The 113,809-nt window shown below is 75.2% G+C and carries 104 protein-coding genes and 5 pseudogenes (1 of these 109 running past the window's edge); 35 read left to right on the top strand and 74 right to left on the bottom strand.

Going from position 1 to position 113,809, the window contains the following annotated elements; translation table 11 throughout:
• From lgt to trpC, 4 genes are all read right to left on the bottom strand, one after another.
• Positions 1–839: the 5' portion of a prolipoprotein diacylglyceryl transferase gene (lgt, locus tag GA0070558_RS11210; protein ID WP_091278301.1), read on the bottom strand. It extends 301 nt beyond the left edge of the window; the window shows 839 of its 1,140 coding nt (coding positions 1–839); it begins with the start codon at positions 837–839; the stop codon falls past the left edge of the window.
• Positions 840–999: 160 nt separating this feature from the next.
• The gene (gene trpA, locus GA0070558_RS11215; protein ID WP_077939088.1) at positions 1,000–1,803 is read right to left on the bottom strand and encodes a tryptophan synthase subunit alpha; all 804 of its coding nucleotides are present in this window, start codon (positions 1,801–1,803) and stop codon (positions 1,000–1,002) included.
• Between the two features lie 3 nt (positions 1,804–1,806).
• Positions 1,807–3,042 (bottom strand): tryptophan synthase subunit beta, encoded by a 1,236-nt coding sequence (gene trpB / locus GA0070558_RS11220; RefSeq protein WP_091278303.1) that lies wholly within the window; start codon positions 3,040–3,042, stop codon positions 1,807–1,809.
• Between the two features lie 71 nt (positions 3,043–3,113).
• The gene (gene trpC, locus GA0070558_RS11225) at positions 3,114–3,977 is read right to left on the bottom strand and encodes an indole-3-glycerol phosphate synthase TrpC (RefSeq protein WP_091278305.1); all 864 of its coding nucleotides are present in this window, start codon (positions 3,975–3,977) and stop codon (positions 3,114–3,116) included.
• Between the two features lie 521 nt (positions 3,978–4,498).
• On the opposite strand from trpC, the gene GA0070558_RS11230 reads away from it, so the two are divergent.
• Positions 4,499–4,756: a hypothetical protein gene (locus GA0070558_RS11230; RefSeq protein ID WP_091278307.1), complete on the top strand. Its 258-nt coding sequence runs from the start codon at positions 4,499–4,501 to the stop codon at positions 4,754–4,756.
• A 154-nt stretch (positions 4,757–4,910) separates the two neighbouring features.
• Here the strand turns inward: GA0070558_RS11230 and GA0070558_RS11235 are convergent, their stop codons facing one another.
• The 4 genes and pseudogenes from GA0070558_RS11235 to GA0070558_RS34955 all read right to left on the bottom strand — a co-directional run.
• Positions 4,911–5,528 (bottom strand): Trp biosynthesis-associated membrane protein, encoded by a 618-nt coding sequence (locus GA0070558_RS11235; protein WP_077939085.1) that lies wholly within the window; start codon positions 5,526–5,528, stop codon positions 4,911–4,913.
• 37 nt (positions 5,529–5,565) lie between these two features.
• The gene (locus GA0070558_RS11240) at positions 5,566–7,119 is read right to left on the bottom strand and encodes an anthranilate synthase component I (protein ID WP_091278309.1); all 1,554 of its coding nucleotides are present in this window, start codon (positions 7,117–7,119) and stop codon (positions 5,566–5,568) included.
• Positions 7,116–7,550, bottom strand: a complete 435-nt coding sequence (gene hisI / locus GA0070558_RS34235) for a phosphoribosyl-AMP cyclohydrolase (RefSeq protein ID WP_043969313.1) — start codon at positions 7,548–7,550, stop codon at positions 7,116–7,118. The genes GA0070558_RS11240 and hisI overlap by 4 nt, the downstream gene beginning before the upstream one ends.
• Positions 7,551–7,769: 219 nt before the next feature.
• A pseudogene (locus GA0070558_RS34955) lies at positions 7,770–8,477 on the bottom strand (phosphoribosyl-AMP cyclohydrolase); the annotation flags it as partial.
• Between the two features lie 282 nt (positions 8,478–8,759).
• On the opposite strand from GA0070558_RS34955, the pseudogene GA0070558_RS11250 reads away from it, so the two are divergent.
• The 3 genes and pseudogenes from GA0070558_RS11250 to GA0070558_RS11260 form a co-directional block, all read left to right on the top strand.
• Positions 8,760–9,479: pseudogene (locus GA0070558_RS11250) on the top strand (ABC transporter ATP-binding protein); the annotation flags it as partial.
• A gap of 101 nt (positions 9,480–9,580) precedes the next feature.
• A complete protein-coding gene (locus tag GA0070558_RS11255; protein WP_077939082.1) occupies positions 9,581–10,336 on the top strand; it encodes an ABC transporter permease in 756 nt (251 codons plus the stop codon).
• 19 nt (positions 10,337–10,355) lie between these two features.
• Entirely contained in the window at positions 10,356–10,955 is a 600-nt protein-coding gene (locus GA0070558_RS11260; RefSeq protein ID WP_091278310.1) for a TetR/AcrR family transcriptional regulator, read from the top strand.
• A gap of 90 nt (positions 10,956–11,045) precedes the next feature.
• On the opposite strand, the gene GA0070558_RS11265 is transcribed toward GA0070558_RS11260, so the two are convergent.
• The 3 genes from GA0070558_RS11265 to GA0070558_RS11275 form a co-directional block, all read right to left on the bottom strand.
• Complete coding sequence (locus GA0070558_RS11265; protein ID WP_043969311.1) at positions 11,046–11,798, bottom strand: DUF2470 domain-containing protein; 753 nt, start codon at positions 11,796–11,798, stop codon at positions 11,046–11,048.
• Between the two features lie 112 nt (positions 11,799–11,910).
• Positions 11,911–13,686, bottom strand: coding sequence for an ABC transporter ATP-binding protein (locus tag GA0070558_RS11270; RefSeq protein ID WP_176734182.1), 1,776 nt, complete (start codon positions 13,684–13,686; stop codon positions 11,911–11,913).
• Positions 13,683–15,566: an ABC transporter ATP-binding protein gene (locus GA0070558_RS11275; RefSeq protein ID WP_176734183.1), complete on the bottom strand. Its 1,884-nt coding sequence runs from the start codon at positions 15,564–15,566 to the stop codon at positions 13,683–13,685. The genes GA0070558_RS11270 and GA0070558_RS11275 overlap by 4 nt, the downstream gene beginning before the upstream one ends.
• Before the next feature lie 149 nt (positions 15,567–15,715).
• On the opposite strand from GA0070558_RS11275, the gene GA0070558_RS11280 reads away from it, so the two are divergent.
• The 3 genes from GA0070558_RS11280 to GA0070558_RS11290 all read left to right on the top strand — a co-directional run bounded on the left by GA0070558_RS11280 (position 15,716) and on the right by GA0070558_RS11290 (position 19,373).
• Entirely contained in the window at positions 15,716–16,345 is a 630-nt protein-coding gene (locus tag GA0070558_RS11280; RefSeq protein WP_091278314.1) for a TIGR03085 family metal-binding protein, read from the top strand.
• Between the two features lie 128 nt (positions 16,346–16,473).
• Entirely contained in the window at positions 16,474–17,421 is a 948-nt protein-coding gene (locus GA0070558_RS11285) for a terpene synthase family protein (RefSeq protein ID WP_091278316.1), read from the top strand.
• Between the two features lie 125 nt (positions 17,422–17,546).
• Positions 17,547–19,373, top strand: a complete 1,827-nt coding sequence (locus GA0070558_RS11290) for an AMP-dependent synthetase/ligase (RefSeq protein ID WP_091278318.1) — start codon at positions 17,547–17,549, stop codon at positions 19,371–19,373.
• A 146-nt stretch (positions 19,374–19,519) separates the two neighbouring features.
• Here GA0070558_RS11290 and GA0070558_RS11295 read toward each other — a convergent pair whose 3' ends face one another.
• Together GA0070558_RS11295 and yczR are read right to left on the bottom strand one after the other, a co-directional pair.
• Positions 19,520–20,824 (bottom strand): low temperature requirement protein A, encoded by a 1,305-nt coding sequence (locus tag GA0070558_RS11295; protein ID WP_256091878.1) that lies wholly within the window; start codon positions 20,822–20,824, stop codon positions 19,520–19,522.
• 78 nt (positions 20,825–20,902) lie between these two features.
• Positions 20,903–22,360 (bottom strand): MocR-like transcription factor YczR, encoded by a 1,458-nt coding sequence (gene yczR, locus GA0070558_RS11300; RefSeq protein ID WP_091278322.1) that lies wholly within the window; start codon positions 22,358–22,360, stop codon positions 20,903–20,905.
• A gap of 58 nt (positions 22,361–22,418) precedes the next feature.
• Here yczR and yczE point away from each other — a divergent pair, with 58 nt between their 5' ends.
• Positions 22,419–23,087: a membrane protein YczE gene (gene yczE, locus GA0070558_RS11305; RefSeq protein WP_091278324.1), complete on the top strand. Its 669-nt coding sequence runs from the start codon at positions 22,419–22,421 to the stop codon at positions 23,085–23,087.
• An 85-nt stretch (positions 23,088–23,172) separates the two neighbouring features.
• Positions 23,173–23,634, top strand: coding sequence for a hypothetical protein (locus GA0070558_RS11310; protein WP_043967350.1), 462 nt, complete (start codon positions 23,173–23,175; stop codon positions 23,632–23,634).
• Between the two features lie 148 nt (positions 23,635–23,782).
• On the opposite strand, the gene hisF is transcribed toward GA0070558_RS11310, so the two are convergent.
• The 12 genes from hisF to hisD form a co-directional block, all read right to left on the bottom strand.
• Positions 23,783–24,550 carry an imidazole glycerol phosphate synthase subunit HisF gene (hisF, locus tag GA0070558_RS11315; RefSeq protein ID WP_043967348.1) on the bottom strand — a complete coding sequence of 256 codons (768 nt, stop codon included), beginning with the start codon at positions 24,548–24,550 and terminating at the stop codon, positions 23,783–23,785.
• Between the two features lie 165 nt (positions 24,551–24,715).
• Complete coding sequence (locus GA0070558_RS11320; RefSeq protein ID WP_077939079.1) at positions 24,716–25,753, bottom strand: NADP-dependent oxidoreductase; 1,038 nt, start codon at positions 25,751–25,753, stop codon at positions 24,716–24,718.
• Positions 25,754–25,809: 56 nt separating this feature from the next.
• Complete coding sequence (locus tag GA0070558_RS11325; RefSeq protein ID WP_077939078.1) at positions 25,810–26,241, bottom strand: organic hydroperoxide resistance protein; 432 nt, start codon at positions 26,239–26,241, stop codon at positions 25,810–25,812.
• Positions 26,242–26,246: 5 nt separating this feature from the next.
• Positions 26,247–26,693, bottom strand: coding sequence for a MarR family winged helix-turn-helix transcriptional regulator (locus GA0070558_RS11330; RefSeq protein WP_043967344.1), 447 nt, complete (start codon positions 26,691–26,693; stop codon positions 26,247–26,249).
• Between the two features lie 122 nt (positions 26,694–26,815).
• The gene (locus GA0070558_RS11335; RefSeq protein ID WP_091278326.1) at positions 26,816–27,205 is read right to left on the bottom strand and encodes a RidA family protein; all 390 of its coding nucleotides are present in this window, start codon (positions 27,203–27,205) and stop codon (positions 26,816–26,818) included.
• Positions 27,202–27,927, bottom strand: coding sequence for a bifunctional 1-(5-phosphoribosyl)-5-((5-phosphoribosylamino)methylideneamino)imidazole-4-carboxamide isomerase/phosphoribosylanthranilate isomerase PriA (priA, locus tag GA0070558_RS11340; protein WP_091278328.1), 726 nt, complete (start codon positions 27,925–27,927; stop codon positions 27,202–27,204). The genes GA0070558_RS11335 and priA overlap by 4 nt, the downstream gene beginning before the upstream one ends.
• A gap of 32 nt (positions 27,928–27,959) precedes the next feature.
• Positions 27,960–28,283 (bottom strand): hypothetical protein, encoded by a 324-nt coding sequence (locus GA0070558_RS11345; RefSeq protein WP_043967338.1) that lies wholly within the window; start codon positions 28,281–28,283, stop codon positions 27,960–27,962.
• 42 nt (positions 28,284–28,325) lie between these two features.
• Entirely contained in the window at positions 28,326–28,958 is a 633-nt protein-coding gene (gene hisH / locus GA0070558_RS11350) for an imidazole glycerol phosphate synthase subunit HisH (protein ID WP_091278439.1), read from the bottom strand.
• An 11-nt stretch (positions 28,959–28,969) separates the two neighbouring features.
• Complete coding sequence (locus tag GA0070558_RS33370) at positions 28,970–29,140, bottom strand: CG2302 family histidine operon protein (RefSeq protein ID WP_176734836.1); 171 nt, start codon at positions 29,138–29,140, stop codon at positions 28,970–28,972.
• 2 nt (positions 29,141–29,142) lie between these two features.
• Positions 29,143–29,754 carry an imidazoleglycerol-phosphate dehydratase HisB gene (gene hisB, locus GA0070558_RS11355; protein ID WP_043967336.1) on the bottom strand — a complete coding sequence of 204 codons (612 nt, stop codon included), beginning with the start codon at positions 29,752–29,754 and terminating at the stop codon, positions 29,143–29,145.
• On the bottom strand, positions 29,754–30,824 hold the full coding sequence (locus GA0070558_RS11360) for a histidinol-phosphate transaminase (RefSeq protein ID WP_091278330.1): 1,071 nt from the start codon (positions 30,822–30,824) through the stop codon (positions 29,754–29,756). The genes hisB and GA0070558_RS11360 overlap by 1 nt, the downstream gene beginning before the upstream one ends.
• The gene (gene hisD / locus GA0070558_RS11365) at positions 30,821–32,143 is read right to left on the bottom strand and encodes a histidinol dehydrogenase (protein ID WP_077939070.1); all 1,323 of its coding nucleotides are present in this window, start codon (positions 32,141–32,143) and stop codon (positions 30,821–30,823) included. The genes GA0070558_RS11360 and hisD overlap by 4 nt, the downstream gene beginning before the upstream one ends.
• Positions 32,144–32,330: 187 nt before the next feature.
• Here hisD and GA0070558_RS11370 point away from each other — a divergent pair, with 187 nt between their 5' ends.
• Entirely contained in the window at positions 32,331–33,032 is a 702-nt protein-coding gene (locus GA0070558_RS11370; protein ID WP_091278332.1) for an LON peptidase substrate-binding domain-containing protein, read from the top strand.
• Here GA0070558_RS11370 and GA0070558_RS11375 read toward each other — a convergent pair.
• From GA0070558_RS11375 to mraZ, 25 genes are all read right to left on the bottom strand, one after another.
• The gene (locus GA0070558_RS11375; protein ID WP_369523376.1) at positions 32,947–33,858 is read right to left on the bottom strand and encodes a DUF2567 domain-containing protein; all 912 of its coding nucleotides are present in this window, start codon (positions 33,856–33,858) and stop codon (positions 32,947–32,949) included. The genes GA0070558_RS11370 and GA0070558_RS11375 overlap by 86 nt on opposite strands.
• A gap of 91 nt (positions 33,859–33,949) precedes the next feature.
• On the bottom strand, positions 33,950–35,626 hold the full coding sequence (locus GA0070558_RS11380) for a MinD/ParA family ATP-binding protein (protein WP_091278334.1): 1,677 nt from the start codon (positions 35,624–35,626) through the stop codon (positions 33,950–33,952).
• 76 nt (positions 35,627–35,702) lie between these two features.
• A complete protein-coding gene (locus GA0070558_RS11385) occupies positions 35,703–36,608 on the bottom strand; it encodes a hypothetical protein (RefSeq protein ID WP_176734184.1) in 906 nt (301 codons plus the stop codon).
• 4 nt (positions 36,609–36,612) lie between these two features.
• Entirely contained in the window at positions 36,613–37,557 is a 945-nt protein-coding gene (locus GA0070558_RS11390) for an RluA family pseudouridine synthase (RefSeq protein WP_077939063.1), read from the bottom strand.
• The gene (gene lspA / locus GA0070558_RS11395) at positions 37,554–38,162 is read right to left on the bottom strand and encodes a signal peptidase II (RefSeq protein ID WP_043967322.1); all 609 of its coding nucleotides are present in this window, start codon (positions 38,160–38,162) and stop codon (positions 37,554–37,556) included. Before lspA ends, GA0070558_RS11390 begins: the two co-directional genes overlap by 4 nt.
• 62 nt (positions 38,163–38,224) lie before the next feature.
• The gene (locus tag GA0070558_RS11400) at positions 38,225–38,644 is read right to left on the bottom strand and encodes a TraR/DksA family transcriptional regulator (protein ID WP_043969309.1); all 420 of its coding nucleotides are present in this window, start codon (positions 38,642–38,644) and stop codon (positions 38,225–38,227) included.
• 223 nt (positions 38,645–38,867) lie between these two features.
• Positions 38,868–40,373 carry a potassium/proton antiporter gene (locus GA0070558_RS11405; protein ID WP_077939062.1) on the bottom strand — a complete coding sequence of 502 codons (1,506 nt, stop codon included), beginning with the start codon at positions 40,371–40,373 and terminating at the stop codon, positions 38,868–38,870.
• Positions 40,374–40,395: 22 nt separating this feature from the next.
• The gene (locus tag GA0070558_RS11410; RefSeq protein ID WP_077939061.1) at positions 40,396–40,695 is read right to left on the bottom strand and encodes a DUF167 domain-containing protein; all 300 of its coding nucleotides are present in this window, start codon (positions 40,693–40,695) and stop codon (positions 40,396–40,398) included.
• A gap of 6 nt (positions 40,696–40,701) precedes the next feature.
• Positions 40,702–41,319, bottom strand: coding sequence for a hypothetical protein (locus tag GA0070558_RS11415; protein WP_091278336.1), 618 nt, complete (start codon positions 41,317–41,319; stop codon positions 40,702–40,704).
• Between the two features lie 73 nt (positions 41,320–41,392).
• On the bottom strand, positions 41,393–42,196 hold the full coding sequence (locus GA0070558_RS11420) for a DivIVA domain-containing protein (protein ID WP_091278338.1): 804 nt from the start codon (positions 42,194–42,196) through the stop codon (positions 41,393–41,395).
• A gap of 55 nt (positions 42,197–42,251) precedes the next feature.
• Positions 42,252–42,551, bottom strand: coding sequence for a YggT family protein (locus tag GA0070558_RS11425; RefSeq protein ID WP_043967312.1), 300 nt, complete (start codon positions 42,549–42,551; stop codon positions 42,252–42,254).
• A 29-nt stretch (positions 42,552–42,580) separates the two neighbouring features.
• The gene (locus tag GA0070558_RS11430; protein ID WP_043967310.1) at positions 42,581–43,303 is read right to left on the bottom strand and encodes a cell division protein SepF; all 723 of its coding nucleotides are present in this window, start codon (positions 43,301–43,303) and stop codon (positions 42,581–42,583) included.
• 190 nt (positions 43,304–43,493) lie between these two features.
• A complete protein-coding gene (locus GA0070558_RS11435) occupies positions 43,494–44,255 on the bottom strand; it encodes a YggS family pyridoxal phosphate-dependent enzyme (protein ID WP_091278340.1) in 762 nt (253 codons plus the stop codon).
• 9 nt (positions 44,256–44,264) lie between these two features.
• The gene (ftsZ, locus tag GA0070558_RS11440) at positions 44,265–45,377 is read right to left on the bottom strand and encodes a cell division protein FtsZ (RefSeq protein ID WP_077939058.1); all 1,113 of its coding nucleotides are present in this window, start codon (positions 45,375–45,377) and stop codon (positions 44,265–44,267) included.
• A gap of 298 nt (positions 45,378–45,675) precedes the next feature.
• Positions 45,676–46,494: a cell division protein FtsQ/DivIB gene (locus GA0070558_RS11445; protein ID WP_091278341.1), complete on the bottom strand. Its 819-nt coding sequence runs from the start codon at positions 46,492–46,494 to the stop codon at positions 45,676–45,678.
• Positions 46,491–47,957 carry a UDP-N-acetylmuramate--L-alanine ligase gene (murC, locus tag GA0070558_RS11450; RefSeq protein ID WP_091278342.1) on the bottom strand — a complete coding sequence of 489 codons (1,467 nt, stop codon included), beginning with the start codon at positions 47,955–47,957 and terminating at the stop codon, positions 46,491–46,493. The genes GA0070558_RS11445 and murC overlap by 4 nt, the downstream gene beginning before the upstream one ends.
• A 34-nt stretch (positions 47,958–47,991) precedes the next feature.
• Positions 47,992–49,098, bottom strand: coding sequence for an undecaprenyldiphospho-muramoylpentapeptide beta-N-acetylglucosaminyltransferase (murG, locus tag GA0070558_RS11455; protein WP_043967301.1), 1,107 nt, complete (start codon positions 49,096–49,098; stop codon positions 47,992–47,994).
• Entirely contained in the window at positions 49,098–50,504 is a 1,407-nt protein-coding gene (locus GA0070558_RS11460; RefSeq protein WP_228986830.1) for an FtsW/RodA/SpoVE family cell cycle protein, read from the bottom strand. Before GA0070558_RS11460 ends, murG begins: the two co-directional genes overlap by 1 nt.
• Positions 50,505–50,818: 314 nt before the next feature.
• Positions 50,819–51,955 carry a phospho-N-acetylmuramoyl-pentapeptide-transferase gene (gene mraY, locus GA0070558_RS11465; protein ID WP_043967300.1) on the bottom strand — a complete coding sequence of 379 codons (1,137 nt, stop codon included), beginning with the start codon at positions 51,953–51,955 and terminating at the stop codon, positions 50,819–50,821.
• On the bottom strand, positions 51,952–53,352 hold the full coding sequence (locus GA0070558_RS11470) for a UDP-N-acetylmuramoyl-tripeptide--D-alanyl-D-alanine ligase (protein WP_091278343.1): 1,401 nt from the start codon (positions 53,350–53,352) through the stop codon (positions 51,952–51,954). Before GA0070558_RS11470 ends, mraY begins: the two co-directional genes overlap by 4 nt.
• Entirely contained in the window at positions 53,349–54,872 is a 1,524-nt protein-coding gene (locus GA0070558_RS11475) for a UDP-N-acetylmuramoyl-L-alanyl-D-glutamate--2,6-diaminopimelate ligase (protein ID WP_091278344.1), read from the bottom strand. Before GA0070558_RS11475 ends, GA0070558_RS11470 begins: the two co-directional genes overlap by 4 nt.
• 91 nt (positions 54,873–54,963) lie before the next feature.
• The gene (locus GA0070558_RS11480; protein WP_091278346.1) at positions 54,964–57,192 is read right to left on the bottom strand and encodes a peptidoglycan D,D-transpeptidase FtsI family protein; all 2,229 of its coding nucleotides are present in this window, start codon (positions 57,190–57,192) and stop codon (positions 54,964–54,966) included.
• Between the two features lie 5 nt (positions 57,193–57,197).
• On the bottom strand, positions 57,198–57,836 hold the full coding sequence (ftsL, locus tag GA0070558_RS11485) for a cell division protein FtsL (RefSeq protein WP_091278348.1): 639 nt from the start codon (positions 57,834–57,836) through the stop codon (positions 57,198–57,200).
• Positions 57,833–58,924: a 16S rRNA (cytosine(1402)-N(4))-methyltransferase RsmH gene (rsmH, locus tag GA0070558_RS11490; protein WP_091278441.1), complete on the bottom strand. Its 1,092-nt coding sequence runs from the start codon at positions 58,922–58,924 to the stop codon at positions 57,833–57,835. The genes ftsL and rsmH overlap by 4 nt, the downstream gene beginning before the upstream one ends.
• 202 nt (positions 58,925–59,126) lie before the next feature.
• Positions 59,127–59,558, bottom strand: coding sequence for a division/cell wall cluster transcriptional repressor MraZ (gene mraZ, locus GA0070558_RS11495; protein WP_043967289.1), 432 nt, complete (start codon positions 59,556–59,558; stop codon positions 59,127–59,129).
• Positions 59,559–59,912: 354 nt separating this feature from the next.
• Between mraZ and GA0070558_RS11500 the strand changes: the two genes are divergently transcribed.
• The 3 genes from GA0070558_RS11500 to GA0070558_RS11510 are packed head-to-tail and all read left to right on the top strand — an operon-like array spanning position 59,913 to position 62,608.
• The gene (locus GA0070558_RS11500; RefSeq protein ID WP_091278445.1) at positions 59,913–61,160 is read left to right on the top strand and encodes a MurT ligase domain-containing protein; all 1,248 of its coding nucleotides are present in this window, start codon (positions 59,913–59,915) and stop codon (positions 61,158–61,160) included.
• Complete coding sequence (locus GA0070558_RS11505; RefSeq protein ID WP_043967285.1) at positions 61,150–61,869, top strand: type 1 glutamine amidotransferase; 720 nt, start codon at positions 61,150–61,152, stop codon at positions 61,867–61,869. The genes GA0070558_RS11500 and GA0070558_RS11505 overlap by 11 nt, the downstream gene beginning before the upstream one ends.
• A gap of 37 nt (positions 61,870–61,906) precedes the next feature.
• A complete protein-coding gene (locus GA0070558_RS11510) occupies positions 61,907–62,608 on the top strand; it encodes a TVP38/TMEM64 family protein (RefSeq protein ID WP_077939051.1) in 702 nt (233 codons plus the stop codon).
• A gap of 107 nt (positions 62,609–62,715) precedes the next feature.
• Here the strand turns inward: GA0070558_RS11510 and leuS are convergent, their stop codons facing one another.
• Positions 62,716–65,553 (bottom strand): leucine--tRNA ligase, encoded by a 2,838-nt coding sequence (gene leuS, locus GA0070558_RS11515; protein ID WP_091278350.1) that lies wholly within the window; start codon positions 65,551–65,553, stop codon positions 62,716–62,718.
• Between the two features lie 483 nt (positions 65,554–66,036).
• On the opposite strand from leuS, the gene GA0070558_RS11520 reads away from it, so the two are divergent.
• The 3 genes from GA0070558_RS11520 to GA0070558_RS11530 all read left to right on the top strand — a co-directional run bounded on the left by GA0070558_RS11520 (position 66,037) and on the right by GA0070558_RS11530 (position 70,938).
• Positions 66,037–67,092 (top strand): AAA family ATPase, encoded by a 1,056-nt coding sequence (locus GA0070558_RS11520; RefSeq protein ID WP_077939049.1) that lies wholly within the window; start codon positions 66,037–66,039, stop codon positions 67,090–67,092.
• A 2-nt stretch (positions 67,093–67,094) separates the two neighbouring features.
• Positions 67,095–68,393: a DUF58 domain-containing protein gene (locus GA0070558_RS11525; protein ID WP_091278352.1), complete on the top strand. Its 1,299-nt coding sequence runs from the start codon at positions 67,095–67,097 to the stop codon at positions 68,391–68,393.
• A 67-nt stretch (positions 68,394–68,460) separates the two neighbouring features.
• Positions 68,461–70,938 (top strand): transglutaminaseTgpA domain-containing protein, encoded by a 2,478-nt coding sequence (locus GA0070558_RS11530; protein ID WP_091278354.1) that lies wholly within the window; start codon positions 68,461–68,463, stop codon positions 70,936–70,938.
• A 281-nt stretch (positions 70,939–71,219) separates the two neighbouring features.
• Here the strand turns inward: GA0070558_RS11530 and GA0070558_RS11535 are convergent, their stop codons facing one another.
• The 8 genes and pseudogenes from GA0070558_RS11535 to GA0070558_RS11570 form a co-directional block, all read right to left on the bottom strand.
• On the bottom strand, positions 71,220–71,618 hold the full coding sequence (locus GA0070558_RS11535; RefSeq protein WP_043967266.1) for an SCO2097 family morphological protein: 399 nt from the start codon (positions 71,616–71,618) through the stop codon (positions 71,220–71,222).
• 115 nt (positions 71,619–71,733) lie between these two features.
• On the bottom strand, positions 71,734–72,993 hold the full coding sequence (locus tag GA0070558_RS11540) for a DNA polymerase IV (protein ID WP_091278356.1): 1,260 nt from the start codon (positions 72,991–72,993) through the stop codon (positions 71,734–71,736).
• A 59-nt stretch (positions 72,994–73,052) separates the two neighbouring features.
• Positions 73,053–74,273, bottom strand: coding sequence for an alkaline phosphatase family protein (locus tag GA0070558_RS11545; RefSeq protein ID WP_091278358.1), 1,221 nt, complete (start codon positions 74,271–74,273; stop codon positions 73,053–73,055).
• Positions 74,270–75,037, bottom strand: a complete 768-nt coding sequence (locus GA0070558_RS11550; protein ID WP_091278360.1) for a methyltransferase domain-containing protein — start codon at positions 75,035–75,037, stop codon at positions 74,270–74,272. The genes GA0070558_RS11545 and GA0070558_RS11550 overlap by 4 nt, the downstream gene beginning before the upstream one ends.
• Positions 75,038–75,104: 67 nt before the next feature.
• Positions 75,105–78,533 carry an error-prone DNA polymerase gene (locus tag GA0070558_RS11555; RefSeq protein WP_091278361.1) on the bottom strand — a complete coding sequence of 1,143 codons (3,429 nt, stop codon included), beginning with the start codon at positions 78,531–78,533 and terminating at the stop codon, positions 75,105–75,107.
• Between the two features lie 90 nt (positions 78,534–78,623).
• Entirely contained in the window at positions 78,624–80,237 is a 1,614-nt protein-coding gene (locus tag GA0070558_RS11560; RefSeq protein ID WP_091278362.1) for a DNA polymerase Y family protein, read from the bottom strand.
• Positions 80,238–80,398: 161 nt separating this feature from the next.
• Positions 80,399–81,151: pseudogene (gene imuA', locus GA0070558_RS11565) on the bottom strand (DnaE2-dependent mutagenesis accessory factor ImuA'); the annotation flags it as partial.
• Positions 81,152–81,271: 120 nt separating this feature from the next.
• Positions 81,272–81,721, bottom strand: coding sequence for an SAV_6107 family HEPN domain-containing protein (locus tag GA0070558_RS11570; protein WP_077939038.1), 450 nt, complete (start codon positions 81,719–81,721; stop codon positions 81,272–81,274).
• A 423-nt stretch (positions 81,722–82,144) separates the two neighbouring features.
• Here GA0070558_RS11570 and GA0070558_RS11575 point away from each other — a divergent pair, with 423 nt between their 5' ends.
• The 10 genes and pseudogenes from GA0070558_RS11575 to GA0070558_RS11620 all read left to right on the top strand — a co-directional run bounded on the left by GA0070558_RS11575 (position 82,145) and on the right by GA0070558_RS11620 (position 91,310).
• Positions 82,145–83,128: an EamA family transporter gene (locus tag GA0070558_RS11575; RefSeq protein WP_218106982.1), complete on the top strand. Its 984-nt coding sequence runs from the start codon at positions 82,145–82,147 to the stop codon at positions 83,126–83,128.
• Between the two features lie 104 nt (positions 83,129–83,232).
• On the top strand, positions 83,233–84,633 hold the full coding sequence (locus GA0070558_RS11580) for a ferredoxin reductase family protein (protein WP_091278364.1): 1,401 nt from the start codon (positions 83,233–83,235) through the stop codon (positions 84,631–84,633).
• A gap of 20 nt (positions 84,634–84,653) precedes the next feature.
• A complete protein-coding gene (locus GA0070558_RS11585; RefSeq protein WP_091278366.1) occupies positions 84,654–85,082 on the top strand; it encodes an FMN-binding protein in 429 nt (142 codons plus the stop codon).
• A gap of 17 nt (positions 85,083–85,099) precedes the next feature.
• Complete coding sequence (locus GA0070558_RS11590; RefSeq protein WP_141722202.1) at positions 85,100–85,912, top strand: FAD:protein FMN transferase; 813 nt, start codon at positions 85,100–85,102, stop codon at positions 85,910–85,912.
• Between the two features lie 75 nt (positions 85,913–85,987).
• Complete coding sequence (locus GA0070558_RS11595; protein WP_077939045.1) at positions 85,988–86,476, top strand: YbaK/EbsC family protein; 489 nt, start codon at positions 85,988–85,990, stop codon at positions 86,474–86,476.
• Entirely contained in the window at positions 86,473–87,210 is a 738-nt protein-coding gene (locus tag GA0070558_RS11600; protein ID WP_091278370.1) for a DUF3291 domain-containing protein, read from the top strand. Before GA0070558_RS11595 ends, GA0070558_RS11600 begins: the two co-directional genes overlap by 4 nt.
• Positions 87,207–87,773 (top strand): annotated as a pseudogene (locus GA0070558_RS11605) (GNAT family N-acetyltransferase); the annotation flags it as partial. The gene GA0070558_RS11600 and the pseudogene GA0070558_RS11605, both read left to right, overlap by 4 nt.
• 68 nt (positions 87,774–87,841) lie before the next feature.
• The gene (locus GA0070558_RS11610) at positions 87,842–88,684 is read left to right on the top strand and encodes a carotenoid biosynthesis protein (RefSeq protein ID WP_091278374.1); all 843 of its coding nucleotides are present in this window, start codon (positions 87,842–87,844) and stop codon (positions 88,682–88,684) included.
• Entirely contained in the window at positions 88,681–89,808 is a 1,128-nt protein-coding gene (locus GA0070558_RS11615; RefSeq protein WP_091278376.1) for a glycosyltransferase family 2 protein, read from the top strand. The genes GA0070558_RS11610 and GA0070558_RS11615 overlap by 4 nt, the downstream gene beginning before the upstream one ends.
• 11 nt (positions 89,809–89,819) lie before the next feature.
• Positions 89,820–91,310: a phytoene desaturase family protein gene (locus tag GA0070558_RS11620; protein ID WP_091278378.1), complete on the top strand. Its 1,491-nt coding sequence runs from the start codon at positions 89,820–89,822 to the stop codon at positions 91,308–91,310.
• A gap of 66 nt (positions 91,311–91,376) precedes the next feature.
• Here the strand turns inward: GA0070558_RS11620 and GA0070558_RS11625 are convergent, their stop codons facing one another.
• On the bottom strand, positions 91,377–92,066 hold the full coding sequence (locus GA0070558_RS11625) for a CDP-alcohol phosphatidyltransferase family protein (protein ID WP_091278380.1): 690 nt from the start codon (positions 92,064–92,066) through the stop codon (positions 91,377–91,379).
• Between the two features lie 43 nt (positions 92,067–92,109).
• Positions 92,110–93,027 carry a methylenetetrahydrofolate reductase [NAD(P)H] gene (gene metF / locus GA0070558_RS11630; RefSeq protein ID WP_077939031.1) on the bottom strand — a complete coding sequence of 306 codons (918 nt, stop codon included), beginning with the start codon at positions 93,025–93,027 and terminating at the stop codon, positions 92,110–92,112.
• A 241-nt stretch (positions 93,028–93,268) separates the two neighbouring features.
• Between metF and GA0070558_RS32790 the strand changes: the two genes are divergently transcribed.
• Complete coding sequence (locus tag GA0070558_RS32790) at positions 93,269–93,685, top strand: helix-turn-helix domain-containing protein (protein WP_141722203.1); 417 nt, start codon at positions 93,269–93,271, stop codon at positions 93,683–93,685.
• 106 nt (positions 93,686–93,791) lie between these two features.
• Here the strand turns inward: GA0070558_RS32790 and GA0070558_RS11640 are convergent, their stop codons facing one another.
• Complete coding sequence (locus tag GA0070558_RS11640; protein ID WP_091278382.1) at positions 93,792–95,336, bottom strand: non-reducing end alpha-L-arabinofuranosidase family hydrolase; 1,545 nt, start codon at positions 95,334–95,336, stop codon at positions 93,792–93,794.
• A gap of 380 nt (positions 95,337–95,716) precedes the next feature.
• Here GA0070558_RS11640 and GA0070558_RS11645 point away from each other — a divergent pair, with 380 nt between their 5' ends.
• On the top strand, positions 95,717–96,799 hold the full coding sequence (locus tag GA0070558_RS11645) for a polyprenyl synthetase family protein (protein ID WP_077939027.1): 1,083 nt from the start codon (positions 95,717–95,719) through the stop codon (positions 96,797–96,799).
• 82 nt (positions 96,800–96,881) lie between these two features.
• Here GA0070558_RS11645 and GA0070558_RS11650 read toward each other — a convergent pair whose 3' ends face one another.
• Positions 96,882–97,274 carry an Rv2175c family DNA-binding protein gene (locus GA0070558_RS11650; protein WP_043969299.1) on the bottom strand — a complete coding sequence of 131 codons (393 nt, stop codon included), beginning with the start codon at positions 97,272–97,274 and terminating at the stop codon, positions 96,882–96,884.
• A 177-nt stretch (positions 97,275–97,451) separates the two neighbouring features.
• On the opposite strand from GA0070558_RS11650, the gene pknB reads away from it, so the two are divergent.
• Together pknB and GA0070558_RS11660 are read left to right on the top strand one after the other, a co-directional pair.
• Positions 97,452–99,437, top strand: a complete 1,986-nt coding sequence (pknB, locus tag GA0070558_RS11655; protein ID WP_091278384.1) for a Stk1 family PASTA domain-containing Ser/Thr kinase — start codon at positions 97,452–97,454, stop codon at positions 99,435–99,437.
• Positions 99,434–100,303, top strand: coding sequence for a deoxyribonuclease IV (locus GA0070558_RS11660; protein ID WP_091278386.1), 870 nt, complete (start codon positions 99,434–99,436; stop codon positions 100,301–100,303). The genes pknB and GA0070558_RS11660 overlap by 4 nt, the downstream gene beginning before the upstream one ends.
• A gap of 22 nt (positions 100,304–100,325) precedes the next feature.
• Here GA0070558_RS11660 and GA0070558_RS11665 read toward each other — a convergent pair whose 3' ends face one another.
• The 5 genes from GA0070558_RS11665 to GA0070558_RS11685 all read right to left on the bottom strand — a co-directional run bounded on the left by GA0070558_RS11665 (position 100,326) and on the right by GA0070558_RS11685 (position 106,345).
• Positions 100,326–101,360, bottom strand: coding sequence for a threonine aldolase family protein (locus GA0070558_RS11665; RefSeq protein WP_091278448.1), 1,035 nt, complete (start codon positions 101,358–101,360; stop codon positions 100,326–100,328).
• Between the two features lie 50 nt (positions 101,361–101,410).
• Positions 101,411–102,817 carry a class II 3-deoxy-7-phosphoheptulonate synthase gene (locus GA0070558_RS11670; protein ID WP_091278388.1) on the bottom strand — a complete coding sequence of 469 codons (1,407 nt, stop codon included), beginning with the start codon at positions 102,815–102,817 and terminating at the stop codon, positions 101,411–101,413.
• Positions 102,818–102,908: 91 nt separating this feature from the next.
• Positions 102,909–103,397 carry a hypothetical protein gene (locus GA0070558_RS11675; protein ID WP_256091881.1) on the bottom strand — a complete coding sequence of 163 codons (489 nt, stop codon included), beginning with the start codon at positions 103,395–103,397 and terminating at the stop codon, positions 102,909–102,911.
• Between the two features lie 201 nt (positions 103,398–103,598).
• Positions 103,599–105,233, bottom strand: a complete 1,635-nt coding sequence (locus tag GA0070558_RS11680; protein WP_091278390.1) for a glycosyl hydrolase family 18 protein — start codon at positions 105,231–105,233, stop codon at positions 103,599–103,601.
• A 308-nt stretch (positions 105,234–105,541) separates the two neighbouring features.
• Positions 105,542–106,345, bottom strand: a complete 804-nt coding sequence (locus tag GA0070558_RS11685; protein ID WP_077939020.1) for an SGNH/GDSL hydrolase family protein — start codon at positions 106,343–106,345, stop codon at positions 105,542–105,544.
• 222 nt (positions 106,346–106,567) lie between these two features.
• Here GA0070558_RS11685 and GA0070558_RS11690 point away from each other — a divergent pair, with 222 nt between their 5' ends.
• The gene (locus GA0070558_RS11690; RefSeq protein WP_176734185.1) at positions 106,568–107,401 is read left to right on the top strand and encodes an exonuclease domain-containing protein; all 834 of its coding nucleotides are present in this window, start codon (positions 106,568–106,570) and stop codon (positions 107,399–107,401) included.
• Between the two features lie 89 nt (positions 107,402–107,490).
• Positions 107,491–108,438, top strand: coding sequence for a threonine ammonia-lyase (locus GA0070558_RS11695; RefSeq protein ID WP_043967225.1), 948 nt, complete (start codon positions 107,491–107,493; stop codon positions 108,436–108,438).
• Between the two features lie 7 nt (positions 108,439–108,445).
• Here GA0070558_RS11695 and GA0070558_RS11700 read toward each other — a convergent pair whose 3' ends face one another.
• The 4 genes from GA0070558_RS11700 to GA0070558_RS11715 form a co-directional block, all read right to left on the bottom strand.
• Positions 108,446–108,796 carry a DUF2203 domain-containing protein gene (locus tag GA0070558_RS11700; protein ID WP_043967223.1) on the bottom strand — a complete coding sequence of 117 codons (351 nt, stop codon included), beginning with the start codon at positions 108,794–108,796 and terminating at the stop codon, positions 108,446–108,448.
• 221 nt (positions 108,797–109,017) lie between these two features.
• Positions 109,018–109,533, bottom strand: a complete 516-nt coding sequence (locus GA0070558_RS11705) for a helix-turn-helix domain-containing protein (RefSeq protein WP_141722204.1) — start codon at positions 109,531–109,533, stop codon at positions 109,018–109,020.
• Between the two features lie 22 nt (positions 109,534–109,555).
• Positions 109,556–110,629 carry a ferredoxin reductase domain-containing protein gene (locus tag GA0070558_RS34860; RefSeq protein ID WP_091278400.1) on the bottom strand — a complete coding sequence of 358 codons (1,074 nt, stop codon included), beginning with the start codon at positions 110,627–110,629 and terminating at the stop codon, positions 109,556–109,558.
• Positions 110,626–110,985 carry a globin family protein gene (locus GA0070558_RS11715; protein WP_256091885.1) on the bottom strand — a complete coding sequence of 120 codons (360 nt, stop codon included), beginning with the start codon at positions 110,983–110,985 and terminating at the stop codon, positions 110,626–110,628. The genes GA0070558_RS34860 and GA0070558_RS11715 overlap by 4 nt, the downstream gene beginning before the upstream one ends.
• A 275-nt stretch (positions 110,986–111,260) precedes the next feature.
• On the opposite strand from GA0070558_RS11715, the gene GA0070558_RS11720 reads away from it, so the two are divergent.
• From GA0070558_RS11720 to GA0070558_RS11730, 3 genes are read left to right on the top strand one after another with little or no spacing between them, the layout of a single operon-like run.
• Positions 111,261–112,427, top strand: coding sequence for a helix-turn-helix transcriptional regulator (locus tag GA0070558_RS11720; RefSeq protein ID WP_176734186.1), 1,167 nt, complete (start codon positions 111,261–111,263; stop codon positions 112,425–112,427).
• A gap of 9 nt (positions 112,428–112,436) precedes the next feature.
• Positions 112,437–113,156: a 5-formyltetrahydrofolate cyclo-ligase gene (locus tag GA0070558_RS11725; protein WP_091278404.1), complete on the top strand. Its 720-nt coding sequence runs from the start codon at positions 112,437–112,439 to the stop codon at positions 113,154–113,156.
• Positions 113,157–113,163: 7 nt separating this feature from the next.
• Positions 113,164–113,481, top strand: a complete 318-nt coding sequence (locus GA0070558_RS11730; RefSeq protein ID WP_256091882.1) for a cysteine hydrolase family protein — start codon at positions 113,164–113,166, stop codon at positions 113,479–113,481.
• Between the two features lie 22 nt (positions 113,482–113,503).
• On the opposite strand, the gene GA0070558_RS33375 is transcribed toward GA0070558_RS11730, so the two are convergent.
• Both GA0070558_RS33375 and GA0070558_RS32795 read right to left on the bottom strand, forming a co-directional pair.
• Positions 113,504–113,656 carry a hypothetical protein gene (locus GA0070558_RS33375; protein ID WP_176734187.1) on the bottom strand — a complete coding sequence of 51 codons (153 nt, stop codon included), beginning with the start codon at positions 113,654–113,656 and terminating at the stop codon, positions 113,504–113,506.
• Positions 113,657–113,661: 5 nt separating this feature from the next.
• A pseudogene (locus GA0070558_RS32795) lies at positions 113,662–113,809 on the bottom strand (IS701 family transposase); the annotation flags it as partial.

Below are 113,809 nucleotides of genomic sequence, written 5' to 3' on the forward strand. Positions count from 1 at the left end.
CGGGGCCCGCGCACCCGCAGGAAGTAGACCAGTGCCCCGACGAAGACCAGCGCGGCCGTCCAGACGTTGAGCCGGAGGCCGAGGATGTGGTTGGCCTCGTCGGTGCGCATCAGTTCGATCCAGAACCGGCCGGCCGTGTAGCCCATCACGTAGAGCGCGAACGCCCGCCCCCGGCCCAGCCGCAGCCGCCGGTCGAGGACGAGGACCAGGGCGGCGACGCCGACGTTCCACAGCGCCTCGTAGAGGAACGTCGGATGGTAGAGCCCCGGCAGCAGCACCGGCTCGCCGTCGACGACCTTGGCATGACCCGGGTTGCGCGGGTCCATGTCGTGCACCCGCAGCCCCCACGGCAGGGTCGTCAGGCCGCCGTAGAGCTCGTTGTTGAACCAGTTGCCGAACCGGCCGACCGCCTGCGCGAGCGGGAGCCCCGGGGCGAGCGCGTCGGCCACCACCGCGAACGGGATGCCGAGCTGACGGGCGGCGATCCACGCGCCGAGCGCACCGCCGGCCACCGCGCCCCAGATGCCGAGGCCGCCCTCCCAGATGGCGAACGCCTTGAGCGGCTCGCCGCCCGCGCCGAAGTATTTCTCCGGCGAGGTGATCACGTGGTAGATCCGGGCGCCGATGATGCCGGTCGGCACCGCCCAGACGGCGATGTCGAGCACCGCGCCGGGGGCGACGCCGCGCTGGCGCAGCCGGCGCTCGGTGACCACGCAGGCCACCGCGATGCCGGCGATGATGCAGAGCGCGTACGCCCGCAGCGGCAGCGGGCCGAGCTGCCAGACGGCCGTGCTGGGGCTCGGCAGGGCCGCCTGGGGGATCGTGGAGACGAGGGTCACGGGTGCACACGCTACCGCCGCCCACCGCCCGACCGGCACCCCGGGCCGGGTTGCAAGGAGGGGCCCCTTGTTAACGCATACGGTAGAGAAGGGTCCCCTTCTCACCCCGCACGGCGCGCACGAGCGACGCCGGACGGGGGCGGCGCGGGCGCGGGGCGGATCAGCGCTGCGGGTGGCGGACGCCCTCGGCGAGCTCGGCGCTCAGCGCCCGCAGGGCGGTCAGGCCGGCGGCCGGGTCGGGCGCGTCGAGCAGGCAGCGGATCAGCGCGCTGCCGACGATCACGCCGTCGGCGTAACCGGCGACGGTGCCGGCCTGAGCGCCCGTGCCGACGCCGAGCCCGACGCCGACCGGCAGGTCGGTGACCTCGCGCAGCCGGGAGACCAGGATCGGCGCGGCCTCCGAGGTCTGCGACCGGGCGCCGGTGACGCCCATGATGGCGGTGGCGTAGACGAAGCCCCGGCAGTGTTCCACGGTCATCCGCAGCCGCGCGTCGGTCGACGACGGGGAGACCAGGAAGGTGCGGTCCAGCCCGTGCGCGTCCGAGGCGGCCAGCCACTCGTCGGCCTCGTCGGGGATCAGGTCGGGGGTGATCAGGCCCGTGCCGCCGGCCGCCGCGAGGTCCCGGGCGAACGCGTCGACGCCGTACTGCTCGATGGGGTTCCAGTAGGTCATGGTGACCACCGGCGCGCCGGTGGCCGCGACGGCCTCGATGATGCGCAGCGTGTCGGCGGTGCGTACGCCGCCGGCCAGGGCGATGTCGCTGGCCTTCTGGATGACCGGGCCGTCCATCACCGGGTCGGAGTAGGGGATCTCCACCTCGATGACGTCCACGCCAGCGGAGACCATCGCCTTCATGGCGGCGATGCTGCCCTCGACGGTCGGGAAGCCGGCCGGCATGCAGCCCACCAGCACGGCCCGCCCGTCGGCCCGGGCCTTGTCGAACGCGACCCCGATGCGGCTCACGAGTCACTGCTCCTTGTCGAGGATGCCGAAGTATTCGCCGGCGGTGTGCACGTCCTTGTCGCCCCGGCCGGAGAGGTTGACCAGGATGACCGGTTCCCGGCCCAGCTCGGCGGCGAGCCCTGGGGCGATCTTGCGCGCGCCGGCAAGGGCGTGCGCGCTCTCGATCGCCGGGATGATCCCCTCGGTGCGGCAGAGCAGCTCGAACGCGGCCATCGCCTCGGCGTCGGTGACCGGCAGGTAGTTCGCCCGGCCGCTGTCGTGCAGCCACGCGTGCTCCGGCCCGACGCCCGGGTAGTCCAGGCCGGCCGAGATGGAGTGCGACTCGACGGTCTGCCCGTCGGCGTCCTGCAGCACGTAGGTGCGGGCGCCGTGCAGCACGCCGGACGTGCCGCCGGTGATGCTGGCCGCGTGCCGGTCGGTGTCCACGCCCTCCCCGCCGGCCTCGAAGCCGTAGAGCCGCACGCCCTCGTCGGGCACGAAGGCGTGGAAGATGCCCAGCGCGTTGGAGCCGCCGCCGACGCAGGCCGCGACGGCGTCGGGCAGCGCGCCGGTCGCCTCCAGGCACTGCGCGCGGGCCTCGACGCCGATGCCCCGGACGAAGTCCCGGACCAGCTCGGGGAACGGATGCGGGCCGGCGGCCGTGCCGATGAGGTAGTGCGTCTCGTCGACGTTGGCCACCCAGTCCCGCATCGCCTCGTTCATCGCGTCCTTGAGGGTGCGCGAGCCGGTGGTGACCGGGACGACCGTGGCGCCGAGCATCCGCATCCGGGCCACGTTGAGCGCCTGCCGCTGGGTGTCGACCTCGCCCATGTAGACCACGCATTCGAGGTCGAACAGGGCGGCGGCCGTCGCGGTGGCCACGCCGTGCTGGCCCGCACCGGTCTCGGCGATCACCCGCCGCTTGCCCATCCGCTTGGTCAGCAGCGCCTGGCCGAGCACGTTGCGCACCTTGTGGGCGCCGGTGTGGTTGAGGTCCTCCCGCTTGAGCAGCACCTGCGCGCCGATCTTCGCGGAGAACCGGTGGGCCGGGTAGAGCCGCGAGGGGGTGCCGGCGTAGTCGCGCAGCAGCGCGTCGAACTCGGCGCGGAACGACTCGTCGGACATCGCCTTGCGGTACGCGGCGTCCAGCTCGTCGAGCGCCGCGACGAGCGCCTCCGGGACGAACCGGCCGCCGAACCGGCCGAAGTGACCGGCGGCGTCGGGGAGCTGACCGGCCGGGGCCGGTTCGGTGGCGCTCATGGCGGTGTCCTCTCGCTGCTGACTTCTCGCCCCGGGTTACTCAGCGCGCCGGGCGGGACGCCCGGCGCGGCTCAGCGTGCCGGGCGGGGCGTCGCCGGGTGGTTGCCGGCGTTGACCAGGGCGGCCACCGCCTCGCGGGGGCTGGAGTGGGTGACCAGGCCCTCGCCGACGAGCACGGCGTCGGCGCCGGCCGAGGCGTAGCGGATCAGGTCGTGCGGGCCGCGCACGCCGGACTCGGCGATCTTGACGACGTTGCTGGGCAGGCCGGGCGCGATCCGCTCGAACACCGACCGGTCGACCTCCAGGGTACGCAGGTCGCGGGCGTTGACCCCGATCACCTGCGCGCCGGCCTCCATGGCCCGGTCGGCCTCCTCCTCGGTGTGCACCTCGACCAGCGCGCACATGCCGAGGGACTCGATCCGCTCCAGCAGCCCGACCAGCGCGTTCTGCTCCAGCGCGGCCACGATCAGCAGGACCAGGTCGGCGCCGTGCGCGCGGGCCTCGTGCACCTGGTAGCTGGAGACGACGAAGTCCTTGCGTAGGACAGGGACCTTGACCGCGGCCCGGACGGCGGCCAGGTCGTCCAGCGAGCCACCGAACCAGCGCCCCTCGGTGAGCACGCTGATGACCCGCGCACCCCCGGCGGCGTAGTCGGCGGCGAGGACGGCCGGGTCGGCGATCTCGGCGATCTGGCCCTTGGACGGCGACGAACGCTTCACCTCGGCGATCACGGCCACGCCGGGTCGGCGCAGGGCCGCGTACGCGTCCAGCGGTGGCGGCGCGGCGGCGGCGAGCTCACGGATCCGCTCCAGCGGAACCTGCTCCTGCCGCCGGGCGACGTCCTCGCGGACGCCGGCCAGGATCTCGTCGAGGACGCTTCCGGACGCCGCCGGACCGGCCCCGTCCCCCTCCGCGTGCGCATGCTCAGCAGTCACCAACGGACTCCCCTCTCCGGGTGTCATGGGCCGATGCTAGGGGGCGCCACCTGGCAGCACGTGCCGGGGGTATGGCGCTCCTCACGAGATGGGCTGCGGCATAATGGCCGACTTCCGGTGAACGGTGGATCACCGAGCGCGATCTACCGCATCGATCGCGGTGACGCCACCGCCCGCCAGGCCATCGACGATCGCCCATCTTCATCGGATCATTGTCCGTCGGCGCCGCGCCGCGCGCACGCCGCCCGGTGCCCACCGGCGCGACCGGCCGGCGACCCGCACGCGCGCCGGCCTGCGACCGCGCGCACGCCGGTCGATGTTGTGACGAAGCTCAAGGCTGAACGGCCCTGCCCAGGTGGATGGATCCGGCGGACAGTTGACGTGGCGGTGACCACGGCGAAACGTGAGCCGGGCACCGTGGAGCTCGGGCAGACTCGACGAGGGGCCTGCCCGCGGCCCATCGGGCGGCCGCGGCGAGCAGCCGCCCGAGCCGTCGGAACGATCTCGCGTGGGGTGACCAGATGAGCACTGCCGGGCCCAACCCGACCATCGGACTGACCACCATCTCCCGCACCGTGGCGTCGCTGGCCGTCGGGGTGGTGCACACCCTGGAGCGGGCCGTCGTGGGCGACGCCCGGGTGCGCACCGCGCGCGGCAACGCCTGGGAGGCCGTCTGCGCCGACCGGGCCCGTGCCCACCAGCGCGCCGAGCTGGACCACCTGGTGGCCGAGCTGGCCGCCGCCCGCGCCGCGACGCGGGACCGCCAGCCGGTCGGCTGACCCCGGCCGCTGACCCCGCCGGGCCGGCCCCGGCCGCGAGGCAGCCGGCCAGTCGATTCGCCGGCCAGTCGGTTCGCGGGCCAGTCGGTTCGCCGGTCGGCCGGTTCGACAGTGGGCCCTCGCCCTCGCGCCCGACGCGGACGGCGTTCGCCGGTCAGTCGGCCGTCGGGTCCTCGCCCCGGTCCAGCGCGTCCCACGCCTCGGTGGTGCGCCGCCCGGTCACCGGGCCGGCCGCGGCCTCCGCCGGGGCGGGGCCCGCGCCGCGTCGACCCGGGCGCTCGTAACGCGCCCCCATCGCCGGCCAGCCCGCGCCGCGCAGCGCGACGAGGCCGCCGCCGAGGGCGGCGAGCAGACCGCCGACCAGGCAGAACGCCGGCCACTGCCGGCTCACCGTGCCGTCGAACGCGGCCACCAGGCCGTAGCCGCCGCCGACCGCGACGGCCGCCCCGAGCGCCAGCAGCAGGACGCCGACCAGCCGACGCGGCAGCCCCCGGGTGGCCAGCACCGCGCCGCCCCCGGCCAGCCCGACCACCGCGAGCGCGGGCAGCCAGGGCAGCAGCCCCGCCCCGGTGCGGGCCGCGCGCACCGGGGGCAGCGGCGCCGGCCGGGCGGCCAGCTCCACCGCCCACGTCCGGGTCGACGCCCACAGCGCCAGGCCCGCGCCGGCCAGGCAGAGCAGCACCGCGTACGTCAGCTCGCGGCGCGCCCGCGCGGCCGGCGCGCCGGCCCCGGAGGTCTCCCGGTCGGTCGCCGGCCCGGTCACCGCGGCCACCCGCCGCCCGGCGCCACGACGCGCCGCCCCGCCGCGCTCACCGGGCGGGCCGCAGCGTCTCGGCGGCGGCGATGGCGGCGAGCACGGCGGCGGCCTTGTCGCGGGTCTCCCGGTCCTCGGCGGCCGGGTCGGAGTCGGCCACCACCCCCGCGCCGGCCTGCACGTACGCGCGGCCGTCGCGGATCAGCGCGGTGCGGATGGCGATCGCCATGTCCAGGTCCCCGCCGAAGCCGAAGTAGCCGACCGTGCCGCCGTAGAGGCCGCGCCGGACCGGCTCCAGCTCCTCGATGATCTCCATGGCCCGGACCTTCGGCGCGCCGGACAGGGTGCCGGCCGGGAAGGTCGCGGCCAGCGCGTCGAACGCCGTCTGCTCCGGGCGCAACTCCCCGACCACGGTGGAGACGATGTGCATGACGTGGCTGTACCGCTCGATGGTGGCGAACTCCGGCACCTGGACGGTGCCCGGGCGGCAGACCCGGCCCAGGTCGTTGCGGCCCAGGTCGACCAGCATGACGTGCTCGGAGCGCTCCTTCGGGTCGGCGAGCAGCTCGGCGGCGAGCCGGGCGTCGGCGTCCGGCGTGGCGCCGCGCGGGCGGGTGCCGGCGATCGGGTGCAGCAGCGCGCGGCGGCGGCCGTCGGGGCCGGCGTTGACCTTCAGGTGCGCCTCGGGCGACGAGCCGACCACGTCGAAGCCGTCGAAGCGCAGCAGGTACATGTACGGGCTCGGGTTGGTGGTGCGCAGCACCCGGTAGACGTCCAGCGGGTCGGCGTCGGTGGGCCGCTCGAAGCGCTGGGCCAGCACGATCTGGAAGCACTCCCCGGCCCGGATCGCCTCCTTGGCCGCCTCGACGGCCTTCGGGTAGCCGCCCGCGTCGGTGCGGCTGACCACGTCGCCGACGGCCGGCCGGTCGACCGTGGAGATCATCGGCGGGATGGGCCGGGACAGCGCCGTGGTCATCGCGTCCAGCCGGCCGACCGCGTGGTGGTAGGCGGCGGCGACCAGGGCGTCCCGGCCCGGCTCGTCGGCCGGCGGGAGCACCGCGTTGGCGATGAGGATCGCCGAGCCGTCGTAGTGGTCGAGGACCACCAGGTCGGTGGCGAGCATCATGCCCAGCTCGGGCAGGCCGAGGTCGTCCTCGGTCAGCTCGGGCAGCCGCTCGAAGCGACGGACCAGGTCGTACCCGAGGTAGCCGACCATGCCGCCGGTCAGCGGCGGCATACCGCTGGCCGGGTCCCAGGCCGGGCCGGCGAGGGCCTCGACGGTCTCGCGCAGCACCTTGACCGGGTCGCCGCCGGAGGGCAGCCCGGCCGGCGGCTGGCCGGTCCAGCCCGCCACGCCGTCGCGCTCGGTGAGGGTGGCGCTGCTGCGCACGCCGATGAACGAGTATCGCGACCAGGCCATCCCCGCCGAGCCGGCCCCCTGCTCGGCGGACTCCAGCAGGAACGTGCCGGGGCCGCCGGCCAGCTTGCGGTAGACGCCCACCGGGGTCTCCGCGTCGGCGAGCAGCCGCCGGGTGACCGGGACGACCCGCCAGCGGGCCGCCAGGTCGGCGAAGGTGGCCTGGTCGGGGCTGACGACGCCGTCGGTCATGCCTGCCCCCCGGTGGTGGTGACCGGCAGCTCGGTGAAGAAGCAGGTGCGCTCGCCGGTGTGGCAGGCCGCGCCGACCTGGTCGACGCTGACCAGCAGCGCGTCGCCGTCGCAGTCCAGCGCGACCGAGCGGACGTGCTGGAGGTGGCCGGAGGTGGCCCCCTTGACCCAGTACTCCTGCCGGCTGCGCGACCAGTAGGTGGCCAGGCCGGTGGTGAGGGTGCGGTGCAGCGCCTCGTCGTCCATCCAGGCGACCATCAGCACCTCGCCCGTGTCGTGCTGGCGCACCACGGCGGCCACCAGACCGTCGGGGGTGCGGCGCAGCCGCGCGGCGACGGCCGGGTCGAGCCGGGACGGGCGGGCCGGGCCGGGCGTCGCCGCCGGGGTCCTGGGGGCGTTGGCGCCGGTCACCGGCGCGTCAGGTACGGGCACAGTCAGCCATTCTCCCGCACGCGGCGACGGCACCGGCGACGGCTCCCGCCGGGCACCCGGCGCCGGCTCGGGCACGCGGGCCCGCGCCGGTACGGGCCCGCCGGTGAGCTGCGCGAGGTAGCGGTCCAGCCGCCCGTCGGACAGGGCCTCGGCGAGGTCCGTGCCGGCGACGGCGGCGATCTCCTCGGCGTACGGGCGGACCAGCGGGACGGTGCCGGTGACCAGCCGCCCGGCGGCGGCCCAGAGCTGCCCGACGGAGCCGGGGCGCACGCCGAGGCAGAGCAGCATGCCGTCGCGGTATCCGGGCGGGGCGACCGGCAGGTCGAGGGCGGCGGCGAACGCCGCCCGGCGGGACACCACCCGTACCGACGGGTTGGCCAGCCGCAGCACGGACGGGCAGAGCCGGGCCAGGTCGGCGGCGGCCAGCCGGACGCCGAGGTGGTCACCCCGGGCCCGGGCCCCGGCGACCTTACCGAGCGTGGCGATCAGTTCCTCCAGCCGGGGCTCGTCGGCGGGCTGGCAGAGCACCGGCAGGTCGATGCGGGCACGCCACCGTTCGTCGGCCCAGAGCAGCCGGATCGGCGCGGTGACCGGCAGCCCGAACGCCCACTCGGCCGGCTGGGCGAGCCGCTCCAGCCAGGAGCGGACGTCGCGGACCGCCACCGAGACGTGGGTGAGCCGGCCGCCGGTTTCGGCCAGGTAGGCGCGGCGGGCGGCGTACGGGGCGTTGATCGGCGGCCCGGCCGGGCGGCCCGGCGTGGCGTCGGCGACCAGCACGTCGAGGTCGACGTCGCTGTGCGCCGTGGCGGCCCGGCGGGCGTGGCTGCCCCGCAGCAGGATGCCGACGACGGGGCGCTCGGCTGCCTGCCGCAGCCGGGCGGCCCAGTCGTCGAGGAATCCACTTTCCGGTGACGCAGCGTGACCCACCGCGCCATCGTGCCGTACGCCCGATCGGGGCGCAATGCCCGATGCCGGACGGGCTGTCCGGTCAGAAGGCTGACGCCCCGGTCCGAAGGCTGGTGCCCGAGGGTTCTCTTTCCTGCCTCGGGGTACCTTTCGCCGCCGCCCGGCGGCACCCCGGCTCCGGCCGGCCGCCCCGCCCGTCGCGGCGGCAGTCCCGCCCGGCCGGGCGGCGACCGTTGCGGGCGACCCCCTCCCTCACCTAGCGTGGAGTTCATCGGGTGATGAATTACTTCCCAGGGGGTGGCGATGGACCACGCGATCGCGGTCCGCGACCTGGTCGTGGACCGGGGCCGACGCCGGGTGCTGCACGGCGTGACGTGCGCGGTGCCGCGCGGCGCCGTCACCGGCCTGCTCGGGCCCAGCGGCAGCGGCAAGACCACCCTCATGCGGGCCGTCGTCGGGGTGCAGACGGTCCGCTCGGGCTCGGTGACCGTCCTCGGCCGGCCGGCGGGCTCCCCGGCGCTGCGCAGCCGGGTGGGCTACCTGACCCAGGCGCCCAGCGTCTACGCCGACCTCACCGTCGCCGAGAACGCCCGCTACTTCGCCGCCCTGCACGGTCGGGGCCGGGCCGAGGCCGACCGGTCCGTGGCCGACGTCGGGCTGGCCGACGCCGCCGGCCAGCTCGTCGGCTCCCTCTCCGGCGGGCAGCGCAGCCGGGCGTCGCTGGCCTGCGCCCTGGTCGGCGAGCCGGAGCTGGTCGTCCTCGACGAGCCGACGGTCGGGCAGGACCCGGTGCTGCGGGCCGACCTGTGGGCCCGGTTCCACGCCCTCGCCGCCGCCGGGACGACCCTGCTGGTGTCCAGCCACGTGATGGACGAGGCCGCCCGCTGCGACCGCCTGCTGCTGATCCGCGAGGGCCGGCTCGTCGCCGACGACACCCCCGACGCGGTCCGCGCCGCCGCCGGGGTCGACGATCTCGACGAGGCGTTCCTGCGTCTGATCCGGGCCAGCGAGGCGGCCGCCGGGCAGGACGACGGTGGTCCGGGCGGCGGCGGACAGGACGACGGCGGGCGCGGCGGCGGGCAGGCTGACGGCCTCGGGCGGGCAGCCGGCGAGGGGGCGGCGTCGTGAACGCGCGCATCCTGGCCGCCACCACCGGCCGCGTCCTGCGCCAGCTGCGGCACGACCGGCGCACCGTCGCCCTGCTGGTGCTGGTGCCGGCCCTCCTGCTCACGCTCGTCTACTACATGTACGCCGACCAGCCCACCCCGCCCGGCCAGCCGAGCATGTTCGACCGGGTGGCCCTGGTGATGCTCGGCGTCTTCCCCTTCGTGATCATGTTCCTGGTGACCAGCATCGCGATGCTGCGCGAGCGCACCTCCGGCACCCTGGAGCGGCTGCTCACCACCCCGCTGGGCCGGCTCGACCTGCTCTTCGGCTACGGCATCGCGTTCGGCCTCGCCGCCGCCGGCCAGGCCGCGATCGCCTCGGCGGTGGCGTACTGGGTGTTCGGGCTGACCACCGCCGGCAGCAGCGCCCTGGTCATCGTGATCGCCGTGGTCAACGCGGTGCTCGGCGTCGCCCTCGGCCTGTTCTGCAGCGCCTTCGCCCGCACCGAGTTCCAGGCCGTGCAGTTCATGCCCGTCGTGGTGATCCCCCAGCTGCTGCTGTGCGGGCTGTTCGTCGCCCGCGACGAGATGGCCGGCTGGTTGCAGGCGGTCAGCGACGCGCTCCCCCTGTCGTACGCCGTCGAGGCGTTGCAGGAGGTCGGCGCGCACGCCGAGCCGACGGCCACCATGTGGCGCGACCTTGGGGTGGTGGCCGGGGCGGTGGTGCTGGCGCTGGCGCTGGCCGCGGCCACCCTGCGCCGCCGCAGCGGCTGACGCGCGGGCGGGGGCGCGGATGGCGACGGCGCGACGCACCGGGCGGCGGCCCGGCAACCCGGGCACCCGCGAGGCGATCCTCGACGCGGCGCGTACCGCGTTCGCCGAGCGGGGCTTCGACGCGGCCTCGATCCGGTCGATCGCCGCCGCGGCCGGGGTCGACCCGGCGCTGGTGCACCACTACTTCGGCGGCAAGGACCAGCTCTTCCTGGCCGCGATGGGCGCCCCGCTCGACCCGGGCGAGCTGCTGCCCCGGGTGCTGGCCGGCGATCCCGACGGCGTCGGTGAGCGGCTGGTGCGCACCTTCCTCGGCGTCTGGGACTCCCCGGCCGGCAGCGCCGCAGTGGCGCTGCTGCGCTCGGCCGTGAGCAACGAGTGGACGGCCCGGCTGCTGCGCGAGTTCCTGGTCACCCAGGTGCTGCGCCGGGTCCTGCACCACCTCGACGTCGACCCGGCCGAGCTGCCGCTGCGCGGGTCGCTGGTGGCCAGCCAGCTGGTCGGGCTGGCCCTCATGCGGCACGTCGTGCGGCTGGAGCCGGTCGCCTCCGCCCCGCCGGAGACCCTGGTCGCGGCGGTGGGCCCGACCGTCCAGCGCTACCTGCGCGGGGAGCTGGGGTAAGGAGGGGCCCCTTGTTAACGCATTCGGTAGAGCGGGGTACCCCGCTCACCCACCGGGGCGCGGCGCGCGCCCCACGGCGGCACGGTGCGCTTAGCCGCGGGGGGCGGCGGAGCGCGGGTGCTGGCAGAGCATCGGGTGCAGCAGCCGGGCCAGCTCCCGGTGGTCGGCCACCGGGCGCGGGAAGGCCAGCCGGGCCCGCCGCCGGGCGCCGGGCCGGCCGAGGGAGACCAGCAGCCCGTACCGGTCGACGCGGACCACGCGGGGCGGGCCGTCGGGGCCGGACTCGACCAGGCCGAGCTGACGCCGGACGTACGCGGCCATCTCCCGGCCGTGGTGCACGGCCAGCTCGGTGAGCAGCTCCGGCTCCACCGGGTGCAGCGGGTCCGGCTCCGCCTCGGCGTACGCGACGGGGTCGATCCGCAGCAGCCCGTCGGGGCGCTCCAGGCGGGCCTCGGCCACCTCGAAGCGGTACAGCCGGAAGCGGGTGCCCACGTCGAGCAGGTCGCCGGTCGGGTCCACCTCGGCGAAGTCCAGGGTGGCCTGGCGGGCCTCGTCGCCGTGCAGCGCGGCGGCCCACCCGGAGACCCAGGCCCGGCCGAGCGACGGGGCGCCGGCGGCCGGCGGCAGGTCGAGCACGTCCAGCGCCACGGCGACGTCGGCGCCCGCGCCCCGGGGCAGCGCCGCCGCCAGGTCGCTGTGCACGCCGACGAGGAGCAGCACCCGCCCGTCGGCGTCGGTGGCGTGCCGGACGTGGTACGGGCCGGGCCGCTGGGCCAGGTGGACCAGGGCCGGGAGCCGGCCGGCGACCAGCGTCCGGACGGTCTCGGCGGGCGTGGGGCGCAGGGCGGGACTGGGGCGCATGACCCACCTCCGAAGGTTAGGCTTACCTAAGCAGCACGGTAGACCATGCGCGCCCCCGCGTCCACCGCACCGCCGGTTCGCCCGTCCGGGCCGCTCAGCGGGTCTGCTCCAGCCAGGAGGCGTGCAGCAGGCCGTAGACCGAGTCGGGGTCGCGGATCAACTCGTCGTGCGGCCCGCGCTGCACGATCCGGCCCCGGTCCACCACGATCACCTCGTCGGCGGCCTCGGCCGTGGAGAGCCGGTGGGCGATCGCGAGGGTGGTCCGGCCCCGGGTCACCGCGTCCAGGGTGCGCTGCAGGCGCACCTCGGTCGCCGGGTCCACCGCGCTGGTCGCCTCGTCCAGCACCAGCAGGTCCGGGTCCGCCACGTACGCCCGGGCCAGCGCCACGAGCTGCCGCTCCCCCACACTCAGCGCCTCGCCGCGCTCGCCGACCGGCGTGTCCAGCCCGGCCGGCAGCCCGGCCAGCCAGTCGGCCAGCCCCAGCTCGGTGAACGCGGCCGTCAGCTCCGCGTCGGTCAGCTCCGGCCGGGCGAAGCGGACGTTCTGCCCGACCGTCGCGTCGAACAGGAAGCCGTCCTGCGGCACCATCACCACCCGGGAACGCAGCGAGGCGAACCGAACCTCGGTCAGCGGCACGCCGGAGAGCAGCACCGCCCCGTCGGTCGGGTCCATCAGCCGGGTGAGCAGCTTCGCGAACGTGGTCTTGCCGCTGCCGGTCTCGCCCACCACGGCGACCCGGCTCTTCGCCGCGATGTCCAGGGTCACGTCGTGCAGCACCGGCGGCCCGCCCGGGTAGGCGAAGCCGACCCCGGCGAAGCGGATGTCCAGCGGCCCCGCCGGGAGGTCCCGGCCCTGCTCGCCGGGGTCGGCCACGTCCGGGGCGACGTCGAGCACGTCGAGCACCCGCCGCCAGCCGGCGATGGCGTTCTGCGCCTCGTTGAGCACCTCGGTGGCGATCTGCACCGGCTGGATGAACAGGGTGACCAGGAACAGGAACGCGGTGAGCTGCCCGATCGACAGGGTGCCGTCCACGCCGAGCAGCACCCCGAGCACGACGACGCCGGCCAGCGCCAGCCCGGCCGCCAGTTCCCCGACGGAGCTGCCCAGGATGCTGATCCGGATGGCCCGCTGCTGGGCCCGCCGCTGCCCCTCGATCGCCGCGTCGAGCCGCCGGGCGGTCCGCCCGGCGATCCCGTACGCCCGGATCACCGGCGCGCCGACGACGCTCTCGCCGATCGTGCCGAGCAGGGTGCCCATCCGCTGCCGGACCGTCCCGTACGCCCCGGCGAGGCGGCGCTGGAGCTGCCGGATCACCAGCACCGCCGGCGCGAACGCGGCGAGCACCACGAGGGTCAACTGCCAGGAGTAGGCCAGCATGACGGCCGTCGTCACCGCGAGCTGGCCGAGGTTGACGATGAGGATCACCCCGCCCCACTGGAGGAACTGGGTGATCTGGTCGACGTCGCTGGTGACGCGCGAGACCAGCGAGCCGCGCCGCTCGGACTGCTGGTGCAGCATCGACAGGTCGTGCACGTGCCGGAACGCCCGGGTGCGCACGTTGGCCAGGGCCGTCTCGCTGACCGTGAACAGCCGGCGCATCATCAGGTAGCCGCAGGTGGTGGTCACCACCAGCACGGCGGCGGTCACCGCGACGACGGTCCACACCACGCCGAGGTCGAGACCGCCGACGATGCCCTCGTCGATGCCCTGCTGCACGGCGACCGGGACGGCGACCCGGCCCACCATGTAGACCAGCGCCAACGCGAGGGTGCCGGCCAGGCCGGTGCGCAGCTCGGGCGAGAGGGCCAGGCCCCGCCGCAGCGTGCGCCAGGTGTTCTCCGCCGGCTGCTCGGCCTCCACCACACTCACCGGTCCACCTCGACTTCCAGGCCGGAGGTCAGCGGGGCGACCTCGTCGTACGGGCGGGGCTGCTGCTCGCCGTCGGCCTCGGCCTCGGCCTGCTCGTAGGCGGTGACCAGGTCGGCGTAGCCGGGAACGGTGGCGAGCAGCTCGGCGTGGGTGCCCCGGGCGATCACCCGGCCCTGCTCCAGGTAGATCACCGCGTCGGCGAGCGCGATGGTGGCCCGCCGGTAGGCCACCACCAGGATCGAGGCGGCGGGGCCGCCGGCGGCCGGCGCGCGCAGCCCGGCGAGGATGGCCGCCTCCACCCTCGGGTCGACCGCGCTGGTCGCGTCGTCGAGGACCAGCAGCCGGGGCCGCCCGGCGAGGGCCCTGGCCAGGGTGAGCCGCTGCCGCTGCCCGCCGGAGAGCGAGGTGCCCCGCTCGCCGACCATCGTGTCGAGCCCCTCGGGGAGCGCGGCGACGAAGCCGTCGGCCTCGGCGAGCCGCAGCGCGGCCCAGACGTCGTCGTCGGTGACGCCGGGCCGGTCCAGCGCGATGTTCGCCCGCACGGTGTCGTCGAAGACGAACGGCACCTGGGCGACCAGGGCGGCGGTGCCGGCCAGCGAGGCGGCGGTGAGCCGGCGGACGTCGACGCCGTCGAGGCTGACCGTGCCGGTGTGCGGGTCGACCAGCCGCACGGCCAGCGCGGCGATGGTGGACTTGCCCGAGCCGGTGGGCCCGACCAGGGCCACGGTCCGGCCGGCGGGCACGGTGAAGGTGACCTCGCCGAGCACCTCGGCGCCGGGCAGGTGCGCCTCGGCGGGCTCGTAGGCGAAGCCGACGTCGGCGAAGGCGAGCGTGGCCGGCGTCGGGTCGGCCGGGTCGAGCGTGACGTCGCCGTACGGCATCTCGCCGGTGGCGTCGAGCACCCGGCGCACCCGGTCCCAGCCGGCGACGCTGCGCGGCAGCTCGGCCAGCACCCACCCGATGGCCCGCACGGGGAAGGCCAGCACGGTGAACAGGAAGGCCACGCTGACCAGGTCGGTGACACCGATGGCGCCCTGCCGGAGCCGGATCGCGCCGACCACCAGCACGGCGAGGGTGCCGAGGCTGGGCAGGGTCTCCAGCATCGGGTCGAAGACGCCGCGCAGCCGGCCGACGGAGATCAGCGCGTCGCGCAGCTCGCCGGCGCGGGCGGCGAACCGGGCGGTCTCCTGCGCCTCGCGGCCCATGGTCTTGACCACCAGGGCGCCGTCGAAGCTCTCGTGGGCGATGCCGCTGACCTCGGCGCGCAGCCGCTGGGCGCGGGCCTGGCGGGGGGCCATCCGGCGGGAGTAGACCACGTTGAGGGCGAACAGGGCGGGGAAGACCGCGAGCCCGACGAGGGCCAGCGCCCAGTCGGTGACGAACAGGGAGGCGATCGCGCCGACCAGCATGACCACGGTGCCGACGGCGAAGGGCAGCGGGGCGATCGGGTACCAGGCCGCCTCGACGTCGGAGTTGGCGTTGGACAGCAGGGTGCCGGTCGCGTTGCGCTGGTGCCAGGACAGCGGCAGCTCCAGGTAGCGGCGGGTCACCTGCCGGCGGTAGGCGGCCTGGAGCCGGAACTGCATGTAGCCCGCGCCGAGCCGGCGGCCGAAGATGCCGACCACCCGCAGCACGCTGATGCCGAACAGCGCCCCGGCGGCGAGGGCGAGGGCCGCGACGCCCACCGACCCGCGCGCGATCGCCGGCACCACGACGTCGCCGACCACCGCCCCGACGACGTACGCGCTGGCGATCACCAGCCCGCCGAACAACACGCTGCCGCTGACCGCCACCGCGAAGATCCGGGGCTGCTCCCGGATCGCCCGGCCGAGCACGAACAGCCCTCTGCGGAGCACGTCCCGACTTGTCCTGCTGGTCACGCTCTCCCCCGCCGTAAGTTGCAATTATCTCCCTCATCCTTACCGGACCGGTCCAGCCACGCTGTCCCGGAACGGGTATGTCGGCGATCACGTCGGGCGGCGTCCCCGCACGACGAGCCGACCGCGGCGGACCGGCCTACGATCGGGCCATGCCGCGGTACGCCCGGTCGGAGCGCGAGGCGCTCGCCGACCTCATGCAGAACCTGGGTCCGGACGCGCCGACCGTCAACGAGGGCTGGTCGGTGCGGGACCTCGCCGCCCACGTCGTCGTGCGGGAGCGGCGGCCGGACGCCGCCGGGGGGATCGCGCTGCCGCCGCTGCGCGGGTACGCCGAACGGGTGCGCCTGCGGGTCGCGGCGCGGCCCTTCGACGAGCTGGTGGCGCTGGTGCGCCGGCCGCCGCTGTGGAGCCCGCTGAGCAACCCCGTCACCGACGAGCTGGTCAACACGATGGAGTTCTACATCCACCACGAGGACGTCCGGCGGGCCCGGGCGGGGTGGGGTCCGCGCGACCTGCCGGCCGGGCTGGAGGCCGTGCTGTGGCGGCGGGCCTCGGTGCTGGGCCGGCTGGCGTTGCGCCGCTTCCCGGCCGACCTGCTGGTGCAGGCGCCCGGGCACGGCGCGCTGTCGGCGGGGCGGGGCGGGCCGCGGATCCGTGTGGTCGGCGCGCCGGGCGAGCTGGTGCTCTTCCTCACCGGCCGGCAGCGGGTCTCGCGGGTGCAGGTGGAGGGTCCGGCGGCGGCGGTGGACCGGCTCCGGGCCGCCCAGCTCGGCATCTGACCGGCTGTGCAGGAACGGTCACTCGGCGGCGCGGGGCAGGCTCCCGACCGAACTATGAATATCTATTCATCTGGCGTACCCTCGGCCGGTCGCCCCACCCGGGGTGGCCCGACCCGGCAGGGGGTGACGTGCGGAGCTTCGCGGTCTCTGCCCTGGACGAGCCACCGTTTCCCCCGCGCCGGCACGCCGGCACCGATCTGGCCGCCGCGCAGAGCCTGGGCTGGGCGCAGGCGTTCGGCCTGATCACCAACGGACGCCGGATGCACCGCCTGCGGCACGCCGCCGCCGCCGAGCTGGCCGGTCGCACCTGCCCGGACGCGCCCGCCGACCGGCTGCGCCTGCTCACCGACCTGATCACCTGGCTCTTCGTCGTCGACGACGCCTGCGACGACGACGGGCTCGGCGACGCGCCCACCCGGCTCGCCCCGGTCGTCGCCGACCTGCTGGACGTGCTGGACCGGCACGGCGCCCCGGGCCTTCCCCCCGCCGGCGGTCCGCTGGGCGCCGCCCTGGACGACCTCTGCCGGCGGATCCGGGCCCACGGGCACCCGCCGCTGCTGCTGCGCTTCGTCGGCCAGCTGCGCGACTACCTGCTGGCCCTGCTGTGGGAGGCGGCGAACCGGGAGCACGGCCGGGTGCCCGGGGTGGCCGAGTACGTCTCGCTGCGCCGGCACACCGGGGCGGTGCATCCCGCGTTCACCCTGACCGACCTCGCGTACGACGCGCCGCCGGAGGCGGACCGCCGCGTCGAGCCGGCGCTCGTCGACGTCGAGACCCTGGCGGCGGACCTGGTCTGCTGGTGCAACGACCTGTTCTCGTACGGCAAGGAGAACCGGGCGGGGCCGGACGCGCACAACCTGGTCAGCGCGATCGCGGCCGAGACCGGCCGGGGCGAGCCGGCGGCGCTGCGGGCCGCCGCCGAGCGGTTCAACCGGGCCCTGGCGTGCTACGCCGAGCGGGAGGCGGCCCTGGGCGACGCCGACGACGACCCGGCGCTGCGCTCGTTCCTGGCGGCCCGCCGCAACTGGGTGCGGGCCACCTACGACTGGTCGCTGCGGGCCGCCCGGTACGCCTGATCCGCCCCGGGGGCCCCGGCGGGTCGCCGCGAGGACTAGCCGATGCGCGGTGCAGGCAATACCCTTCGGTAACCGCAAACGACGTGACCCCCGTCACGCCTCCACCCCTGAAGGCGGCTACAGCGATGTCTCTCGATGTACCGTACCGTTCCATCCCCGACATGTTCCTCAAGCGCGTGGCGGCCACCCCCGACCGCCCCGCGTTCGCCCACCCCGCCCCCGACGACTCCGGGCCGGTCTGGCTGACCTGGGCCCAGGTCGGGCAGCGGGCCCGGGCGGTCGCGGCGGGGCTGCACGGGCTCGGTGTCGGCCGCGAAGACCCGGTGGCGATCCTGTCGAGCACCCGGCTCGACTGGGTGCTCGCCGACTTCGGCATCATGTGCGCGGGTGGCGCCACCACCACCGTCTACCCGACCACCGAGCCCGAGGACGCCACGTACATCGTCGCCGACTCCGGCTCCCGGGTGCTGTTCGCGGAGAACCCGGCCCAGGCCGCCAAGCTCGCCGGCGCGACGCTGCCGGCCCTGACCCACGTGGTGCTCTTCGACGGCACGCCCGACCCGGCGGCGGCCGTGCCGCAGCTGACCCTCGCCGAACTGGAGGAGCGGGGCGCCCGGACCCTGGCCGACGACCCGGAGCTGATCGAGCGCCTGACCGCCGACCTCGGGCCCGACCACCTGGCCACCCTCATCTACACCTCCGGCACCACGGGCCGGCCCAAGGGCGTCGAGCTGCTGCACGGCGGCTGGTGCTGGGAGGGCGTGGCGCAGGCCGAGGTGGGGCTGCTGCGCGAAGACGACCTGCAGTACCTGTGGCTGCCGCTGGCCCACTCGTTCGGTAAGACCCTGCTCTGCGGCGCGACCCACGTCGGCCTGCCGACCTACGTCGACGGCCGGGTCGAGAAGCTGGTCGAGCTGCTGGCCGTCGTGCGGCCGACGCTGATGTGCGGGGCGCCCCGCGTCTTCGAGAAGGTCTACAACAAGGCGGTCACCACCGCGCAGGACGCCGGCGGCGCGAAGGCGAAGATCTTCGCCTGGGGGGTGCGGGTCGGCAAGGAGAAGGTCGCGCTGGAGCAGGCCGGCCGGCCCGTCCCCGCCGGGCTGAGGCTGCGGTACGCGCTGGCCGAGAAGCTGGTGTTCAGCAAGCTCCAGGCCCGCCTAGGCGGCCGGATCCGGGTGCTCGTCTCCGGCGCCGCGCCGCTGAGCAAGGAGATCGCCGCCTTCTTCGCCGCCGCCAACCTGCCGATCTCCGAGGGCTACGGCCTCACCGAGAGCAGCGCCGGCAACTTCGTCAACCCGCCCGGCGGCCTGCGCATCGGCACCGTCGGCCGGGCGATGGGCGACCTGGAGTGCCGGATCGACACCGACGGGGAGATCCTGGTCCGGGGCCGGCCGGTCATGCGGGGGTACCACCACCTCCCCGAGGACACGGCCGCCGCGTTCACCGAGGACGGCTTCTTCCGCACCGGCGACATCGGCAGCCTCGACGACGACGGCTACCTGCGCATCACCGACCGGAAGAAGGACCTGGTCAAGACCTCCGGCGGCAAGTACGTCGCCCCCTCGCACATCGAGGGCATGTTCAAGGCGCTGTGCCCGTACACGTCGCAGGCGGTCGTCATCGGCCAGGCCCGCAACTACTGCACGATGCTGGTCAGTCTCGACCCGGACGCGATCCGGGGCTGGGCGGCCGGCGGCCCGCTGGAGGGGCGCAGCTACGCCGAGATCGCCGCCTCCGCCGAGGCCCGGGCCATGGTCGAGGAGTACGTCGCCCAGCTCAACGCCAAGCTCAACCGCTGGGAGACGATCAAGAAGGTGGCCGTCCTGCCCCGCGACCTGACCATCGAGGACGGCGAGATGACCCCGTCCCTCAAGATCAAGCGCCGGGGCGTGGAGAGCAACTTCGCGGCCGAGATCGACCGGATGTACGAGGGCAGCCTCGCCGAGATCTGAGCCGCTTCCCCCGGCGGTCCCCGCCCACGCGGCGCCGACCCACCGGCGGCCGTGCCCCACCGTCCCGGGGCACGGCTGCCGGTCGCCGCGGGGCGCGGAGGCGGGCGGAGTCACAGCGCGGAAGCGGACGAAGGCGCGGCCCGGGCTCACAGGTGCTCGGCGCGCCACCTGCTCGCCTCGGCCTCGGCCTCCGTCTGCTCCGCCAGCGCCAACTGGCGGACCCGGTGCCGGCGGCGCCCCTCTCCCCGGGTCTCCACCGCGACCAGCGCCACGCAGACCACCCCCAGCAGCAGCAGCGCGTGCAGGGCCCCGATCCGGGCGGCCAGCGGCGAGAGCAGGGCCAGCAGCGCCACCGCGACCACCGGCGGCCAGCGCAGCACCCGCAGCACCCGCACCCCGCAGGCGACGAGGCTGAGCAGGTAGAGGCCGACCCCGCCGTAGAGCACGAGGATCCAGAACGCCCCCAGCGGCTCGCCCCAGGCCGGCGAGGTCGGGTCCGCCGCCTCGACGAGCAGGTCCTTGATCCCGAGGGCGAAGAAGATCACCCCGGTGACGATCGGCAGGTGCAGGTACGTGTACGCGTCCCGGGCCAGCCGGGCCCGCGCCACCGGGTCGCGGGCCCGGTGCAGCGCCTGCTCGACGTCGAGCGCCAGGACGTCGAAGTACGCCCACCACAGCGTCGCCGCGATCGCGATGCCGGTCACCGCGGCGACCACCACCGGCCAGGTCAGCGGCAGGCCGGTGACGAACTTCGAGCCCAGCCCGAGCGCGATGATCGACTCGCCGAGCGCGATCAGCACCATCAGGGCGTGCCGCTCCGCCCAGTGCCCCGCCGACACCACCACCCAGTACGCGCCGCCGAGGCTCGTCCCGGCCACGTACTCCAGGGTCAGCGCGGCGGCCCAGAAGGCCAGCTGCAGGGCCGTCGCCGTGCCGTCGTGGGCGATCCGCGGCGGCACCAGCGCGGCCGCGACGAGCAGGGCCGCCGCGACCACCGGCAGCCCGGCAAGCCACGCCCAGCGCCGCAGCCGCACCGGGTCGCCCCGGGCCACCCAGCCGAAGACCGCGAGCTGCGAGGCGCGGACCAGGAAGTAGCAGCTCGCGAAGACCAGCGGACCGTTCAGCCCGCCGGGCCGGTCCGTGAACGCGCCCGGCATGCTCAGGGCCAGCAGGAAGGTCGCGGCGATCGTGACGAAGCCGACCAGCGGCAGGATCCCCTGGTCGGCGCGGATCGCGTTGCCGAGCCCGGCGAAGCCCGTCCAGCACCACCACAGCAGCCCCAGCACGAGCAGGCAGCGGCACAGGTTGACGGGGCTCGGGTAGTACACGGTCAGCGTGGTGACGTTGAGGAACGCGTAGACGAAGACCAGGTCGTAGAAGAGCTCCAGCCGGGTGGTGCGCGAGCCGGGCGCGCCGGGGCGCACCCCGAGCGACCGTCCCCCGCTGCCCACCCCCGCAGTCTCCCAACCCGGGGCCGCCGGGCAGCCGGGTTCGGCCGGATCGGTGGACCGCGCGGGCGGGCGGCCGGGTCAGGCGATGACCGCCGGTTCCTGCCAGCGCGGGCGGCTGGCGCGGTCCAGGTCGTAGCGGACCGCCGCGAGCCGGCCGACGGCCTCCGCCAGGTCCGCGGCGGGCAGCGTGAACGGCAGCCGCAGGAAGCGTTCGAGGGTGCCGTCCAGGCCGAACCGGGGGCCGGGCGCCAGCCGTACGCCGACCTCCTCGGCGGCGCGGGCCAGCGCGCTGGAGATCGGCCCGTCCAGCTCCACCCAGAGCGTCACTCCGCCGCGCGGCGCGGTGACCCGCCAGTCGGGCAGGCGGCGCGCGAGCGCGTCGGTCAGGGCGTCGCGCTGGGCGGCGAGCTGGGTGCGGCGGGCGGCCACGATGGCCGGCGCGTCGGCGAGCAGGTGGACCGCGACGAGCTGGTCGAGCACCGGGCTGGCCATGTCCACCCCGACCCGGGCGGCGGCGAGCCGCTGCACCTGCGGGGCGGACGCGCGGACCCAGCCGATGCGCAGGCCACCCCAGTAGGGCTTGCTCATCCCGCCGATGGAGATCACCCGGGAGTGCCGGTCGAACGTGGCGACGGGCGGGGGCAGCTCGGTGCCGTCCAGCGGCAGGTCCACGAACGACTCGTCGATCACCAGGTCGGTGCCGGCCGCGTGGGCCGCGGCGACCACCCGCTCGCGCAGCTCGGCCGGCATCAGGTGCCCGGTCGGGTTCTGGAAGTCGGGGATCAGGTACGCCAGCTTCGGCCGCCCCTGACGCAGGCTGCCCAGCAGCAGGTCGGCGTCCCAGCCGGCGGCGTCGGTGGCCAGCCCGTGGGTGGTGATCCGGGCCCGGCGGGCGGCGAGGGCAGCGAGGGCGTTCGGGTACGTCGGCGACTCGACCAGCACGTTGCCCCCGGGTGCCAGGGCCAGCCGCAGCACCAGGTCGAGCGCGTGCTGGGTGCCGCTGGTGACCATGATCTGGTCGGGTGAGGTGGGCAGGCCCCGCGCCGTGTAGCCGGCGGCGACCGCCTCGCGCAGCTCGATGACGCCGGTCGGGTGGTAGCCGGCCCCGCCCAGGTAGCGGGGCAGGTCCTCGGCGGCGGCCCGGGCGGCGGGCAGCAGCTCGGGCGGCGCGGCCAGCGCGGCCACCCCGAGGTCGATCATGTCGCGGTCGTCCAGCGGGGTCCACAGGCCGGTGCTGGCCACCCGGTGGGTGCCCGGGAGCATCGTCCAGCTGCCCGCCCCCCGGCGGCTGGCCAGATGGCCGCTCTCCCGCAACTGCCGGTACGCGGCGGTCACCGTGGTCCGGCTGATCCGCAGCGCCTCGGCCAGCTCCCGCTCGGCCGGCAGGCGTACCCCCAGGGGCAGGCGGCCGTCGGCGAGCAGCCCCCGGACGGCGCCGGCGAGCGCGGCGTAGTCGGGGCTGCGTCGGCGGCCCGGCAGCGCGTGCCACTGGCCAAGGAGCCGAGCCAATTGGACCCCACGCACCTGACTTGTCATGGCCACCCTCCCGATATTGGCTCTCCCCACCGCCGGATTGGCACCTAGGGTGGCATGCATGGTGGCAATTGGCAATCTGCGGCAGCAGCCCGTCCGGCGGCTGGTCCAGCTCTACGCGGGCCTGACCCTCTACGGCGTCAGCATGGCGCTGATGATCCGCTCCGGCCTCGGCCTCGACCCGTGGGACGTCTTCCACCAGGGCGTCGCCCGCCGGACCGGCCTGTCGTTCGGCACCGTCACCATCGCCGTCGGCGCGCTCGTGCTGCTGCTGTGGGTCCCGCTGCGCCAACGACCGGGCCTCGGCACGGTCAGCAACGTGCTGGTGATCGGCCTCGTGGTCGACGCCACCCTGGCCCTGCTGCCCGGCGGGGCCCCGCTGGCGGCGCGGGCGGCGCTGCTGGTCGTCGGGATCGTCGCCAACGGCGCCGCCACCGCCCTCTACCTGGGCGCGCGGCTCGGCCCGGGCCCCCGCGACGGCCTGATGACCGGGTACGTGGCGCGCCGCCCCGGACGGTCGGTCCGGCTGGTCCGCACCGTCATCGAGGTCACCGTGCTGGCCCTCGGCTGGCTGCTCGGCGGCACCGTCGGCGTCGGCACCGTCGCGTACGCCCTCACCATCGGGCCGCTGGCCCAACTGTTCCTGCCGATGTTCACCGTCGAGGCGGAACCGGCCGGGGCGGGACCGGTCGAGGTGGGGGTCGCCGAGCCGCGCCCCGCCGGACCGTGACCACGTAACCGCGCTGAGCTGCGGCGACACCCGTACCGGAAAAGTAGGTGTTTCCTCCGGCGGCGGCGCACGGCATCATTCCTGCATGGGGGAGAGCGGATGGCGCTGGACCGACGCCTGGATCTTCGTTTCGCTGGTGATCGCCAACGGTGCCGGCCGGCACCGCAGGGCGGCGTCCACGCGGCGCCCCGAGGGCGTCCGGCTCGCTGACGTGCTCTCCACAGCCGACCACCTCAACCACGCCATCCCCGAGCGGCAGGAGGTGGAGACCGCCGTCCGCCGGCTCGTCGGCGCCGGCCTGGTCAGCGTCACCGACGGCTGGTTCCGGCTCACCCCCGACGGGGAGAAGCTCTGGCGCTCCCGCCCGAGCGCCGGCCTGGCCACAGCCGTCGACACCGTGCAGGGCGTGCTGAGCCGACGGCACGCCCCGGGCAGCGCCGACTGGACCCTCCCCGAGGACGAACACGCCGCCGCCGTGCAGGAGTACGCCGTCCGCTCGATCCCGGCCCCGCGCCGCTCGCCGGAGGGCCACTCCGGGCGGCACTGACGGGCGAGGCGCGACGCCGGGTGTCGACGGGCCTGGAGCGGCCCGCCACGGGGTCGCACCGCGGCGGCTCGGCCCGGCACCGACGGGCGGGACCGGATCGCCCGGTGCCGCAGGGCGGGACCGGATCGGCCGGGGGCGCAGGGGCGGGTCAGCGCACGGGGTGACCCGAACCGCGCAGGGCGGCCTTGACCTCGGCGACGGTCAGCTCGCCGAAGTGGAAGACGCTGGCGGCGAGCACCGCGTCGGCCCCGGCGGCGATGGCCGGCGGGAAGTGGGCCACCTCACCCGCGCCGCCGCTGGCCACCACCGGCACGTCGACGACGGCGCGGACCGCGCCGATCAGCTCCAGGTCGAAGCCGGCCTTCGTGCCGTCGGCGTCCATCGAGTTGAGCAGGATCTCCCCCGCGCCCAGCTCGGCGCCGCGCCGCGCCCACTCGACGGCGTCGAGCCCGGTGCCCCGGCGACCGCCGTGGGTGGTGACCTCGAAGCCGCTCGCGGTGGTGCCAGCCGGCGCCCGGCGCACGTCGAGGGAGAGCACCAGCACCTGCCGGCCGAACCGGTCGGCGATCTCGGCGATCAGCTCGGGGCGGGCGATGGCCGCGGTGTTCACCCCGACCTTGTCGGCGCCGGCCCGCAGCAGCGTGTCGACGTCGGCGACCTGCCGCACGCCGCCGCCGACGGTGAGCGGGATGAAGACCGACTCGGCGGTGCGGCGCACCACGTCGAGCATGGTGCCCCGGTCGCTGGAAGAGGCGGTCACGTCCAGGAAGGTCAGCTCGTCCGCGCCCGCCCGGTCGTACGCCGCCGCCAACTCCACCGGGTCGCCGGCGTCGCGCAGGTCGAGGAAGTTGACCCCCTTGACCACCCGCCCGGCGTCCACGTCGAGACACGGGATCACCCGCACCGCCACCGTCATGCCGCGAAGCCTATCGCCCCGGCCCGCCCCGGCGGCCGCCGAGTGAGGCCGACCACCGGCGACGGGCGGCTCCAGGGGGCGGCTCCGAGGGGCGGCTCCGCACCACGGCTCCGGGGGTGAGAAGGGGACCCTTCTCTACCGGAAGCGTTAACAAGGGGCCCTTCCTTACAGGCGCACCAGCATCTTGCCGAGGTTGTCGCCGCGCAGCAGGCCGAGGAACGCCTCCGGGGCGGCGGCGATGCCGTCGACGACCGTCTCGTCGTACGAGAGCCTGCCCTCGCGCAGCCAGCCGGCCACCTCCTGGACGAACTGGTCGCGCAGGTGGCCGTGGTCGCCGACGAGGAAGCCGCGCAGGGTGAGCCGCTTGCCGATGAGCATCGCCAGGTTGCGCGGCGCGGCCGGCGGCTCGGTGGCGTTGTACTGGGCGATCATCCCGCAGACGGCGGCCCGGCCGTGCAGCCGCAGCGCACCGATCGCGGCCTCCAGGTGCTCGCCGCCGACGTTGTCGAAGTACACGTCGATCCCGTTCGGGGCGGCGGCGGCGAGCTGGTCGGCCACGGGGCCGTCGTGGTAGTCGAAGGCGGCGTCGAAGCCGAGCGCCCGCAGCCGCTCGACCTTGGCCGGCGAGCCGGCGCTGCCGACCACCCGGGCGGCGCCCTTCAGCTTGGCGATCTGGCCGACCATGCTGCCCACCGCGCCGGCCGCGCCGGAGACGAAGACGCTCTCCCCGGGCTGCATGGCGGCCACGTCGAGCAGGCCGGCGTACGCGGTCAGCCCGGTCATGCCGAGCACGCCCAGGTAGGCGCTCACCGGGGCCAGGGACGGGTCGACCTTGCGGGCGCCCTTGGCGTCGAGGAGCGCGTACTCCCGCCAGCCGAGGCCGTGCAGGACGGTGTCGCCGGGGACGATCCCGTTGCCCTCACCGGCCACCACCTCGCCGACCGCGCCGCCGTCGAGCGGGGCGTCGAGGGCGAACGGCGGCACGTACGACTTGACGTCGTTCATCCGTCCGCGCATGTACGGGTCGACGGACATGAACTGGTTGCGGACCACGAGCTGGCCGGGGCCCGGGGTGGGCACCTCGGTCTCGACGAGCCGGAAGTTGTCGGCGGTCGGCCACCCCTCGGGGCGGGAGGCGAGGTGGATCTCACGGTTGACGGTCACGGTGTCGGTCGTCCTCTCGGTCGCTGGTCGGGGCTGCATCAGGCGGGGCGCGGCGCGCGGCGACACCCGGGTGCGCCGGCGCCGCGCGCCACGGCTCAGGCGGCGAGGGTCTCGCGGACGGTGAGGGCGACCTCGACATTGCCCCGGGTCGCGTTCGAGTAGGGGCAGACCTGGTGGGCCTGGGCGACGAGCTGCTCGGCGGCCTCCCTGGGCACGGCCGGCAGGTCCACCACGAGGGCGGCGGTCAGGCCGAAGCCGCCGCTGCCGTTGGCGCCGATGCCCACCTCGGCCTCGACGACCGAGCCGGTCACGTCGGCCTTGGCGGCGCGGGCCACCCGACGCAGGGCGGAGTGGAAGCAGGCGGCGTAGCCGGCGGCGAAGAGCTGCTCCGGGTTCGCCGCGCCGCCCGCGCCGCCCAGCTCCTTCGGGATCGCGAGGCCCAGCTCGAAGGTGCCGTCGGAGGTGCGGACGTGGCCGTCGCGGCCGTCGCCGGTGGCGCGGGCGTTGGCGGTGTAGAGGACCTGCATGGCGATCACTTCTCCTTCTGTCGGTGGATCGTCTCGGTGACCCGGTTGAGGGTGTCGCGCAGCCCGATCAGCTCGGCCTCGGTGAGCCCGGTGGCCAGCGCCACCCGCAGCGGCACCCCGCACATCCGCTCGCGCAGCGCGCGGCCGGCGTCGGTGAGGCGCACCTCGACCCGCCGCTCGTCGGCGGCGGACCGCGACCGGACCAGCACCCCGGCGGCCTCCAGCCGCTTGAGCAGCGGGGAGAGCGTGCCGGAGTCCAGCCGCAGGGCGGCGCCCAGCTCGGAGACGGTGGGCGCGTCGTCGCCGCGCTCCCAGAGCACCAGCAGCACCAGGTATTGCGGGTAGGTGAGCCCGAACTCGTCGAGGATCGGCCGGTAGACGTCGGTGAGGGCGCGCGACGCGGCGTAGAGCGCGAAGCACACCTGCCGTCCCAGCACCAGATCGTCGGTCACGGGGAAAACATAGTGCGCAATTGAGTTGTGCACAACCTAATGGGCCGCACTGTGCCCCGGCTCACCGACGCCGGACGACGCACCGCCGCCGACCCGGCACCCCGGCAGCGGGGTGCGCCGGGTCAGCGGTCGCCGAGGTACGCCTCCAGCTCCACCTCGACCAGGTGGTCGGGGTCGAGCAGGGCGGCCACCACCACCAGGGTCGCCGCCGGCCGGACCGCCCCGAACACCGCGTTGTGGGCCCGGCCCACCTCGTCGGCGTACGCGCGGTCCGTCACGTACATCCGGGTGCGCACCACGTCGCCGGGCCCCGCGCCGACCTCCGCGAGGGCCGCCAGGCCGATCCGCAGCGCCTGCGCGGTCTGCGCGGCGGCGTCCCCCACGTGCACCACCCGGCCGTCGACCGTCGCCGTGCAGCCGGCCGTGACGGCCCGGTCGCCGGCCCGGACGACCCGGGAGTAGCCGTACCGCGCCTCCCAGGGGCCGCCCGAGCCCAACCGGGTGACGGTCACGCGGCGGCGAGCACGTCGAGCGCCTGCCGCACGGTGAACGCGCCCGCGTACAGCGCCTTGCCGGCGATCACGCCCTCCACGCCGACCGGCTCCAGGGTGGCCAGGGCACGCAGGTCGTCCAGCGTCGAGACGCCACCCGAGGCGATCACCGGGGCGTCGGTGCGGGCGCAGACCTCGCGCAGCAGGTCCAGGTTCGGCCCGCGCATCGTGCCGTCCTTGGTGATGTCGGTCACCACGTAACGGGAGGCGCCCGCCTTGTCGAGCCGCTCCAGCACCTCGTACAGGTCGCCGCCGTCGCGGGTCCAGCCCCGCGCCGAGAGGGTACGCCCGCGCACGTCCAGCCCGATGGCGACGCGGTCGCCGTACTCGCCGCAGACCCGGTCGCACCACTGCGGGTCCTCCAGCGCGGCGGTGCCGATGTTGACCCGCGCCGCGCCGGTGCCCAGCGCGGCCCGCAGCGACGCGTCGTCGCGGATCCCGCCGGACAACTCCACCTGCACGTCCAGCCGGCCCACCACGTCGGCCAGCAGCGCGGCGTTGGACCCCCGGCCGAACGCGGCGTCCAGGTCCACCAGGTGGATCCACTCCGCGCCGTCGCGCTGCCAGGCCAGCGCCGCCTCCAGGGGGTCGCCGTAGGCGGTCTCGCTGCCGGCGGCGCCCTGCACGAGCCGGACGGCCTGGCCGTCGGCGACGTCCACGGCGGGCAACAGGGTGAGGCTCAACGCTCTTCTCCTCGAAATCGATAACGTGCGCGTCAGGACCGGCGGCCCAGTGCGATCACCACGGCCGCCGGCAGCACCAGCAGCAACAACACGACCAGCACCACCCGCAGCGCCAGGTCGTCGACGAAACTCCAGATGGCGACCAGCGCCACGCCGGTCAGGCCGACGATCGCGGCCCGCTCGCCCCGGGAGTGCCGGGCCAGCCGGCCGGCGCGGCGGCGCGGCCAGCGGGGCGTCAGCCGGCGTACCACCGCGCGGCGGCGCTCCCGGCGGGCCACCCGGCGGCGGCGCACGGCCCGCTCCCGCTCCAACTGGGCCTCGCGGGCCGCCCGGCGGCGGGCCCGCTCCTTGCTCACGCCGCGCCCCCCGGCCCGGTGCCCCGGCCGCGCGGGCCCCGCTCAGCCACCGGCGGGCACGGTGCCGAGCCAGTTGCGCAGCAGCGCCGCGCCGGAGTCGGCCGACTTCTCCGGGTGGAACTGGGCGGCCGAGAGCGCGCCCCGCTCCACCGCCGCCACGAAGTCCGCCTCGTGGTGGGCGGTGGTCACCGCCGCGCCCGACGCCGCCAGCGCGCCCGCGTCGACCACCCCGTAGGAGTGGACGAAGTAGAAGCGGCTGTCGGCGGGCAGGCCCGCGAAGAGCACCGACGACGCCGGGGGTCGCACCGTGTTCCAGCCCATGTGCGGCAGCCGGGCGGCGGGCAGCCGGGTCACCGCGCCCGGCAGCAGCCCGAGCCCCTTGGTGACCACGCCGTGCTCGTCGCCGTGCTCGAAGAGCACCTGCATGCCCACGCAGATGCCCAGCACGGGCCGGCCGGCGGCGACCCGCTCGGCGATGACCGGGCCCGCGCCGAGCGCCTCGATCCCGGCCATGCAGGCGGCGTACGCGCCCACGCCCGGCACCACCAGGCCGTCGGCGTCGGCGGCGGCGGCCAGGTCGGCGGTGACGGTGACGTCGGCGCCGGCCCGGGCCAGGGCCCGCTCGGCCGAACGCAGGTTGCCCGAGCCGTAGTCGAGCACCACGACCCGCTTGATCCGATCGCCCATCAGCCCTCCCCGGGCAGCAGCCAGAGCACCCCACCGGCCGTGGCCAGCACCGCGAGCACCGCGGTGACCACCACCGCGCCGCGCGTCGCGCCCTGGCGGTGCAGCGAGACCGCCCCGCCGACCAGCACCCCGGCGAGGATCAGCAGCAGGGTCGGCAGCACCCCGCCCACGGCTACAACGCGCCCTTCGTGCTGGGGATCGCGCCGGCCGACCGGGGGTCGAGCGCGGTGGCCTCGCGCAGGGCGCGGGAGACCGCCTTGAACTGGGCCTCCACCACGTGGTGGGCGTCGGGGTGGCCGCCGGGGCGGGCCGCGCGCAGCACGTCCACGTGCAGGGTGATCCGGGCCGCCTGACCGAAGGACTCCCAGATGTGCCGGGTCATGCTGGTCGGGTAGACCGGCCCGATGTACGGGGCCAGCGCCGGCTCGTCGTGCACCACGTACGGGCGGCCCGACAGGTCGACGGCGGCCCGGACGAGGACCTCGTCCATCGGGACGGTCGCCGAGCCGTACCGCCGGATGCCGGCCTTGTCGCCCAGCGCCTGGTCGAACGCGGCGCCCAGGGCGAGCGCCGTGTCCTCCATCGTGTGGTGGGCGTCGATCTCCAGGTCGCCGACGGTGCGCACGGTCAGGTCGAAGCCGCCGTGCCGGGCGATCTGGTGCAGCATGTGGTCGTAGAAGCCGACCCCGGTGCCGATCTCGGCCCGGCCGGTGCCGTCGAGGTCGATCTCGACGAGCACCTTGGTCTCCTTGGTGATCCGCTCGACCCGGGCGGTGCGGCTCATCACAAACTCTCCATCGCGGTGAGGAAGGCGTCGGTCTCGGCGGGGGTGCCGGCGGTGACCCGCAGCCAGCCGGGCAGCCCGACGTCGCGCACGAGCACCCCCTGCTCCAGCAGGGCGCGCCAGGCCACCGCCTGGTCGCCGCCCACCTGGAACAGGACGAAGTTGGCGTCGCTGTCGGCGACCCGCAGGCCCCGGGCGCGCAGCTCGGCGACGATCCGGTCCCGCTGCCCCATGATCGCCTCGACCGTGGCCAGCAGGGCGTCGCGGTGCGCCAGGGCCGCGCGGGCGGCGGCCTGGGTGAGCGCCGACAGGTGGTAGGGCAGCCGCACGAGCTGCACCGCCGCCACCACGGCCGGATCGGCCGCGAGGTAGCCCAGCCGGCCGCCGGCGAACCCGAACGCCTTGCTCATCGTGCGGGTCACCACCAGCCTCGGGTGGCCGGGCAGCACCGCGAGGGCGCTGACCGTGCCGGGGCGGGCGAACTCGGCGTACGCCTCGTCGACCACCACCATGCCGGGCGCGGCGTCGAGGACGGCGGCGACCACCGCCGGGTCCAGCGCCGTGCCCGTCGGGTTGTTCGGCGAGCAGAGGAACACCACGTCGGGACGGTGCGCCCGGACCTGGGCGACCGCCTCGTCGGCGGTCAGCCCGAAGTCGACCCCGCGCTGCGCCGGCACCCACCGGGTGCCGGCGCCGAGCGCCAGCAGCGGGTGCATCGAGTACGCCGGCGTGAAGCCGAGCGCCGTGCGCCCCGGCCCGCCGAACGCCTGCAGGAGCTGCTGCTGGATCTCGTTGGAGCCGTTGGCCGCCCACACCTGCCCGACGGTGAGCCCGTGCCCCAGGTAGGCCGCCAGGTCGGCGCGCAGCGCCACGGCGTCGCGGTCGGGATAGCGGTTGAGGTCGCGCAGCTCGGCGGCGAGGGCCTTGCCGATCGCGTCGGCCACCGCCTCGGGCACCGGGTACGAGTTCTCGTTGGTGTTCAGCCGCACCGGCACGTCGATCTGCGGGGCGCCGTAGGGCGTCAGGCCCCGCAGGTCGTCGCGGATCGGCAGCTCGTCGAGAGTCGTCACGAGGCGCTCCCGGGGAAGCGGACGCTGACCGCCTGGCCGTGGGCCGGCAGGTCCTCGACGCCGGCCAGGGTCACCACGTGCGGGGCCACCTCACGCAGCGCGTCGCGGGTGTATTCCACCAGGTGGATGCCGCGCAGGAAGGACTGCACGGACAGGCCGGAGGAGTGCCGGGCGCAGCCGCCGGTGGGCAGCACGTGGTTGGAGCCGGCGCAGTAGTCGCCGAGCGACACCGGCGACCACGCGCCGACGAAGATCGCCCCGGCGTTGCGGACCCGCAGCGCCCACTCGCGGGCGTTCTCGGTCTGGATCTCCAGGTGCTCGGCGGCGTACGCGTCGACCACCCGCAGGCCGTCCGCCAGGTCGTCGACCAGCACCACGCCGCTCTGCTCGCCGGTCAGCGCGGTGGTGACCCGGTCGGCGTGCTTCGTCGCCGGCACCTGCCGGGCCAGCTCGGCCTCGACGGCGTCGGCCAGCGCGACCGAGCAGGTGACCAGCACGCTGGCCGCGAGGGGGTCGTGCTCGGCCTGGCTGATCAGGTCGGCGGCGACGTGCGCCGGGTCGGCGGTGTCGTCGGCGAGGATCGCGATCTCGGTGGGGCCGGCCTCGGCGTCGATGCCGACCACGCCGCGCAGCAGCCGCTTCGCGGCGGTGACCCAGATGTTGCCCGGCCCGGTGATCATGTCGACGGGGTCGCAGCGCTGCGCGCCGTCGGGGTCGACCGTCGCGCCGTAGGCCAGCATCGCCACCGCCTGGGCGCCGCCGACGGCGTAGACCTCGTCGACGCCGAGCAGCGCGCAGGCCGCGAGGACCCGGGCGTCGGGCAGGCCGCCGTTCTCCTGCTGCGGCGGGCTGGCCACGACGAGCGACCGGACGCCGGCCGCCTGGGCGGGGACCACGTTCATCACCACGGTCGACGGATACATCGCCAGGCCGCCGGGGACGTACAGGCCGACCCGCTCGACGGGGACCCAGCGCTCGGTGACGGTGCCGCCGGGCACCACCTGGGTGGTGTGGTCGACGCGGCGCTGGTCGGCGTGGACCTTGCGGGCCCGGCTGATCGACTCCAGCAGGGCGGCGCGGACCTGGGGGTCGAGCGTCCCCTCGGCCTCGGCGATCGCCTCGGCCGGCACCCGCAGCCGCTCCGGCGAGACCCCGTCGAAGCGCTCGCTCGCCTCGCGGATCGCCGGGTACCCATGATCGCGGACCGCCTCCACGAGGGGGCGGATCCGCTCGACCGCCACGGAGACGTCGAGCTGGGCACGGGGCAGCAGGCGGCGGGGGTCACGGACGCCGCCGCGCAGGTCGATCCGATTCAACACGCCTGCGAGTCTAGGCGGCCGGGCCGGCGGCGGCCCGCGCCGCCCGCACGCCGGGACGGTGAGCCGAGCCACGCCGGCCGCCGGGCGGGCCGCGACGGGCCCGGGGGCGGCCCCGCCGGGGGCGGGCGGGTCTTCCGGGGCGGGACGGGCCCCGCCGGGACGGCGCGGGCGGGCTAGGCTCGGTCCCGTGACTGCGCGGTTGCCGATCTTCCCCCTCGGGACGGTGCTCTTCCCCGGCCTGGTGCTGCCGCTGCACATCTTCGAGGAGCGCTACCGGGCCCTGGTGCGCCACCTCACGGGCCTGCCCGAGGGCGCCCCCCGGGAGTTCGGCGTGGTGGCCATCCGGGCCGGCTGGGAGGTCGCCCCCGGCACGCCCGGGCGGCCCGTCCCCGGCGTCGGCGGCGTCACGCTGCACGAGGTCGGCTGCACCGCCGAGCTGCGGCAGGTGACCGAGCTGGACGACGGCGGGTTCGACATCGTCACCGTGGGGCGGCGGCGGTTCCGCGTCGCGCAGCTCGACGAGACCGCCGAGCCCTACCTGACGGCCGAGGTCGAGTGGCTGCCCGAGCCGGGCGGCCCCGACGAGGCCGCCGACCTGCTCGCGGCCCGGGTGATCTCGGTGTTCCGGCAATATCTCGGGCTGATCCGCCCCGACCCGGAGGACATCTCCGAGCAGCTGCCGGAGGACCCGACGGTGCTGTCCCACCTGGTCGCCGCGACCGCCATGCTGACCGTCGACGACCGGCAGCGGCTGCTCGCGGTCGACGGCACCGCCGCCCGGCTCCGCGCCGAGCTGCGGCTGCTCAACCGCGAGGCGACCCTGTTGCGCCAGGTGCGGGCGGTTCCGGTGCCGCTGTCGGAGCTGGCGAGTCCGCCGGCCCCGAACTGACCTGCGGCCCGGTGGCGGGCGGGCCGGCGTAGACCCAGGACAGGTCGGGCTCGGGCTCCGGGCGCAGCGACGGCCAGCGCGACCAGCCGGCCAGCAGGGTGTACGTCACGGCCACGCCGAACGCCGGCAGCAGCAGGTTGCCGTACGGCAGGGGCAGCAGGTCGAACAGCCGGTGCAGGCCCCCGGCGCGCAGGTCGGCGGGCTTGGTGAACGCCTGCCCGTCCGGCGCGGAGGCCAGCAGCCGCTCGTACGCCGACAGGCCGACCCGCCGGCCGACCTGCCAGGCCACCAGGGCCGCGCCGAGGCCGCCGGCCGCCCCGGCGAGCAGCCCGACGGGGCCGCGCCGGCGCCGCAGCAGCACCCACAGGGCCAGCGCGGCGAGCACGCCGAAGCCGATTCCGAGCAGGCTGAACCAGCCGTCGGCGGCGATCGGCTGCTCCGGCTGCGGCTGGGCGTAGACGGCCCCCTCGGCGGTCTTGACCACCGGGGTGTCGGGGGCGACGGCCGCCCAGAGCAGCCCCAGCGGGACGCCCAGCGCGGTGAGGACGGCCGCCGCGCCCAGCGCCACGCCGATCACCCGGCCCGGGCGGCGCTCGGACGGAACCGGGCCGGCGGGGACCGGCCCGGTCGGCGGCGCGCCGAACGGATACTGGGGCGGCCCGGCGAACGGCCCGGCGGGCGGCTGGTGGGCCGGGTCGGCCGGGGGCCCGGGGACGAGCCCTTCGGTCGGGTCGGGGGCCGGGGCGGCGGGCGGCCCGGGGACCGGCCCGGCGGTCGGGTCGGGACGGGGCGCGGGGCGGTCGGCGTCGGAGGTGTCCGGGCTCACCCGATGATCCTTACAGACCGGGGGCGTCCCCGGGGCGTCGGTGCCTCCGCAGCCGGCTCGGCCGCCGCGGCGGCTCGTGGTCGCGGCCGGCTCAGCGGGCGAAGGGCTCCAGCATCACCGACGCCGCGCGCAGCCACGCCTGCCGGGTCTCCGGCTGGAGCTGGTGGTATTCGATCGAGGAGCCGGTCTCCAGCGCCGGGTCGTACGGCACCACGGCCACCGCCCGGGTGCGGGTGGCGAAGTGCCGCTCCAGGTCGGTCTGCAACGGCGAGCGGCCCGGCGTCGGGCAGGAGATCAGGGTGACGGCGTTGTCGGCCAGTTCGCCCATCCCGACCTCGTGCAGCAGGTCGAGCATCCAGTCGGCGCTGAACGCGGCGTCCTCCCGGGGCACGGTGGTCACCACGAGCTGGTCGGCGGCCTGCATCACCGTGCGCCAGTTGGGGCTCTCCACGTTGTTGCCGGTGTCCACGCAGACCACGTCGTGGGTGCGCCGCAGCAGCTCCAGCACCCGCTTGACGGTGAACTGGTCGAGCCGCTGGGCGAACCGGGGGCTCTCCTCCCCGGCCAGCACGTCGTACGAGCCGTCGGCGGCGTGCCGCAGGTAGTCGTCGAGGCTGCCGAGCAGGGCGGAGCCCTCCAGGATCTCGATCTGGGCGAGGTCGTGGATCAGGTGCCGGATCGTCCGGGCGTGCCGGGCGCTGCCGGCGCGCAGCCCGAGGGTGCCGCGCAGCTCGTTGTCGTCCCAGGCGAGCACGCCCCGGCCGCGCACGCTGCCGACGGTGGCGGCGGCCAGCACCGTGGCCGTGGTCTTGTGCACCCCGCCCTTGGGGTTGGCGAAGGCGAGCACCCGGGGCGTGCCCAGGTCGCGGCGGAGCACCCCGGCGGCGCGTTCCAGCTCGCTCTCGGCGCTCTGCGCCCGCCACTCGATGCGGGCCGGATAGCCCCGCTCGACCACCGCGGGCGGCCCGGGCGGCGGCTGGTAGACCGGCTCGGCGACGGGCGGGTAGGCCGCCTCGGCCCGGTAGGCCGGCTCCGCCGGGGGCGGCTGGTAGGCGGGCTCCACGACGGGCGGCTGGTAGACCGGGTCGGCCGGGGGCGGCTGGTAGGCCGGCTCGGGGCGGTAGCCGCCGCTGTCGAGCAGCGAGTAGCGCGACTCGACCGGCGGGGGCTCGGGGCGGTAGCCGCCGCCGTCGAGCAGCGAGTAGCGGGACGGGGCGGGCGGCGGCGGGTCGGCGCGGCGCACCGGCTCCGGGTCGAGGCGCCCGGGGCCGGACCGCCACGACGGCTCGGCCGGATAGGCCGGCTCCTGCGGATAGCCGGAAGGCTCGGGCTGGTAGCCCAGCGGATCGGCCGGGTAGGCAGGCGGCTCCGGCTGCTGGTAGGCCGGGGGCTCCGGCTGGTAGCCCGGGGGCTCCGGCTGGTACGCCGGGTCGATCCGGTAGGCCGGGTCCACCCGGTAGCTCGCCCCGGCCCGGTAGCCGCCGCGCGCCGGCTCCGCCGGGTAACCGGGCTCCGCGGCGTACGACTGCTCGCCCGGCGGGCCGATCGCCGCCGCCCGCCCGGCGTAGCCGTTGCCGGACGTGCGCCGGGGCAGCGGCTCGGGCGCCGCGCGCGGCGCCTCCTCGGCGTGGCGGTCGGCCTCGGCCTGCTCCGCGGTGCGACCGCCGAGCCGCGCCCGGTCGAGCAGCGCCCGCCACCGCGGTGCTGGTTCGGCCGGCCGACCCCAGCTGGTCTCCGTGCCGTCCAAGGCTCGCCCTCCCAGCGCCATCGATCTCCGCCTGACAGGCTACGAACGAAACCCTATTCGGACCACACCGGTCCGCGCACATCCTGATTCGGCTTTGTCACTTCTCCACCACCGTTCGGCTGCCCACGGACGCGTCCGGGGAGGTCGCGACGCCGGACGGGGTCGCGGCGGGTCCGACCCGGTCGACGTTCGGTGAGGAACCCGTCGCCGTCGGTGCCGCTTCCGACGTTTCGCCCACCAGCGGCGTCGGGCCGGCGTCGGCCGGCGGACGGGCCACGTCGCGCTGCTCGGGCAGCGGCGGGGTCACCACCGTCCGGTCCAGCCGGCGCAGCTCCGGGGCCGGGTCGACGGCGCGGACCCCGGGCCGGGCGGCCAGGGCGCGCAGCGCGTCCGGCGCGGCCCGCACGACGGCGGCGTAGGCGCAGGCGCACCCCGCCCGGTACGCCGCCGCCTCGCCCGCCGCGACCAGCGCCCCGGTCTCGTACGCCCGGCGCAGCTCGGCGTCGTCGGCGGCGGCGGCCCGGGCCCGCTGGTCGGCGGCCTCACGGTCCTTGCGCCCCGCCATGCCGGCCATCCCCACCATCACGTCCTGCGGGAGCCGCTGGGCCGACAGCCGGACGATCTCGGTCTGCCGGCCGGGCAGCGGCGCCCGCGCCACCACCTCGGCCACCGCGACCCCGGCAAGCGTGTCGGCCAGCCGGTCCGGCGCGAGGTAGTCCGCGAACGACACCAGCGCGTACGTGCCCGACGGCGACCCACCCGACGGCAGCGCCGTGAGCTCGGCGGCGGCGGCGCGCAGGTATTCGGGGACCGACCCGCCGGGCGGCACCCCGACCCGGGTCACCTCGCCCACCGTGCGGTCGCCCACCGGCCGGTCGTGGCGGCCGACCCAGCCGGCCGCGACCAGCACCGCCGCCACCGACAGCAGCGCGGCGACGGTGAGCGCGCGGGGCCGGCGTCGCGCCGCGCGGCCGCCCGGCCGACCGGGGTCTCGGCTGGTCACCGGGTCAGTCGCGGAGGACCCGCAGCGCCCGGTCCAGGTCGTCGGGATAGTCGCTCACGAAGGTCACCTCGTCGCCCGTGCGGGGGTGCTGGAAGCTCAGCGACCGGGCGTGCAGCCACTGCCGAGCCAACCCGAGCCGGGCCGACAGGGTCGGGTCCGCGCCGTAGGTGACGTCACCGACGCAGGGGTGGCGCAGCGAGGAGAAGTGCACCCGGATCTGGTGGGTGCGCCCCGTCTCCAGCCGGACGTCGAGCAGGCTCGCCGACGGGAACGCCTCCAGCGTGTCGTAGTGGGTGATGCTCGGCTTGCCGCCGGAGACCACCGCCCACCGGTAGTCGTGGTGCGGGTGCCGGTCGATCGGGGCGTCGATGGTGCCGCGAGACGGGTCCGGGTGCCCCTGCACCACGGCGTGGTAACGCTTCTCCACCTCGCGGTACTTGAAGGCCCGCTTCAGCGCCGTGTACGCCTGCTCGCTCTTGGCCACCACCATGATCCCGGTGGTGCCCACGTCGAGCCGGTGCACCACGCCCTGCCGCTCGGCCGCGCCGCTGGTGGAGATGCGGTGCCCGATCCCGGCCAGCCCGCCGATCACGGTCGGCCCGGTCCAGCCGGGGCTGGGGTGGGCGGCGACGCCGACCGGCTTGTCCACGACCACGATGTCGTCGTCGGCGTACACGACGGTGAGGCCGGGCACCGCCTGCGGCACGACGGTCGGCGGGGCGACCGGGGCGGGCAGCGTCACCTCCAGCCAGGAGCCGGCCTTGACCTTGTGCGAGTTCGGCCGCACGACGCCGTCGACCAGCGCGTCCCCGCCGTCGACCAGGTTCGCGGCGGCGGTGCGGGAGAGCCCGAACAGCCGGGACACGGCCTGGTCGAGCCGCATGCCGTCCAGGCCGTCGGGGACCGGCAGGGAACGGTGGTCGCCGCCAGCGGCGAACGCGGCCGTCACGCCCGCTCCCCCTGCTCGACCGGGACCTCGGCGGCCGGCTTGTCCCGGCCGAGCCGGGAACCGTCGCGCTGGCGGCCCGTCAGCTCCAAAAACACGGCGAGCACCACGCCGCAGACCAGCGCGCTGTCGGCCAGGTTGAACACCGGCCACACCTGCCCGTACGGGTCGAAGAGGCTGATCATGTCGACCACGTGCCCGACGAAGTGGCCGGGCGCGCGGAAGATCCGGTCGGCCAGGTTGCCCAGCGCCCCGCCCAGCACCAGGCCGAGCGAGACCGCCCACGGCACCGAACGCAGCCGCAGCGCCATCCAGCCGATCCAGCCGATCACCGCGATGGTGATCAGCGGGAAGACCCAGGTGTGGTCGCTGCCGATGCTCCACGCCGCCCCGCTGTTGCGGGTGAGGCTGAGGTAGACCGCGCCCCCGAGCAGCTTCACCGGCTCCCGGTCGCTGAGCGCCTGCAGCGCGAGGTGCTTGGTGAGCAGGTCGGCCAGGAAGGCGAACAGGCCGACGCCGGCGAGGAGCACGATCGCCCGGCGTCGGGCCCTGCCTCCGCCCGGCTCGGCGGTGCCGGTCTCGGTTCCGGCGGGCGGTGTAGCCGTCATCTGCTCCCCATCGACGCTCCCGGCGGTGATCGCTCACCGCCCTGACCGGCCGGGGAGCGAGGTCAGCGCCGCTCCTCCAGCTGCTTGCACTTCACGCAGAGGGTCGCCGACGGGAAGGCGGCGAGCCGCTCCACCGGGATCGGGTCGCCGCACTTCTCGCACCAGCCGTAGCCGCCCTCGTCGAGCCGCTCCAGGGCCCGCTCGACCTGCGTGATCCGTTCCCGGATGCTGTTGGCGAGTGAGATCTCCTGCTCCCGCTCGAACGTCTTGGTGCCGGTGTCGGCCTGGTCGTCCCCGGCCGAGTCGGTCAGCCGGTCGCGCTGCAGCTCGGTGATCTCGCTCAGCGTCTGATCGTACTCGGCGCTCAGCTCGTCGCGGCGGGCCGCCAGCGCCGCCCGGATCTTCTCGGTCTCCGCGGCGCTGCGGGTGGTCCTGGCCACCGGCTTGCGCCCGGCGGTCCTGGTGTCGGCTGGCTTCACCATCGTCACTCCCTCGCGCCACGGGACCGCGGCATGCCACGGCCTCTGGACAGGGGTCACCGGCCTGGCGCCCCCAGGTAACAAAACGGGCGCGCAGCGAGGACCGCCGCGCACTCCGGAGGTTGGCAAGAATACGGAACGTACAGGCGTCCGACAACGTGCCGCACCGCCGCACCGCTAATCCGCCCCGAAAAGCCCTCAAATGGGCAAAAGGAACGCTAGCAGATCAGTCGTCGCGGTCGTCGCCGTACTCGCCAAACCACCGCGCCAGGCGGCCCCGGCGGCTCACCGCCCGCAGCCGCCGCTCGGCCGCGTCCCGCACCCCGGCGGTGGCCACGATCAGCAGGCTGTCGCCCGCCTTCAGCCGCGTGTCCGGGCCGGGCACGAAGCCCACCCCGTCGCGCAGCACCAGCGTCACCGACGCGCCCACCGGCAGCCGGAGCTCGTCCACGTGCACCCCGCCCAGCCGCGAGCCCGGCGGCACCTCCAACTGGAGCAGGTCGGCCCGCATCCGCTCCAGCGGCGCGGTCTCCACCCGGATCTCCGCCGGCTCGGCGGGCGCGGTGACCCGCAGCCGGCGCGCGGCCGGGGCGAGCGTGCCCGCCTGGAGCACCGTGAAGATCACCACCAGCACGAAGACCGCGTCGAAGAGCTGCTCCGCCCCCGGCACCCGCTGCGACAGCGGGATGGTCGCCAGCACGATCGGCACCGCCCCGCGCAGCCCCGCCCAGGACAGAAACGCCTGCTCGCGTGGGCCGACGCGGAACGGGGTGGCCGACACCGCCACCGACAGCGGCCGGGCCAGCAGCAGCAGCGCCAGCCCGGCGACCACCGCCGGCAGCACCGCCGCCTCCAGCCGGCCCGGCGAGACCAGCAGCCCGAGCAGCACGAACAGGCCGATCTGGGCCAGCCAGGCCAGCCCGTCGGCGAAGCCGAGGATCGCCTGCCGGTGCGGCAGCCGGGCGTTGCCCAGCAGCACCCCCGCCACGTACACGGCGAGGAAGCCCGACGCGTGCAGCACCGCGCCGGCGGCGTACGCGAGCACCGTGAAGCCGACCACCGCGATCGGGTACAGCCCCGCCGAGGGCAGCGCCGCCCGGCGCAGCGCCGCCCGACCGGCCAGCCCCGCGCCCACCCCGACGGCCGCGCCCACGCCCAGCTCGTAACCGAGCAGCAGCACCTCGTACCACCAGGGGTGACCGGCCTCGGTGGCCGAGCGGGACAGCAGCACCACCAGCAGCACCACCGGGGCGTCGTTCATCCCCGACTCGGCCTCCAGGGTGGCGACCAGCCGGGGTGGCAGACGCAGCCGGCGCAGCGTGGCGAAGACGGCGGCGGCGTCTGTGGACGAGAGCACCGCGCCGTAGAGCATCGCCAGCCGCCAGTCCAGCCCGAGCAGCAGGTGCACCGCCAGGCCGACCACCAGGATGCTCACCACCACGCCGACGGTGGACAGCGCCGAGGCGAGGCCCAGCACCGGGCGCAGGGTGCTCCACCGGGCGGTCAGCCCGCCCTCGGCGATGATCACGATCAGGGCGCAGAAGCCGAGGGTGCGGGTCAGGTCGACGTCGTCGAAGCGGATGCCCAGCCCGGACTCGCCGATGGCCACCCCGAGGGCCAGATAGACCAGGAGGCTGGGCACGCCGAGGCGGGTCGAGAAGCGGACCGCGCCGACCGCCACCAGCAACACCCCGGCGCCGAGCAGCAGTGCGAGATCGAACCCGGGCGTCATGCCGGCCCGGTGCGGCCAGCCGTCACCGGCCGGCCCCGTCGCGCAGTCGGCGCAGCGTCTCCGTCAGCTCCGGCGTCGGGCGCTCGACCGCGAAGAGCTTGTCCCGGCTCGCCGCCCCGGCCCGCAGCGCGACGGCCGCCGGCCGGACGCCGAGCGCGTCGGCGAGGGCCCGGCGGGCCGCCTCGGTCGCCCGGCCGTCGACCGGCGGGGCGTTCACGGCGATCACCAGTGCCGGCCCGAGCGGCCCGTCGTGCCGGCCGCCGACGCGGGCACGGGAGGCACCCGGCTTGACCCGCACGGCGACGGTGAGCGTGTCGTCCATCGGGCGTCAGAACGGCCGGGCGTCGGCGAGGAGGGCGTCGTCCGGGGCGCAGCGGGCGCACGGGGTGAACCCCAGCCGCACCGCCTCGGCCACCGGCAGCGGCTCGGCCTCCCGGCCGTAGAGGTGGGGGCAGTCGGACAGGTGGTAGCGGGGCCGGCCGTCCACCACCTGGACCTCCGCGTCGAGCTCGGCGACCAGCGCCGCGTCGGCCGGGGACACCCGGAGCGCGGGCGGCTCGTCGAGGGGCGTGGCGGTCTCGCCCGCCGCGTCGGCGGGCGGGTCCGCCCCGGCGGCCGGCGACCCGGGCGGTTGCCGCCACCCGGGGTCGTCGGCGCCGATCGTGGACGAAACGCGTTGGGCCGGAATGTCCGGCCCGGGCGGGGGATCGGCCGCGTCCCACGGGACGCGGCCCGCCGGAGGCAAGTGCTCCCCGGACGGATCGGGGTCGACCCGCGCGGCTGCCGCCCGGATGGCGGCCGCCTGGCGGGCACCCACCACCAACGCGACGGCGGCCAGCAGGCTGGCCGCGATGGACGCGGCCAGCAGCACGCTGGAGCCACCGGTGAGGCCGACCACCAGGAGCACGACCGCGACGAGGATGAGCAACAGGCTTGCGACTATCACGGCTCACCCCCGCCGCGTCGGATGCAGGTGGCACGGTCGGCGGCCGTCCCCACGACGGCCGCCGCACCGAAGATCAGCGGCCGGACTCCAGCGCGCCGGAGCGCCCGCCGCCGTACGAGCCGGCGAGGCCGGCGGCCGCGAGGCCGTTGCTGCCCCCGACGGCCCGGCCGCCCTCGGCCCGGGTCATCTCGGCCTCCAGGCCCTGACCACGGCCGTCGAGGTCGCGCAGCTGGCTCTCCAGGTAGGCCTTGAGCCGCGTGCGGTACTCCCGCTCGAACTGCTTGAGCTCCTCGATGTGCTTCTGCAGCGCGGTGCGCTTGGCGTCGAGGCCGCCCATGGCCTCCTGGTGCCGCTGGCGGGCGTCGCGCTCCAGGGCGTCGGCCTTGGCGCGCGCCTCGCGGGTGACCTCCTCGGCCTTGGACCGGGCCTCGGAGAGCAGCTGGTCGGCCTCGCGACGGGCGTCGGAGACGTGGTCGTCGGCGGTGCGCTGGGCCATCATCAGCACCCGCAGCGCCTGCTGCTCGCCGTCGCCGGCCACGGCCGGGCCACCCTGGGTGCGGACCTGCTCCAGCTCGGCCTGCATCGCCCGGGCGGCCTGCTCGGCGGCCACCTTGTCGCGCTGCACCCGGTCGAGCTGGGCCTTGACGTCGTTGAGCTCCGCGGCGAGCCGGGCGTCGCCGCCCGGACCGGCGGGGGCACCGCCGCGACCGCCGCGCTCCACCTGGGCGCGCAGCTCGTTGTTCTCCTCGATCAGACGGGCAAGCTCACGCTCGACCTCGTCCAGGAAGGCGTCGACCTCCTCCTCGTCGTACCCCCGCTTGCCGATCGGCGGCTTTTTGAAGGCGACGTTGTGGACGTCGGCCGGGGTCAGCGGCATCGAAACTCCTCGGGTCAGTTGCGGCCGCGTAGCGGGCTGGACCTGCGGGTCTTCATCACCCGAGGATCAGCCGCTTCAACACGAACTCCATCAGCACGAACAGGATAACCAGGAGCACAAGGGAGGCCAGGTCGATGCTCACGGTACCAATTCGCAGCGGAGGGATCACACGCCTCAACGCCTTGAGAGGCGGATCAGTGACGCTCCACACGGATTCCAGCCCCACCGTCGCTCCCCGGCCGGGCTGCCAGCGGCGCCCGTAGGCGAGGACCGCGCTGAGGACAAACCGGGCCAGAAGAATGATCAGGAAGACATACAGAATCAGGTACAGCACTTGCAGCAGGATCGACAACACAGCAGGCGACGTCCCTCGGTCGGGCGGGGCTAACTCAGGCTGAAGAACCCACCCTCAGCGATCTTGGCCTTGTCCTCCGCGGTGACCTGGACGTTGGCCGGTGAGAGCAGGAACACCCGGTTGGTCACGCGCTCGATCGTACCGCGCAGCCCGAAGGCCAGCCCGGCGGCGAAGTCGACCAACCGGCGGGCATCGGCCTCGTCCATCTCGGTGAGGTTGATGATCACCGGGACGCCGTCGCGGAAGTGCTCCCCGATCGTGCGGGCCTCGCGGTAGGTGGTGGGGTGCAGCGTGGTGATCTGGTAACGCTGCTCCTCCTCCACCGGGGCCACCCGCTCCCTCGGCTGGGCCTGCGGGGCCAGGGCGAGGTTGTCCCGCGTGTGGTAGGTGAGCGCGCCGGAGCCCTCCCCGCCGGAGCTGCGGGTGATCGACCGGACGCTGGACCGGTCGGGTCGCTCGACCCGCTCGGCGCGCTCCGGCCGGTCGGAGTCCGCCCGGTCCCGGTCGGAGTCCAGCGGACGGGTGGCGGAGCGCTCGGTCAGCCGACCCCGCTCGCCGGCCCGGGGCCGCGGCGCCGGCGGCTCGTCGGCATCGTCATCGTCGTCGTCGGCGAACTCCTCGGCGTACCGGCCCTGCCGGTAGCGCGACGACTCCCGGTAGCCACCCTTTTCGTAGCCACCGTCGTCGTACGCCCGCTCGTCGTCCTCCTCGACCAGACCGAGCCAGACCCCCGCCTTGCGCAGTGCACCCATCCCGCGCCCTTCCGTCCGCCGTGCGGCACGCGCCCCCGTGCCGTGTCGCTTCTCGCGAGTGGACAACCTGCCCACCGGACCGGAACAGCAATCCCCGGCCCACGATTCGCGGTCGTGGGCCGCGCCCCCTGACGACGGGACGCCGCTCCTGAAACAACACTGATGTAATTTGCTTCTCTCGCGGGTCAGGCTACCGCAGCGTGGAACGCATTCCGAGCAACGCGCTGCCGACGCGGACATGTGTCGCGCCGTGTCGGATCGCCGCCTCCAGGTCCCCGCTCATCCCGGCGGAGAGCACGACCGCCTCCGGATGGGCCGCGCGGAACGCCTGCGCCACCTCCGCGAGCCGGGCGAACGCCCGCTCCGGCTCCCAGCCCAGCGGCGCCACCGCCATCAGCCCGGCCAGCCGCAGCCCCGCCGCGCCGGCCACCGCCTCGGCCACCGGGCCGAGCCCGACGTCCGCGTCGGCCGAGCCCGGCAGCGCCCCGCCCCGGTCCGGGTCGGCGTCGATGCTGACCTGCACCAGCACGTCGACGGGCCGGTCCCGGCCCGCCTGGGCCGCGCCGTCGAGCGCCCGGGCCAGCCGGACGCTGTCGACCGACTGGACGACGTCGGCGTAGCGGACCACCGACCGGCACTTGTTGCGCTGCAACTGCCCGATGAAGTGCCAGCGGGGCGTCGCCCCGGCGGCGGCCACCTCGGCGGCCTTGCCGGCGGCCTCCTGGTCCCGGTTCTCCCCCATGTCGACCACGCCGAGCCCGGCCAGGGCCAGCACGTCGGAGGCCGGATAGGTCTTGGTCACCGCGACCATGGTCACCTCGGCGCGGTCCCGCCCCGCCGCCGCGCAGGCGTCGGCGATGCGGGACCGGACCCGGGCCAGCCCGGCCGCCAGCTCGGCCCGGCGGTCGGGGTGCCCCGGTTCCGGGCGCACCGTCGGGTTCACGTCGGTCATCTCCGGCCGTCAGGATCCGTTCTTGAGGAAGTCCGGCACGTCCACGTCGTCGAAGAGCACCCGCCGCGGCGACTGCGAGGGCGCCGGCATCGTGGCCGGGGGCGGCGACGGCGTGGTCGGCTGGGCCGGCTGGTTCTGGTTGCTCTTGCGGCTCGGCTCGGGCTTGTACGCCGGCGTCCCGCCGTCGAACCCGGCGGCGATGACGGTGACCCGCACCTCGTCGCCGAGGGCGTCGTCGATGACCGCGCCGAAGATGATGTTGGCGTCCGGGTGGGCCGCGTCGGTGACCAGCTGCGCCGCGTCGTTGATCTCGAACAGGCCGAGGTCGGAGCCGCCGGCGATGGAGAGCAGCACGCCGCGCGCGCCGTCCATGCTCTGCTCCAGCAGCGGGCTGGAGATGGCCGCCTCCGCCGCCTCGACCGCGCGGTTCTCGCCCCGGGCGCTGCCGATGCCCATGAGCGCGCTGCCCGCGCCGCTCATCACGCTCTTGACGTCGGCGAAGTCCAGGTTGATCAGACCCGGGGTGGTGATCAGGTCGGTGATGCCCTGGACACCGGAGAGGAGCACCTGGTCGGCCGTGCGGAACGCGTCCATCATGCTGATGTTGCGGTCGCCGAGCGCCAGCAGCCGGTCGTTGGGGATGACGATCAGCGTGTCGCACTGGTTGCGCAGCTCGTCTATCCCCGCCTCGGCCTGCACCTGGCGGCGCTTGCCCTCGAACGAGAACGGCCGGGTGACCACGCCGATGGTCAGCGCGCCGAGCTTGCGGGCGATGTTCGCCACCACGGGCGCGCCGCCGGTGCCGGTGCCGCCGCCCTCGCCGCAGGTCACGAAGACCATGTCGGCGCCCTTGAGCACCTCCTCGATCTCGTCGCGGTGGTCCTCCGCGGCGTTCTTGCCGACGTCGGGGTTGGCGCCCGCGCCGAGCCCCCGGGTCAGCTCGCGCCCCACGTCCAGCTTGACGTCGGCGTCGCTCATCAGCAGCGCCTGCGCGTCGGTGTTGATCGCGATGAACTCGACGCCCTTGAGCCCAACCTCGATCATCCGGTTGACGGCGTTGACGCCGCCGCCCCCGATGCCGACGACCTTGATGACCGCCAGGTAGTTGTGCGGAGGTGTCATCTCCGGTCCTTTCCCTTCGAGATTGGCATGGGCCGACCCCACACGGCTTGGCCAGACCAGCGCCGACACGGCCGGGCCCCCAACGAGGCCGAGAGGTGAACCCTCACCCTCTACTAGAGGCTTACTGTTATGTCAACTACTGATCCTCTTCGGGGCAACGTAAGCGGCCCCACGCCCGGAGCCAAGGACCCGCCCGGCGTGTCGCCGCCGGAGAGGGCCACGCCTCACCTTCCGGCCCGCGCCGCCGGCCGGCCCGCGCCAGGGGCCGGCCACCACGGGCGGGCCGCTGACCGGCCGGTCACTTGAAGGTGACCACGTCCGGCGCGCTCACGTCGATCGTGTCGGCCTTCCGACCGAGCAGGGCCGTGGCGACCCGGGCCTTGTCCGTCCCCCGGGTGGCGTCGCCCCAGACGACCGTCCGGTCGCCGCGCAGCCGCAGGCTGATCCGGGCCAGCCCCTCGACGCCGACCTCCACCAGCTGCCCACGCAGCTCCGGGGTCAGCGCGCCCAGCACCTCCAGCCCGGCCAGGGTGCCCGGATCCGCCGGCCCCGGCTGGCCGACCCGCACCACCGGCAGGCCCTCAGGCTGCCGGGGCAGCGACCGGAAGACCACCCCGGACCCGTCTACCACGGCGAACCGCTCGCCCTGCGGCACCACCGCCGCCGGGGTGCGCTCCACCACCCGCACCACCAGCGCGTCCGGCCAGTCCCGGGTGACCGTCGCCCGCTGCACGGGGGCGAGGGTGCCGATCCGCCGGGCGACGGCGGCCAGGTCGACCCGCGCCAGCGGCTGGTCGTCCGGCACGGCGGCGGCCTCGCGGACCTCCACGGCGGTGACCAGCTCGGCGCCCTCCACCCGCACCTCACGCACGCCGAGCAGCCCGGTGCCGAGCACCGTCCAGGCCACCAGCGCGGCCACGGCCAGCACCCCGGCGGTCACCGCCCAGGGCAGCGCCGCGCGCATCCGGCGCTGCCGGGCCCGGGCCATGAACCGCCGGGTCGACGGCGGCACCGCGTCCGAGCCGGCCCGCACCAGCTGCCAGCGCCGCACCGGCCCCCGCCGGCCGCCGCCCGGGTCCGCGCCGGCCGTGCGGCCGCGCGCCGGACCGGGGCTCATCCGGCGGTGGCCGCCGAGCCGCCCGCACCACCGGCGGCGTCACCGGCGCGGGCCGACAGGGCCGCCAGCAGCTCGTCGCCCATCAGCGAGATCGGCGGGGCGCCCATCGTCACCACCACGTCGCCCGGGCGCGCCCGGCGGGCCACCTCGACCGGCGCGTCCTCCCAGGAGCCGACGAAGACCTTCCGGTCGGCCGGCAGCGGCACCGCCTCCACCAGCGCCGCCGAGCCCTCCCCCGGCTGGCGCAGCTCGCCGGGGCCGAAGACCTCCAGCAGGACCAGCTCGTCGGCGAGGCCGAGCGCGGCGGCGATCTCCGCCTGCAGGTCGCGGGTGCGGTAGAGCCGGTAGGGCTGGAACACCACGATCAGCCGCCCCTCGCCGGCCACCTCGCGCAGCGTCCGCATCGCCAGCGTCATCGAGGTCGGGTGGTAGGCGTACTCGTCGTAGACCAGCACGCCGTCGGCGACGCCCTTGCGCTCGAAGCGCCGCCGCACCCCGGGGAACGCCGCGAGCGCGGCCTCCGCCGCCTCGACGGGCAACCCCAGCAGGTACGCGGTGAGCACCGCCGACGCGCTGTTGAGCCCCATGTGGCGCCCCGGCACCGGCAGCCGGAACTCGCCCAGCGACCGCCCGTCGACCTCGGCGAGGTAGCGCACCCCCTGCGCGGAGGAGACGACGTCGCTCAGCCGCAGGTCGGCGTCGGCCGCCTCGCCGTACGTGTGCACCCGACGGCCCTCGGCCCGCAGCGTCTGCGCCAGCCGCCGCCCGCCCGGGTCGTCGGCGCAGGTGACGATGAACCCGTCGGGGTCGGTGAGCCGGGCGAACTCGGCGAACGCCGCCTCCAGCGTGGCCAGGTCCCCGTACGTGTTGAGGTGGTCGGCCTCGATGTTGGTGATCACCGAGACGTACGGGCGGTAGATGAGGAACGAGCGGTCGCTCTCGTCCGCCTCGACCACGAAGTGCTCGCCCGTGCCGTGGTGCGCCCCGGAGCCGACCTCGGAGATCTCCCCACCGATCACGAAGGACGGATCGACGCCGGCCTGCTGCAGCACCATCGTCACCATCGAGGTGGTGGTGGTCTTGCCGTGGGTGCCGGCGATCGCCACCGTGCGCCGGCCGGTCATCGCCGCCGCGAGCGCCTCGGAGCGGTGCAGCACCCGCAGCCCGCGCCGCCGCGCCTCCACCATCTCCACGTGGTCCTGCGGGATCGCCGAGGAGTAGACGACCGTGTCGACGCCGTCGAGGTTGGACGGCTCGTGGGTCATGTGGATGGTCCCGCCCAGCGCCCGCATCCCGGCCAACGACGGCCACTCCCGCAGCTCGCTGCCGGAGACCGGCAGGCCCCGGGTGAGGAAGAGCCGGGCCAGCCCGCTCATGCCGACGCCGCCGACGCCGATGAGGTGGATCCGGCCCAGGTCCTCGGCGGTCAGCGTGCCGGCCGGGGTGAACTGCGCGGTGTTCATGACGGGAACCTTCCGGTCGCGACGGCCCGGCCCCTCATCGGGCCACCGCCTCGTAGACGAAGTTCAGCAGCGCCTCGTCGCCGTCGCGCCGCCCGTACGCCGCCGCTGCGGCGCCCATCGCGGCGAGCCGGTGCGGGTCACGGATCAGCGGGATGATCGTGCGTTCCACCCAGGCCGGGGTCAGCTCGGCGTCGTCCACGAGCAGCCCGCCGCCGGCCTCCACCACGGGCAGCGCGTTGCGCTTCTGCTCCTGGTTGCTGTGCGGGTACGGCACGTAGACGGTGGGCAGCCCGATCGCGGCGACCTCGGCGCAGGTCATCGCCCCGCCCCGGCCGAGCATCAGGTCGGCGGCGGCGTAGCCGATCTCCATCTGGGACAGGTACGGCAGCGTCACGTACGGCACCGGCAGGTCACTGGGGATCGGCACCGGCTCGTTGCGGGCGCCCATCACGTGCAGCACCTGCACGCCGTGCCGGGCCAGCTCCTTGGCCGCGCCCGCGACGGCGAGGTTGATCGACCGGGCGCCCTGCGAGCCGCCGGCGACGAAGAGGACCGGCAGGTCCGGCCGGAGTCCGAAGTGGGCGCGGGCGGCGGCCGCGTTGGCGGCCCGGTCCAGCCCGGCGATGCCCCGGCGCAGCGGCACCCCGACCACCCGGGCGTCGCGCAGCGCCTCGGCCTGCGCCGGCTGGTGCGGGAAGCCCACCGCGACGTTGCTCGTGAACTTCATGCCGAGCCGGTTGGCCACCCCCGGCGGCACGTTCACCTCGTGGATGACGATCGGCAGCTCGCGCCGCCACGCGGCCAGGTAGCCGGGCACGGAGACGTACCCGCCGAAGCCGACGACCACGTCGGCCCGGACCTCGTCGATCACCTTGCCCGCCGCGCGGGCCGCCTTCCACATCCGGTCCGGGGTGCGGACCAGGCTCATGTTGACCGACCGGGGCAGCTGGTAGGCCGGGATCTGCCGCAGGTCGTAGCCGGCCGGCGGGATCAGCTCGTTCTCCAGGCCCTTGGGTGTGCCGAGGCAGGTGATCCGGACGCCCGGGTCGTGTCGGCGCAGGCAGTCGGCGAAGGCGAGCAGCGGGTAGATGTGGCCCCCCGTGCCTCCTCCGCAGAGCACCACCGAACGCAGCGGACCCATCAGCGTCTCCTCTCGCTCGCCGTCCCACCCCGGGCCCGGTCCGGCCGGGCGCCACGGGATGCGGCCTGGTCGTCCTCGCGCCGCGCCCGCGACCGGGGTACGGACCCACGGTCCGCCGGTGGCGGCGCCGGGCGACGGCGCCGGCCGGGAAGCGGCGGCAACGGGGCCCAGAGTAGTCGGACCCACCGGGCGGGCGGACGGGCATGCAGGGCTCGGGCCGCGTCGGGTTCGCAGCGGGCGAACGAGGCGAGCATCCCGATCGCCGCCATGGTCACCACCAGGGCGCTTCCGCCGTCGGAGATGAACGGCAGCGGCACGCCGGTCAGCGGCATCAGGCCGGTCACCCCGCCGATGTTGATGATCGCCTGCCCGACCAGCCAGGTGGTGGCCCCGGCGGCGGCGAGCCGACGGAACGGATCCTCCACCCGCCGGGCGATGCGCAGCCCGGTGTAGCCGAGCACCGCGAACAGGGTGATCAGCACGACGCAGCCGACCACGCCCAGCTCCTCGGCCAGCACGGCGAAGATGAAGTCGTTGTGCGCCTCGGGCAGCCAGCCGAACTTGAAGCTGCTCTTGCCCAGCCCGACGCCGAACCAGCCGCCGTGTTCGATGGCGTTGCGGGCCTGGGCGACCTGGTAGCACTGCTCGGCGAAGCACTCCTGCGGCGGCGGCGGGTTGACGAAGGTGGTGAGCCGGGCCAGCCGGTAGTTCTCCTGCCCCTTCGCCCCCGAACCCGCGCCCAGCGAGGCGGCGGCGACGAGCAGCCCGATGCCGACCAGCCCGATCACCGACAGCACGGCGAAGACCTTGGTGCGCACGCCGGCCGCCCAGAGCAGGCCGACGACGAGGGCAAGCAGGCAGAGCATCGTGCCGACGTCGTTGTAGCCGACCAGCACGAACAGCAGCGCTACCACGGGGAACAGCGGGGTGGCCAGCTCCTTCCACCAGCCGAGCCGGGCGCCCTTGCGGGCCAGCACGTCGGCCCCCCACAGCACCAGCGCGAACTTCGCCAGCTCGGAGGGCTGGAGCTGGACGCCGCCGACGAACAGCCACAGCAGGTTGGCCTCCAGCGGCCCCACCCGCTTCACCCCGAAGAACGAGTTGAGCGCGAGCAGCAGGTTGAGCACCAGCAGCAGCACCACGGCGACGCCGAGCGCCGTGCCGGCCACCGACCGGTAGGTGCTCGCCGGCAGCCGCTGGCACACCCAGAACGCCACCACCCCGATCACCGCGAAGATCGCCTGCTGGGTGGCGTCGGCGAAGGCGTTGCCCTCCTCGGCGTAGTTCTTCACGCTGGTGGCCGAGAAGACCATGGTCAGGCCGATGACCAGCAGCAGACCGGCGCTGGAGATCAGCAGATAGTAGGAGGCCAGGGGCCGGGCCAGCAGGCCGCGCAGCGCGGCCAGCCCGCCGGCGGCGTCCAGGCCGAAACCCGGCGCGGCGGCCGGCGGGTCGACCCCCCGGCCGCCCCCCGGGCCGCGTCGTCCGGACGTGTCGGTCGTTGTCGCGCTGGCGCCTCGGTCCTCCCCCACCCGCCCATCATCGCGAATGCGAGCGGCCCGTTCCGGCCGAACGCCGTGGTCGGCGTGTCGCCGGGCGAAAGGAAGGGCCCCCTGTTAACGCATTCTGCATAGCAGGGGCCCCTTCTTAACGCCTGGCGCGCCGCGCCGGCGCGCGGGGACGGGCGGCCGCGTCGGGTCGCGCGGGCCCGGCCGGCGGATCAGCCCATCGCGGCGAGGAAGTCGCTGTAGAACAGGCCGAGCGCGATGGCCACGCCGATCCCCGCGATGATCCAGAACCGGACCACGATGTTGACCTCGCTCCACCCGGCCAGCTCGAAGTGGTGCTGCAGCGGCGACATGCGGAACACCCGCTTGCCGGTGGTGCGGAACGAGATGATCTGGATGACCACCGACATCGTGATGATCACGAAGAGCCCGCCGATGATCGGCAGCAGCAGGATGGTGCGGGTGGACATCGCCATGCCGGCGATCAGGCCGCCCAGGCCGAGCGCGCCGGTGTCGCCCATGAAGATCCGGGCCGGCGAGGTGTTCCACCACAGGAAGCCCACGCAGGCCCCGGCCGCCGCCCCGGCGATCAGCGCGATCTCCAGCGGGTCCCGCACCGTGTAGCAGTAGTTGTCCGGGTTCGCCGTGTACGACGGGTCGGCGCACCAGTGCCGGTACTGCCAGAACGCGATCAGCGCGTACGCGGCGAGGACCATCACCGACGCGCCGGTGGCCAGGCCGTCCAGGCCGTCGGTGAGGTTCACGCCGTTGGTCGCCGCCATCACCACGAAGATGAAGATGACCACCGCGCCGATCTTGGTGACGTCCAGCGCGGGGATGTCCCGGATGAAGCTCAGCGTCGTGGCGCCCACGGTCTCGGTGTTGGTGGCCGCCCCGCTGGCGTCGGTCATGCTGCTGGGGAAGTAGAGCGCGACGACGCCGAAGGCCGCGCCGACCAGGATCTGACCGGCCAGCTTGCCCCGCTTGTTGAGCCCGCCGCTGTTGCGCTTGCGGACCTTCAGGAAGTCGTCGATGAAGCCGACCGCGCCGGAGAACACCATCAGGCCCAGCAGCACCAGCGCGGTGATGGTCGGCTCGACCTGGGCGATCTGCGCGTCCGGCAGGGTGGTCAGGGCGAGGTGCCCGGCGACGTACGCGATGACCGTGGCCAGGATGAAGACCACGCCGCCCATCGTCGGCGTGCCCTTCTTGCCCTCGTTGCTGGCGAGCCCGAGGTTCGATCGGATCGGCTGGCCGGCCTTGAGCCGGGCGAACACCTTGATCGCGATCGGGGTGCAGAACAGCGAGACGAGGAACGCCACGCCGATGGCGACGATCACCGCCCTCATGCGGCGGCACCCCCGTCCGCGGCGTCGGCGCGCAGCGCGTCGGCCACCTCCCAGGTGCGGTACCGGGAGCCCTTCACCAGGACGACGTCGCCCGCCCGTAGTTCACTCCGCAGCACCTCGACGGCCGCCGCCTGATCGGTGAGCAGCACCGATCCTCCTCCCCAGTCCTCTACCGCTGTCGCGCCCTCGTGGATCGGCGCCGCCGGCTCGCCCACCACGAGCAGCCGGTCCACACCCAGCTCGGCCGCGAGCCGGCCGACCTCCAGGTGCCCCTGTCGTTCGTACTCCCCCAGCTCGGCCATGTAGCCGAGCACCGCGACCGCCCGTCCCGCGCCGCGCATCCCGGCGAGCGCCCGCAGCGCCACCGCCGTGGACGCCGGGTTCGCGTTGTACGAGTCGTCGATCACCGTCACGCCGTCGGGGCGCTCGAAGACGTCCATCCGCCGGGTGGAGACCAGACCCAGCTCGCCCAGCGCGGCGGCCAGTTCGGCCAGCGGCATGCCCAGCTCCCGGGCCACCGCGGCGGCGGCCAGCGAGTTCGACACCTGGTGCCGGCCGGTGAGCCCGAGCCGCACGGCCGCGCTCCCCTCCGGGGTCACCAGGGTGTACGCGGCCCGCCCGCGCCCGTCCAGCGTCACGTCCACGGCCCGCACGTCGGCGTGCGCGGCCTCGCCGTAGCGCACCACCCGGGCGGCGGTGCGGGCGGCCATCGCGTCGACGAGCGGGTCGTCGGCGTTGAGCACGGCCAGCCCGTCGGCGGGCAGCGACTCGACCAGCTCCCCCTTGGCCAGCGCGATGTTCTCCACCGAGCCGAACTCGCCGAGGTGCGCCACGCCGACGTTGAGCACCACCGAGATGCGCGGCGGCACCACCTCGCACAGGTAGCGCACGTGCCCCACCCCCCGGGCGCCCTTCTCCAGCACCAGGAAGCGGGTGTCCGCGTCGGCCTGCAGCGCCGTCCACGGGTGGCCCAGCTCGTTGTTGAACGACCCGGGCGGGGCCACCGTGGGGCCGAGCCGCCCGGTGAGCTGGGCGATCAGGTCCTTGGTGGTGGTCTTGCCCGACGAACCGGTCAGCCCGATCACGGTCAGCGCGGGCAGCCGGTCCACGACCGCGCGGGCCAGCCGGCCCATCGCGTCGAGGGCGTCGCCGACGAGCACCATGGGCACCCCGGGCACCTGCCGGGTGCCGAGCACCGCCACCGCGCCGGCGGCCACGGCACCGGCGGCGTAGTCGTGGCCGTCCACCTTCTCGCCGGGGAACGCCACGAACAGCGCGCCCGGCCCGGCCTTGCGCGAGTCGAACTCCACCGGGCCCGTCACCCGGGCGGCCGGGTCGGCGGCGACCAGCCGGCCGCCGACCGCCTCGGCCACCTCGGCCACCGTCAGCGGGATCATCGCCGGCCCGCCAGGTCCCCGAAGCGGGCGCGCAGCGCGTCGGCCAGCTCCGTACGATCGTCGAACGGCAACACCTCGCCGCCCACCTCCTGCCCACGTTCGTGCCCCTTGCCGAGCACGGCGACCACGTCCCCCGGGGCGGCCAGCCGGACCGCCTCGTCGATCGCCGCGCGCCGGCCGGCCACCTCGACGATCCGCGCCGGCGTGGCGGCGGCGTGCGCCCCGGCCAGCACCTCCGCCCGGATCGCGCCCGGCTCCTCGGTGCGCGGGTTGTCGTCGGTCACCAGCACCACGTCGGCGCCCCGGGCGGCGGCGGCGCCCATCTCCGGCCGCTTGCCGCGGTCCCGGTCGCCACCGGCGCCGATGACGCAGATCAGCCGCCCGGCGCTCAGCTCGCGCAGCGCGGCCAGGGCCGCCACGATCGCGTCGGTCTTGTGCGCGTAGTCGACCACGCCGCGCACCGGCCCGGCCGCCGAGACCAGCTCCAGCCGGCCGGGCACCCCGCCGCAGGCGGCCACCCCGGCGGCGGCCGTGGCCGCGTCCACCCCCGCGCCGACCAGCGCGGCGATGGCCAGCAGGGCGTTGGCGACGTTGTGCCGCCCGGGCAGCGCGACCCCGGCCGGCACGGTCAGCCCGCCGGGGCCGTGCGCGGTGAACCGCTGCGCGTAGCCCTCGCCGTCGACGTCGGTGGCGTACCAGGTGGCGGTGGGGTCGCCGGCGGCCGAGTAGCTGACCGTGGCGGGGGTGTACAGCGCGCGCAGCGCCGACTCGTCGTGGTTGAGCACCTCGACGGCGCAACGCCCGTCGAACAGCTGCGCCTTCGCCGCGAAGTAGTCCGCCGAGTCGGCGTGGAAGTCCAGGTGGTCGGAGCCGAAGTTGGTGTAGCCGCCGACGGCGAACCGCACCCCGCCGACCCGGCCCATGGCCAGGGCGTGGCTGGAGACCTCCATGACCAGCGCGGTGACCCCGCGCTCCCGGGCGGCGGCGAGCATGGCGTGCAGGTCGGTGGCCTCCGGGGTGGTGCGCACGCTGTCGACGACCAGGTCGCCCAGCCGGGTCTCCACCGTGCCGATGAGGCCCGTGACGTGGCCGGCGGCGCGCAGCCCCGACTCCACGAGGTAGGCCGTGGAGGTCTTGCCGGCGGTGCCGGTGATCCCGATGACGGTCAGGCCTGCGGTGGGGTCGCCGTAGACGGCGGAGGCGAGCGCGCCGAGCACCGCGCGGGGGTCGGGCACCACCAGCGCCGGCAGGCCCGCCGCGGCCACGGCCGGCGCGCCGGCCGGGTCGGTGAGGGCGGCCACCGCGCCGGCCCCGGCCGCGGCGGCGGCGAACTCCGCGCCGTGGCGGCGGGCGCCGGGCAGCGCCGCGTACAGGTCGCCGGGGCGGACCTCCTGGCTGGCGTGGGTCACCCCGGTCACCACCTGGTCGGCGGCCCCCTCGGGGGCCTCGACGGCGAGCCGGTCGGCGAGTTCGCCGAGCCGGAGTCCGGTCACGGTACGGGGGCGTGGATTGCCGGGCACGGCGTCAGACCCTACCCGGTCGTCCGGTTCCGGCCGTACAGCCGCCCCGGTGGTTCGTCCCCATCAACCGATGATGTCCCGCCGCGCCTGGTCAGCGCGGAAAGACCTCGAACTTGGGCGCCGGCGCGCCGGACGGCGGGACCCGGTTGCGGCTGAGCGTGAAGCCCATGATGTCGCGGAACGCGGGCGCGGCGACCGCCCCGCCACCGCCGCCGGGGCTCCACACGAAGACCGCCACCACGAAGCGCGGATTGTCGGCCGGCGCCATCCCGATGAACGAGCCGACCTCGCCGGGCTGCTGCTTGCCGTCGACGTAGCGGATGCCGGTGCCGGTCTTGCCGGCGACCCGGTAGCCGGGCACCGCGGCCGCGAGCCCGGTGGCCCCGTCGACGGTGGTGACCGCCTCCAGCATGGTGCGCAGCGCCTTCGCGTTGGCCGGGCTGAGCACCGGCCGGGTGACCGGCGCCTTGCCCGGCGTACGGCTGCCGTCCTTGCCGCTGATCACCTCCTTGATCAGGTGCGGCTGGACGTACGTGCCGTTGTTGGCGATCGCGGCGTACGCGGCGGCCATCTGCAGCGGGGTGGCGTCGACGCTGTGCCCGATCGGCACCGACCCGTACGACGACCCGCTCCACGACTGGGCGGGCAGCAACCGGCCGCTGGCCTCCCCCGGGATGCCCTCGCCGGTGGGCTGGCCGAGCCCGAAGCGCTTCTGGTAGTCGATCAGCCGGTCCGGGCCGAGCTTGTCGGCGATCTCGATGGTGCCGACGTTCGACGAGTACGCGAGCATCCCCGGCAGGCTCATCAGCCGCCCGTTCGCCGGGTGGGTGTCGCGGAAGGTGGTGTCGCCCCGGACGATGCTGTCGGGGATCGGCAGCGCCGTGTCGGGGGTGATCACCCCCTCCTGGAGCGCCGCGCCGAACGTGATCGCCTTGTGGATGGAGCCGGGGTCGACCACGAAGCTGGTGGCCGCGTCCTCCCGGTCGGTCGGCTCGCTCTCCTGCGGCTTCGCCGCGTTGTAGGTGGGGTGGCTGGCCTGGGCCAGCACCTCGCCGGTGGGCACGTCGAGGACGATGGCGACGCCGACGCTGCCCTGCACCTTGGCCACCTGGCTCTTGAGCACCTGCTGCGCCTTGAACTGCAGGTCCCGGTCGATGGTCAACTGCAGGGAGCTCCCCGGCTTGGGCAGGGTGGTGCTGCTGTAGCCGCCGGGGATCGGCGCGTCGAGCTTGCCCTGGCCGGCCTCGTACACCCGGCGGCCGATCTCGCCGCGCAGCAGGTCGTCGTAGCGGGCCTCCAGGCCCTCCAGGCCGACCATGTCCTGGCTGGTGAAGCCGATCAGGTTGGCGGCCAGGTCGCCGCCGGGCACCTCGCGCCGCTCGTCGCGGTGCACGCCGATGCCGTACAGGTCGAGCGCCACGATCTTCTTGGCGGTGGGGACGTCGACGCCCCGGGCCAGGTATTCGAACTGGGAGGCTTTCCCGTTCTCCAGGGTGCGCGGCTTCATCCGCTCGGCCAGCTCGGAGGCCGGACGGCCGAGCAGGGGCGACAGCGCCCGCGCGGTCTCCGTGCGGTCCCTGACCCGGGTCGGGTCGGCGAAGACGTACCGGGCCTCGACGCTGTTGGCCAGCGGGGCGCCGGTGCGGTCGTAGATCGCGCCCCGGGGGGCGGGCAGGTCGATCCGGATCACCCGGTCGGCGAGACCGCCGCCGGCGTACGCCGGGGTGTCGACCGCCTGGAGGAAGACCAGCCGGACGCCGATGGTGGCGAACAGCGCGAGGACGAGCAGGGTGCCCAGGCGCAGCCGGCGGCGCGGGTCGGCCAGCCGGGGCGGCTTGCGGGGCTTGCGCGGCGACCGCCCGGCGGCGGGCCGGGTGGGGCGGGTGGGGCGGCGCGGGCCGCGCCCGGCGGGCCGGCGGCGCGGCGGGCGCGGCGCGTCATCGTCGTCGTCGGGCCGTGCCCGGGTGGGCACGGTCCGGACCACCGCGGCGCGCGCGGCCGGGACGGGTTCCCGGCGGCCGGCGCGACCGCCGCCGGCCCGGCCGCCGTCGAGCACCTGCAACGCCGGCCGGAACGGGTCACCGCCGGCCCGGCCGCCCCGTGGGGTACGCCGCTGCTCGGCGCCCCCGGCGGTCGGCCGGCCCGCCGCCTGGCGCTCCTCGCGGACGGTGCGCCCCCGGGGGGTGTACGCCCGCGCGTCGGAGATGCCCTGCACGCCGGGCTCGCCGGTGCGCGGCTCACCCCGCCCGCCGGTGGCCCGCGACGAACCGCGCCGGGAGCCCGAAGGGTCCCGGCGCGGTTCCTCAGCTCTCGGCGGCACCCCGATCAGCCCCCCGCACCCTGCTGGCTGGTGACCGACGGCTGGCCGTTGGCCGGCTGCGGCACCCCGATCACCCGGCCGTCCGGCAGCCGGATGTACGCCGGCTCCTCCGCCTCGACCATGCCGAGCCGGCGGGCCGTGGCGGTGAGGTTGCCGGGCGCCTTCGCGTCGGCGATCTCCTTGTCCAGCTGCTGCTGGTCCACGTCGAGCTTGGCCTGCTGCTGCTGGAGCCGCTCCAGCCGGAACGAGTTCTCGTTGATCTTGGTGTTGACCAGCAGGATGCCGAGCACCCCGCCGACGACCAGCACCAGGATCAGCGCCACGAACGGCGCCCGCGGCACCGACACCGGCGGCGGCGGGGCGACCCGCAGCCGCGGCGACGGGCTCGCCGCCGCACGGGCCCGCTCGGTCGTGCCGGCCCGCTCGGCCGGGCTGACCCGCTCGGTCGGGCGCAGCGCGGCGCTGCCGTTGGTCGGGAACTCGCGCGCCCCCCGGGCGCGAGTCTCCCCCTGCCGGTCGAGCCGGCCGGCCCCCGGAGCCGGCATCCCGGCCCGCGTGGTCCGCTGCGCCGCGATCCGGCCCCCCGACCGCGGTGCGCGCTGCCCGACGCCGGTGTCCCGGCCGTCGCGCTTGTCAGCGTTCATCTTCTTCCCTCCCCCTCTTCGTCCGTCCCTGCGCCCGTCGACCCCGGATCCGCCGATCCGGTCCCCGGTTGGTGCATCGCCCTGACCCGCCGGCGGGGCCGTTCGCGGTCGGCCCGCCCCTGTCGCTCCGCGTCCGGGTCGATCCGTTCCGCGGCCCGCAGCCGCACCGACGCGGCACGCGGGTTCGCGGCGACCTCCGCCTCCCCGGGCAGCTCCGCGCCCCGGCTGAGCAGCCGGAACGTCGGACCCGACCCGGGCAGCTCGACCGGGAGGTCGACCGGGCCCTTGCTGCGGACCCGGTCGGTGAGGGCCGCCTTGGTGAGCCTGTCCTCCAGCGAGTGGTAGGACAGGACCACCATGCGACCGCCCACGGTGAGCTTGTCGAGAGCGGCCGGCAGCGCCGTCTCCAGCGCCGCCAGCTCCCTGTTTACCTCGATCCGTAAAGCCTGAAACGTTCTCTTGGCCGGGTGTCCCCCGGTTCGTCGGGCTGGTGCGGGAATGCTCTCCCTGACCAGTTCCGCCAACCGCGCCGACGAGGTGATCCGGGCCCGTTCCCGCTCCCGCAGGATCGCCGAGGCGATCCTCGGGGCGAACTTCTCCTCCCCGTACACCCGCAGCACCCGGGCCAGATCCGGGTGGGAGTAGGTGTTGACCACCTCCTCGGCGGTCACCCCCCGGGTCTGGTCCATCCGCATGTCCAGCGGCGCGTCCTGTGCGTAGGCGAACCCGCGGTCGGGCGCGTCCAACTGGAGCGAGGAGACGCCCAGGTCGAACAGGACGCCGTCGATCGCCGGGTAACCCAGCCGGGCCAGCACCTCGGGCAGCTCGTCGTAGACGGCGTGCTCGAGGTGGACCCGGTCGGCGAACCGGGCCAGCCGGACCCGCGCGTGGGCGAGGGCCTCGGTGTCCCGGTCCAGCCCGATCAGCACCGTGCGCGGATGCCGTTGCAGCACCGCCTCGGCGTGACCGGCCAGGCCCAGCGTGGCGTCGACGTGGATCGTGCGGTCGCCCCTGTCCAGCGCGGGGGCCAGCAACTCGAGACACCGCTCGAGCAGCACCGGCACGTGCGTGCCGCGAAGCTCCCCCATGTCGACCCCCACCGGTTGAACCGTCCGTTTCTCTCCGCGCCTGTCGTCGGACGACGCCTCCGTCGTACCGCCAGATCCCCATCCGCTCCCGCCCACCGGAGGCCGCGGCCCTCCGGGAGATCGTGCGCCTGGCACCGGGGAAGGGGTGCCAGGAACTCGAAAGCGGCTGGAGATCTCGCAGTACGTCGGGCGTCGTCACGCCCTACAGACCGCCGGGCAGCACCCCCTCCTCGATGTCGGCGAAGTCGTCTTCGCTGTCGGCGAGGTAGGCCTCCCAGGCCGCCTTGTCCCAGACCTCCACCCGCGTGCTCGCGCCGATGACCACCAGGTCACGGTCGAGCCCGGCGTACGCCCGCAGGTGCGCCGGGACGGTGACCCGCCCCTGCTTGTCCGGGACCTCGTCGTGCGCGCTGGCGAAGAAGACCCGGCTGTAGGCGCGGGCCGCCTTGTTCGTCATGGGTTGCGCGCGCAACTGGTCGGCGATGCGCTGGAACTCGGGCATCGGGAAGACGTAGAGACAGCGATCCTGCCCTTTGGTGATCACGACACCCCCCGCCAGCTCATCCCGGAACTTCGCCGGAAGGATCAACCGGCCCTTGTCGTCCAGGCGCGGGGTGTGGGTGCCGAGGAACATCGGCCCAACCCCCTCGCCCTTGCAGCGGCGTTCGCGGCGCCGCTCCCCCCGGGCCGGTGGGCCCTCCCGGCCTCACCATTGGTCCCCACTCTACTCCACTTCCCTCCACCTGCAACCAGAATCGCCCGCGCGGCGCGTCGTCGTCGGCGACAAAACAGCACGTCAGAAGGGGTGGAGCGAAGTGGAGGGCCGCGGCGCCCCCACCCCGGCGTCCACTACCCGACATAGATCGACTCCATCCGGTCGACCGCGCTCCGGCCGTCCGCCCGGGTGGCCCGGCCGAACGGTTCGCCGTCGGCGGCGATCTGGCGGGGGCGGCGGTCCGGTAACCTCGCTCGCGTGACGGACGCGAAGATGCCCCTGCGGGCAAAGGTGGCCAGCTCCGTGTCGCGGACCGCCGCGGCGCTGTCCCGGGCCGCGGGTCGTGGCGACGGTTCGGTGATCGGCGGCTGGATCGGCCTGAAGATCGACCCCGACCTGCTGGCCCACCTCTCGGCGGGGCGCGCCATCGCGCTCGTCTCCGGCACCAACGGCAAGACCACCACCACCCGGCTGACAACGGCGGCGGTCGGCGTCCTCGGCCGGGTCGCCACCAACTCCTTCGGCGCCAACATGCCCACCGGCCACACCTCGGCGCTGGCCAAGGCCGGCAGCACCCCGTACGCGGTGCTGGAGGTCGACGAGCACTACCTGGCCCAGGTCCTGGAGGCCACCGAGCCGCACGTGGTGGCGCTGCTCAACCTCTCCCGCGACCAGCTCGACCGCGCCAAGGAGGTCGCCATGATGGCGCAGCTCTGGCGCGCGGCGCTGGTCAACCACCCCGACGTGCGGGTGGTCGCCAACGCCGACGACCCGATGGTCGTGTGGGCGGCCACCCCGCCCGGCGACCCGGCCCGGGGCATCCGGCCGCCGCACGTCACCTGGTTCAGCGCCGGCCAGCGCTGGCACGACGACTCGTGGGTCTGCCCCGAGTGCGGGCACACCATCGCGCGCAACGGCGACCAGTGGTGGTGCAGCGGCTGCCCGCTGCGCCGGCCCGATCCGCACTGGGCCGTCGAGGACGACGGGGTGCTCGACCCGACCGGCGCCTGGCACAAGGTGGTGCTCCAGCTCCCCGGCAAGGTCAACCTCGGCAACGCCGCCACCGCCCTCGCCGTCGCCGCCGAGTTCGGCGTCCGCCCGGTCGACGCGGTCTCCCGGCTCGGCGCGGTCACCTCCATCGCCGGCCGCTACGCCCAGGTCGACCGCGACGGGCGCAACATCCGGCTGCTGCTGGCGAAGAACCCGGCGAGCTGGCTGGAGGCGTTCGACATGGCCGACTTCGCGCCGACGCTGCTCTCCATCAACGCCCGGGACCCCGACGGGCTGGACACCTCCTGGCTCTTCGACGTCGACTTCGCTCCGCTGCGCGGCCGGCAGGTGCTGATCACCGGCGACCGGGCGTACGACCTGGCGGTCCGCCTCGACGTCAACGGCGTGCCCTTCCAGCACGTCCGCACGTTCGGCGAGGCGGTCCGGGCGGTCCCGCCGGGCCGGCTGGAGGTCATCGCCAACTACACCGCCTTCCAGGACATCCGAGCGGAGCTGGACCGTGTCAACTGAGAGCCTGCGTATCGTCTGGATCTACCCCGACCTGCTGTCCACCTACGGCGACCGGGGCAACATGCTGATCCTGGCCCGCCGGGCCCAGCAGCGCGGCATGCCCGTGGAGGTGCTGGAGGTCCGCTCCGACCAGGCGCTGCCCGCCACCGCCGACATCTACCTCATCGGCGGCGGCGAGGACGGCCCACAGGCGCTCGGCGCGCAGCGGCTGCGGGCCGACGGCGGCCTGCACCGCGCCGTCGCCCAGGGGTCGGTGGTGTTCGGCGTCTGCGCCGGCTACCAACTCCTCGGCACCTCGTTCTTCGCCAAGGGCGTCCAGTGCGCCGGGCTGGAGCTGCTCGACCTCTCCTCCGACCGGGGCCCGTCGCGGGCCGTCGGCGAGCTGGCCGGCGACATCGACCCCCGGCTCGGGGTGCCGGCGCTCACCGGCTTCGAGAACCACGGCGGGCGCACCCACCTCGGGCCGGGCGTGTCCCCGCTGGCCCGGGTCACCGCCGGGGTCGGCAACGACGGCGCGACCGAGGGCGCGTGGCGGGGCAAGCTGCTCGGCACGTATTCGCACGGGCCGGCCCTGGCCCGCAACCCGGCCCTGGCCGACCTGCTGCTGCGCTGGGCGACCGGCGCGCACCAGCTCCCGCCGCTGGACGACACCTGGGCCGACCGGCTCCGCGCCGAGCGCCGCGCCGCGGTGGCCGCCGCCCGGGCATGATCCGGGCCGCCCGGCGGCTGCCGCGGCCCGGCCGCGCATGACCCGGGCCCCGCGCCGGCTGCTCGCCGCCGCCCGGCGGCTGCTCGGGCAGCCGCCGGCGCGCCGGTTCGCCCTGCTGCTGCTCCTGCTCGCCGGGCTGGCGGCGCTGCTGCCGGTGCTCCCCCGGCCCGACCCGGCGGCGCTGCCCCGGCTCGCCGACTCCCTCGGCGGGTACGCCCCGGTCGCCGCGATCGTCGGCGGGGCGCTGCTGCTGGTCGCCCTGGTGCCGCGCACCTTCGTCACGCTCGCCGTCGGCGCGATCTTCGGCCCCCTCGAGGGCGCGGCGTACGCGCTCGGCGCGGCGCTGCTGGCCGCCGCGCTCGGCTTCGCCGTCGGCCGGGCGCTGGGCAGGGAGTTCGTCGCCGAACGGGTCCGGGGACGGCTCGCCCGCCTCGACGGCTGGTTCGCCCGGCAGAGCGTGCTGGGGGTGGCCACGGTCCGGCTGCTGCCCATCTCCGGGTACGGGCTGGTCAGCTACGGCTACGGCACCACCGGCGCGCGGGTGCTGCCGTACCTCGCCGGCAGTGTCCTCGCCTCCGCCCCGACGGCGTTCGGCTACGCGGCGCTCGGCGCGGCGGCCACCTCCCCCGGCGACGTCAACTGGTACGCCGCCGCCCCCGCGAGCCTCGGCCTGATCGCCAGCGCGGTGCTGCTGCACCGCTGGTGGCGCGCGGAACGCCGCCGCCGCGCCGCCGCCTGACACGCCCCCTCCTGACGCCCCCGCCGCGACCGCGCCCCCGCCGGCGGGGCGTTAGGAAGGGGCCCCTGCTATGCAGAATGCGTTAACAAGGGGCCCCTCCTTGCACCTCAGGCGACGACCGAGACCATCCGGCCCTTCACCACGATGACCTTGCGGGGCTCCTTGCCGGCCAGCGCGCCCGCCACCGCCTCCAGCGCCGCCGACCGCACCTCGTCCTCGGACGCGTCGGCGCTCACCTCGATCCGGCCGCGCACCTTGCCGTTGATCTGCACCGGGTACGTCACCGTCTCGGCGACCAGCAGGGCCGGGTCGGCGACCGGGAAGTCCGCGTACGCCAGGGAGGCGTCGTGGCCCAGCCGCCGCCACAGCTCCTCGGCGACGTGCGGGGCGAACGGGGCCAGCATCAGCACCAGCGGCTCGGCCACCTCGCGGGGGGTGGCCGGCAGCCGGGTCAGCGCGTTGGTCAGCTCGATCAGCTTGGCGATCGCGGTGTTGAACCGGATCCCCTCCATGTCGCCCCGGACCCCGTCGACCACCTTGTGCAGCAGCCGCCGGGTGGCCTCGTCGGCCGGGTCGTCGGTGACCCGCGTCGCGCCGGTCTGCTCGTCGACGACGGCCCGCCAGACCCGCTGCAGGAACCGGTACGACCCGACGACCGCCCGGGTCTCCCACGGGCGGGACACCTCCAGCGGGCCCATCGACATCTCGTACACCCGGAAGGTGTCCGCGCCGTACGCGGCGCACATGTCGTCGGGGGTCACCACGTTCTTCAGCGACTTGCCCATCTTGCCGTACTCGCGGCGCACCTCCTCCTCGCCCAGGAACCAGGTGCCGTCGCGCTCGACGACCTCCTCGGCCTGCACGTAGGAGCCCCGGGCGTCGGTGTACGCGTACGCCTGGATCATGCCCTGGTTGAACAGCTTGCGGAACGGCTCGAAGCTGGACACGTGGCCCAGGTCGTACAACACCTTGTGCCAGAAGCGGGCGTACAGCAGGTGCAGCACGGCGTGCTCGGCCCCGCCGACGTACAGGTCGGTGCCGCCGCAGTCGCCCTCGGCGCGCGGGCCCATCCAGTACCGCTCGTTCTCCGCGTCGACGAAGCGCTCGGCGTTGGTCGGGTCCAGGTAGCGCAGCTCGTACCAGCAGGAGCCGGCCCACTGCGGCATCACGTTGGTCTCGCGGGTGTAGCGCTGCGGCCCGTCGCCCAGGTCCAGCTCCACCTCGACCCAGTCGCGGCGGCGCGACAGCGGGGTCTCCGGGTTGCTGTCGGCGTCGTCGGGGTCGAACGTCTTGGGCGAGAAGTCGTCGACCTCGGGCAGCTCGACCGGCAGCATCGACTCGGGCAGCGCGATCGCCGCGCCGCTGGCGTCGTAGACGATCGGGAACGGCTCGCCCCAGTAGCGCTGGCGGGAGAACAGCCAGTCGCGCAGCCGGTAGGTGGTCGCGCCGGCGCCGTGCCCGTTGGCCTCCAGCCACGCGATGATCGCCGCCTTGGCTTCGGCGACCCCCAGGCCGTTCAGGTCCAGGCCGCGCTCGGGCGCGGCGCTGTTGATCGCCGGCCCGTCCCCGGTGTACGCCGTGCCGGCGAAGCCGTCGGCGGGCTGCACGGTACGCACGATCGGCAGCTCGAAGACCTCGGCGAACGCCCAGTCCCGCTCGTCCTGCGCCGGCACCGCCATGATCGCGCCGGTGCCGTAGCCGGCCAGCACGTAGTCGGCGATGAAGATCGGGATCTGCCCGCCGGTGACAGGGTTCGTGGCGTACGCGCCGACGAAGACGCCGGTCTTCTCCTTCGTGTCGGCCTGCCGCTCCACGTCGGTCTTGGCCGCCGCCGCCTTGCGGTACGCCTCGACGGCCGCCCGGGGGCTGGCGTGCCCGCCGGTCCAGGCGTCCCGCGTCCCGTCCGGCCAGGCGGCCGGCACCAGCGCGTCGACCAGCTCGTGCTCGGGGGCCAGCACCATGTAGGTGGCCCCGAAGATGGTGTCCGGGCGGGTCGTGAACACCCGCACCGGGCCCCGGTCGGTGGCGAAGTCGATGTGCGCGCCCGTGGACCGGCCGATCCAGTTGCGCTGCATCAGCTTGATCGGCTCGGGCCAGTCCAGGGCGTCCAGGTCCTCCAGCAGCCGGTCGCCGTACGCGGTGATCCGCATCATCCACTGCTTCAGGTTGCGCTTGAACACGGGGAAGTTGCCCCGGTCGGAGCGGCCGTCGGCGGTGACCTCCTCGTTGGCCAGCACGGTGCCCAGCCCCGGGCACCAGTTCACCGGCGCCTGCGAGACGTACGCCAGCCGGTGGCCGTCGACGACCGCCCGCCGCTCGGCGTCGGTCAGCTCGGCCCACGGCCGGCCGTCCGGCGTCGGGCGCTCGCCCGCGGCGAACTCGGCGATCAGCTCGGCGACCGGCCGGGCCTTCCGGGCGTCCGCGTCGTACCAGGAGTTGAAGACCTGCAGGAAGATCCACTGGGTCCAGCGGTAGAAGTCGGTGTCGATGGTGGCCACCGAGCGGCGGTCGTCGTGGGCCAGGCCCAGCCGGCGCAGCTGCGCCTTGTACCGCTCGATGTTGGCCACGGTCGTGGTGCGGGGGTGGGTGCCGGTCTGCACCGCGTACTGCTCGGCGGGCAGGCCGAACGCGTCGAAGCCCATCGCGTGCAGCACGTTGCGGCCGGCCATCCGCTGGTAGCGGGCGAAGCAGTCGGTGCCGATGTAGCCCAGCGGGTGCCCGACGTGCAGGCCCGCCCCCGACGGGTACGGGAACATGTCCAGCACGTACAGCTTCTCCGCGCCGGCCCGGGGGTGGCCGGGGTCGGCCAGCGGCCCGGTCGGGTTCGGGGCGTGGAAGGTGCCCTCCCGCTGCCAGGTGTCCTGCCAGCGCTGCTCGATCTCCTCGGCCAGGGCCGCGGTGTACCGGTACGGGGGGATGTCGCCCGCCCCAGTTGCCTCACTCATCGTCTCTCCTCGTTCGCTTCGTCGCGGCGTCGCCGGGCCGGGTCCGGCGGTGTCGGCCCGCCGACCGGGCCGGCGATCCCGGCTCGCCGGGCGGCCCGGCGGAGGGCACAAAAAAGCCCCTCGCGCAGGAGGGGCCGCCGTGCTGTCGCGCGTCAGCGCATCAGCACGGCCCGGTAAGAAGCAGGAAGACTCCGGCCATGTCGGGCAGTGTACCCCGCCGGCCCGCCGGGCACGCGGCCCGCCGCCGCGAGGTGGGACGCGGGACACCCCCCTCACGCTGGGTGACGATGCGTTTCCCCCGTCGGGCGAATATTCCGGGCGTAACCGACCGACTTGCTGCGGGGTTCGGCGTTCACGACAAACATGGTTAGCCTGAGAGGCCAGTGAGATTTCTGCGGCAGACGAGGCTCTCCCGTCGCGAACCCAACGGCGGGTCCAGGTGCTCTTAACAGAGCTGCCGTCGTGGCGACGAGGAGGAGGCCCGTGACACAACAGACCTGGGACGAGGTGGGCGGTCTGCTGCCGCACGACGAGTTCCGCGCCGCCAGCGAGGCCATCGTGGCCAACATCGAGCAGGTCATCGAGGGCAAGACGGCGACCGTCCGCCTCGCCCTGGCCGTCCTGCTCGCCGAGGGCCACCTCCTCATCGAGGACGTCCCGGGCGTCGGCAAGACCAAGCTGGCGAAGGCCCTCGCCCGGTCGATCGACTGTTCGGTACGGCGCATCCAGTTCACCCCCGACCTGCTGCCCAGCGACGTCACCGGCGTCAGCGTCTACAACCAGGAGACGCACGACTTCGAGTTCCGCCCCGGCGCGGTCTTCGCCAACCTCGTCGTCGGCGACGAGATCAACCGGGCCTCGCCGAAGACCCAGTCCGCCCTGCTGGAGTGCATGGAGGAGCGGCAGGTCACCGTCGACGGGGTCACCTACCAGCTGCAGACCCCGTTCATGGTGATCGCGACGCAGAACCCGATCGAGATGGAGGGGACCTACCCGCTGCCCGAGGCGCAGCGCGACCGGTTCACCGCCCGCATCGCGATGGGCTACCCGGGGCCGGAGGCCGAGCTGGCCATGTTGGACGGGCACGGCGCGGCCGACCCGTTGCAGGAGCTGCGGGCGGTCTCCGACGCCGACACCGTGCGCCGGCTCATCGCCACCGTCCGCGAGGTGCACGTCGCCGACGCCGTGAAGCAGTACGCGGTGGACCTGGTCACCGCCACCCGCGAGGCCCCCGACCTGCGACTGGGCGCGTCGCCCCGGGCCACCCTCCAGCTGCTGCGCACCGCCCGCGCCGTCGCCGCCCTGGAGGGGCGCGACTACGTCCTCCCCGACGACCTGCAGGCGCTCGCGGTGCCGGTGCTCGCCCACCGGATCATCCCGACCGCCGACGCGCAGCTCGCCCGGCGCACCACCGACGCGATCGTCGCCGAGCTGGTGCACCGGCTGCCGCTGCCGCACGACCGCCAGCGGTCCCCGTACGACAACCGGCCCGCCGCCGACGGCAACGGCCGCGCCCCGTACGAGCCGCGGAGGCGGTGAGCGTGCGCGACGGGCTCCGGGGCCTGACCACCCGTGGCCGCTCGTTCCTGGCCGCCGCGCTCGCCGCGGCGGTCTCCGCCGTCATCCTCGGCGAGAAGGACCTGCTCCGGGTGGCCGTGCTGCTCGCCGTCCTGCCGCTGCTCGCCGCCGCGTACGTGGGGCGCAGCCGCTACAAGCTGGCCTGCAACCGGTCGCTGGACCCGCACCGGGTGCCGGTCGGGGCCAGCTCCCGGGTGGTGCTGCGGTTGCAGAACATGTCCCGCCTGCCCACCGGCACGCTGCTGCTGGAGGACCGGCTGCCGTACGCCCTGGGCAGCCGGCCCCGCGTGGTGCTGGAGCGGCTCGGCGCGCACCAGGCCAGCTCCGTGGCGTACACGGTCCGCGCGGACGTGCGCGGCCGGTACGAGGTGGGCCCGCTGGTGGTCCGGCTCACCGACCCGTTCGGGCTGTGCGAGCTGACCCGGTCGTTCCCCAGCGTCGACCAGCTCACGGTGATCCCGCAGGTCACCCCGCTGCCCTCGGTCCGGCTCCCCGGCGAGTACGCGGGCAGCGGCTCCAGCCGCGCCCGGTCGGTGGCGGTGCACGGCGAGGACGACGCGGCGACCCGGGAGTACCGGATGGGCGACGACCTGCGCCGGGTGCACTGGAAGTCGACGGCCCGCACCGGTGAGCTGATGGTCCGCCGCGAGGAGCAGCCCTGGGAGAGCCGGGCGACGGTGGTGCTGGACACCCGGGGCTACGGCCACCGGGGCGACGGCCCCACGGCGAGCTTCGAGTGGGCGGTCTCCGCGGCGGCCAGCATCGCCGTGCACCTGCGCCAGGCCGGCTACAAGCTGCGTCTGGTCACCGGCGACGGCGCGGACGTCGACGCCACCGAGGCCGCCGGCGACGGGCTGCTGCTCGACCAGCTCGCCGAGGTCCGCCTCGACCCGCGCGGCGACATCACCACGCTGGTGCGGCAGGTCCGCCAGCGCGGCGACGGCGGCCTGATCATCGGCCTGTTCGGCGCGGTGAGCCCCGCCGAGGCGGAGCTGCTCGCCGGCCTGCGCGGCAACGGCGCGACCTGCGTCGGCTTCCTGCTGGACAGCTCCACCTGGCTCCACCTCGCGCCCCGGGCGCGGGCCGAGGCCGACCACGCGCACGGCGCCGCCGCGCTCGCCCTGCTGCAGAGCGGGTGGCGGGTCGTCGGGGTCGACCACGGCGCGCGGCTGCCCGCGCTGTGGCCGCAGGCCGGCCGGGGCTCGCAGGGGTTCGCCCTGCGGGCCGCGCTGGCCGAGACCGTGGCCGGCGGCGTCAAGTGACGATCCGCCGGGTCGGGCGCACCTGCCGGCCCGCCCCGGCGGGAAGATGACCCCGAAAGGCTCCCCCGTGACCGCGACCCGCAACCTCGGCTTCGTGGCCGCCGCCGCGACCCTGCTGGCGGCCGCCCCGCTGTCGGCCATCTTCGAGCGCTGGACCTGGCTCATCCAGGCGGCCATCGCGGTCACCGTGGTCGCCGGGGTGGCCGCGCTGACCCGGCTGGTCCGGGCCCCGCTGTGGGGGCAGGTGCTGGGCATGCTCGGCGGGTTGACGCTCGCGCTGGCCTGGCTCTTCCCCGCCGGCACCGAGCTGGTGGCGTTCCTGCCGACGCCGGGCACGTTCGCCCACTTCGGCGAGCTGCTGAGCGCGTCCGTGGTGGACATGCGCTCGTACGGGGTGAAGGTGCCCGACACCGACCCGCTGCTGTTCGTCAGCGTGCTCGGCATCGGCGGGGTGGCCGTGGTGGTGGACGTGCTCGCCGTCGGCCTGCGCCGCCCGGCGCTGGCCGGGCTGCCGATGCTGGCCATCTACTCGGTGCCCGTCGCCGTCTACGTCGACAGCGTCCCCGCCGTGCCGTTCGTGGTCGGCGCGGCCGGCTACCTGTGGCTGCTGGTCACCGACAACGTCGACCGGGTGCGCCGGTTCGGCCGCCGGTTCACCGGCGACGGCCGCGACGTGGACGTGTGGGAGTCCTCGCCGTTGGCCGCCGCCGGGCGGCGGCTCGCCGTGGTCGGGGTGGTGCTGGCGGTGGCGCTGCCGCTGGCGGTGCCGGGGATGACCGGGGGCCTGCTCAACGCCGTGGGCGCCGGCACCGGCACCGGGTCGGGCAACGGCCAGGGCGGCAACCCGGGCCGCATCGACCTCTTCGCCTCGCTGAGCGGGCAGCTCAACCAGTCCGAGGTCTACGAGATGGTCACGGTGACCACCACCGAGCCGAACCCGTTCTACCTGCGCTACGGCGTCGCCGACGAGCTGCGGCCCGACGGCTTCCGGGTGCGCAACCCGACCGGGCGGCCCGTCACCCGGGACCTGCCCGACCCGACCCAGCGCTCGGGCACCGGCAACGGCGTCGAGCGGGCACAATACCGGGCCACCGTGGAGGTCTCGAAGAACCTCAACATGCCGCTGCTGCCGGCCTACGCCGAGCCGGTGCGCACCGAGGAGCTCAGCGGCAACTGGCTCTACGACCCGAACCAGCAGGTGCTCTTCTCCAACCGGGAGAACTCCCGCGGCAAGCGCTACTCGTTCGACTACGTCCGGTCGACGTACACCCCGACGGCGCTGCGGCGGGCCCCGTCGCTGCCGTCGGACCACCCGATCCGGCTCCAGCAGACCGCCACCCCGCCGGTGGAGCAGGTCGACACCCTGGTCGCCGACCTCGTGCGGGGCCGCAGCACCGACTACGACAAGGTCCGGGCGATCTACGACCACTTCTCGGCGGACAACGGCTTCACCTACAGCCTGACCACGAAGGGCGGCACCAGCGGTCAGGACATCGTCGACTTCCTCAACAACAAGGCCGGCTTCTGTCAGCAGTACGCGGCGGCGATGGCGTGGCTGGTCCGGTCGGCCGGCATCCCGGCCCGGGTGGCGTTCGGCTTCACCAACGGCACCGGCCGCACCGACGACGGGTACGTGCTGACCAACCGCAACCTGCACGCCTGGACGGAGGTCTACTTCGACGGGATGGGCTGGGTGCCGTTCGACGCCACCCCGGCGTACGGGGTGCAGGGCTCGACCCGCTCGGCGTGGGCCCCGGACACCGACGCGCCGGAGCCGGCGGCCACCGAGCCGGGTGCCCCGGCCGCCCCCGACGACTCGGAGGCGGCGCCGGAAGCCACCGACCCGGACGCCGCCGACCAGGACACCGACGCCGGCCTGGCGGTCGGGGCGAACGATCCGACCCGGCAGGCCCCGGTGTGGCCGTGGTGGGCGGCCGGCGCGCTGGCGCTGCTGGCCCTGCTCGCCGTGCCGGCGCTGCGGCGGATGGCGCTGCGCCGCCGGCGGGTCGCCCGGCCGACGGTGGCGCTCGCACCGGCCACGGTGGACGCCGGCGTGGGCCCGGCCGGCGAGGCGGGGCGACCGGTCACGGTGGTGCTGGACCCCGACCGGGCGCGGGCGGACGCGCACGCCGCCTGGGACGAGCTGCTCGACACCCTGGTCGACTACCGGGTCCGGGTGGACCGGACGGAGACGCCGAGGGCGACCGCCGAGCGCCTGGTCACCGAGGCCGTCGGCGAGGACGCCTCCGCCGCCACGGCGGTACGGCTGCTGGGCCGCGCCGAGGAGTTGGCCCGGTACGCCCGCGCCCCGCTCGCGGGCGGGGAGCTGCACCCGGCGCTGCGCGCCGTCCGGGGTGCGCTCGCCACCCGGACCGACCGGCGGACGCGGCTGCTGGCGGCGGTGCTGCCGCCGTCGGTGCTGCTGCGCTGGCGCACCGCGCTGGGCAACACGTCCTCCCGGCTGGTGGCCAGGACGGGCGACGCCCGCTACCGGCTGCTGCGCTGGAGCCCGCGCCGCCTGCTGGCCACCCGCACCGGCCGCTGACCCCCGTCCGGCGAACGCCGTTCCCGTCGTCGGGGACTGGCCCTGGCGAGCGGGCTGGCGGACGGCGGGCTGGTCGGGCGGCAGCCGAGAACGTTGGCTGCTTCCAGTACACGACACGCCGACGTGATGCCACCGCAACCGGCCACCGAACGCGCGCTCCGCATGCGGAAGCAGCGCCCGTGGCTCCGGGTGCAGGCAGGAAGCAGCGGCCCGCCGTCGGCGGGCCGGATCAGCGTGGTCCCGCCAGGCCGGCGGGACCGAGGATCAGCGGTGGAACCGGGTCAGCGGTGCCCCTCCGGGCGCTGCCGCCACCGGTCCTCCATCCGATCCACGAACGACGACCGCCGGCCGGACCGCCCGCGCGGGCGGCGTCGGCTGGTGGTCGTCCCCCCGACCACGTGCAGGTCGGGGGACTGCGCCTTGCGGTGCGACTGCACCGCGTACGCCGCCGAACCCAGCATGATGACGAAACCCACCACCGCGAGCGGCGGGGTCTTGATCACCGCACCGTAGACCAGTAGAGCCAGGCCAACGATGATCGCGCCGGCAGCGACGAGCAGACGACGCCGCGCGTGGAAGCGCGGATCGCTGGCACGCACGGCCGAGGCGAATTTTGGGTCCTCGGCAAGCGACCGCTCGATCTGCTCGAACAGCCGCTGCTCGTGCTCCGAGAGCGGCACGGCACTCCTCCCCGGTCACGCTGGTCGGCCCGGTCGGACCGACAGACCGTGGCAGCCAACCGGCTGCTTAACGACAAGTCTACGAGGGGGGTCGCGCGTCGGAAAGCGGGACGACCTATGGGCGGGGCGGATTTTCGTTTCGCCCGGGATCGCGCCGGCCGAGCAGGCTCGCCGGGCCTATGACGGAACGCCCGAATCGGGCGGCGGCGGCGTCCGCCACGGCCTCCGCCTCCCGCCAGCCGCGCTCGGGAGCGCCCAGCGTCAGCTGCTGCGGCGTCTCGCCCGCCGGGGCGAGACCCTCCATCCGCACCCCGACGAGGCGGATCCGCTCACCAGGGTCGAGGACGGTGTAGAGGGCCCACGCCGTGTCGAACATCTCGCGCGCCGTGTCGGTCGCCACGTCGAGGGTGCGGGACCGGCTGACCGTGCGGAAGTCGGCCATGCGCACCTTGATCGACACCGTGCCGCCGACCTGCCCGGCCCGGCGCAGCCGGGCGCCGACCTTCTCGGCGAGGGCGAGCAGGGCCCGCCGGATCTCCAGCGGGTCGGCCACGTCCGCGTCGAACGTCACCTCCGCGCCGATCGACTTCTCCACCTGCTCGGGGCTGACCCGGCGCGGGTCCCGCCCCCAGGCCAGCTCGTGCAGGTGGGCCGCGGCGGCCTCGCCGAGCGCCTTGCGGAGCATGCCGCGCGGCGCCTCGGCCAGGTCGCCGATGGTGGCCAGCCCGAGCCGGCGCAGCGTCTCGGCGGAGCGCTCCCCCACGCCCCACAGCGCGTCGACCGGCAGGGGGCGCAGAAAGTCGAGCACCCGGTCGGCCGGCACCACGAGCAGCCCGTCGGGCTTGGCCCGGGTGGAGCCGAGCTTGGCCACGAACTTGCTCGGCGCGACCCCCACCGAGCAGGTCAGCCCCTGCTCCTCGGCGACCCGGGCGCGGATGCCGCGGGCGATCTCGGCGGGCGGCCCGAACAACCGGCGGGCCCCGGCCACGTCGAGGAACGCCTCGTCGAGCGAGAGCGGCTCGACCAGCGGCGTGACGTCCCGCAGGATCTGCATCACCGCCCGGGAGGCCGCCGTGTACTGCGCGAAGTCGGGCGGCAGGTAGACCGCGTGCGGGCACAGCGCCCGGGCCCGCATGATCGGCATGGCGCTGCGGACGCCGTACCGGCGGGCCTCGTAGCTGGCGGCGCTGACCACGCCGCGCGGGCCGACCCCGCCGACCACGACGGGCCGGCCCCGCAGCTCAGGGCGGCGGCGCACCTCGACCGAGGCGTAGAAGGCGTCCATGTCGACGTGCAGGATCGGGCTGCCGGAGTCGTCGCCGTCGGGCCCGAAGCGCGGGTCGCCGCCGCGCGGCAACGACTGACTGCGACCCATCCCCGCAGGCTAGCCCCCGGGTACGACACGCCGCGGCCCCCGGGGCCGCGCCGCCCCGCTCAGCCGCGCACCACCAGCAGCGGGATCGTCATCTCGGCGGCCGTGTCCGACCCGTGGTAGGCCACCAGTCGGGAGTCCATGGGGTGCTCCGAGCGGGTGGCGACCACGGCGGACGTGCCCCGGCAGACCACCACCACGTCGCCGATGCGGCCCAGGTGCGCCTCGGGCACCGGCCCGAACCAGCCGGTCGCCACCGCCTCCTCGCGGCGCAGCACCCGGGCCGCGTCGCCGAGCACGGCCGACCAGGCGGCCACCACGTCGTCGGCCGCCCCCGGCGCGACGTGCAGGTAGCGGACCCGGGGCTCCCCGGCGAGCACCCGCACCCCGGCCCGCAGCCGGTCGTCGGCGTCGAAGTCGATCCGGTCGGCCGGCGGCACGTCGAGCTGGCCGTGGTCGGCGGTGACCAGCAGCGCGGCGTCCGGCGGCAGTCCGTCGACCAGCCGGGCGAGCAGCGCGTCCACCCCGGTCGCGGCGGCCCGCCACGGCGCCGAGTCGACGCCGGAGAGGTGGCCGTGCCGGTCCAGGTCGGGGTGGTAGCCGGAGACCAGGGTCGGCCCGGCCCCGGCGTGCAGCGCGGTCAGCATCGCGGTGGCCAGCGCGGCGGCGTCGGCGGCGCCCCGGTAGTCGCCGCCCCGGTTGGCGGCGAGGGTGAGCCCGCTGCCGGCGTACTCGGGGCGGCTCACCACGGTCACCGCGACCCCGGCGGCGCGGGCGCGTTCGAGCTGGGTGGCGACGGGCTGCCAGCGCAGCGGCTCCGGGTCGCCGGTCCACTCGATGTGGCTGAGCACCCGGTCGGTGTCGGGCACCCGCACCCGGAACCCGAGCACCCCGTGCGCGCCGGGCGCGGCCCCGGTGCCCAGCGTCACCAGGCTGGTCGGGGTGGTCGACGGGAAGCCGCAGGTGAGCGGGCGGCCGACGGTCGCGGCCAGCCCGGCGAGGGTCGGCGCGTGCGGGGCGGCGGTGGGGATCTGGTACCAGCCGAGCCCGTCGACCAGCAGCACCGCGACCCGCCGCACCCCGGCGAGTGCCGGCGTCAGGCCGAGCAGGTCGACGGCCCCGGGCACGCCGAGCACCGCCAGGGCGCTGGGCAGCACGTCGGCGAGGCTCGCCCCGCCGTAGCGGGGCGGCACCGGGGCCAGCGGATCGGCGGGCGGGCGCGGGGGCGGGACGACGGCCCTGCGCGCGGGCTCCCCGGGCGGGGGCGGGACGGCGGCGGTCATGCCGGACGGCGGGCGAAGAGGTGCAGCTGGGCCGCGAGGTCCCGGTACGGCGGCCGGGCGGCCAGGGCCCGCTCCAGCTCGACCACGGCGGCCTGCTGGCCGTCCGCGACGGCGGCGGGGAGGAGGTCGGCCAGGACGCGTACCCCGTGGATCTCCTCGACCGTGAGACCGGCGGCGGCCAGCAGCGCGGCGGCGCGGTCGGCGTCGTAGCGGCGGCGCAGGGTGTCTCGGGGGCCGGCGGTGCCGGCCGGGTCGGCGGCCAGGGCGGCGGCCACGTCGAGGTGGCCGTTCATCGCCCGGCCGAGCACCGCGGCGGCCTGCCCGGCCACCAGCACGCTCGCCGCGCCGCCCGGGCGCAGCGCGGTGACCAGCGCGGCCACCACGGACGCGGGGTCGTCGACGACCTCCAGTACGGAATGGCAGAGCACCAGGTCGACGCTGGCCGGCTCGACCAGCCCGGCGAGGGCGTCGCCGTCGCCCTGCACGGCGCGCACCCGGTCGGCGACGCCGGACTCGGCGGCCCGGCGGGTGAGCGCGGCGAGCGCGTCGGGGCTGGCGTCGACCACGGTGACCCGGTGCCCGGCCTGCGCGAGCGGCACGGCGAAGCCGCCGGTGCCGCCGCCCACGTCGAGGACGGTGAGCCGGTCGCCGGCGCGGCGTTCCAGCTCGGCCCGGAGCACCGACCAGATGACGGCGGTACGGGGGGTCAACGGCGGGCCGGTGAACCGGGCACTGGTCTGCTCCACACGGTCGAGCCTAGTCAGCCCCGGCGGTGTTAACAGGGGGCCCCTGCTATGCAGAAAGCGTTAACAAGGTGCCCCTCCTTACACCTCAGCGGAAGTCGCGGGAGGCCGGGGCGACCGGCGGCTCGATCGGGTCGAGCCGGTCGGCGGTCAGGTTGGTCACCCCCTCGTGCCGCTGCAACCGGCCGCGCACCACCAGCGCGGCGCTGGTGCGCGCCACCTTCCGGTAGCGCTGCCACAGCCCCGGCGAGCAGGTGACGTTGAGCATGCCGGTCTCGTCCTCCAGGTTGAGGAAGGTGACCCCGCCGGCGGTCGCCGGCCGCTGCCGGTGGGTGACGATCCCGCCGACGCGGATCCGCCGGCCCGGCTCCACCCGCCTCAGCCGGGCGATCGGCACCGCGCCGAGGGCGTCGAGCCGGTCGCGCAGGAACCGGGCCGGGTGGCTCTCCGGCGACAGGCCCGTCGCCCAGACGTCGGCGACGAGGCGGTCCACCGCGTCCATGCCGGGCAGCGTCGGCGCGGTCGCGCCGGTCACCGTGCCCGGCAGCCGGCCCGGCCGGTCCTGGGCGGCCGCCCCGGCGGCCCAGAGCGCCTGCCGCCGGGTCAGCCCGAAGCAGGCGAAGGCGTCGGCGGTGGCCAGCGCCTCCAGCTGCGCGGCCGACAGGCCCACGCGCCGGGCCAGGTCCGGCATGTCGCGGTACGGCCCGTGCGCCGCCCGCTCCGCCTCGATCCGCTCGGCAACCGGATCGCCGAGGGTACGCACGCCGCCCAGCCCGAGCCGCACCGCCGGACCGCCCAGCCCCCACGCGTGCGGCGGCTCGCCCGGCTGGCTCCCCCACCGGGTCTCCGGGGTGGATTCCAGCACCGCCTTCGCGCCGCTGGCGTTGACGTCCGGCCGGCGCACCTGCACGCCGTGCCGCCGCGCGTCGTCGACCAGGGTCTGCGGCGAGTAGAAGCCCATCGGCTGGGCGTTGAGCAGCGCGGCCAGGAACGGGCCCGGGTGGTAGCGCTTCAGCCAGGAGCTGGCGTACACCAGGTAGGCGAAGCTCATCGCGTGGCTCTCCGGGAAGCCGTAGCTGGCGAACGCGGTGAGCTTGCGGTAGACGTCGTCGGCCAACTCCCCGGCGATGCCCCGCTCGGCCATCCCCGCGTAGAGCCGGTCGGCGACCCGCGCCATCCGCTGCACCGACCGCTTCGCCCCCATCGCCCGGCGCAGCTGGTCGGCCTCCGCCGCGTCGAAGCCGGCCAGGTCGATGGCGAGCTGCATGAGCTGCTCCTGGAACAGCGGCACGCCGAGGGTCTTCTCCAGCGCGTTGCGCATCAGCGGGTGCGGGTACGCCACCGGCTCCTGGCCGTTGCGCCGCCGGATGTACGGGTGCACCGAGCCGCCCTGGATCGGGCCGGGCCGGATCAGCGCCACCTCCACCACCAGGTCGTAGAACTCGCGGGGCTTGAGCCGGGGCAGGGTGGCCATCTGGGCGCGGCTCTCCACCTGGAACACCCCCACCGAGTCGGCCCGGCAGAGCATGTCGTAGACCTCGGGGTCGTCCAGCGTCATGTCGCCCAGGTCGAGGGTCTCGCCGATCATGTCGTAGCCGTAGTGCAGGGCGGAGAGCATGCCGAGGCCGAGCAGGTCGAACTTGACCAGCCCGACGGCGGCGCAGTCGTCCTTGTCCCACTGCAGCACGCTGCGGCCGGGCATCCGCCCCCACTCCACCGGGCAGACCTCGATCACCGGCCGGTCGCAGATCACCATCCCGCCGGAGTGGATGCCCAGGTGCCTCGGAAAGGTCTGCAGCTCGTTCGCGTACGCCACGACCTGCTCGGGGACGTCCTCGGCGTCGACCGCGGCGACCGAGCCCCAGCGGTCGATCTGCTTGCTCCAGGCGTCCTGCTGGCCGGGCGAGAAGCCGAACGCCTTCGCCACGTCCCGCACCGCCGAGCGCGGCCGGTAGGAGATGACGTTGGCGACCTGGGCGGCGTGCTCCCGGCCGTACCGGGCGTAGACGTGCTGGATCACCTCCTCCCGGCGGTCGGACTCGATGTCCACGTCGATGTCGGGCGGCCCGTCGCGCTCCGGGGCGAGGAACCGCTCGAACAGCAGCCGGTGCCGCACCGCGTCCACGTTGGTGATCCGCAGCGCGTAGCAGACCGCCGAGTTGGCCGCCGACCCCCGGCCCTGGCAGTAGATGTCCTGCTCGCGGCAGAACGCGACGATGTCGTAGACCACCAGGAAGTAGCCGGGGAAGCCCAGCTCGTCGATCATCCGCAGCTCGTGGTCGAGCTGCGCGTACGCCTCCGGATGGGCCGCGGGCGGCCCGTACCGTTCGTGGGCCCCGGCCATGGTCAGCTCGCGCAGCCAGCTCATCTCGGTGTGCCCCGGCGGCACCGGGTACGCCGGCAGCTTCGGCGCGACCAGTTGCAGGTCGAACGCCAGCTCCGTGCCGAACTCGGCGGCCCGCGCCACCGCACCCGGGTAAGCGGTGAACCGCGCCGCCATCTCCGCACCGTCGCGCAGGTGGGCGGTGCCGGCGGCGGGCAGCCAGCCGTCGATCTCGTCGAGGCTGCGCCGGGCCCGCACGGCGGCCAGGGTGGTGGCCAGCCGGCGGCGGCCCGGGGTGGCGTAGTGCACGTTGTTCGTGGCCACCGTGGGCAGCCCGGCGGCGCGGGCCAGCTCGGCGAGCGCGTCGTTGCGGTCGCCGTCGACCGGGTGCCCGTGGTCGGTCAGCTCCACCGCCACCGTCTCCGCGCCGAACAGCGCGGTGAGCCGGTCCAGCTCCCGGGCCGCCGCGTCGACGCCCGCGGTGAGCAGCGCGCCCGGCACGTGCCCCTTGCGGCAGCCGGTGAGCACCAGCACGTGGTCGCGCAGCTCGGCGGCGACCTCCTCCAGCTCCCCGTAGTCGGGGCGGCCCTTCTGGCCGCCGCGCAGCTGGGCCCGGGAGATGGTGGTGGCGAGCCGCGCGTATCCCTCGTGGCCGTGGGCGAGCACCAACAGGTGCGCACCGAGCGGATCGGGCTCGCCGTTCTGCGGGCCGGGCAGCCCGAGGGACAACTCCGCGCCGAAGACCGTCGGCAGGTGCAGCGCGCGGGCCGCCTCGGCGAAGCGCACCACGCCGTAGAAGCCGTCGTGGTCGGTGACGGCGAGCGCGGTGAGCCCGAGCCGGGCCGCCTCCTCGGCCAGCTCCTCGGGGTGGCTGGCCCCGTCGAGGAAGCTGAAGTTGCTGTGCGCGTGCAGCTCGGCGTACGGCACGGCACCGCTGCCCGGCCCGCCACTGCCCGGCCCGCCGCCGGTGTGGGGTGGCTCCGGCGGGGTGTACCGGCCCCGGCGGCGGCTCCAGGCGGGGCCGTCGCCCCCGTCGGCGTCGACGGCGAGGGGATCCACCACGGGCGGGTCCACGGCCCACAGATGTCGCCCGCCCGCGCCGCCCTGCTCTCTGCTCCGACCCGGCTCGCCGCCCCGCCCGGAGAGCACCCGCTCCAGCTCCCCCCAGCCCATCCCGGGATTGTGAAAGCTCACCGCGCACCCCGTGGCACGGAGATCTTGGTACGTTTCGGCCCCTGGAGGGGCCGAAACGTACCAAGATCTGCGGCGGGAAGGTCCGGGCGGTCAGTCATAGATCGCCTCCACCAGCCACTGGCCGGACTCGACCGCCAGCAGGAGGGCCGCCCCGTCGGCCAGGCACATCTGGAACCGGGCCCGGCGGCGGGCCTCCGCCGGGGACCACCAGCGCTCGTCCACCGGCCACGGGCCGGCCCAGCCGACGATCTCCACCGGGCGGGCCGCGCCGACGGCCAGCCGCGCCGGGGTGGCGGTGAGCTGGAGCCGCGCGCTGACCCCGACCGGCTCGCCGGCCGCGTCGTGGACGGTCGCGGCGAGCGGGGCGGGCAGCACCACGGCCGGCGAGGGCGGCGACAGCCGACCCGGCCACGGCGGCGACGTGCCCCGCCCCGACGAGGCCGACCGGCCCCGGGCGGGGCCGGTCTGCTCGCCGGGGCGGGCGGGCAGCCGTTCGTCGCCCCACGGCACCAGCCGCACCTGGTCGTCCGGTGACCGGCCGCCGCCGAGCACCGCGGTGACCACCGCCTCGGGGCCGAGGAGGCCCTGCACCCGGCTCAGCGCCCGGTGCGCCCGCTCGCGTTCCTCGCCCGTCTCCCCCCACAGCCCGGGTTGCAGGTCGGCCCGGGCGAGCACCCCGTCGGGCACCAGGCGCAGCCGGATGATCCCGGCCGTCGGACGGGTCGGGCGGGCACCGGGGCGGCCGGCGCTGCCGGTGAGCCAGCCGTCGAGCTGCCATCGCACCCGGTCGGCGACGGCCGCCGCGGTGAGCAGCCCGTCGTGCCGCCACACGCGGTGCAGCTCCTGGCCGTCGGCGGTGACCGCCTCGATGCCCAGCCGGGTGCAGGCCAGCCCGTGCGCGGCGAGCCGGTCGTGCAGCCGCTCGGCCAGCGCCCGGGCGGCGAAGGCGGCGGCGTCGACCCGGTCGATCGGCTCGTCGTGGTCGGCGGTGACGGCCAGGTCCGCCGGGGGCCGACGGACGGCCAACGGCCGGTGGTCCCGGCCGGCGGCGAGCCGGTGGGCCAGCACGCCGTCGAACCCGAACCGGGCCAGCACGTCCCCGGCCGGCAGCGCGGCGAAGCCCCCCAGGGTGCGTACGCCGAGCCGGCGCAGCAGGTCGGCCAGGGCCGGCCGGCCGAGCGCCTCCACCGGCAGGCCGGCCAGGAAGCCGGGGGTGCCGCCGGGGGGCACCACCCGCCCGTCCCGGGCCGCCAGGCCGGCGGCGAACACCCCGTCGGCGATGCCCACCTGGCTCTCCACCGCACAGGTCTGGGCGACGTGCTCGATGATCCGCTCGGCGGCCGCCTCCTCGCCGCCCAGGTAGCGGGCCGGGCCCCGGGCGGCCAGCGCGCAGGCGCCGGGGCGCACCACCTCGACGCCGGCGGCCAACTCCTCGACGGCGGCGACCACCGGCTCGAAGGCCCGGGCGTCCCGCCCCGGGTCGTGGTCGACGACGGTCAGCCGGGGGCAGCGCCCCTGCGCCTCCCGCTTGCGCAGGCCCCGGCGGACGCCCTCGGCGCGGGCCGCCTCCGAGCAGGCGACCACCCGGTTGGCGTGCAGCACGGCCACCGCCCCGGTCGCCGGCACCCCGTCGACGAGCTCGGCGGCGAGCACCGGCCAGTCGGGGCACCAGAGCAGCAGCGTCCGCACCGGCGCCTCGGTCACGCCGGGCCGACCATGGTGAGCGCGCCCCGGCGGGGCGGTGCGTCCGCCGACGGCGGGACGGCCGCCGACAGCGGGACGGCCGCCGACAGCGGGACGGCCGCCGACAGCGGGACGGCCGACGACAGTGACGACGCGGCGTGCGACGGCGGCGACTCGACCGACCGCGGCGCAACCGACGACGGCGGGACGGGGCGGAGCCGGCCGGCGGCCGAGCGGCCGGTGGCGGAGACGCCCGACGCGACGGGTGGGCGGGGGATGACCCGGGTGAGCGCGTCTCCGGGAAGCCAGACCTTGATCTCCTTGGGCCGGGCCGCCGCGCCCCGCCCCCGGGCGCAGATGGTGACCTCGCGCCGCCGCAGCCGGCCCCGGCCCTGGCCCAGCCCCTCCCAGACGCCCCGGACCACCTGCAGCGTGACGTCCGCGCCGTCCCACCGGCCGTACGGGACGAGCACGCTGCCGCGCTGCCGCGCCCGGGCGGCCAGCCGGTTGGCCACGGAGGCGGAGACGGTGGCCGGCACGGCGGCGACCACCACGTCCACCCCGTCGATCAGGGCGGCGACGACGGTCGGCCAGTCCGGCCCGGGCTGCGGCACCAGGGCGAGCCGGTCCAGGGCGATGCCGGCCTCGGCCGCCGCCCCCGCGCCGAAGGTCGGCACCCCCACCACGGCGCACCACGAGCCGGCCCGGGACGCCTCGGCGAGCAGCGCCAGCACCAGGGAGGTGCCGCCGCCGTGCCGGGGCTGGCCGGCGGCGACCGCGATCGTGCTGCCCCGACGCAGCCCCCGGCTGGGCAGCAGGCCGGTCAGCTCGGCGGCCACCGGCAGCATCCGGTGCGCCCCGGCCGGGTCCGGCGCGCTCGCCGGACGGACCAGGCCGGCCAGTGCGGCGGAACCGACCACCATGCGGCCCGCCATCGGACCTACCCCCTGTCGTGCCTCGCCCGTCGTTGCCGAAGTGCCGTGCGGAAGTGCTGTGCGGAAGTGCTGTGCGGAAGTGCCGAAGTGCCGTGCTGGGTGGGTGGGCGCCGGTCGCGGTCAGGCGGCGAGGCCGTCGAGCGCCGGCTGGTGGGTCAGCCCGAGGGAGGTCTCCACCACCGTCACGAACTGCTCGGCCGCCCGGAGCAGGTCGTCGGCCTGCCGGGCGCTGACCACCCGGGGGATGCCGGCCTCGGCGGCGGCGCGCTTGCCCGCGCCGGCGGCGAAGTAGGCGGCCCACTCGTCCAGCTCGGGGGCGACGGTGCAGAGCAGGACCCAGACGCTGGTGATGCGGTGTCGCCGGGCCGGCGCGGGGCGGGCGCGGGCGGCGAGCACGGCCGCGGCGGCGCGGAGGGCGGCGAGGTGGGCCGCGGCGTAGCGCAGGCCGTCGGGGCGGGTGCGGGCGGCCTCCGCCAGCCCGTGCCGGGCCACCGCGAGGAGCTGGGCCGGGGTGCGGTTCGGCAGCACGTGCGCCGGCACCGTCGGTGGCTGGGCCGAGTTGGTCGGCATGGGCTGTCTCCTCCACGTGGCCGGGGCCGGGCACGGCGGCCGGGGCCGCCGGCACGGGCCGGGTCGGGTGGTGCGGAGGAAGACGCACCGGGTGGGGCCGGCCGGGTGTGGACGCTTCCCCACACCACACCCGGCCGGCGATACCGGCGGGTTCGTCGCCCGCCGCCCGGGGGTCGTGGGCGGCGGGCGACGCTCCTGCCTGACGGGCCCGGACTCGCGACTGCCCGGGACCCAGGTGCGGCCCGCGGAGCCGCACCGCCCGGGGCCGGCGCCGCGAAACACCACCCCGGGTTGTTGGAACGGGCGTTCGAGGCAATCGAACACTCGTTCTAACTACTGCTGACAGTACACCCCGCGCCCGACGAAAACGCAACGTGTGGCGGGCCGGCGTGCCGAAACAGGCGGCGACGCTAGCCTCTGCTGGTGACGACTCCCCGCCCCGCCCTCGGTGTCGCCATGGTGCTCGGCTCGGGAGCCCTGTTCGCCGTCAACGGCACGGTCTCCAAGCTGGTGCTCCGGGCCGGCCTGAACGCGCAGCAGCTGACCCTGCTGCGCGCCTTGGGCGCGGTCACCATCCTGCTGCTGCTCAGCGTCGCGCTGCGTCCGGGGGCGCGCCGGCTGCGGGTCACCACCCGGCAGCTGCCGCTGCTGATCGGGTACGGCCTGACCGGCTTCTTCCTGGTGCCGATGCTCTACTTCGTCGCCATCTCCCGGCTGCCGGTCGGGATCGGCCTGCTGTTCGAGTACTCCGCCCCGCTGCTGGTCGCCCTCTGGGCCCGGTTCGGCCAGCGGCACCGGGTCCGTCCCCGGCTCTGGGTCGGCCTGGCGCTGAGCCTCGTCGGGCTGGGCTGCGTGGCCGAGGTGTGGGGCGGGCTGCGGCTGGACGGCCTGGGCGTGCTGGCCGGCGTGGGCGCGGCGGTCTTCCTGGCCGGCTACTACGTGCTCGGGGCGCGGGGCGTGCAGGGCCGCGACACCCTGTCGCTGTGCACCTGGGCGTTCGGCGGGTCCGCCGTGGCCGGGCTGCTCACCCGGGCGGTCACCGCCGGCACCGGCGGCTGGGAGCCGCTGACCGGCCGCGCCGGGGGCGTGCCGGTCGCGCTGCTCTGCGCGTACGTGGTGGTGCTCGGCTCGGTCGTGCCGTACCTGCTGGTGGCCGGCGCGATGCGGCACCTGCCCGCGACCAGCGTCGGGATCGTCGGCATGGTGGAGCCGGTGCTCGCCGCGGCGGTCGCCTGGGTGGTCATCGGCGCGGGCGAGGCGCTCAACGTCGCCCAGCTCGGCGGCGGCGCGCTGGTGCTGCTCGGGGTGGTGCTGGCCGAGACGGCCCGGGCGGCCCCGCCCGGGCGGCAGACCGTGCCGCCCGCGCCCGACGCGGTGGTCACCGGCGCTGCCGCCGCCGGCCGCTGACCGCCGGGATTCTCAGTACGCGCACAGGTTTCACAAAGGGCCGGTCGAGGCCACCGCCGCAGGGTGGACCCCATGAACGTCAGCCGTACCGAAACGATCGACGGATGAGCGCCGCCGTCGCCGAACGACCGGCCCCGACCCGCCTCGTCCCGCCGGGAGCCCCCGGCTGGTGGGCCGACGTGGCGGGCGTCGCCGCCGCGCTCAGCCTACTCGTGGTCACCGCCCTCTGGACGGCCGACCGGGGGGTGCAGGAGCTGCTGTCCGGGGCGGCCACCGGCCTCACCTCCGCCGGCCGGCTCACCGGCCTGCTCAGCGCCGACCTGATGCTGATCCAGGTGGTCCTGATGGCCCGGGTGCCGCTGGTCGAGCGGCGCTTCGGCCAGGACCGGATCGCCCGCTGGCACCGGCTCGCCGGCTTCGCCTCGTTCCACCTGCTGCTGGCCCACGTGGCGCTGACCACCATCGGGTACGCGGGCACCGCCCGCGAGGACGTCGTCACGCAGTTCTGGCTGCTGGTCACCGGGTACCCGGGGATGCTGCTGGCCACCGCCGCGCTGGGCCTGCTGGTGCTGGTGGTGGTCACGTCGGTGCGGGCGGCCCGCCGCCAGCTGCGCTACGAGTCCTGGCACCTGCTGCACCTGTACGCGTACCTGGGGATCGCGCTGGCGCTGCCGCACCAGCTCTGGACCGGCGCGGACTTCGTCGCCTCACCCGTCGCGCGGGCGTACTGGTGGACGGCGTACCTGCTGGCGCTGGGCAGCGTGCTGGTGTTCCGGCTGGGGCTGCCGGCGTGGCGCTCCCTGCGGCACCGGGTCGAGGTCGCGGCGGTGGTGCCCGAGGCGCCGAGGGTGACGTCGGTGTGGCTGCGCGGGCGGGACCTGCACCGGCTGCCCGTGCGGGCGGGGCAGTTCTTCTCCTGGCGGTTCCTCGACGGCCCCGGCTGGTCCCGGGCCCACCCGTACTCGCTGTCGGCGCCCCCGTCGGGGGACCTGATGCGGATCACCGTGAAGGACCTCGGCGACGGCAGCGCCCGGGTGGCCGCCCTGCGCCCCGGCACCCGGGTGCTGCTGGAGGGCCCGTACGGGCGGCTGACCGGGGAGCACTGGCGCGGCGGCGGGATCACGATGTTCGCCTGCGGGGTCGGCGTCACGCCGCTGCTGGCGCTGCTGTGGGAGCTGCCGTACGCGCCGGGGCAGGCGGTGCTGCTCTACCGCGCGCGTACCGAGGAGGAGATCGCCTTCCGCGTGGAGCTGGACCGGCTCGCGGCCGAGCGCGGGGTGGTGGTGCACCACCTGGTCGGCCCGCGCGCCGGGCGACCGGCCTGGCTGCCGGCGTACGCGGAGGGGGCGACCGACGCCGAGACGCTGCGCCGGCTCTCCCCCGACATCGCCGACCACGACGTCTTCCTCTGCGGCCCGGACGGCTGGGTCGACGCGGCGCGGGCCGCCACCCGCGCCGCCGGGGTGCCCGACGAGCACACCCACCACGAACGTTTTGCCTGGTGACAGGCGCGAAGGGGGTTTCCATGCGACGGATCACCGTGTGGCTGCTGTCCACCGTGGCGGCGCTGGTGCTGCTGTTCAGCTACAAGACCAGCACGATGGGGGTGGGCGGGGAGAGCAGCGCGATCGCCGCCGGCACGGGCGGCGACGCCGGCACCGGCTCGTCCGGCACCGGCGCCGGGCGGTACGACGGGTCGGTGGCGCAGACCCGGTGGGGGCCGGTGCAGGTCCGGATCACCGTCTCCGCCGGGAAGATCACCGACGTCACCGCGCTCCAGATGCCCGACGGCAACCACCGGGACCAGCAGATCAACGACTACGCGGTGCCGATCCTGCGGCAGTCGGCCCTGGCCGCGCAGAGCGCCGACATCGACACGGTCTCCGGGGCCACCGTCACCAGCGACGGCTACCGGGAGTCCCTCCAGGCCGCCATCGACGCGGCGCACCTGTGAACGGGAAGGTGGACACGATGGCCACGACCACCGAGCCGGGCCGGCGGGCCTGGGTGGAACAGGTGATGGGACTGCCGGTGAGCGTGCACCTGCGCGGGCCCGGGGTGCGCGACGAGGCCGTCGCCGCCCGGGTGGAGGCGTTCTTCGCCGAGCTGCGCGCGGCCGACGACACGTTCAGCACGTACCGGCCGGACAGCGTCCTCGGTCGGCTCGCCGGCCGGTCGCCCGACCCGGCCACCGCCGACCCGGCGGTGCGGGAGGTGGTCGAGCTGTGCGAGCTGGCCCGGCTGCGCACCGGCGGCCGGTTCGACGCCCGGCGGCTGCCGCTGCCGCGCGGCGGCGTCGGCTTCGACCCGTCCGGGCTGGTCAAGGGCTGGGCGGTCGAGCGGGCGGCCCGGTGGCTGACCGACCTGGCCGACCACGACGTGTGCCTCAACGCCGGGGGCGACGTGCTGCTGCGCGCCGCGCCCGACCGGCCGGCGTGGCGGGTCGGCGTCGAGGACCCGCAGTCCCCGGGGCACCTGCTCGACGTGCTGGAGCGGGCGTCCGGGGCGGTCGCCACCTCCGGCACCGCCCGGCGCGGCGCGCACATCACCGACCCGCGCGCGGGCCGGCCCGCCGGGGCCGTCCGGTCGGTCACCGTGGTCGGTCCCGACCTGCTCTGGGCCGACGTGTACGCCACGGCGGCCGTCGCCGGGGGCCCGGACGCCCTGGACTGGCTGGCCGCCCTCGACGGGTACGCCGCCCTGCTGGTGACCGCCGACGGCCGGGTCCGGGCCACCCCGGACTGGCCGGGCACCCGGCCGGCGGCGGGGGCCGCCGCGGCGTAGCCGGCAGGCGTGGGGCAGGCGGGGGCGTGGGTGGGTGGGTGCGACGGGCGCGGCGGCGGCGGGGAGAATGGCGGCATGCAGCCACACCCGAACGTGCGGGCCGTGCAGGAGGCCCTCGACGCCGCGGGCGCGCGGGACGGCTCCGGCCGGCCCAGCGAGGTCCGCCTGCTGCCCGAGGCGGTGCACACCGCCGCGGCGGCGGCCGACGCGCTCGGCGTCGCCGTCGGCGCCATCGCGAACTCGCTCGTCTTCGACGCCGACGACGCGCCGCTGCTGGTGCTCACCTCCGGCGCGCACCGGGTGGACGTCGCCGGCCTGGCCGCGCACCTCGGGTTCACCCACCTGCGCCGGGCCACCCCCGAGTTCGTCCGCAGGCACACCGGCCAGCCGATCGGCGGGGTCGCCCCGCTCGGCCACCCCGAGCCGCTGCGCACCCTCGTCGACGTGGCCCTGGCCGGCTACGACGAGGTCTGGGCGGCCGGCGGGGTGCCCCAGGCGGTCTTCCCCACGACGTACGCGGAGCTGCTGCGGATCACCGTCGGCACCGCGACCGAGGTGGCGTGAGCGGCGTCCCCGAGCTGGTCACCCTGCACGTCTGGCGGATCGGCCGGGCCGCCCTGCCCGGCGCGCTGGCCCGGATGGCGACGCACCCGGCACGGTTGCGCCGCACCACCGGGGTGCGGTTCGGCAAGCTGCTCGGCACCGGGACGGGCACCGGCTTCGGCCCCGGCGACGCCGACCTGACCCGTTGGGCGGCCCTCGCCGCCTGGGACCGCGCGGCCGACGCCGCCGGCTTCGACGCCTCGCCCGTGGGCCGCTCCTGGGCCCGCGTCGCCCGCTCGTCGGTGCGGGTCGACCTGCGCCCGCTGACCAGCCGGGGCGAGTGGTCCGGGCGGCAGCCGTTCGGCGAGCCGTCCGGCGGTCGGGTCGCCGGCCCGGTGCTGGCGCTGACCCGGGCCCGGCTGCGGGCCCGCCGGGCGGCCACCTTCTGGCGGGCCATCCCGCCGGTGGCCGCCGCCCTGCACGCCGCGCCCGGCCTGCTGGCCCGGTTCGGCGTCGGCGAGGCCCCGCTGGGCTGGCAGGGCACGGTCAGCGTGTGGCGCGATCCGGCGGACCTCGTCGCGTTCGCGTACCGTCACCCCGAGCACCGCGCCGCGATCGCGCGCACCCCCACCGAGGGGTGGTACGCGGAGGAGCTCTTCGCGCGGTTCGAGGTGCGCGACGTGGTCGGCGACCGGGCGGTGCTGGGGTGGGTCGCCGACGGCGACGCGGCAACGGCGAAGGATGGGCGGGCATGAGGCTGGTGCGCTGGACGCCGGACGACCTGGTCCGACGGCTGGACGACGTGGTGGCCGTCTACGGCGAGGCGATGAACTACCGGGCCGACCTGCTGGAGGCGCGGCGCGGCTACATCGCCACCCACGTGCGCCGTCCCGGCTTCCGCGCCGTGGCGAGCCTCACCTCCGAGGGGCACCTGGCCGGCTTCGGGTACGGCTACCTCGGCACGCCCGGTCAGTGGTGGCACGACCAGGTGCACCGGGCGCTGACCGCCGGTGCCCGGCAGCGCTGGCTCGCCGACTGCTTCGAGGTGGTCGAGTTGCACGTCCGGCCGCCCGCCCAGGGGCATCGCCTGGGCACCCGGCAGCTCACCGCGCTGCTGCGCATGGCACCGGGCAGCACCACCCTGCTCTCCACGCCCGAGGCCGACGAGCAGCGCTCCCGGGCCTGGCGGCTGTACCGCCGGTTCGGCTTCGTCGACGTGCTGCGCCACTTCCACTTCCCCGGCGACGAACGCCCGTTCGGCATCCTCGGCCGGGACCTCCCGCTCACCCCGCCGGCCCCGTCCGCCGACAGCCCCGCCGGCCGGGCCGGTCCCGCCGCCCCCGCGCCGGCCGGCCCGGCCGCCCCGGCACCGGGACCGGCCGCGCCGTGACCCGGCCCGGGCACCGGCCGCTGCTGCCCTGGGTGGGGCTGGGGGTGCTGGTCCTGGCCCAGATCTGCTACCCGCTCACCGTCGGCGCCACCCGGGCCGGGCTGACCGTGGCCACCGTCGTCCTCGGCTATCTCCTCTCGGTCGGCCACGCGCTGCTGACCCGGGGTCCCCGCGCGGCGGCGGCGCTGGTCGCGGTGGCCACCGGGGGCGGCTTCGCCATCGAGGCGCTCGGGGTGGCCACCGGCTTCCCGTTCGGCAGCTACGACTACTCCGGGGAGCTGGGCCCGAAGCTGGCCGGGGTGCCGCTGGTCATCCCTCTGGCCTGGACCTGGATGGCCTGGCCCGCCTGGCTCACGGCGGCCCGGCTCGTCTCCCCCGGCGTCGCCCGGGTGGCCCTCGCCGCCGTCGGGCTCGCCGCGTGGGACCTGTTCCTCGACCCGCAGATGGTCGCCGAGGGCTACTGGGTGTGGCGGGACGCCACCCCCGCGCTGCCCGGCCTGCCCGGCGTGCCCGTCAGCAACTACCTCGGCTGGCTGCTGTTCGCGGTGTTGCTGATGGCGGCGCTGCGCCCGCTGGCCGGGGCGGTCGTCGACCGGGCCGGCCCCGGCGACGCCCCGATGTTCGCGCTCTACCTGTGGACGTACGCCTCCAGCATCCTGGCGCACGCGGTCTTCCTCGGCCTGCCCGCGTCGGCGGTGTGGGGCGCGGCCGGCATGGCGGTCGCCGCCGTCCCGCTGGCCCTGGCGCTGGGCCGCGACCGCCGGCCGGACCGGCAGGGTCGGCAGCCCCGGCAGGACCGGCAGCCCCAGCAGGGTCCGCCCGCCGACGCGACCGCATGACCGGCGTCCTGCTGCTGCTCGCCGCCGTCGCCGCGCTCACCGCGCACACCTGGGTCAACGCCACCCGGTGGCTGCGCCGCCCGGCCGGCGGGCCCGTCGAGGTCGCCGAGACCGTCGCGGTGCTGCTGCCCCTGCGTGACGAGGCCGACCGGGTCACCCCGTGCCTGGAGTCGCTGCTCGCCCAGCGCGGCGTGCCCGGCCTGCGCATCGTGGTGCTCGACGACGGCTCCACCGACGGCACCGCCGACGTGGTCCGCGCGGCCGCCGGCGACGACGACCGGGTCACCCTGCTCACCGGCGTCGCCCCGCCGCCGGGCTGGCTGGGCAAGCCGCACGCCTGCCACCAGCTCGCCACCCGCGCCGACCCGGCCGCCACCGCGCTGGCCTTCGTCGACGCCGACGTCGTCCTCGCCCCGTACGCGGTGGCGGCGGCCGTCGCCGAGCTGCGCGCCGCGCGGGTGACGCTGCTGTCGCCGTACCCGATGATCGTGACCCGGACCCCGACGGACCGGCTGGTGCAGCCGCTGCTGCAGTGGCTGTGGCTGACCTTCCTGCCGCTGCGGGCGATGGAGCGCTCGCCGCGGCCGTCGCTGGCGGCGGCCGGCGGGCAGTTCCTCGTGGTCGACCGGGCCGGCTACGCGGCGGCCGGCGGGCACGCCGCCGTGGCCGACCGGGTGCTGGAGGACATCGAGCTGGCCCGCGCGGTCAAGCGCTCCGGCGGCCGGATCGCCCTCGCCGACGGCTCCCGGCTGGCCACCTGCCGGATGTACGACGACTGGCCGCAGCTGCGCGACGGCTACACCAAGTCGCTGTGGGCCTCGTTCGGTCATCCCGGCGCGGCGGCGGCCGTGGTGGCGGCGCTGCTGCTGCTCTACACGGCTCCCCCGCTGGTCGCGCTGGCCGCCCTGGTCGCGGGCGCCCCGGCGGTCGCGGCGGTGGCGGCGCTGGCCTGGCTGCTCGGGGTGGCCGGGCGGGCGGTCAGCGCCCGCGCCACCGGCGGCCGGTGGTGGCCCGACGCGCTCGGCCACCCCGTGTCGGTCGTGGTCCTCGGCTGGCTGACCGCGCGGTCGTACCATCTGCGGAAGCGGCGTCGTCTGTCCTGGCGGGGTCGCCCGGTCAGCTAGGAGGGCACGTCATGGCGCGGATCGTGGTCGTCGGTGCCGGGGTGGGTGGGCTGGCCACCGCCGCCCGGCTGGCCGCCACCGGGCACGAGGTGACCGTCTTCGAGCAGGCCGGCACGGTCGGCGGCAAGCTCGGCCGGTACGTCCACGACACCCCGGCCGGTGCGTTCCACTTCGACACCGGGCCCAGCCTGCTCACCCTCCCGGAGGTCTTCCACGACCTGTTCGAGGCGACCGGCGCGAAGCTCGACGAATACCTCGACCTGACCCCGCTGGACCCGATCGTCCGGCACGTCTTCCCCGGCGGCGGGCCCACCCTCGACTCCTGCGCCGACCCGGCCGAGTTCGCCGGCCGCGTCGGCGCGGCGTTCGGCGACCGGGCCGCCGCCGACTGGCAGCGGCTGTGGCGGCGCGCCGCCCGGGTGTGGGACGCCTCGCACCGCGACATCCTGCGCCGGCCCGTCGACTCGCCGCTGGACCTCGCCGCGCTGGCCTGGCGGCTGGGCGACCTCGCCGCCATCGCCCCCGGGCGCACCCTGCGCGGGCTGGGCCGCCGGCACCTGGCCGACCCCCGGCTGCGGATGCTGCTGGACCGGTACGCCACCTACACCGGGGCCGACCCGCGCCGGGCACCGGCGGCGCTGGTCGCCGTCCCGTACGCGGAGCTGGCGTTCGGCGGCTGGTATCTGCGCGGCGGCCTGGGCACCCTCGCCGACGCGCTGCTGACCCGCTGCCTGGACCTGGGCGTGGTCGTGCAGACCGGCACCACGGTCACCCGGATCGACGCGGCGGGCGGCCGGGTCCACGGGGTGCGCCTCGCCGGCGTCGCCGCGCCCGTGCCCGCCGACGTGGTGGTCGCCAACGTCGACGCGCTGACCCTCTACCGGGACCTGCTGCCCAGCCCGCGCCGGCTGGCCGGGCTGACCGACCGCAGCCTAGCCGGCTTCGTGCTGCTGCTCGGGGTGGCCGGCGAGACCGGCCTGGCCCACCACAACGTGTTCTTCCCGCGCGACTACGACGCCGAGTTCGACGCGGTCTTCGGTCACCCCGGGCGGGGCGTGCGGGCCCGGCCGGCGTCCGATCCGACCGTCTTCGTCACCGTCGCCGACGATCCGGCGGTGCGCCCCGCCGGGCACGAGGCGTGGTTCGTGCTGGTCAACGCGCCCCGCCACGGCACCGCCACGGGCGCGGTGGACTGGCGGCGGCCGGGCCTGGCCGACGCGTACGCCGACCGGGTTCTCGACGTGCTCGCCGAGCGCGGCGTGGACGTGCGCGACCGGCTGGTGTTCCGGGAGGTCCGCACCCCGGCCGACCTGGACGCCGCGACCGGCGCGCCCGGCGGTGCGATCTACGGCACGGCGGGTGGCCTGCTGCGCCCGGCGAACCGGGGGCCGGCGGCCGGGTTGTGGCTGGTCGGCGGCTCCGGGCACCCGGGGGGCGGCCTGCCGATGGTCACCCTCTCCGCGCAGATCGTCGCCGACGCCATCGGCCCGGATTGGGGGTAAGGAGGGGCACCTTGTTAACGCATTCTGTCGAGCAGGGGCCCCTTCTTAACACCCCGCCGCGGCGGGTCAGCCGGCCTCGATGAGGGCGCGGCGGACGGCGGCGAGCAGCTGGCCCAGCCCGAAGCCGGCCAGCAGCACCCAGACGGCCGTGGCCATGGTGATCGTGCCGGCGGTCAGGTCCGGGTCGATCAGCCCGGCGAGGCCGGACAGCAGCAGCCCGACCAGGGCCACGCAGACCCGGGTGGGCCGCTCCCCCACGGTGACCGCGCCGATCTCCCGCATCCCGGCCGACACCGACCGGGCCCGGACGTACTCGTGCAGCCAGGACAGCCCGCCGGCGGCGGCGACCAGCGCGCCCGGCGCGCCCACCAGCCAGAACGCGGTCAGCCAGGCGGCCTCACCGAGCCGGTCGGCGACGGAGTCGTAGACGTAGCCGAGCCGGGTGGTGCGGTTGGTGGCCACCGCCACCGCACCGTCGACGCTGTCGGCCACCGACGCGGCCAGCACGAACAGCGCCGCGAGCACCGGCCCGCTCACCGGCCGGACGGCGAACAGCGGCACGCAGAGGCAGAGCAGCACCCCCGCCACGGTGACGGCGGTCGGGGTGACCCGGAGGCGGCCCAGCACGTACCCGACGTGGTAGGCGAACCGCAGCCAGGCGCGGACCACCGGGGCCGCCGCCCGGGGGTCGAAGCCCCCGTGCAGCCGCGCCCACGCCGTCGCGTACTCGTCCCAGTTCAGCGAAGTGCCCACCACGGAACAACCGTCGCACCGGCGCTGTGGTGTCGCGCCACTGGGGTCACACCCGCGCGCCGACCTGCAACTGCTGCCAGACCTCGCGGGTCGCGGTGGACCGGTTGAGGGTGATGAAGTGGATGCCGGGCACGCCCTCGTCGAGCAGCCGCCGGCACATCTCGGCCGCCTGCTCGATGCCGAGCCGGCGGACCGCCTCCGGGTCGTCGGCCACCTCGGCGAAGCGCGCGGCCAGGGCCGGCGGGAAGGGTGCCCCGGACAGCTGCACGGACCGCTCGATCGTGCTGAGCTGGGTGACCGGCATCACCCCGGCCAGGATCGGGGTGGCGCAGCCCGCCGCCGCCACCCGGTCCCGCAGCCGCAGGTAGTCGTCGGCGTCGAAGAACATCTGGGTGATCGCGAACTCCGCCCCGGCCCGGCACTTGCGCACGAAGTGCGCGGTGTCGCTGGCCACGTCGGGCGAGCGGGGGTGCTTGTAGGGGAACGCGGCCACCCCGACGCTGAAGTCACCGGAGTCGCGCACCAGCCGCACCAGGTCCTCAGCGTAGAGCACCCCCTCGGGGTGGCGGACCCACTCGCCGCCCGGGTCGCCCGGCGGGTCGCCCCGCACGGCCAGCACGTTGCGCACCCCGACGCCGGCCAGCCGGCCGATGACGTTGCGCAGCTCGGCGACGGAATGGTTGACGGCGGTGAGGTGCGCCATCGGCAGCAGGGTGGTCTCGGTGGCGATCCGCTCGGTCACCGCGACCGTGGTGTCCCGGGTCGACCCGCCGGCCCCGTAGGTGATCGAGACGAATGAGGGGCGCAGCGGCTCCAACTCGCGGATCGCCTGCCACAGCAGCCGCTCGCCCTGGGCTGTCTTGGGCGGGAAGAACTCGAACGAGAAGGTGGGCTGACGGTCACGGATCAGCTCCCCGATCGCCGGCTGCGGGTTGGGGAGGACCGAGGGTAGACCGAGAGCCATGGACCGACTCTAGCGGTCGGGACGCACCGCACCCAGGACCTTCCCACCTGACGCGACCGCCACGCGAGCCCCCGCACGGGCCCTCCCCGAGCGGCGGGTGGGCGGAGCGTCGTACCCCCGGGGTAGACAGGCGGTAGCGCGGACGGGGCCCGCGCGGGGGTCAGCACCGACCGGCGGCACGCCGGTCCCGCCCTGGTGCGCGGGTCGACGCCGCCCTCGCGCCGACCCTGCCGGAGGACCCATGACGCCACCCACGCCGCCCGGCCCCGAGCCGCTCGGGCCGCTGCTCGCCCGGCTCCGGCGGGGCCGGGGCCGCAGCCAGCAGGCCCTCGCCGCCGAGCTGTGCGCCGCCTCGGGCGTGCCCACGCTGAGCCGGCACGAGGTGTCCCGCTGGGAGCGGCAGCTCCGGGTGCCGGGAGGCTTCTGGCTGGGCTGGCTGGCCGTGGTCCTGGCCGTGCCGGCGGAGCTGCTGACCGAGGCCGCCGGGCGGGCCCGCCGCGCGCGCCGCCGGGCGCAGCCGGCCGGCCCGGCCCGCCCACGAGCCGGCGGCACGACGCCCCGGGCCGGCCTGCGGCCGGCGGGCCCGGACCGGCTCCGCCCGCCCCGGCACGCCACCCGCCCCGGTCGGCGGCACAGCCGGCCCGACCGGCCCACCTGAGGCAGGGGCCGGACGCGCGGGCGGCGGGCCCGGCCTGCGCCGGACCCGCCGCTCGATCGAACTCACGCCGGCCGCTGACTCACGCCGTCAGCGTCGGCTCGCACTGTCAGCGCTGCAGGGTCAGCAGACCCGGCCGGTACGGCAGGAGGCCGTAGTCGACGCCGTTGGAGCTGGGGGAACGACCCTGGTAGAGCAGCTGCAGGTTGCACGGGTCGACGGTGAACGTCTGGTCGGCGCTGGTGCGGATCAGCTCACCGTGGCTGATGTCGTTGGTCCAGGTCGCGCCGCTGTTGGCCTTGCCGGCGAACGGGTTGCTCTCCGTCGCCGCCTGCGGCGTCCACGAACCACTCAGGCTGGTGGCCGTGAACGAGCGGAAGTAGCGGCCCTGCGCGCCCATCGCCTCGACGATCATCAGGTACAGGGTCTGGCCCTGGAGCTTGTAGACCTGCACCGCCTCGAACAGGTTCGCCGGCGTGTCACTCATGATCGTCGTGTACGACGAGCCGAAGTTGCCCGGGAAGTTCCCGAGCGGCATGCTGGCCCGGTAGATCTTGCCGTTGTCCCCGGCGAAGAACAGGTACATGTTCGTGCTGTCGGCGATCAGGGTCTGGTCGATCGGCCCGGTGCCGGAGCCGGTGATGCTGCCCGTGAACAGCGCCTGCGGCGCGGACCACCCGTTCGGGTTCGTCGGGTCGGTCGACGTGCGGTAGTTGAACGCCGCCCCGCCCCACTGGTAGGCCAGCACCCAGATGTTCTTCGGCGCGAAGTAGAACAGCGTCGGCGCGACCGTCCCCGAGGACATGGTGTTCTGGCTCGCGGTGGCCATCTCCGACCAGTTCGTGAACAGCCCGAAGTTCATCGAACCCCACGAGCTGCCGAAGTCGTGCGTCGTCGCGTAGACGAGCTGCCGGCCGTTGTACGGCGCGACGGTGAAGTCCTTCAGCGAGACCCAGCCGGACTTCGGCTGCGCCAGCGCGCCCGTCGACGACCACCGGTACGTCGACGGCAGGTTGCAGGTGCCGGTGGGCGGGGGCGTCGTCGGCGGCGGGGTGGTGGGGTTCGTGCCGCCGTCCACGCGGACCAGCTGCCACTGCTGGTTGCTGCCGTTCCAGTCGTCGTACTGCACGATGTTGCCGCCGTCGGCGGTGGAGGCGCCCTGCACCTCGACCACCTTGTTGCTGTTCCGGTTGATGAACCGGACGTAGCCACCGTCGGAGTCGGCCAACCGGAACTGCTGGTTGGTCCCGTTGCCGTCGGTCCACTGCACGATGCTGGCGCTGTTGGCGGTGGAGAAGTTGTAGACGTCCAGCACCTTGCCGGACAGCCGCGACTTCAGCCGGTAGTAGCCGCCGCCGGAGTCCACGAACTGCCACTGCTGCTGGTTGCCGTTGTTACGCGTCCACTGGGTGATCCGCGCCCCGTCGTTCGTGGCGAGGTTGTAGACGTCCAGGGCCTTGCCGCTGTTGCGGTTGACCAACACGTACCACGCGTTCGTGTCGACCGTCGCCGCGGCGGCGGGCGTCGACACCGCGGCCGCGGCGGCCACGCCGAGCACCACCGCCGACACGCCGGCGGCGACGACCCGAGACAGCCACCCGCGTCGCCGCTGCGGCGGCGGTGCGATCGATGGCGATCCACCAATGGCAGACATGATCCTCCTTCAATGACCAGAGATGGGCAGCGCGGGGACGGCCGCGCGCGTCGATGATGTGAGCGCTAACATCACGTACGCAGGCCTGGCGCACGCCAATCCAAGACCAACGAAGCGGGCTTGCCCGGCAGCCGTGGGCGTCGTCGTCCTTGACCATCGACTGTGAGCGATAACACGCCGTTCGTCAAGTCGTAATGTTCGATACCTGAGCGAGCGTCACGCACCGTCGGCGACGCGCCCACCCGGCGGGATCGGCTCCGGGCCGCCGACCCGGCGGTGTCCCGTCACCCGGACGTCCCCACCTCGCCGGCCCGAGCGGCCGGTGACACGCCATGCACCGCCGATGCGCAGCTCACCGGGCGACCCGCTAGCGTCGGGGCGTGACTCACGCAGCTCCCGTATCCCCCGTCGACCGCGCCGGCCTGCGTCAGCGGGTCGACAAGGCCCTCGCCGGGTTCCTGGCCGGCCAGCGCACCTGGCTGACGGCCGTCGACGAGGCCCTGGTGCCGGTGGCCGAGGCGATCGAGGCGTTCGTGCTGGGCGGCGGCAAGCGGCTGCGCCCCGCGTTCGCGTACTGGGGGTTCCGGGGGGCGGGGGGCGGCGACGCCGACCAGGTGGTGACCGCCCTGGCCGCGCTGGAGTTCGTGCAGGCCAGCGCGCTGATCCACGACGACCTGATGGACCGTTCGGACACCCGGCGCGGCGAGCCGGCGGTGCACCGGCGGTTCGCCGCCCGGCACCGGGGGGCCGGCTGGGGCGGCGACGCCGACGGCTTCGGCGACGCGGCGGCGATCCTGCTCGGCGACCTCTGCCTCGTCTGGTCCGACGAGCTGCTGCACTCCGCCGGGCTGGACCCGCGGATCGTCGCCCGGGCCCGGCCCGTCTTCGACGAGATGCGCACCGAGGTCACCGTCGGGCAGTACCTCGACGTGCTGACGCAGGCCACCGGCGACACGTCGGTGGAGCGCGCGGGCAAGGTCGCCCGGTACAAGTCGGCCAAGTACACCGTCGAGCGTCCGCTGCTGCTGGGCGCGGCGCTCGCCGACGCGCCCGCCCACGTGCGGGCGGCCTACTCGGCGTACGGGCTGCCGCTGGGCGAGGCGTTCCAGCTCCGCGACGACGTGCTCGGGGTGTTCGGCGACCCGGCGCAGACCGGCAAGCCGGCCGGCGACGACCTGCGCGAGGGCAAGCGGACGTACCTCGTGGCGGCGGCCGTGGCGGCAAGCGACGACGCGGGCCGCGCGCTGCTGCTCGGGCGGCTCGGCGATCCGGAGCTGGACGCCGACGGGGTGGCCCGGCTGCGCGAGCTGATCACCTCGACCGGCGCGCTGGCCCGCACCGAGGAGCGGATCGCGGCGCTGACCGAGACGGCGCTCGCCGCGCTGTCGGCCGTCGACCTGGAGACCGAGGCCCGGCAGGCGCTGGTGGACCTCGCCATCGCCGCCACCCGCCGCACCGACTGACCCGCCCGCCACCCCGGCCGGCCGACCTCCGCCACGCGGCCCGGCCCTGGTCCGGCCGGGTGCGGAGGTCGGCCGGAACCGGTCAGAAGCCGAGGGCCTGGGCGCGGCGCTTGACCTCGCGGGCGTGGTCGCCGCCGAGCGTCGCCGCCGGGGTGCCGCCGGAGAGGGTGTCGTCGGGCTCGTAGAGCCAGCGCAACGCCGCCTCGTCGTCGTAACCGGCGTCGGCGAGCAGGGTGAGCACGCCGGGCAGGTGCTTGAGCACGGTGCGGTTGGCCACCAGGTCGGCGGGCACCCGACGCACGCCGTCGCGGCGCACGGCGAGCAGCTCGCGGTCCCGGATCATCTGGTGGACCTTGCTGATCGACAGGTCGAGGCGCTCGGCGACGTCCGGCAGGGCCAGCCAGCCGGCCGGGTCGCTCGGGCCGGCGAGGTCTGCGCCGGAGGCGGCCTGGCCGGAGGGTACGGAGTCGGTCACCCGATCACCCTGCCACGCCCCCGCCCGGACGGCGCGCGGCACCCCCCTCGCCCCGCAGGCGAGGGGCCGGCGGGGGCTCCGGAACCGGTCCCACGCGCGCGGCGCGGGGGGCACCCGGCCATCCGGCTGTAGCATCCGGTGCAACCTCCACCCTCCGGAGACATAGACTGCCTGCCGATGGACACACAGGTCGCCGACACGTTGCTGGGCTCGCTGCTCGACGGGCGCTACCGCATTCGCGGTCGCGTGGCCCGTGGCGGCATGGCGACCGTGTACACCGCCACCGACGAGCGCCTGGAGCGCACCGTCGCAGTCAAGATCATCCACCCGACCCAGGCCACCGAGGCGCGGGCCCGGATGGCCGGGTTCCTGGCGCGCTTCACCGACGAGGCGAAGACCATCGCCCGGCTGACCCACCCGAACGTGGTGGCGGTCTACGACCAGGGCACCCACGCCGGCCTGCCGTACCTGGTCATGGAGTACGTGCGGGGCCGCACCCTGCGCGACGTGCTCGCCGAGCGCCGCCGGCTCAACCCCGACGAGGCGCTAGCGATCATGGAACAGATGCTCGCCGCGATCGCCGCCGCCCACCGCGCCGGCCTGGTCCACCGCGACGTCAAGCCCGAGAACGTGCTGGTCGCCGAGGCCCCCACCGGCGGCGTGGCGAACCTGGTCGACAGCGTCGTCAAGGTCGCCGACTTCGGGCTGGCCCGGGCCGTGGAGGCCAGCTCCGAGGAGGAGCCGGGCAACCAGCTCATGGCCACCGTGGCGTACGTCGCGCCGGAGCTGGTCACCGACGGCCGCTCCGACACCCGCACCGACGTCTACTCGGCCGGCATCGTGCTGTTCGAGATGCTCACCGGCCGGGTCCCCTACGACGGCGACCGCCCGGTGGACGTCGCCTGGCAGCACGTCGACCGGGACGTGCCGGCCCCGTCGACGCTGGTGCCCGGCCTGCCCCGGGTGCTCGACGACCTGGTCGCCCGGGCCACCCGCCGCGACCCGGGCGCGCGCCCCACCGACGCCGGCGCCCTGCTGGCCGAGGTCCAGGTGGCCCGCGACGACCTGGGCAACGCCAACACGCACACCGCCGTGCTGCGCCCGGTGACCGACGAGACCAGCGCGATGGCGCAGCCGACCATGGCGGTCGCGGCGGTCCGCCCGGCCCAGCGGCCCGCCTGGGCGCGGCTGCCCGAGCCCGAACCACAGCGCCCGCACCGGCGGCGGGCCACCCCCGAGCCCGAGGGGCCGCTGGCGCGGCTCGCCGCGCTGCGTACGCAGATCATGGGCGACCCGCGCGGCCGCAAAGGCGTCCTCGCGGCCCTGGTGGTGCTCGGCCTGGTCGTCGCGCTCACCGGCTGGTGGTTCGGGATGGGCCGGTACACGGTCGCCCCGGAGCTGGTCGGCCTCACCAAGGCCGAGGCGGAGGGGCAGGCCGGCCGGGGCGGATTCGTGCTGCGCTACGCCGAGCCCCGCTACGACGAGAAGGTCCCCCGCGACGCCGTCCTGACGCAGGACCCGGCCTCGGCGGCCCGGATCGTCAAGGGCGGCACGATCACCCTCACCCTGTCCCGGGGCCCGGAGCGGCTGCCGGTGCCCGACGTGGTCGGCAAGGACTTCGAGCTGGCCGAGGCGGACCTGACCAACGCCGAGCTGGTGGTGGCCAAGGGCGGCTCCCGCTACGACGACAACCTGCCCGAGGGCGTCGTGGTGGCCACCGACCCGAAGGTCGGCACCGAGGTGAAGCCCGGCGCGAAGGTCACCGTCATCCTCAGCAAGGGCAAGGCGCCGATCTCGGTGCCCAACCTGGTCGGCAAGAACCTCGGCGAGGCCCGCGCCGCCCTGGCCCAGCTCGGCCTGGTCCCGGTGGAGACCTACAAGAAGTCGGACAAGCCGCGCGACGAGATCCTCGGGCAGAGCCCCGCCAGCAGCACCGGCGTGGAGAAGGGCGCCCAGGTCAAGCTCGACGTCAGCGAGGGGCCGCCGCAGGTCGTCGTGCCCCGGGTCGTCGACCTGCCCTGCCAGCAGGCCAAGCAGCAGCTGGAAAGCCAGGGCCTGCCGGTGAACGTGCAGTTCAACCCCAACGGCACCGTCCGGTTCCAGAACCCGGGCGAGAACTCGCAGGTGCCGCCCGGCACCCCGGTCACGATCGGCTGCCTGTGAGCACCCCCGCGCCCCGCCGACCGGTCGGCTCGCACACCCCCACCTCGGGCGGGCTGGCCAAGGCCGCCCTGCCGTACGTCGACGCCGCCGCCTCCGAGGCCGTCCAGGTCTACGTGTCCAACTCCCGGGGCTGGGCGCTGCCGGCAGGCGACCCGGCCCAGGACGCGCTGTTCCGCGACGGCTGCGCCGCGCGCGGGGTGCCCGTGTTCATCCACGCGTCCCTGCTGGTGAACCTGGGCTCACCCACCCCGGCCACGGTCGAGCGGTCCGCGCAGACCCTGGCCCACGCGCTGCGCCGGGGGCGGGCGATCGGCGCCCGGGGCGTGGTCTTCCACGCCGGCAGCGCCGTCGACGCCGGGCACGCCGACGCAGCCCTGCGCCAGGTGCGCGAGGCGCTGCTGCCCCTGCTCGACGAGACCACGGCCACGGACGGCCCGCTGCTGCTGGTGGAGCCGAGCGCGGGCGGCGGCCGGTCCCTGGCCTCCCGGGTGGAGCACCTCGGCCCCTACCTCGACGCGGTGGACCGCCACCCCGGCCTGGGCGTCTGCTTCGACACCTGCCACGCCTGGGCCGCCGGGCACGACCTGGCCGCCGAGGGCGGGATGACGGCCTGCCTGGACACGCTGGTGGCCACGGTGGGGCCCGACCGGCTGCGGCTGGTGCACGCCAACGACTCGAAGGACCTGTGCGGCTCGACCCGGGACCGGCACGAGAACATCGGCAAGGGCAGCATCGGCGAGCCAGCGTTCGCCGAGCTGATGACCCACCCCGCCACGGCCGGCATCCCGATCGTGGTGGAGACCCCGACGGAGAAGCACGAGGGCCACGCCACCGACATCGCCACCCTCAAGCGCCTACACCCCTGACCCCCGCCCTGGGGGCGGGCGGTCAGTGGCGCAGGATCGCCGCCAGGACAGTGGCGGCGAGGTCGACCGCGTCGTCGTCGACGTCGAGATGGGTGACCAGGCGGGCGAGGCGCGGGCCGAGCACCGAGATCAGCACCCCCTCGGCGCGGGCCGCGGCGGCCAGGCCCCGCGCGTCCAGATCGGTCTTCGTCAGGTCGAGCGGGACCAGGTTCGTGCGCACCGGCGACGCGAGCACCCCGAACGGGGCGAGCGCCTCCGCCAGGCGGGCGGCCTTCGCGTGGTCGTGGGCGAGCCGCTCGACGTGGTGCGCGAGGGCGTACCGGCCGGCGGCGGCGAGCACCCCGGCCTGGCGCATCCCGCCGCCCATCCGCTTCCGGATCGTCCGCGCCCGCCCGATCCGCTCCGCGCTGCCCACCACCAGCGAGCCGACCGGCGCGCCGAGGCCCTTGGACAGGCAGACGGACAGGGTGTCGAACAGCGCGCCGTACTCCGCCAGAGGCACCCGGTCGGCCACGTGGGCGTGCCAGATCCGGGCCCCGTCGCAGTGCAGCGCGAGGCCGTCGGCGTCGGCGACCCGGCGCAGCTCGCGCAGCGTGGCCAGGGGGATCACCCCGCCGCCACCCCGGTTGTGGGTCTGCTCGACCGCGATCGCCCGCGTCGGCACCGCGAAGTAGCCGTCCGGCCGGACCATCCCGGCGACCACGCCGGGGTCGAGGCCCGCGCCGGCCGCCGGCCACGTCCGCGACGAGATCCCGCCGTACGCCGCCGCCGCGCCGATCTCGTACGTCACCACGTGCGCGTCGGCGTCGCAGAGCAGCTCGTCGCCCGGTGGCACCACCAGTTGCAGGGCGATCTGGTTGGCCATCGACCCGGTCGGGGCGAACAGCGCCGCCTCGTGCCCGAACAGCGCGGCGACCTCGGCCTCCAGGGCGTTGACCGTCGGGTCCTCGCCGTAGACGTCGTCGCCGACCTCGGCGGCGGCCATCGCCTCCCGCATCCCGGCGGTGGGCCGGGTCACGGTGTCCGACCGCAGGTCGACAACCTGCTGATCAGCCACCGTGCCGCCTCCGGCCGCCGACTGCGGGGCTCGCAAGCTCACTCCTCGCGTCAGCCACGGAGCATCTCCGCCACGAGGAACGCCAACTCCAGCGACTGCTGGGTGTTCAGCCGGGGGTCGCAGGCGGTCTCGTACCGGTCGGGCAGGTCCAGGTCCTCGATGCCCTGCGCGCCGCCGAGGCACTCGGTGACGTCCTCGCCGGTCAGCTCGACGTGCAGGCCGCCCGGGTGGGTCTCCAGCCCCCGGTGCACCTCGAAGTAGCCGAGCACCTCGTCGACGATGCGGTCGAAGTGCCGCGTCTTGTAGCCGTTGGAGGACTCGTGGGTGTTGCCGTGCATCGGGTCGCACTGCCAGACCACCTTGGCGCCGGCGGCGGTGACCTTCGCCACGATCGGCGGCAGGGTGTCGCGGACCTTGTGGTTGCCCATCCGGCTGATCAGCGTCAGCCGGCCGGGGATGTTTTCCGGGTTGAGCTTCTCGCAGAGCTCGATCGCCTCGTCGGGGGTGGTGGTCGGGCCGAGCTTCACGCCGATCGGGTTGGCGATGCGGGAGATGAAGTCGATGTGCGCCCCGTCGATCTGCCGGGTGCGCTCGCCGATCCACAGGAAGTGCCCGGACAGCCCGTACGCCTTGGTGCCGGAGACCCGGGTGAGCGCCCGGTCGTATTCCAGCGCCAGGGCCTCGTGGGAGCAGTAGAGGGTGACCGTGCGCAGCGCGTCGTCCTCGGTCATCCCGCAGGCCTGGATGAACGCGATGGCCCGGTCGATCTCCCGGGCGATCGCCTCGTAGCGCTCGCCGGCCGGGGAGTTCTTGACGAAGCCCTTGTTCCAGTCGTGCACCGCGTGCAGGTCGGCCAGCCCGCCGGCCAGGTACGCCCGGAGCATGTTCATCGCGGCGGCCGAGTTCGCGTACGCCCGGATCATGCGCTGCGGGTCGGCGACTCGGGCCTCCGGCGTGGCCTCCAGCGAGTTGATCAGGTCGCCGCGGTAGGCCGGCAGCCCGCGGGCGTCGGTCGGCAGCGACCGGGGCTTGGTGTATTGCCCAGCGACCCGGGCGACCTTGACCACCGGCAGGGACGCGCCGTAGGTGAGCACGATCGCCATCTGGAGCAGGGTGCGGGCGTTGGCCAGCAGGTGGCTCTCGGTGTTGTCGGCGAAGGTCTCGGCGCAGTCGCCGCCCTGGAGCAGGAACGCCTTGCCCTCGCAGACCAGGGCGAGCTTGCGCCGCAGCTGGTCGACCTCGTACGGCGCGACGACCGACGGCACGGTGTCGAGCACCTTGCAGACCTCGGCGACCTGGGCCTGGTCGGGCCACGGCGGGACCTGCGCGCGGGGCAGCTCCCGCCAGCGGTCGAGGCCGAGGGCGGCGTCCTCGGCGGAGTCGACGGTCGGGCGGCTGGTCTGCAGGCCGGGGCTGCCCACGGCGGGATGGCTCAGCTGATGCCACTCATGGCGCATGACGGAAAGCGTACGGCGACCGCCCGGGCACCCGACGGGCGAGGGGGACGGTTTCCGGCAGTTGGAAGATCAACGCCGACCCGCGGCGTGATCAGGGGGTGACCGACGGCTCCGGGGTGTTCCCGCCCGGCGCCTCGCGCGCCACGCACCAGTCGGCGCCGCTGCGGGTGACGGTGAACAGCAGCGGCCGGGTGGCCTCGCGGGAGCCGGCGGTCACGGTGATCTCCGTGCTGACCTCCTGCCCGCCCGCGCCCGCGCGGACGTCGGTGATCGTCGCCCCGGTCACGGTGAAGTGGTCGGCGAAGTCGCCGTTCGGGCCGGTCGCGGCGGCGTCGAAGGCCGCCTGGGCGGGGGCGCAGAGCTGGCCGCGCCCTGCGGCCACGTCCTTGGCGATCATCGCGTCGAGGTACGCCTGGACCCGCTCCCGCGACTTCGCGGTCGCCTCCTCGGCGGGCGCCCGGCCGGGCTGCTGGGCGGCGTCCTCGTCGTCGCTGCCGCAGCCGAGCAGGGCGAACGGGAGGACCGCGAGTGTCGCGACCAGCGCCGCCCTGGTGGCCACCCTGGTGTTCGTCACGCCCATCCGTCCCTCCCCTCGGCCCCGGCACACCGGGGACGCCGCCGATGGGCGAGTCTGACACATCACCCCCGCGCCACGCCCACGCCGGGCCGCGCCCACGCGCGCCCGAGCCCGGAAACCGCCGTGCGGACGGTTCCCGGGCCCGGGGTGTTAGCAGGGGACCCCTGCTATGCAGAATGCGTTAACAGGGGGCCCTTCCTTGCCTCAGCCGAGGCCGCCGCGGATCGCGCCGATCAGCTCGCCGTTGGTGGTGTCGCCGGACAGTTCCCAGAAGAACGCGCCGCCGAGGCCCTGGTTCTTCGCGTACGTCATCTTGCCGCCGATGGTCGACGGGGTGTCGTAGCTCCACCAGTTGCTGCCGCACTTGGCGTACGCGGTGCCGCCGACCGTGCCCGTGGCCGGGCAGGTGTTCTTGAGCACCTTGTAGTCCTCGATGCCGGCCTCGTAGGTGCCCGGCGCCGCCCCGGTGGCGGAGCCGCCCGGCGCGGACTGGGTCACCCCGGTCCAGCCCCGGCCGTAGAAGCCGATGCCGAGCAGCAGCTTGTCGGCCGGGATCCCCTTGCCCTTGAGCTTCTGGATCGCGGCGTCGGAGTTGAAGCCCGCCTGCGGGATGCCGGTGTAGGAGTAGAGCGGGGAGTGCGGGGCGGTGGGGCCCTGCGCGTTGAAGGCGCCGAAGTAGTCGTACGTCATCGGCATGAGCCAGTTGAGGTTGCCGATCGCCCCGGCGTAGTCGGTGGCGTCGATCTTGCCGCCGTTGCTGCCGTCGGCGGTGATGGCGGCGGTGACCAGGGCCGAGGAGCCGAACTTCGACCGCAGCGCGGAGATCACGTTCTTGAAGGCGTTCGGGCCGCTGGTGTCGCAGGTGAGGCCGCAGGCGTTCGGGTACTCCCAGTCGACGTCGATGCCGTCGAAGACGTCGGCCCAGCGCGGGTCCTCGACCAGGTTGTAGCAGCTCTCGGCGAACGCGGCCGGGTTCTGCGCGGCCTGGGTGAAGCCGCCCGACCAGGTCCAGCCGCCGAAGGACCAGATAACCTTGAGGTGCGGGTACATCTTCTTCAGCTTGCGCAGCTGGTTGAAGCTGCCGCGCAGCGGCTGGTCCCAGGTGTCGGCGACGCCGTCGACGCTGTCGGCCGCCGTGTACGCCTTCTCGTAGTCGGCGTAGCTGTCACCGATGGCGCAGCGGCCGCCGGTGGTGTTGCCGAAGGCGTACAGGATGTGGGTGAGCTTCGCGGCGGAGCCGCTGGTGTGGATGTTCTTGACGTGGTAGTTGCGACCGTAGACGCCCCATTCGGCGAAGTAGCCGACGACCTTCTTGCCGCCGGTGGGCGGGGTCGTGGTCGGTGGCGGCGTGGTGGGCGGCGCGGTCGTGGGGGGTGCGGTCGTCGGCGGCGCGGTCGTGGGGGGTGCGGTCGTCGGCGGGGCGGTGGTGGGGGTGGTCCCTCCGCCGCACGGCGCGCCGTTGATGGTGCAGTTCAGCGGCGCCTGGTAGGCCCCGGTGCCGTTGTAGCCCCAGCTGAAGGTCGCCCCGGGGGCGAGCGGGCCGGCCCAGCTCTTCTTCACCGCGACCCAGTGGTTGCCGCTGCTGGTGACGTCGGCGTCCCAGGCGCTGCTGATGGTGGTGCCGGCGGGCAGGTCGAACTCGATGCGCCAGGTGCTGACGCTGGCGGCGGAGCCGTTGGTGACGGTTACCCGGGTCTCGTGGCCGGTCCCCCAGTCCTGCGCCTTGGCAAACGTGGCGGTCACACTCCCCGCGCCGAACGCCGAGGTCACCGGGACCACCGCGACGGTCACCGCGACCACGGCACCGGCCCAGAGGACCCGGCGGAGCGATCTCTTCATGTGGCGGCTCCCCAAACAGTTAGGAAACTTTCCAAAAGGATGGTGAGACGCTACTCACGCCGTCATCAGTTCGTCAAGATGCACATGCGTCGATCACCGGATAGCGGGCGGTGACGGGCCGCCCCCGCCCGTTGATCGACTCCGTGTCGCCGACGTGGCGGGGTCCCCGCCACTCGGATGCCCCCATGTCGCCGACATGGAGTCGATCACCCCGTCCCACCGGAGGCGCGGACACGGAGGCGCCCGGGGCGGCAGGAAGCCGCCCCGGGCGCGCCGGGGTCAGAGCAGGGACAGGTGACTCGCCGGGCTCAGCCGGCGGCGGAGCGGAACACCGGGTAGTAGCCGCCGGACTGGCCGGCCGCCGTCGGGTGGTACGAGATGCCGATGCTGGCGAAGTTGAGCGCGTGCAGCCACTTCTCGCCGTAGCTGCACAGCTGGTGCCCGACGAAGATGGAGCGGACGTCGGCGAACGTGAAGCCGGCCGAGTTCGCGGCGCTGCGGGTGATGTCGTCGACCAGGTTGATGCCCTCGTTGATCTTCGCCCGCGAGTTCGCGCTCAGGCCGACGCAGACCGTGCCGAGCTGGTAGAAGACCGGGTAGCCGACCACCACCACCCGCGCCGACGGGGCCTTGGACCTGATTCCGCTGTAGACCTTCGCGAGCTTGCCGGACAGCTCGGCGCGCGCCTTGTCCTCGGCGGCCTGCACGGCGGCCACGCACTGGCTCTCGCCGTAGAGCACGCAGGTGGTCATGATGTTGGCGAAGCCGACGTCGTTGCCGCCGATGGTGACGCTGACCAGCGTGGTGGTCGACGACAGCGCGGAGAGCTGGTTGTTGATCACGTCCGTGGTGGTCGCCCCGGAGCAGGCCACCGACTTGTACGACGCGGGCTTGATGTTGGCGTTGTAGAGCGCCGGATACGCGTTGGTGCTGCGCTGGCAGCTCCCGCTCTCCGAGGTGTAGCTGCCGGCGCCGACGCCGGAGGCGTACGAGTCGCCGAGGGCGACGTAGCGGTCGGTGGGCGCCGCCTGGGCGGGGACGGCCAGCGTGAGCGTGGCGCCGATGGACGCCGCGAGGCTCACGGCGAGGGTAACGAGACGGGATCTCCGCACGTCGCACTCCTGGGGGTGGGAAGTGGTAGTCAGAGATAGATACCACCGAATGCACGGTAAATGGAAGATCACCGATCCCTAACAGGGGTGGTCGCTAGGGGGCGGTGGCCGTCCACAAGGGCCGCGGATCCGCCCGTTCGTCGGCGTGTGCGGCGGGCCGCCCGCCGGGCGCGTACCCGAAGATCGTCTCCTGTTCGTCGACACCCCACAGGAGACAACTCGATGATCAACAAGTACGCCGGGCGCTGCGCCACCTGCCACGCCCCGGTGGAGGCCGGCGCCGGCCGGCGCGCCAGCGCCAACGGGGTCTGGAACACGTACCACGACGGGTGCGTGCCGGCCCGGGTCGCGCCGCCCGTCGGACGCCACGGCGGCTGGCACGACCTGCCGGTCGTCGGCTTCGACCTGGAGGGCACCCTGCCCGATCCGATGGAGACGCGGATCGTCTCCGCGGCCCTGGTGCACTCCGACGGCACGGCGCAGGAGTGGCTCGTCGACCCGGGCGTGCCGATCCCCGCCGACGCGACGGCCCGGCACGGCATCACCGACGAGCGGGTGCGCGCCGACGGCCGGCCGGCCCGCGAGGCGCTCGCGGAGCTGGGCACGGCGGTGGCCAAGCTGATCGCCGACTCCACGCCGCTGGTGGCCTTCTGCGCCCCGTACGACGTGACGGCCCTGCACACCGAGCTGGCCCGGCACGGCCTGCCGGCCATCGACTGGGACCGGGCCGTCGTCATCGACCCGTCCGTGCTGCACCAGCAGGTCGAACCCCGGTGGTACGGCCGCCGGCAGCTCGGCGACCTGTGCCGGTACTACGAGGTCACGCTCGACAACGCCCACGACGCGGCCAGCGACGCCCGGGCAGCCGCCGAGCTGGCCCGGTCGATCGCCGCCCGGCACGAGGCCGTCGCCCGGATGCGGCCGGACGCGCTGCACCGGGCGCAGGTCGACTGGCACGCCGAGCAGGCCCGGGGCCTCCAGCTCTCCTTCGACCGGCGGGGCATCGACAGGACGGTCAGCACCCAGTGGCCGCTGGAGACGACGCCGCGCGACTGACCCCGGCCGGGGCACGGTGCGGCCCGGCCGTGCCCCGTGGTGAGCGCGGGGGCGTGAGACGGTGTGCGGTGGCGGCTAGGCTGCGCCGTGTGCAGTTGGTGAGCGCGGACGACATCACGGCGGCGCAGCGGCGGATCGGCGGGCGGGTCGTCCGCACCCCGCTGCTGGCCTGCACGCACATCGGCGACGAGTACGGCCTCGACCTGTGGGTCAAGGCGGAGAACCTGCAGCACACCGGCAGCTTCAAGACCCGCGGGGTGCTCAACGCGCTGCTCGCGCTCACCGAACGCGCCGGCCGACCGGCCGGCCTGGCGGCCTTCTCGGCCGGCAACCACGCGATGGCCGTGGCGTACGCCGGCCAGGCGTACGCCCTGCCCACCGTGGTGTGCATGCCGCCGCACGCGGTGCCGACCAAGATCGAGGCGGTCCGCCGGTACGGCGGGGAGGTCGTGCTCACCGACGACCTGCTCGGCACCTGCGAGGCCATCGCGGCGGAACGCGGATACCACCTGCTGCCGCCGTTCGACGACCCGGACGTCATCGCCGGCCAGGCCACCATCGGCCGGGAGATCCTGGCCGACGGCCCGCCGCCGGGGCTGGTCCTGGTGCCGGTGGGCGGCGGTGGGCTGATCAGCGGCGTGGCGGCGGCGGTACGGGCGGCGGCACCGACCGCGCGGATCGTCGGGGTGGAGCCGGCCACCGCCAACGCCGTCGGGCACGCCCTGCGCACCGGGGGCGCGGCCCCGGCCACGCCGCCACGGTCGATGGCGGACGGGCTGGCCGCCCCCTTCGCCGGCCGGCACACCCTGGCCCACATCCAGGCCCTGGTGGACGACGTGGTGGAGGTCGCCGAGGACGCGATCTGGGGCGCGTGGTGGGAGCTGCTGGACGCCACGAAGCTCCTGGTCGAGCCGTCCGCCGCCGTCACCTACGCGGCGCTGCGCACCGGCCTGGTCAGTGCCGCGTCGTGCACCCGCGTGGTGCTGGTGCTCAGCGGCGGCAACGTCTCACCGGCGGCGCTGGCCACCCTGCGCTGACCCTCCTTCACACCCGGCGGCGGCCGGCGAAGCCGCACTCGACGCGGTGGTACCAGCGCACGTCGGAGTCGCCCTCCAGCCAGCACCACAGCACCGGGCGGCCACCCCGCTCGCCGGGGAAGTCCAGCAGCACCGGGGCGATGCCCTTGACCTGGATGTCGTGCTCGTGCAGCTCGTCCACGACGCCGTGCAGGCGGGCCTCCAGACCCTTGACCTCGGCGAGGCCGCCGAGCGGACTCAGCCCGCCGTCGGCGAGGTCGGCGCGCAGCTCGGCGAGGTCGGCGCGGAGCCGGATCAACTCGTCGATGCGCGGTTGCAGGGTGGCCACGAGGTGACGCGCCTGGGCGAGGGTGAACACCGCGCCAGTATGGGGCACGGGCCTCCTCTCGCGCAGGGGTGTCGATGGTGGGAATGCTCGGGTCTAACCGCCTTCGGCGAGGTAACGGGGGACCCGGTGCGCGAACCTGATCGCCCGGCAACCGGCCAGGCCGTTCAGGACGTCGTCCACACTGAGCTTCGGCCGGGACGCTGGGCACAAGGACACAGGCGTCCAGCACGGCAACGATCATCAGCGGGCGGTCACTCGTCGGGTTGGTCGTCCGAAGGCTGACGGCCGCGCCGGATCGCCTCGTCGTAGACGCCCATGTCGATCGCGTCCGCCGTCAACTCGTCCAGCGCCTCACGGCGCGCTCTCGACCGGCGTTCCTTGTAGGCCAGCACGTCGTGCAACGCGACCCGGCGGCTGGAATTGGGGCGGGTGTAGGGCAGCACGCCATCGTTCATCAGCTTGACCACCGTCGGGCGGGTCACGCCCAGGATCGCGGCGGCCTCCCCGGTCGACAGCTCGACGTTCTCCGCCATCACCCGCACCGGCCGCCCCCGGCCCAGGATCGACACCACTTCGGCAAGGGCCTCGCCCACCACGGACGGCACGTCGACCGGTTCTCCGCCGTCGACGATCAGTTGCAGCCGCCGCCCCCGTAGCGACCGCCGGGCGAAGCGTCGCAGCTCGTCACCGTTGGGCGCCGATCCGCCTGCGGGTACCACCGTCACAAGATCCTCCGACATCGTCGATCCCGTCACCACGATACCCACCAAAACGAAAAAAACGATAAGGTTAGGCAACAGGCTCGGTCGGCAGATGGATGCGCTCGGCCGGGACCCCGGCGGCGAGCAGCCGCAGCCGCGACCCGGCCAGCATCGGCGGCGGCCCGCACAGGTGGACCTCCTGCCCCGGCCGGTAGTGGTCCAGGGCCACGGTCAGCGCGTCGCCCCGCTCCCCCGCCCCGGCGAGCGGGTCGTGTGACAACGCCGGCACCAGGGTCAGCCAGTCGTGGGCGCGCTGGAGCTTGTCGAGGCTGACCGAGTCGTAGAGGTCTGCGAAGGCACGCGCGCCGACGACCAGGGTCACCCGCCGCCCGGCCGGGGCTGCGGCGACCTGCTCGACGAGGACACGCAGCGGCGCGAGCCCGGTGCCGCCGGCCACCAGCAGCAGGTCCGCCCGCGAGGCCGGGTCCAGGCCCAGCCCGACGTCGCGCGGCGGGCCGAGCCAGAGCGGGTCGCCGGGGCGTACCGCGTGGACCAGGGCGCGGGAGACGGCCGCGACCGCCCGGACGTGCAGCTCCACGGTGCCGTCGGGGCGCGGGGCGTTGGCCGGGGAGTACCAGCGCCACCGGCCGGGCCAGCGCTCGGTGCAGACCGGCACCGCCTGGCCGGGTCGGAAGGGCAGGCGTCGCCAGGGGCGTACGGTCAGGATCGCGACGCCCTCGACGGGCCGGTCGTGGCCGACGACCTGCGCCGGCCACCAGGCCGGGCCGCCGCCGGCCCGTTCGGCCGCGCGGGTCACCGCCGCCGACGCCCGCCGCGCGGCCTGCGCCCAGGCCGCCGCCAGCTCCGGCGGGCCGGGCACGTGTCGGGCGACGGTGGCGGCGAGCGCGGCCTCCACGGCATGCTGGTGCGGCAGCAGGCGATGGCGGCGGTAGGCGTGGCCGAGCACGGCCAGCAGCGCCGCCCGCCCGGCCGGGTCGTCGCCGCCGGAGGCCAGCCGCCCCAGCGCGGCGAGGAACACGGCTGCTTCCCTCGCCGGCAGCCGCCCCGGGCAGCGCTCCTCGACCGCGCGCCAGAAGCCGTCGGCCGCCACGCGGACGTGCCGCAGCAGGGTGGACCACGACGCGGCCAGGGCGGCGGTCACGCGCCGGCCTCGTCGGCGAAGGCCCGCCGGGCCGCGTCCACCGCGCCGGCCGGCACGTCGAGCGCCCACAGCACCCCGGCCAGATAATCGACCACGCGGCGGTGCTGCTCCTCGGTCAGGCCCAGGCCGCGCCACGCCCCGGCCGCCGGCCGCGCGATGTCGCCCGCCGGCCCGCCGAGCGCCACCGTGAGCGTCAGCGCCAGGTGCCCGGCGAGCCGGGCCCGATCGACCCCGATCAGGTACGGCGCCAGCTCGGCGTCCGCCGCCACCAGCCGCAGCCAGCGGGCCACCGCGTCGCGCACCCCCGCCGACCCGAGCGCTTCCACGGGGTACGGCCCGAGCCCGGTCACGACCACCGCCAAGTGCTCGGCATCGTTGGCGTGGAGAGTCCTTCCGTCGGGATCGCGAGGTGAGACGGCACCGGGGCGGGCGGGGACGGCGGATGCGCTGGGGGCCGCACCCCACCGGAGCCAGCACCCGCCCCGGGCCATGCGTCCACCCTTCCGACCACGACGAATCCACCCCAGGGCAGCAACTTGGCGAAACATGCGCAGAGGTGTTGCATCACGATCACCGAGGGGAGTAACTGTGTAGTACCGCTCAATCACGTTCCGCAATGGAAGGTGCCGTGATGGCCCTGAGGCGACACCGCTTGGCCCAGCGACGAAAGACGGTCGGCTACACCCAGGAGAGCCTCGCGGAGAAGCTTGGCGTCGACCGCACCACCGTCGTTCGGTGGGAACGCGCCGAGTCGGAGCCGCAGCCATGGGCCCGGCCACGGCTCGCCGATGCGCTCAGGGTCTCACCGGACGAACTGAGTGAGTTGTTCGCCGACGTTGGCCCTGCTCGAACGCAGCGCGGCGACCGGCTGTTCGCCGCGTTGAAGAACCCCCAAACAACGGACCTTGCCGCTGTCACACACCTGCGGCAGGAACTTGCTCGGCTGATCGACAGCTACGACGCCAGCCCTTCCGTCGCGATCCTGCCGGATGCAAGCCGACTGCACAGCGAGGTGAACCTTCTGCGCGCACACGCCACCGGCGAGGCCGTCCGCCGCGCCCTGCGCGGCGTCGAAGCGGCAGCCTCGATCTTCATGGGCCAACTCGTCTGGGACGCGTCGCAGCGGAGGAACGCCCAGGCTGCGCTGAACTACTACGACCAGGCGACACATGCCGCGATGCAGAACAACGATGCCGAGGCCGAAGCGCAGGCGCGACTTCGCCGAGGTTTCATAGCGCTCTACAGCGAGGGTGATCCGAAGAGTGGTCTCGCTCAAGCAGCTCAGGCCGCCCAACTCGCCTCCCGCTTCGGTGACCACACCCTGTCCGCCGTTGCCCTGCTGCATGTCGGCGAGGCCAACGCGATGATGGGCGAACGCTCGGCCTGCGAACGAGCCCTCAGCCAAGCGGAGAGTCACCTGGCCCGCATGGATGGTGATGACCGGGCAACCGACCCCACCTCAGCCGGGCAACTCAACCGGCTGGCCGGCTCCTGCTACCTCCGCCTCGGCGAGCCCAAGCGTGCTCAGTCTCTGCTCGAAGGCGTTCCCCCTGGCATCCAGGAGCGCCGGAAGTCGCATGCCATCGTCCTCGGCAATCTCGCGTTGGCTCACCTTCGGCAGCGCGACCTTGACGGCGCAACCGAGATGCTGCACCAGGTGATCGACGCAATCGAGGAAACTCGCGGCGGCGGTGCGGTCAACGTCCTGTTTGCCGCCAGCCGTGAGCTGCGACCATGGCGAGACCGGCCGGACGTCCAGGAAGTCACGGACCGGACGCTCGCGCTGATGTCGTCCTGAGGAGAGCGCATGAACACTGAGAAGGCAAAACGCGAGGTGCGCGAAGCCGTATGGTCACGGCTGGAGCAGGCTGGGCAGGCGCTTCCCCCCGGCGCTCACGGGCGCATCCCCGACTTCGTCGGAGCCGAGCTGGCCGCCGAACGGCTCGCACAGCATGATGCGTGGCGTAGCGCCGGCGTCGTCAAGTCCAACCCGGACAAGGCCCAACTGCCCGTGAGGCTACGGGCGCTTGCCGACGGCAAGCTCCTCTACATGGCGGTGCCGAAGATCGCCGATATCCGGCCCTTCTATCTGCTCGATCCCGCCAATCTCGACGCAGCACCCGCCAACGTCGCGACTGGCAGCGGCGCGGCGGACCACGCGCCGAAGGTGGGCATCAGCGAGATGCGGCCGGTGGATCTGGTGGTGTGCGGCAGCGTCGCGGTCAACCGTGACGGCGTGCGGATCGGGAAGGGCGCAGGCTATTCAGACATCGAAGTCGGGCTGCTCACCGAGGCGGGCCTGGTCGGCCCGTCCACCATCCTCGCGACGACGGTCCATCCATTGCAGATCGTCGACGGGCCACTCCCCGAGTCGTCGCACGACTTCGGCCTCGATCTGATCATTACCCCGGATGAGGTGATCAAGTGCCGGCGACGGCAGCGCCCGACCGGCATCTACTGGGACAGCCTCAGCGCCCAGAAGATCGACGCCATCCCAGTCCTCAAGGCATCAGCGGCGTCGGGATGAGGCCGGCATGATCAGCACGCAGAAGGCGTTGATCGTCATCGACATGCAGAACGGCTTCATCAACGACCAGAGCCGGCACGTCATCCCCAAGGTCGTGGAACTGGTCGAGCGGTGGGAGGCCACGGGCCGCCCGGTCGTCTTCACCCGCTACCACAATTACCCGGGCAGCCCCTTCGAGAGGCTGATCCACTGGTCAAAGATGCAGCACGCGCCGGAGACGGAGATCGTGCCCAAGTTGCAGCCGCACGTTGCTCGGGCGCGTGCCGTTCTCGACAAGCGCATCTACTCGTACTTCCCGAGCGAGGGAGCGGACATCGCCGCCTAGTACTGCAACGGCGGGTCGTGACTTATGGTGGTTCGAGTCGTTTGCGGTAGTGGGCGGCTCGGGCTTGTTCCTGACGGCGGCGGCGCCAGGTTGACCAGTGCAGCACGTGATCGGCCACGGTGCGTCCGATGAGGACGAGTTTGCCGAGCAGGCGGCGGATCTCGTTGCTGCTCAACGGGATCAGGCTGCCCTCGCTGCCCGTGGCGCCCCCTTTTCGGCTTCAACGGCGCGGGTGACGACGAGGAACGCGGCGGCGGCCATGGCCAGGGTGATGTGGCCGTACCAGGCGTCGTAGCGGCGGACCTGGTACTGGTCCAGGCCGACCTCG

It is taken from the genome of Micromonospora haikouensis, from assembly GCF_900091595.1.
Taxonomy (GTDB): Bacteria; Actinomycetota; Actinomycetes; order Mycobacteriales; family Micromonosporaceae; genus Micromonospora; species Micromonospora haikouensis.

Bases quoted from the DNA above. Each gene is read 5' to 3' on its own strand.
- trpB (WP_091278303.1), bottom strand. From the start codon at position 3,042: ATGAGCGCCACCGAACCGGCCCCGGCCGGTCAGCTCCCCGACGCCGCC.
- GA0070558_RS11230 (WP_091278307.1), top strand. From the start codon at position 4,499: ATGAGCACTGCCGGGCCCAACCCGACCATCGGACTGACCACCATCTCC.
- GA0070558_RS11240 (WP_091278309.1), bottom strand. From the start codon at position 7,119: ATGACCGACGGCGTCGTCAGCCCCGACCAGGCCACCTTCGCCGACCTG.
- GA0070558_RS11260 (WP_091278310.1), top strand. From the start codon at position 10,356: ATGGCGACGGCGCGACGCACCGGGCGGCGGCCCGGCAACCCGGGCACC.
- GA0070558_RS11280 (WP_091278314.1), top strand. From the start codon at position 15,716: ATGCCGCGGTACGCCCGGTCGGAGCGCGAGGCGCTCGCCGACCTCATG.
- GA0070558_RS11290 (WP_091278318.1), top strand. From the start codon at position 17,547: ATGTCTCTCGATGTACCGTACCGTTCCATCCCCGACATGTTCCTCAAG.
- yczR (WP_091278322.1), bottom strand. From the start codon at position 22,360: ATGACAAGTCAGGTGCGTGGGGTCCAATTGGCTCGGCTCCTTGGCCAG.
- yczE (WP_091278324.1), top strand. From the start codon at position 22,419: ATGGTGGCAATTGGCAATCTGCGGCAGCAGCCCGTCCGGCGGCTGGTC.
- GA0070558_RS11310 (WP_043967350.1), top strand. From the start codon at position 23,173: ATGGGGGAGAGCGGATGGCGCTGGACCGACGCCTGGATCTTCGTTTCG.
- hisF (WP_043967348.1), bottom strand. From the start codon at position 24,550: ATGACGGTGGCGGTGCGGGTGATCCCGTGTCTCGACGTGGACGCCGGG.
- GA0070558_RS11320 (WP_077939079.1), bottom strand. From the start codon at position 25,753: ATGCAGCCCCGACCAGCGACCGAGAGGACGACCGACACCGTGACCGTC.
- GA0070558_RS11325 (WP_077939078.1), bottom strand. From the start codon at position 26,241: ATGCAGGTCCTCTACACCGCCAACGCCCGCGCCACCGGCGACGGCCGC.
- hisB (WP_043967336.1), bottom strand. From the start codon at position 29,754: ATGAGCCGCACCGCCCGGGTCGAGCGGATCACCAAGGAGACCAAGGTG.
- GA0070558_RS11380 (WP_091278334.1), bottom strand. From the start codon at position 35,626: ATGGCGCTGGGAGGGCGAGCCTTGGACGGCACGGAGACCAGCTGGGGT.
- lspA (WP_043967322.1), bottom strand. From the start codon at position 38,162: ATGACGGCTACACCGCCCGCCGGAACCGAGACCGGCACCGCCGAGCCG.
- GA0070558_RS11400 (WP_043969309.1), bottom strand. From the start codon at position 38,644: ATGGTGAAGCCAGCCGACACCAGGACCGCCGGGCGCAAGCCGGTGGCC.
- GA0070558_RS11405 (WP_077939062.1), bottom strand. From the start codon at position 40,373: ATGACGCCCGGGTTCGATCTCGCACTGCTGCTCGGCGCCGGGGTGTTG.
- GA0070558_RS11410 (WP_077939061.1), bottom strand. From the start codon at position 40,695: ATGGACGACACGCTCACCGTCGCCGTGCGGGTCAAGCCGGGTGCCTCC.
- GA0070558_RS11420 (WP_091278338.1), bottom strand. From the start codon at position 42,196: ATGCCGCTGACCCCGGCCGACGTCCACAACGTCGCCTTCAAAAAGCCG.
- GA0070558_RS11430 (WP_043967310.1), bottom strand. From the start codon at position 43,303: ATGGGTGCACTGCGCAAGGCGGGGGTCTGGCTCGGTCTGGTCGAGGAG.
- GA0070558_RS11435 (WP_091278340.1), bottom strand. From the start codon at position 44,255: ATGACCGACGTGAACCCGACGGTGCGCCCGGAACCGGGGCACCCCGAC.
- ftsZ (WP_077939058.1), bottom strand. From the start codon at position 45,377: ATGACACCTCCGCACAACTACCTGGCGGTCATCAAGGTCGTCGGCATC.
- GA0070558_RS11445 (WP_091278341.1), bottom strand. From the start codon at position 46,494: ATGAGCCCCGGTCCGGCGCGCGGCCGCACGGCCGGCGCGGACCCGGGC.
- murC (WP_091278342.1), bottom strand. From the start codon at position 47,957: ATGAACACCGCGCAGTTCACCCCGGCCGGCACGCTGACCGCCGAGGAC.
- murG (WP_043967301.1), bottom strand. From the start codon at position 49,098: ATGGGTCCGCTGCGTTCGGTGGTGCTCTGCGGAGGAGGCACGGGGGGC.
- mraY (WP_043967300.1), bottom strand. From the start codon at position 51,955: ATGAGGGCGGTGATCGTCGCCATCGGCGTGGCGTTCCTCGTCTCGCTG.
- GA0070558_RS11470 (WP_091278343.1), bottom strand. From the start codon at position 53,352: ATGATCCCGCTGACGGTGGCCGAGGTGGCCGAGGCGGTCGGCGGCCGG.
- ftsL (WP_091278348.1), bottom strand. From the start codon at position 57,836: ATGAACGCTGACAAGCGCGACGGCCGGGACACCGGCGTCGGGCAGCGC.
- rsmH (WP_091278441.1), bottom strand. From the start codon at position 58,924: ATGGGGGAGCTTCGCGGCACGCACGTGCCGGTGCTGCTCGAGCGGTGT.
- mraZ (WP_043967289.1), bottom strand. From the start codon at position 59,558: ATGTTCCTCGGCACCCACACCCCGCGCCTGGACGACAAGGGCCGGTTG.
- GA0070558_RS11500 (WP_091278445.1), top strand. From the start codon at position 59,913: ATGCCCCTGCGGGCAAAGGTGGCCAGCTCCGTGTCGCGGACCGCCGCG.
- GA0070558_RS11510 (WP_077939051.1), top strand. From the start codon at position 61,907: ATGACCCGGGCCCCGCGCCGGCTGCTCGCCGCCGCCCGGCGGCTGCTC.
- leuS (WP_091278350.1), bottom strand. From the start codon at position 65,553: ATGAGTGAGGCAACTGGGGCGGGCGACATCCCCCCGTACCGGTACACC.
- GA0070558_RS11540 (WP_091278356.1), bottom strand. From the start codon at position 72,993: ATGGGTCGCAGTCAGTCGTTGCCGCGCGGCGGCGACCCGCGCTTCGGG.
- GA0070558_RS11545 (WP_091278358.1), bottom strand. From the start codon at position 74,273: ATGACCGCCGCCGTCCCGCCCCCGCCCGGGGAGCCCGCGCGCAGGGCC.
- GA0070558_RS11570 (WP_077939038.1), bottom strand. From the start codon at position 81,721: ATGCCGACCAACTCGGCCCAGCCACCGACGGTGCCGGCGCACGTGCTG.
- GA0070558_RS11580 (WP_091278364.1), top strand. From the start codon at position 83,233: ATGAGCGCCGCCGTCGCCGAACGACCGGCCCCGACCCGCCTCGTCCCG.
- GA0070558_RS11585 (WP_091278366.1), top strand. From the start codon at position 84,654: ATGCGACGGATCACCGTGTGGCTGCTGTCCACCGTGGCGGCGCTGGTG.
- GA0070558_RS11590 (WP_141722202.1), top strand. From the start codon at position 85,100: ATGGCCACGACCACCGAGCCGGGCCGGCGGGCCTGGGTGGAACAGGTG.
- GA0070558_RS11595 (WP_077939045.1), top strand. From the start codon at position 85,988: ATGCAGCCACACCCGAACGTGCGGGCCGTGCAGGAGGCCCTCGACGCC.
- GA0070558_RS11615 (WP_091278376.1), top strand. From the start codon at position 88,681: ATGACCGGCGTCCTGCTGCTGCTCGCCGCCGTCGCCGCGCTCACCGCG.
- GA0070558_RS11620 (WP_091278378.1), top strand. From the start codon at position 89,820: ATGGCGCGGATCGTGGTCGTCGGTGCCGGGGTGGGTGGGCTGGCCACC.
- metF (WP_077939031.1), bottom strand. From the start codon at position 93,027: ATGGCTCTCGGTCTACCCTCGGTCCTCCCCAACCCGCAGCCGGCGATC.
- GA0070558_RS32790 (WP_141722203.1), top strand. From the start codon at position 93,269: ATGACGCCACCCACGCCGCCCGGCCCCGAGCCGCTCGGGCCGCTGCTC.
- GA0070558_RS11640 (WP_091278382.1), bottom strand. From the start codon at position 95,336: ATGTCTGCCATTGGTGGATCGCCATCGATCGCACCGCCGCCGCAGCGG.
- pknB (WP_091278384.1), top strand. From the start codon at position 97,452: ATGGACACACAGGTCGCCGACACGTTGCTGGGCTCGCTGCTCGACGGG.
- GA0070558_RS11670 (WP_091278388.1), bottom strand. From the start codon at position 102,817: ATGCGCCATGAGTGGCATCAGCTGAGCCATCCCGCCGTGGGCAGCCCC.
- GA0070558_RS11675 (WP_256091881.1), bottom strand. From the start codon at position 103,397: ATGGGCGTGACGAACACCAGGGTGGCCACCAGGGCGGCGCTGGTCGCG.
- GA0070558_RS11680 (WP_091278390.1), bottom strand. From the start codon at position 105,233: ATGAAGAGATCGCTCCGCCGGGTCCTCTGGGCCGGTGCCGTGGTCGCG.
- GA0070558_RS11690 (WP_176734185.1), top strand. From the start codon at position 106,568: ATGATCAACAAGTACGCCGGGCGCTGCGCCACCTGCCACGCCCCGGTG.
- GA0070558_RS11720 (WP_176734186.1), top strand. From the start codon at position 111,261: ATGGCCCTGAGGCGACACCGCTTGGCCCAGCGACGAAAGACGGTCGGC.
- GA0070558_RS11725 (WP_091278404.1), top strand. From the start codon at position 112,437: ATGAACACTGAGAAGGCAAAACGCGAGGTGCGCGAAGCCGTATGGTCA.
- GA0070558_RS11730 (WP_256091882.1), top strand. From the start codon at position 113,164: ATGATCAGCACGCAGAAGGCGTTGATCGTCATCGACATGCAGAACGGC.